The organism is Pantoea sp. GL120224-02 (assembly GCF_900215395.1).
In the GTDB taxonomy this organism is placed as follows: domain Bacteria; phylum Pseudomonadota; class Gammaproteobacteria; order Enterobacterales; family Enterobacteriaceae; genus Pantoea; species Pantoea communis.
Map to the genome: position 1 here is coordinate 1 of NZ_OBEC01000011.1, position 115,343 is coordinate 115,343.

A 115,343-nucleotide genomic window follows, 5' to 3' on the forward strand; every position below is an offset into this window, starting at 1 on the left:
TGACGCTGAGAAGCAAAAAGCCAGAACTTGTGCGTCAGGAGCTGTGGGGCGTGGTCCTGGCCTATAACCTTCTGAGGTTCATGATGGCGCAGATGGCGTACAGCCTGAAAGGCGTGGAACCTTATCAGATGAGTTTTAAGCAGTCCGCACTGTATCTGAGAAGTCATCTGAGCCTGCTACCGGGCATCTCAGGGGGAAAAATACCGCGGATAATGGAAGAGATAATGGCGATGGCGCCAGGGCTGGTGCTGCCGGAAAGAAGAGTGCGGCATTACCCAAGGGCGGTAAAAAAGAAGCCGCAACGTTATCCGCTGCGGCCTCCATTAAGATCTTAACTGACAAGCATTACTGCTAAGCAGGCCTTTTATCAATATCTTACGTGGCGGCGCAGTCAACAGCGTCTCTGTCGCGGCTAACACCTGTGGTAAATCGCGCCGTGATAAAGAGGCGCGATTTTAGCGCAACAGATTACTCACCAAAGAACCAGTAGCCGCTGTTCACCAGCGCCGCAAGCTGAGCCAGCAGCGACGGATCGTCCAGCGCATCGCCGAAATCTTGCAGCGTTAACACCTGATTGTGTGCCAGTGCCGCCAGCACTTCCGGGTGGCTGCACGCCACGCGCTCGCCATTCACAAACACCGCATCGCCCAGCGTTAACACGCGCAGGCCACCAAGACGTGTCAGCGCATCGCCTTGCTGCAGCGCATCGTAAATCTCATCAGGCTGATACGGCGGCTCAGGAGGTGCGATATCCAGTTCGTGACGTGTCTGTGAGATAAACTCACCAAACCACTGATTAAACTGTTCTGGCTGATTAATGACATCCAGCATCACCTGACGAATTCCTTCCACTTCAGAAGGCAAAATCTGTGACGGGCAATCACGCGACGGCACATCCGGATCGCTGAAACGATAGCTGCCTAATTCGTGCGCCAGCATGTAATCAGCGAAGCCACTGATCAATTCACGACCGTTAGGTGCACGGAAGCCGACCGAATAGTTGATGGCATTTTCCAGCGAATAGCCTTCATGCGGGAATCCTGGTGGAATGTACAGAATGTCGCCGGGTTCCATCTCTTCATCGATGATGGCGTCAAACGGCTCAACCTGCAGCAAATCGGGATGCGGGCAGTGCTGTTTCATCGGCACTTTTTCGCCTACGCGCCAGCGACGACGGCCGGTGCCCTGAATGATAAACACATCATACTGGTCGAAGTGCGGGCCTACGCCGCCGCCCGGAACGGCAAAAGAGATCATCAGATCGTCAATGCGCCAGTCAGGCAGGAAGCGGAACGGGCGCATCAGGGCAGCAGAAGGTTCATGCCAGTGATTAACCGCCTGCACCAACAGCGACCAGTTGCTCTCGCCGAGATGATCATAGCTTTCAAACGGACCATGGCTAACCTGCCATTTGCCGTTGTTATGGCTCACCAGGCGGCTGTCCACCTCGTTTTCCATCGCCAGACCCGCCAGCTCATCAGGAGAAATGGGATCAATGAAGTTTTTAAAACCACGCTTGAGCACCACCGGACGTTTTTGCCAGTAGCGCTGAATAAAGTCGGGCCAGTTAATATCGAGCTGATAGTCCATACGAGTGTTCCGGTTAGGGCCATGAATGCAGGCAAGTATAACAGCCCGCAGGCCTTTCTACTCGCGGTGATGTTCAACTTCCTGACGCTGGAAAATCACTTCCATGCGGGCACCGCCTAGTGGGCTGGTGCTGGCGATCACCTTACCGGCGTATTGTTCGAGGATGTCGCGGACCACGGCTAAGCCAAGGCCCTGGCCGGGACGTAACGTATCGGCACGCTGACCGCGCACGAAGATCAGATCGCGTTTGCTTTCAGGAATGCCGGGGCCGTCATCATCAATAAACAGATGCAGTGCCTTATCGGTTTGTCGTGCGCTGACCTCAATAAATTCCAGGCAGTATTTGCAGGCGTTATCCAGCACATTGCCCAGCACTTCCATAAAGTCATTTTGGTCGCCGATAAAGGTCAACTCGGGGGAGATATCCAGGGTGATTTCGACCCCTTTGCGCTGATAAACCTTATTCAGCGCCGAGCAAAGGCTATCCAGTAGTGCCGACACCGAATGCAGATCGCGCTGCAGCGGATTATGATCGGCCTGCATACTGGCTCGATGCAGGTAGTAACCAATTTGTTGTGAAATACGGCTAATCTGCTCCAGCATCACCGGCTCGGCCTGCTCCACGGTGAGCTCCTTGCCGCTGCGCAGGGAGCGCAAGGTACTCTGCAACACCGCCAGCGGGGTTTTCAGGCTGTGCGTTAAATCAGACAGGGTGGTGCGATAACGCGTGTAGCGCTGGCGCTCATTGGTCAGCAGCAGGTTGAGATTTCGCACCAGGCTGCGCAACTCCTGCGGTGGATTGTCGTCCAGATTCTCGCGATGACCCGTTTCCAGTTCACGCACCTGCGCGGTTAAATCACCAATAGGGCGCAGGCTCCAGTGCGCGGCCAGCCATAGCAGCGGAATCACTAACAGCAGGTTTGCTGCCAGCACATAGCTAAACCATGACCACACCACATCCGAGTGCTGCAGTTCCTGAGGGATGGAATCCACCACGACGATGGTCAGTGCCGGTAAGTTGGTGGTGGCATCGTAACGGTTGACGGCGACCGAGTGGGTAAAGGTGTCGTTGTTGTCGCTGTCCAGTTGATGTAACCGCTCTTTGACCTCGGAGTTGTTGCCGATGGCGGCCAGACTGGTGCGATTTGTGGTGTCAATTTCATAAAAATCGGGCTTGAGCAGCCACTCACGCCGAATGTTTTTGCGGATGTCAGGCACATCACGCTGCTGCCACAGCAACTTGCCGTGTTCATCGTAGATGAACACCAGCGTCGGGAAATTGAGCGTCATACGCTCTGGCTGGGCAATGGTCAGCTTATTGTTTTGCCATTGCGCCAGAGTGAAGAACAGGTTGCTCTCGCCGCGCATCACGCGATAGGTGTTTTTATCGAAACTCACCACATAGCCGACTACGGCTACCATGCCGTAGGAGAGCGACAGAAACAGGACAATAGCGGCAGTCGCCAGTAAAAACCGGGCGCGTAATGAGAAAGGACGTAAGCGATTCAGCCAATTCATAAATCAGAGATCAAAGCGATAGCCCTGGCCGCGCACGGTGTTAATCACTTCGGTCGGATGGAGCGCAAGAATCTTTTTACGCAGGCGTCCCATCAAAACATCAATGGTGTGGCTCTCGCGCAGTTCGGCATCGGGATAGAGTTGCAGCATCAGCGAATCTTTGCTGACCACTTTTCCGGCGTTGCGGATCAAGGTTTCTACAATGGTGTACTCAAAGGCGGTGAGTTTGACCGGTGCATCATTGACGGTGACTTCGCGACGTGACAGATCAACCTGGAACGGCGGCATCGCAATGATCTGCGAAGCGTGTCCACTGTTGCGACGCATCAGCGCCTGCAAACGTGCAGCGACTTCTTCGATATGGAAAGGTTTGGTGACGTAGTCATCGGCACCGGCTTCGAGTGCTTCCACTTTAGCCTGCCAGCCTTCACGTGCCGTCAACACCAGAATCGGTTGACGCACAGCATCACCGCGCCAGCGACGAATCAACGACATGCCATCTTCATCAGGCAAGCCTAAATCGACCAGCGCAATGTCGGGAATGTGTTCCTGCAGGAAATAGTCGGCTTCTTTGGCATCTTCGGCAGCATCCACCTGATGACCCATTTCACGTAACTGCACGGCGAGATGATGACGCAGCAGTGCATTATCTTCCACAACCAGAACACGCATAGAATTTCCTTACCTTCAAACTCAGTGATGATGGCAAGAGTATATGTTAAGCGAGCTAAACAAGAGAACAACACTTGATTGTCATCGTTTGAACGACAGCAGCAAAAAGCGGTGAGCATTCATTCCGGACGCAGGCAACAAAGGATTGATGTACTTGCCGATTTGCTGGTGCTCGACTGTCTGAGGGAAAGGGTAGGGTGTGCGCACAGGCACACCCTTCATGATTATTTTAAATCATCAACCATCTGAATGGCGCGGCCGAGATAGTTGGCCGGTGTCATCTGCTTCAGACGCACTTTCTCTTCTTCCGGCAGTTCGAGACTGTCGATGAAGGCCTGCATACCGGCTGCATCTACACGTTTGCCACGCGTCAGCTCTTTCAGCTTTTCGTATGGCTTCTCGATACCGTAGCGGCGCATCACGGTCTGGATCGGCTCGGCCAGCACTTCCCAGTTGTGATCCAGTTCGTCCAGCAGACGATCGCGGTTCACTTCCAGTTTAGAGATACCTTTCAACGTCGCCTGATAAGCGATCAGCGCATAGCCCACGCCGACGCCGAGGTTACGCAGTACGGTAGAGTCGGTGAGATCGCGCTGCCAGCGGGAAACCGGCAGTTTGCTCGCCAGGTGCTGCATCACCGCATTCGCCAGACCGAGGTTGCCTTCTGAGTTTTCGAAGTCAATTGGGTTCACTTTATGCGGCATGGTGGAAGAACCAATTTCGCCCGCGATGGTTTTCTGCTTGAAGTGATTGAGAGCTACGTAACCCCAGATATCACGGTCAAAGTCGATCAGGATGGTGTTGAAACGCGCGATGCAATCGAACAGTTCCGCAATGTAGTCATGCGGTTCGATCTGCGTGGTGTACGGGTTCCAGGTGACGCCCAGTGAGGTGACAAACTGCTCGCTCAGCTGATGCCAGTCCACTTCCGGATACGCAGCGATGTGGGCGTTATAGTTGCCGACCGCGCCGTTGATTTTGCCCAGCACTTCGATTTTGCTCAACTGACGCAGCTGACGTTCCATACGGTAAGCGACGTTAGCCATCTCTTTACCCATGGTGGATGGCGTAGCAGGCTGGCCGTGAGTACGCGACAGCAGCGGAATATCACGATACTCCTGCGCCAGACCTTTCACCGCATCGATGATTTTGTTCCAGAAAGGCACGATGACATCACGGCGAGCGGTTTCCAGCATCAGCGCGTGAGAAAGGTTGTTAATATCTTCAGAAGTACAGGCGAAGTGGATGAACTCGGATACCGCATGCAGCGCAGGGATATCGGCCACTTTCTCTTTCAGGAAGTACTCAACCGCTTTAACGTCGTGGTTGGTGGTGCGTTCGATGGTTTTAATGCGCGCCGCGTCCTCTTCGCTGAAATTGGCGACAATGGCATCAAGGAAAGCGTTTGCGTCAGCATCAAATGCAGGAACTTCCTTGATCTCTGCGGTCGTAGCCAGTTTCTGTAACCAGCGAACTTCAACCTCAACGCGGAATTTCAGCAAACCGTATTCGCTGAAAATGGCGCGCAGCGGGCTGACTTTATCGCCATAACGGCCATCGACAGGTGAGACGGCGGTCAGAGAGGATAATTCCATCAGTGCAACTCCTGAATCGTTAACAAATTAGGGCAGGGCGGCGCTTAATACGCCGGGCCCAACCGGGATAAAATGGTTTTGGCTTCACGCAGCAGACGCTGGCACGAGAACATTAGCTGCAGGCGGCCACCGCCAACCTGCTGCCACAACACAGCGGCACGAATGCCTGCCAGCAAGGTAGCGCGTACTTTGCTTTGTACCTGAGAATTCTGTAATACCTGCGGCGAACCGGTGACCTGAATGCGCGGACCCAGCGGGCTGATCACATCGACATAAATCCCCGCCATGGCACTGGTAATAGTTTCTGATTCCAGCTCGTAATGCGCGAGTTGGCGATCAAGCTGCACAATACGCTGAGAAAGGGTGTTCAGCGCCGCGCTGTTGCCGTGCAATTTGCGCTCCAGCACCATCATACTCAGGGTGTAACGTGTCAGTTCGGCCCCGGCACCCTGGCGGCTGCCGCTGTTCAACACCGCCATCAGCGATTCCAGACCGAGATGCAGATTCGCTTCATCATTGCCAAAGACCGCCAGCGTCGAGCCGGGGTTCAGATCCAGCAGGCTGCGCAGCGACACGGTTAATGCGGCATTGTTGCAGCTGCCCTGGTGCGCTAGTTGCTGCACCAGATGCGCGGACTGACAAATACCCGCCAGCGCGAGCGTTATCTCATAATAGTTCTTAGCCACGCTTAACTCCTGTCATCGCGTCGGCAGCGCCGACCTCAGGCTTCTGCCAATGGCAGGCGCTGTTCAATAATGCCGCCGCCGAGGCAAACATCACCCAGATAAAATACGGCCGACTGGCCAGGCGTGACGGCCGCAACCGGCTCGTCAAAACGCACTTCAATACGCTCGGCATCGAGCGGGATAATTTCGCATGGAATATCGGTCTGGCGATAACGGGTTTTCACCGTGCAGCGCAGCGGGGCCGTCATTGTTTGGCGATCGACCCAATCCAGTTGCTGAGCAATCAGACCCACAGACATCAGGCGTGGATGTTCCGCACCCTGAGCCACCACCAGACGATTGCGCGCCACGTCTTTATCCACCACATACCAGGGATCGTCGTTGCTCTCTTTGCGACCACCAATACCCAATCCTTTGCGTTGGCCCAGCGTGTGATACATCAGACCCTGATGCTCACCGACAATCTCACCCTCAACGGTTTCGATTTCACCCGGCTGCGCAGGTAAGTAACGGCCAAGGAAGTCGCGGAATTTGCGCTCGCCGATAAAGCAGATGCCGGTCGAGTCTTTTTTCTTCGCGGTGATCAAATCCAGTTCTTCAGCGATACGACGGACTTCGGGTTTCTCCAACTCACCTACCGGGAACAGGCTTTGCGCAATCTGCTCATGACTCAGGGTGTAGAGGAAGTAACTCTGATCTTTATTGCCGTCGAGACCGCGCAGTAACTGGCTGGTGCCATTCACATCGGCGCGGCGCACATAGTGGCCGGTGGCGATGAAGTCTGCACCGAGATCTTCAGCCGCGAATTCAAGGAAGGCTTTAAATTTAATCTCTTTATTGCACAGAATATCGGGGTTTGGCGTGCGGCCCGCTTTGTACTCTTCCAGGAAGTGTTCGAACACGTTGTCCCAGTATTCAGCGGCGAAGTTGATTTTGTGCAGTTTCATGCCGAGCTTGTCACACACGGCTTGAGCGTCAGCCAGATCATCAGCGGCGGTGCAATACTCCTCGCCGTCGTCTTCCTCCCAATTCTTCATGAACAGGCCTTCAACCTGATAGCCCTGCTGTTGCAGTAACCAGGCGGATACGGAAGAATCGACGCCGCCGGACATCCCGACGATCACTTTTTTCTGGCTGTTGTCAGACATGACGCACTCTTAATTACGATAAAAACAGGCGGCGCATTCTATCATGCCGAAGCCGGGCGCGCACCTTCGTGAAACGGCCATTGGAACGGCGCCACCAGTTGCAGCGGATAACGCGCGCCTTGTTGCCACAATCGAACACTCTCGGCGACCAGCGGTGAACGCAGGCGATTCGCAGTGAGAATCTGCTCTGGCGGCAGCCACCAGCAGCAATCGATGTCGCGATCGTGCGGGGACGTCTCGCATTTTTCTGGCAGATCGAGGCCAAACAGGAAACGCACAAAAGGTGTATCGTCAGGCGCGATCCACTGCTGCACACCGAGGAAATACTCAGGTTGAGCGTCAATGCCGGTCTCTTCAAACAACTCACGCTGCGCCGCTTCTAAAATCGTTTCATTGGCTTCGAGATGACCCGCCGGCTGATTCCAGGTAATGCGGCCGTGAACACGCTCTTCAACCACCAGCAATTCGCCTTGTGCCTGCACAATACAGGCTACGGTTACATGAGGTTTAAACATCCTTCCTCCGAAATTGTTAACTAAAAGTTATTGAAAAGTCGTGATCTAAACGTTGGCACTGACATCGCGCCACTCTCCCAGGGCTAAATCGTTCAGTTGATATTTGCCCATGGCAAAGCGAATCAGGCGTAAGGTGGGAAAACCAATATGCGCCGTCATGCGCCGCACCTGACGGTTACGTCCTTCGTACAGGGTGATTTTCAACCAACTGGTCGGGATCGCTTTACGCTCGCGGATCGGCGGCTGGCGCGGCCACAGCCACTCTGGTTCAGTGACTAATTCCACGCCAGCAGGCAGCGTGGGTCCATCATTGAGGGTGACGCCGTTGCGTAACAGGGATAAATCTGATTCCTGTGGTGCACCTTCAATCTGCACATAATAGATTTTTCCGGTGCGCTTTCCGGGCTGCGTAAGTTGCGCCTGTAGCGCGCCATCGTTGGTCAGAATCATCAAACCTTCGCTGTCGCGATCGAGGCGGCCGGCGGCATAAACGTCGCTAACCGGCACGAAATCCTTGAGCGTGCGGCGTCCCGCTTCATCACTGAACTGCGGTAAAACATCGAAAGGTTTGTTAAAGAGTATGACGCGTCGCGGTCCTTTTGGACGTGTGTCACGGCGCACGGGCTGGCGTGCTGCGGTGTTTGGACGCTTATCCTGGTGAATTCGTTGAGAAGTTTTTCGCATGGGCTTTGCAGTCAGAAACAATCGGCGCATTATAACGCGAAACTGCGGTGATTGGCGTAGCGGAAATATTCAAGTAGTATTGACCCGCATCTTACAAATCATTAACAAAAAATCGCTCGAAGGAGAGGTTGATGGAAAGCAAAGTAGTTGTTCCGGCGGAAGGTCAAAAAATCACCCTGGTTCAGGGCAAACTCACTGTTCCGAATAACCCAGTCATTCCTTACATCGAAGGTGATGGCATCGGCGTTGATGTTTCCCCTGTTATGCTGAAAGTGGTTGATGCCGCTGTGAAGAAAGCCTACAACGGCGAGCGCAAAATTTCCTGGATGGAAATTTATACTGGTGAGAAATCAGTAGAACTTTACGGCCAGGACGTCTGGCTGCCGCAAGAAACCCTCGATTTAATTAAAGAGTACCGCGTTGCTATCAAAGGCCCACTGACTACGCCAGTTGGCGGCGGTATTCGTTCTCTGAACGTGGCGCTGCGTCAGGAGCTGGATCTGTACGTGTGTCTGCGTCCGGTTCGCTACTACACCGGCACCCCAAGCCCGGTTAAACGCCCAGAAGATACCGACATGGTGATCTTCCGTGAGAACTCAGAAGATATCTATGCGGGTATCGAGTGGAAAGCGGGCACACCAGAAGCGGACAAAGTGATCAAGTTCCTGCGCGAAGAGATGGGCGTGAAGAAAATTCGCTTCCCTGAGCAGTGTGGTATCGGCGTGAAGCCGTGCTCTGAAGAGGGCACTAAACGTCTGGTGCGTGCTGCGGTTGAGTACACCATCACCAACGATCGTGATTCTCTGACCCTGGTTCACAAAGGCAACATCATGAAGTTCACCGAAGGCTCATTCAAAGACTGGGGCTACCAGTTGGTGAAAGAAGAGTTCGGCGGCGAGCTGATCGATGGCGGTCCATGGATGAAGTTCAAGAATCCAAACACTGGCAAAGAGATCATCGTTAAAGACGTGATCGCTGACGCCTTCCTGCAGCAGATCCTGTTGCGTCCAGCAGAATACGACGTTATCGCCTGTATGAACCTGAACGGTGACTACATCTCTGATGCCCTGGCGGCACAGGTTGGTGGTATCGGTATCGCACCTGGCGCGAACATCGGTGACGAGTGCGCACTGTTCGAAGCAACCCACGGTACGGCACCTAAGTATGCGGGTCAGGATAAAGTGAACCCAGGTTCCGTTATCCTGTCCGCAGAAATGATGCTGCGTCATATGGAGTGGTTCGAAGCCGCAGACCTGATTGTTAAAGGCATGGAAGGCGCTATCGCTGCTAAGACCGTGACCTATGACTTCGAGCGTCTGATGGATGGCGCTAAACTGCTGAAATGTTCAGAGTTTGGTGACGCGATCATCGCGAACATGTAATTTCTGCCAGCCAGAAATTGAGACGGGAGCCTATGGCTCCCGTTTTTTTATGCGCTAAGTTAATCGGCCTGCTGTTCAACGGATTTGGCGGATGACGCATGCTGCTGCGACAAGCGCCAGAAATCATTGCCGCCCGGATGCTGATACATGCGCAGGCCAAACTGGCCGACAATCGCATAGATATATTCGAATATCGCTGACTGCGAATTCTCATACTCGACCCAATATATCGACGAGGTGAAGCAATAGACTTCTACCGGCAAACCTTCCGGCGAGGGCTTCATGGTGCGCACCACGATATACATATCCTGCTTAATATCATCGCGCTGCAACAGCCACGCGGTGAGATATTTGCGGAACACCGTCAAGTTGGTCATGCCGTTGTCAGTAAACCAACGATCGCTCACTGCATTGCTGTCACGGCCATCCATTAACGCTGACAGCTGCTCGTTAACACCGCGAATCTGGCTCATCTGCTGAATGAGTTCGTGATCGAGAAAGCGAATCGACATTTGGTCGAGGTGGAAGCTACGCATAATACGGCGCGCGCCGGAGGAGAACATCGCCTGCCAGTTGGTATAGGTTTCGGTGAGGAAGTTTTTCGTCGGGATGCGTGACAAAGTGTTATCCCAGTTACGCAGCGTAATGGTGTGCAGTGCAATATCAATCACTTCGCCGCTAATGCCTTTATCCGGCATCTCAATCCAGTCACCAAGTTGCAGCACATCGTTGGATGACACCTGAATATTCGCCACCAGCGACATTAAGGTGTGCTGGAACACCAACATCAATACCGCAGCAACCGCACCCAAACTCGAGATAATAATCACTGGCGATTTATTCGACATAATGGCCAGAATCATGATCGCCGAAATAATGTGCACCAGGATCTTGCCGACCTGAATATAGCCCTTGATCGAGTGATTCTTACGCTTTGATTTGCGGGAGTAGGAGTTGTTAACAATCTCCAGCACTTCTGTGAAGAACAGCGACAGATAAACAAAGAACAAAATGCCGCAGATAGTCTTAATAGCAATCAGCAGATGCTCGGGCAGATCTGGCATAAACTGCAGCAGGTAATAGACCGTGATCACCGGAATAAAGTTTGAGAGCTTTTCAGATAGCCGCACATCTTTATCAAGTGGAACCTGTTTTTTGTGTGTGCTGAAGAAGACCTTGCGCACCACCTTTACCACAAAGAATTTGCAGATCAGATGCGTCACCATCCCCGCGATCACCAGCAGCAGCAAGCTAAAAGTGGTGGATAGCAGGGTGTTACTCTCAATAAATTTCTGGATATCGCTTAAATAATTCATATTCACAACATGCCTGACAACGTTGGCGGGGATTCAATCACAAACTGTGATCATACTGTATGCGACAAGTGCGCAATTTCTTAACGGCGGTTCGCGCCTGACAATACATTTCGCAAAACTTTGAAACAGATAGCATCCATGAACCCTTCGTCGTGCCTTTTCTGGCAAAACCCGCTATGTTCTGCGCTTCAGATTCTGGAGGTGGTATGCAAGGTGTCATCAAATTCGTTAAGGGCTGGTTGCTGTTTTCGCTGCTGTGGGGCATTTTCATGTGGTTCACTTCGTGGCAGGCGCAGGGTGAGGCCATCAGTATGGTGGTGGTGAAAAGCTTGTACGCTGGATTGATTTATCAGGCATTGATGACCATGGTGGCGCGCTTCAAAGCACGCCGTTCGCAAGCCTGATTGCTCACATCTTCCCACACAGCTTTGCGCAGCACTGACGCTAATTTGCACTCTGTCAGGCAATCTGGCCCGACTCAAAACAGTGTGGGTGGAAGTGAAGATGGCAAAGACGTCATTAGCCGCGTGGTTCTTTTTACTGGTGTCATTTGGCAGCTGTGCGCAATTACCTGACGTGCCAGTGAATATCACTGTGCACCAGGGGCGTCATCTGGATGTGAATAACAGCACGGCTGATGTGGAAGAGACGCCGGATGAACATATTCAGGAAAGGTTGGATGAGGCCGGTCATCATCAATAAGCGTTGGGGCCAGAAAGGCCCCCCTTCGCCGCTTATTTCCTGCCCAGCAGGAAACCGACAATAATGCCGATGCTGGCCGCTACCGCCAGGCCAGTTGCCGGATTATCACGTACCGATTTGACCACGCAATCTGCTGCATCCTGCACAGCATAACTGGCTTGCGCGGGATAACGACGCGCGGCACCTTTAGCCTGATGTTTGCGAGAGCCGGTCCATTCCCCGATTTTTTCTTCAACTGCGCCCGCTGCTTCATTCAATTTTGCTTCCGCTTTATCAGTCATGATGACTCCCTGCTGGTTGTGAATATTACGATTCAGCGTAGTCACAGATTTTCAGACCAGCAACCCGCAGGCCAACGAGGTTGTAACAGTGGTTTGCAGGATTGTTGAACTCTGTCCAGGCTTAAACGAAGTAGCAGGCCTTTTGATTTGCGGAAATCAGGCCGTGTCACACCAGGAGGAGAGATGAAACGTGATGTATTAAGTGAAGACGATTACGATGAAGTGTGTCGGGTCATTGGCGACGCGGTGATTGTCCTATCCGAATGTGGCCACGAAACTAAACGCGCTGAAATCACCGATTTATTGCAGCGAACCCGCCATCATCGCGCGCATGATGAACGCGACGAACAGCGGATGCTGGAGCATGCGATTCGTCTGGTCAAACCCTAATCCCTAAGGGTGTCACGAGACGCCCTTAGGGATTGCCGCGATAAGCCGGATACCAGGTCACCAAAAAATGGCGAAGATGATCGAAACACCACTCGGCATCGTCGGCTTGCTGACAATAATAGCGAATGGTGACTTTCTCATAGCGCATTTGACGCTGATGCAAAGGTGACCAGCCCCAATCCAGCACGGCGCGGGCGTAATTGACCAGGGTGCCGCTCTGCATGTTGTGCTGCTTCTCTTGTCGGCCCAGATAGAGTTCAAATGCCTGATCCAGACTTTGCGTCTCCTCACTGCTGCCACTCGATAGCGCCGGGCGTAATGCCACATCGATAAATCCGCACACGCCGTCATCACGCTGCTGCCAGTCACAGGCTAAGGTCATAAATACCCCCTCCTGCAAATTCACCTCTTCCAGTAAACGCCGTAAATTTTCGGAATGTTTACCCGCTGAGATTTCGTCGATGCGATCGGTCTGCAGCGTGAGGTCAAATCCACAAGGATTCACCGAACCATCCGCGTTGGTGGAAGCGGGGAAGGGGAAATCGATGTAGCCGTTATTGTCCAGACTCTTTTCCATAGTACAGGTCCGCAGCGTGAGGAAACCTGACAATAAACCATCTTTCCCGGCTAAGCACGTTTAAGGGCACGTCCAGGTAATCATGGTGTTCTGATAAGGGTTGATCAGACGGAATTGCTTATCTGACAGCCGCTGAGCGGTGAAGCCCTCAGGCGTCACGGCAGAAGGGACATACTGGAAACGATCGCTGGAGTGCAATGTGCCACTTTTCACCGCCACGCCATCACGCGTGACCGTAAAGGCATTCACCAAATCGAAGATGCGCGCCTGCGTCTGCCCCATTGATTGTCCATAAATAGTCGCGACTTCGCCCGGGCAGTCGACACCTTTAGGCGTGGAGCTGCAACCAGCCAATAATAAAAGGGTGAGTACTACCGTGATTCGCAACATGATCCTGTCCTGGTTCGATTCCTTGTTTGCAGTGGCCCGTCAATGCCCACTGATATGCTGATCATAGCAGGTCTTGCACCGCTTCCCATTTGTCATTTGCTTAATCGTTAAGCGGTAAGAATGTAAAGGGGTGACTTTGGTAGCAGATAAACGTTATTCTTGCCAGCGTTGCGCATCAGGTAAGCAAAACAAGGGCAAATCTATGAAAGAAGAAGAAGCCAGTTTAATGATTCTTCAGCACGCGATTGATAAATTAGAAGCCGACAAAAAAAAGCAGGTAATGAACTGTGTAGCGGCCATACAAGAAGTGATGCAAGGCTTCGATCCGGAAGATGCGGGTCTGGCGTTAATGTTAGTCGCCGCACAGGTTGCAGCAGAGTAATCCCTTTCGGTCATTCCTTCCCCATCCGTTTGCGATGGAAATCCATGCAATATAGCTGCTGCTCAGTCGATATCGGCTGATGCGCAGCGATTGTTCTGCACAGATTAATCTTTCTCCTGGTTCACATTACTGCGCGCTGTGCTAAACCTGACAATGAATCCAAAAGGAGGATGAGATGAAAAAGACATTGCTTTTAATCGGTACTTTTAGCCTCGGCCTACTGCTGGCGGGCTGCGCATCCGATCACGTCATGCACACCACCGATGGGCAAACCATTGTGGTGCAGGGTAAACCTAAAGTGGATGAAGATACCGGCATGATTACTTACAAAGATATTGATGGTAAAGAACAGCAGATAAACCGTAATCAAATCAAAGATATGAACTCGGTTAACTAACGTTTCCTTTACCCTTCTATCCTTGCAGGCCCGTACTCAACGGGCCATTATTCGTTTTATCGCTTTTTTCTGTGTTACGCTTCTCTGCATAAAACCCAACGAAATCATCATCTAACCTCAGCGGAGATCCAATGAAGGCGATAGCTATTGCCGTTGGCTTAATGGCGTGCCATATCGCGCCGGCCTGGAGCGAAACCGAATTTCAAATTACCTGTCCGGGGCGCCCGACCATGACGGTATCGCGTGCGGAATACGGTTTAAGTACGCTGATGTGGCCAACACGTCATTTTCAAATTGCAGCAGGGCAACAGCGCACGCGTTTGCAAGGCGGTGATAAAGTGGCGATCACGCGTTTTCGTAATGGCGATCAGCTGATTGTGAACAAAAACAATGACGATACGTTCTTTGTCTATGCCGATAGCGATAAACTCATCCCCTGCAATCGCACCGAAAAACGCGATGCGGAAATTCTTTCGCTGGAACGTTACGACGATAGCCAGCGCCCCAATTCATAGTTGCCAGTCAAAGGAGAAGACGATGCAATTAAGCGTAACCGACACCGTCACCGCACAAGATCTGGATGACGTCCGTCTTGGCCTCACCGAATATAACAGCCGCTTTATCGATCCCAGTGAGATGCAGGCGATTGGCGTCTTCATTAAGGATGCTTCTGGCCGCAAGCTGGCCGGGTTGACCGGTTCCACCTTTGGTAACTGGCTGCGCATCGACCTGCTATGGGTCGGCGATGCGTTACGTGGGCAGGGCGCTGGCACACAGTTGATTCAGGCCGCCGAAACAGAAGCCCGCGCCCGTGGTTGCCTTTATGCGCAGGTTGATACGGCCAGTTTCCAGGCGCGCCCGTTCTATGAAAAGATGGGCTACACCTTACGATTTAGCCTCGATAATTATCCGCGTCTGCATCAGCGTCATTACCTCAGTAAATCGCTGTAACTAGATCAGTGGCTGCTGGCGTAAATCCAGCGGCGATTGCTCTGCCTCATCAATCGCCGCCAGCCAACTCTGCAAATCGACTTTGGCCCATGATAAGTGACCACGCGTGGTACTCATCAGCACGACATCCGGGCGCAGCGCGCGGTACAGCTCCAGTGATTGCTGTAACTCCAGCGGATTACTCTCCGGTACCAACACGCTGATCCAGCGGTTGTAGTCACAGGTTAAGGTATCGCCAACAAACAGATAGGTCTGGCCCAGCGGGGAGTGATAAAGGTAACTGCAGCTGCCCGGCGTGTGGCCGGGTGTGGGCAGCAGATGGAAATCACCAAAGTGGCTTTCCTGCTGAATGAAGGTCTCATCAGGTTCGACAATCAGACTGACCGGCCCCAGTGAACGGCTGTGACAGTAGAGCGCACTGTTAAAACGCTGCTGGATCGCCACGGCGCCGGGCGCGGCTTCATGCCAGTGGGTGAGGTAATGGCGAATCACCCCGCCCGCATCATTGAGAAACTCATGATCGAGCGGATGCTCGACACGGCCGATGACCAGATTGCCGCGCGGATGGCGCAGCATAAAGCCATGCATCATTAAATCTTGCGCCGTCTCTTCGGCGGGAAATTCCGGGGTGGAGATCCACAAATCTTCGTACAGTGGCTTCAATGTCGGTCTCCTGCGGCAAAACGTTAGCGCAATGTCGGGTGGCCGGTGAAGGCAAGCTGTGCTTCGCCCTGTTCAAGCTGTAAGGTGGCGCTGGCACCCAGCGGCAGCGTGACGGTGTCGGCATCGTGGCCAAACGCCAGTTCGCTGATCACCGGTAGCTGATATTCATCGCGGATGCGTTGCCATACGCTGGCAAAATCGAAACCATTGTCATAAGCCGACAGTGACGTGCTGGTGAAACTGCCGGTGATGATCGCCCGCTGGCGCGCCAGAATGCCGCTCTGTTGCAGTTGAATCAGCATACGCTCTATGCGGAAAGGATGCTCATTCACATCCTCGATCACCAAAATGCCGTTTTCAATTTGTGGCATCCAGGGTGTGCCGATCAGGGAGCAGATCATCGCCAGATTGCCACCCCACAAGGTCCCTTGCCAGCGTCCCGCATCCGGGCTGTGGGTCTGCCAGCCTATATTGACTGTAGGAGAAGAGAGCGCCTGCCAAAAGTGTGACAGGGTAAATTCGGATAATGCCTCTGCGCCGAAGTTGCCGGCCAGCATCGGGCCGCTGAAGGTCACCAGCCCGGTTTGCGCCAGTAACGCCAGTTGAATCGCGGTGAAATCACTGTGTCCACAAAGCGCGATAGGTTGATTGAGCAGCCGGCGCTGCAGAGCGACATAATCAATCTGATCCAGCAAACGCGAGGCACCGTACCCACCGCGCACCGCCAGCACAATATCGGGCAGCGTGCTCAGTGCTGCCAGCTGATTCACATCATTCAACCGTTCCCCGTCTTCGCCCGCAAAACGCTGGAAGCGGCGTGTAATCGCTGATAAGTTGTCCAACTGATGTCCCTGAGCCTGTAAACGACTCACTGCACGTTGGGCCGCATCCTGATTATGGCAATAGCCGGAGGGGGCGATTAGACGAATAGATCGGGGGGAAAGCATAGCGTTCATCCTGATTTAAAGTGGCCTGCCGATGATGGCGAAATCCGTTACCGATGTCACGGCAGCACAAGGTTTTTTACGTATTTAGGATAAACGGTAATTTTGCATTGCGCTGCGCCAGGTATGATAGCTTGCGCCAACTCTATTGCGGAACCAAAAATCAGTGAAAATTCGACTACTTATGCTATCTGCGCTGTTGCTCGCGGGCTGTGCCAGTGAGCCAGAAAAAACGGTCGTGCCAGAGAAAAATACGCCATTAACCCAGGCACCACCGTCGAAAGTGAATGATGCATGGTCAATGTTTACCGAAGATGCCGCCAGTCATTATGGCGTTGATGAGAAGTTAATCAGCGCCATTATTAGTGTCGAATCCGGGGGCAATCCCACCGTTACCAGCCGTTCAAACGCGGTAGGGTTGATGCAGATTAAAGCCTCAACGGCGGGGCGTGCGGTGTATCGCACTCAGGGACGTCACGGTCAGCCGACGTCTTCGGAATTGCGCGATCCAGCGAGAAATATCGATATCGGTGCGGCATATCTCAAGCTGCTGCAGGATTCTGAGTTGGCCGGTATTCGAAATCCACTCACGCTGCGTTATGCCACCATCGTTTCTTACGCCAACGGTGCCGGTGCGTTGCTGCGCACCTTCTCACGGAATCGCGATCGGGCGATTGCGATGATCAACTCGATGACGCCGGACGAATTCTATCAGCATGTGCAGGATAAACATCCGGCGGCACAGGCACCACGTTATTTGTGGAAGGTCACAACGGCCTACCGAACCATCGGATAAGTCGGCTTTGCGAAGCGCGGCTCGTCAGGGCCGCGCCTTAAAGCAACCTGTTAAATCGGTCATTCCATCAGCAATCGTGCGGTGGGATAATCCACAATCAGCACTTTCACATATCCACCGCGCAACGCTCCGCGAATCGCCTGGGCTTTCTCTTTGCCGCCCGCCAGTGCCACCACTTGCGCACACTGTTTAACCTGCGCCAGCTCCATGCCAATCACCGGATCTTCCTCGGCGTTCAACACCGGTTTTCCGTCAGTATCAAAATAATGCAAACAGATATCGCCCACCGCACCGCGCTCGGCCAGCGTGCGCAGCATCTCGCCGTCATAGTAGTTGCCGGAATTGCGTAGCAGCGCGGAGGGCTCAAGATCGCCAATGCCGACAATCGCCAGATCCACTTGATCAAACTTTTCCAGCACCACGGCCACGTCTGGGTTTACTGATAAGCGTTGACGATCCTGCACTGAATGCTCAATCGACTGCGACGGCAGCAACCAGGCCGGACAATCCAGTAGCGCCGCAAGATTCTGCGTCAGGATGGTGGCCTGCACGTTGCCGTTCGCACCCACCCCACCAAGCAGCTGGATCACGCCTTTGCAGGGCGCACTCAGCGGATGCAACGCGTCCACCATCGCGCGAATGGTGCCACTCCATGATGAAATGCCGATCAGTTCATCGGCGCGCAGGCGGGTTTCCAGATAGTGCGCCGCTGCTGAGCCAATCGCCTGTTTAATTTGCAGCGCGGAAGCCTGATCCGGCACATCGACCACAATCACCTGTGGTAGCTGATACTGCTGCTCAATCGCCTTCTCCAGTTCGGGATAGACATTGGCGGGTGGCACCACGCTGATTTTCACTACGCCTTCTTTCACGCTGCGATTGAGGATGCGTGACACAAAGGATTGCGACAGCTTCAGCAGTTGCGCAATATCGGACTGCTTCATGCCTTCCACATAATAAAGCGTGGCGATTTTTACCATCAGCCGCTGTTCGTCCTGTTTTGCCATGGTTTTTCTCTCTCTTAACCTGCCTGGTATTGTTAATCAGGCTGTCATAAATAACAACGCAGAACATTTTGTGATCGTTTTCGCTTTTTCAGGATCGCGCGATGGACGAGTTCAGGAAGCCAGCGCATAGTCATTATGCATATAAAATCGCAATTGAATATATATTCAAGCGGAGAAAAATCAATGAAAGCTTCTGTCCTCAAAATGACCCTACTGGCTTCACTGATGTTAGCTTCAGCGGCAACGCTGGCGGCAGAAAAAGGCTTGATAGCTATCATCACGCCTTCTCACGATAACCCGTTCTTTAAAGCTGAAGCCGATGGCGCGCAAGAGAAAGCCAAAGCGCTCGGTTACACCACGCTGGTGGCCTCGCACGATGATGACGTGAACAAACAGAACCAGCTGATCGAAACCGCCATCGCGCGTAAAGCCAAAGCGATCATTCTGGATAACGCCGGTGCTGACGCCACCGTTGGCCCGGTGCAAAAAGCCAAAGATGCCGGAATCCCCACCTTCCTGATTGACCGCGAGATCAACAAAACCGGCGTCGCCGTGGCGCAGATTGTCTCTAACAACTATCAGGGCGCGCAGTTGGGCGCAGAGAAGTTCGCTAAGTTGCTGAACGGCAAAGGCGACTACGTTGAGCTGCTGGGCAAAGAGTCGGATACCAACGCGGGCGTGCGCTCACAGGGCTATCACGACGTGCTGGATGACTATCCCGATATGAAGATGGTGGCGCAGCAGAGTGCCAACTGGAGCCAGACCGAAGCCTTTAGCCGCATGGAAACCATTCTGCAGAAAAATCCCAACATTGTCGGGGTGATTTCCGGGAATGACACCATGGCGCTGGGGGCAGAAGCCGCGCTGAAAGCCGCCGGTAAAACCAACGTAATTGTGGTGGGCTTTGACGGCAGCGACTACACGCGCGATTCCATCATCAATAAAGGCAACATCAAAGCCACGGTGCTGCAACCAGGCTGGGATCAGGCACAAATGGCGGTTGAGCAGGTGGATTACTACCTGAAAAACGGCAAAGCGCAAAAAGAAGAGAAGCAGCTGATGGATTGCGTGCTGATCGACGACAGTAACGCCGCGAAGCTGAAAAACTTCAACCTGGCGAAATAAGACGGAGGTCGGCATGAAGGGAAAAGCAGCAACCGGGCTGATGGTTGGGCTCTTATCGCTGATATTGACCGCCTGCACCGTGGTGGATCTCGATGCAAACGGCAATCCCATCATGCCGAAAGATCCGAATGCCAAACCCGGCTATAGCAACCAGACGCCACAGCAGATCGCCGAATCGAGCTGGGCCAGCCGGGTACAGCAACCGGCTGAGAAGCAGGCGCTGAGCTGGGCGGATATGGAAACCAAAAGTCATATCGTCAAGGCCGGGGGCAGCGAAAGCGTGTTTGTGCGTGCCGGAGGAACCGTCACCGCCTTTGATAACAGCAACGAACGCGAACGCAGCCTGACTGTCACCATCAATGGCAAACCGGTCAAGGTGTTGATTGGGCCGGTACTGCGCAGTAATGCAATTCGTGATGCGGCGGGCTATCGCTTTGAAGAGTTCACCAATCAGGTGCAATACGCACAGCTGACTAAAGCGTTGAATCGTCATGCCGTTCAGCAGCTACCGCCGGTGGATGCCAGTTGGGTCGGCAAACCGGTGCAGGCGCTGTTAGCCGTCAGTATGGAGCCGAATCAGGTGAATGACGTGGTGGCGATTCAGTTGCAGCAAGGGAATCCATGATGAGCGATGAAATCATCCTGCAGGCCAAACAGATGTCGATGTTGTTTCCGGGCACCCTGGCGCTGGACCGTGTCGATTATCGCGTGTGGCGCGGCAAAGTGAACGTCATCATCGGTGAAAATGGGGCAGGTAAATCCACGCTGATGAAGATCCTCGCCGGGGTGCAGCAGCCCACCAGCGGCGAAATGTTCCTTAACGGCGAAAAAGTGGTGTTGAGCAGTACGCGAGACGCCGCCCGCCACGGTATCGGCATGGTGCATCAGGAACTCAACCTGTTCGAAAACCTCAGCGTGGCGGAGAACATCTTTCTGGGACGGGAAATCCAGCGCGGCATCAGCCCGATTAACGAAGCAGAACAGAAGCGACGCACGGCTGCGTTATTGCAACGTCTCGACCAGCCAATTTCACCGGACGAGATGGTCGGCAACCTGAAAGTGGGTCAGCAGCAGTTGGTGGAAATTGCCAAAGCGCTGGCAGAAAACGCCGACATCTTAATTCTGGATGAGCCGACCTCGGCGTTGAGCAAAACCGAAGTGGAGATCCTGTTCCGGGTGATCCGCGAACTGACGCGGCAGGGGGTTTCCATCATTTATATCTCACATCGGCTGGAAGAGCTGATGGCGATTGGCGATGTGATCACCATCCTGCGCGACGGTCGCTTTCAGGCGGAAGCGAAGGTCAGCGACATCGATGTGCCGTGGATCGTGCGTGAAATGCTCGGCAGCGAACCGGTGAGTAACTTTCTGCCGCCTAATCGTCAGTTCGGGGCGGCGGTGCTGGAAGCCGAGCACATCACCTGTGTCAGTGCCCATGGCAATACACTGGTGGACGATGTCAGTTTCAATGTGCGCGCCGGGGAGATCGTCGGCATTTATGGCCTGATGGGCGCGGGGCGCACCGAGTTGTTTGAGTGCCTGCTCGGCAGCCAGCGCAACTATCTCGGCAAACTTTGGCTGGACAGCAAACCGTTACCCACACGCTTGCCAACGGCCGAACGTATTCGTATGGGCATGAGCCTGGTGCCGGAAGATCGCAAACGGGCCGGTATTTTCCCGGTCTCCTCTGTGGCCAGCAATCTCACCATTGCCAGCCTGTGGCGACGTTTATCGCATCGCACCGTGATCGCCGAACAAGCTGAACGCGAAGCGGTAAACAGTACAGTAGGCAATCTGGCCATCAAAATATCGTCACCCGACGTGGCGATCAGTGCGCTGAGTGGCGGCAACCAGCAGAAAGTGGTGATTGGCCGTTCATTGCTCACCAATCCACGTTTACTGCTGCTGGATGAGCCGAGCCGGGGCATTGATGTGGGTGCCAAAGCGGAAGTGTTTCGCATGATGGTGAAACTGTCAGAGCAGGGCATTGCCGTGGTGTTCTCCACCTCCGATTTAAAAGAAATTATGGCCGTCGCCGATCGCATTCTTGTGATGTCTGGCGGCAAGTTGACAGCTGACCTGCCGCGCGCGGAAGCGGAAGAGGCGGCGCTGGTTAAAGCAAGTGCACAGGGGTTCTGAGCATGAAAAACAATGGCGCAATGGCGCTCGCTTCGCCAGGTAAGGTTTTCAACTCGCGTGAAGGCATGATTCTGCTGCTGTTAAAACTGCGCACCTTTATCGCGTTGTTCCTCATCGTCGGCTTCTTTGCCATCACCGTGCCGGATTTCCTCGCCGTGGGTAGCATGGTGATCATGGTCAAACACATCGCCATCAATGCGTTTCTGGCGCTCGGCATCACCTTTGTGATTATCACTGCGGGTATTGATCTCTCCATCGGTGCCACGCTGGGCTTGTGCGGCATGATTGCCGGCTGGTTGATTACCAAAGGCATTGTGTTGCCGATGTTTGGCATCGCCATCTTTCCCAGCGTTTGGGTGATTGTGCCCGTGGTGTTAGTGGTGGGTGGACTGATTGGCGCGGTGAATGGCTGGATCATCACCAAATACAACGTGGCCCCGTTTATCTGCACGCTGGGCACCATGTACATCCTGCGCGGGGCGGCGATGCTGACCTCCGGCGGCGAAACCTTCCCCGGCTTGCAGGGCAATCCGCTGCTAGGTAACACCGGTTTCGACAAAATCGGTGCGGGGTATTTTCTCGGCTTACCGTGGGCGATCTGGATGATGGTGGTGCTGGCGCTGGTGATTGCCTATGTAGCACGTCGCCTGCCGTTTGGCCGTCAGGTGTATGCGATTGGTGATAACGAGCGTGCAGCGGAACTCTCGGGCGTCAAAGTGAAGTCGGTGAAAATCTGGGTTTACACCATTTCAGGTTTCTGTGCGGCGATTGCCGGCATTGTGGTCTCCTCGCAGCTGGTGGCCAGCCATCCGGCGAACGGCACCTCATTCGAGATGAATGCGATTGCGGCGGTCGTGCTGGGTGGTACTTCACTGGCTGGCGGGCGCGGCACCATTCTCGGCACGCTGGTGGGGGCATTTGTCATCGGTTTCCTCGCGGATGGTTTGATCATGATGGGCGTCAGCGAGTTCTGGCAAATGGTGATCAAAGGCATCGTGATTATCGTGGCAGTGATCATCGATCAGATGCAAAGCCGCATGCAGCAAAAGGCCGCCGTGGTGGCGCAGAAGGCATTGATTCAGGAAGGTGAGGCCAAAGGTTAATTGTTACCCGTCATAAGCCGAGCCGCAGGTGCGTCGGTTGCGCTTGCTCACCCCAGTCACTGACCTGAGTAAGCTCCTGGGGGATTGACGAGCTGGCCGCCTTCCCGCAACTCAGCTTATTCAGGGGAAAAATCCGGGTAAATTTTTTTACCTGCTTTGAATATATATTCAATAACGCTTTAAAATGCAGAGGTGTCTATGAATCCTTTCAAATATTCGGTGGCGGATCTGGCAGCGAAAGCGCGCGCCGTGCGTCGCCGCATCATCCAGCTCAATGCCGGTAGTCCGGCGGGTGGACATACCGGTGCCGATCTCTCTCAGGTCGAAATCCTGACGGCGCTCTATTTCCGCATCCTGAATTGCGCACCGGATCGCACTAACGATCCCCAGCGTGACATTTACATCCAGTCGAAAGGGCATGCGGTCGGCGGCTATTACTGTGTGCTGGCGGAGGCGGGTTACTTCCCAACCGAATGGCTGCCCACTTATCAGCATTCGGATTCACATTTGCCGGGCCATCCGGTGCGGCAGAAAACGCCGGGCGTGGAACTCAACACCGGTGCATTGGGCCACGGCTTACCGGTGGCGGTGGGTATTGCGCTGGCGGCGAAAAAAGACAACAGCGACCGCCGCATCTTTGTGGTCACAGGCGACGGTGAACTGGCCGAGGGCAGTAACTGGGAGGCCGCGCTGGTGGCGGCGCACTACAACCTCGATAACCTGGTGATCATCAACGACAAGAACAAACTGCAGCTGGCAGGGCACACGCGCGACATTATGAACACCGATCCGCTGCCGGATAAATGGCGAGCCTTCGGTCTGGAGGTCACTGAATGCAACGGTAATGACATGGCTTCCGTGGTGGAAACCATTGAAAACCTGCCACGTAACGGCAAACCGCAGGTGATTGTGGCGCATACCGAGAAAGGCTTTGGCATCTCCTTTATTCAGGGCAAACCAGAGTGGCATCACCGTGTGCCGAAAGGGGAAGAGATCGAACTGGCACTGGAGGAATTAAAAGATGAGTAATGCAAAACACCTGGCCACGGTGATGGTGGAAGCCTTTATTGACGCGGTAAATCGCGGTGTGGATTTGGTGCCGGTGGTGGCAGATTCCACCTCAACGGCAAAAATATCGCCTTTCATTAAGGCGTTTCCCGATCGGTTGGTGAACGTTGGCATTGCGGAACAAACCCTGGTGGGCACGGCGGCCGGTCTGGCAATCGGTGGAAAAGTGGCGGTGACCTGTAATGCAGCTCCGTTCCTGATTTCGCGCGCCAACGAGCAGGTAAAAGTGGACGTCTGTTACAACAATACCAACGTCAAACTGTTTGGCCTGAATGCCGGTGCCAGTTACGGCCCGCTGGCCAGCACCCACCACAGCATTGATGATATTGCGGTGATGCGTGGCTTCGGCAATATCGAGATTTACGCGCCATCCTGCCCGCTGGAGTGCCGCCAGATCATCGATTATGCCCTTGCGCATGTGGGGCCGGTTTACATCCGTCTGGATGGCAAGGACCTGCCTCAGCTGCACGATGAAAACTACCAGTTCCGTCCGGGCCAAATCGACGTGTTGCGTGAAGGCAACGACATCGTGCTGGTGGCGATGGGTTCCACCGTGCATGAGGCGGTGAGTGCGGCCGAGCAATTACAGGAACAGGGAATCAGCGCAGGTGTGATCGCCATTCCATCAATTCGTCCCTGCGATACCCAACGGCTGCAAGAGCTGTTAAAGCATTATCCGGCGGTGATCACCGTAGAGGAGCACAATGTTAACGGCGGCGTCGGCAGTCTGGTGGCCGAAGTGCTGGCTGAAGGCGGCTGCGGAATTCCGCTGTTACGTCTGGGCATCCCCGATGGTCAATACGCGATTGCTGGCGATCGTGCCTCCACGCGCGCGCATCATGGTATTGACGCCGCCAGCGTGGTGAAGAGTGCAGTGCGCATGTGTGCAGGAGCGTAAACATGGCGGGTCCATTAATACTGGCAATTGATGAGGGTACCACTAACGCGAAAGCCATAGCGGTGGACCGCGCAGGCAACGTGGTGGCGCGCGGCAGCCAGCCTCTGACGCTAGCCCATCCCCAGCCGGGATTGGCCGAGCAGCATCCGCTGGCGATCTGGCAGGCGGTGAAACAGGCGATTGAAAGCTGTCTGGCGCAGTGCGGCGGGGCAGAGGTGGCCGCCGTCGCGATCAGCAACCAGCGCGAGTCGGTGCTGATCTGGCAGCGCCGCGACGGGCAACCGCTGACGCCGCTGGTGAGCTGGCAGGATCGTCGCTCGGAAGCCTTTTGTCGCGATTTACGCATGGCGGGCAAAGCGCCACGCATCACCGGCTTAACGGGCCTGGCGGTCGATCCCATGTTTCCCGCAGGCAAACTCACCGGGATGCTGGCGACGATTCCAGATGGACTGGCGCGTGCACAAGCCGGTGAACTCTGCATCGGCACAGTGGATTGCTGGCTCAGCTGGCAATTAAGCGGCGGCGAAAGTTTTGTCACCGATCACGCTAATGCGGCCCGCACCCAACTCTACAATTTGCACAGCGGCGACTGGGATGACGAACTGCTGGCGTTATTCCATATCCCGCGTGCGGCACTGCCACATATTGTGCCCTCCGCCAGTGCGCAGGGTGTTGTCACGGTACAGGACATCGCCGGACTGAAAGCGGGTACGCCCATTTTGTCGCGCATTGGCGATTCCCATGCGGCACTGCAGGCGCAACGCAGTGCAGGCGAAGAAGTGGTGAAAGCCACTTACGGCACCGGTTCATCGCTGATGATGTCAATGGCCACCCCTTTGCTGACCGAGAACGGCCTCAGCACCACGGTGGCGTGGCACGATGGGACGCTGCGATTTGCCTTTGAAGGTAACATCACCCATACCGGTTCGGGCGCGGCCTGGCTGGGACGCATGCTGGGCATCAGCGATCCGCGTGAACTGACGGCGATGGCGCAACGCAGCGAGCATAATCAGGGCATCTATTTCGTGCCTGCATTGTCAGGCCTGGGCGCGCCCTGGTGGGATTTGAAGGCGCGCGGCATGGTATGTGGCCTTACCGATGCCGCCACGCCAGAGGTGCTGGCGCGCGTGGCGCTGGAATCAATCACCTTCCAGATTGCCGATGTGTTCTTCGCTATGGAGCAGGCCAGTGGTGTGCAGTTACCCGCGCTCTGTGTGGATGGCACGGCAACCGAAAACAGTTGGCTGATGCAGTTGCAGGCAGACGTGTTGCAGCGGCCGCTGAAACGTGCCCCTACCGCTGAAGTCTCCGCCCTGGGTGCCGCGCTGCTGGCGGGGCGTTCATTAGGTTGGTGGCAGCAGGGCAGTGATATGCAGGCGTTGCAGGGGGGCAGCGTGATTGAGCCGCGCAGCGATCGCGCGACCATTATGCAAGAGAATTATCGCGGCTGGCTGGAAGCGGTGGCGCGTTGTCGTTATCAACCGCATTAGCGTTCAGGCGGGGTAACCGCCTGAACATCGCTCACTAACGTTGTGCCGTCTGGGGTGAGGATTCATTGGAGGCATCGCTGAGATTAATCCGTGGTAATACACCCCCCGTAAACTCGACACGACGCATTGGGAAAGCAAAACGAATCTGCTTCTGCTCCAGTTGCGCCATCAGCTGGAGGTTAATTTCCTGCTGGATGTCCATATACTTGTTGTACTCGGCACTGAGCACGAAGTAGACCACTTCAAATGTCAGCTGCGACTCATCAAAAGCGAGGAAATGTGCGCGGTCAAAACGAGTATCCGGCACATCCTGAATGATCTCCTTCACCATGCTACCAATTTGTCGCACTTTCTCAGCAGGCGTACCGTAATTAATGCCGAACTTAAACACGATGCGACGCTGCTGCATCCGTTTGTAATTGTGGATGGTCTGCTGCAGCAAAATGGTGTTCGAGCAAACGATCTGTTCCCCGCTCAGGCTGCGCAGCCGGGTGGTTTTCAGACCAATGTGTTCGATTGATCCCGCCACATCGCCAAACACAATAAAATCGCCATGCTCAAAGGGCTTGTCAAAACCAATGGCCAGCGAGGCAAACACGTCACTCAACACCGTCTGAATCGCCAGGGCGATCGCAATGCCGCCGACGCCGAGGCTGGCAACCAGTGCGGTAATATTGATGCCCATGTTGGACAGGATTGCCAACATCATCATCACCCACACCACCACCCGCAGCAGAATGCCGAGGATCACCGTGGTCACCGGATTGCGCACGTGCAATGGATCACGCAGCAAACTCTGTAGCCAGAGCCGGATGCCACAGTCAATCCACATGGTCATTTGCAGAATAAAGGCCAGGAACCAGCCGTGTGCAATCGTCACGCTCCAGCTGGCGGGTAGGTCGACAAACCTCAGTGCAATCAGTAATGAGAAAATCAGCAGCAAAGGCTGGCTGGTACTGCGCAGAATTTCCACCAACAGTGTGGTGACGCGGTGATTCCGCTGCTCGCTGTAGTGCGCAATACGGTTAGATACAAAGCGGATGAGGGTGCGTAATAGCCAATACATCATCAAGGTACCGAAGACGATGATGGCGCTGTTTATCCAGAAGGTTTGATTGAGAAAAATGAGTTGTAAACGATGGGCAGAAAGCCAGTTTTCCATTGGGGAGATTCTCCTTGCTGGGAGGCGATAAAAAGTGAAAGCAAGGAAAGGATAGCCTGGCGGGCGCCTTTTGTGGCGCCAGCAGGGATTTACTGGAAGCGATTCGCTTTGTCGCGGGCCAGACGTTCCAGCGCAAAGATCACTTGCTGTAGCTGGCGTTCCTGTACGGGCTCAATGGCGGTAAAACGGAAGCTGAGACGAGGGGTTGTGCGGGTTTCATTCTTGCTGGTGACGGTGCTGCGCTCGCCAATATTCAGCAGCTGTGCCGTGACCTCAAAATGACCGTATTCGCCCAACTCCACGCGCAGGTTTTTAAAGGTATCACCGCGGTTCAGACCCTCTGGCAAGCTTTCGTCCAGCAAGACACCTGCGCCACCGAGAGAGAGATCTTGTAAACGGAAGCGCGCTTTACTGCCATCCGGCCACTGCGTATGGCAGTAAAACACCGGTTCCATCGGAGCTGAAACACGGAAAAACTCACGACGCTGAATCTGCCACAGCAGCTCAGGCAGCGGGGCAGTAAACGCCGGTAAGCCCTCAAACTCGGTGCGCTCCAGTTTGATCAAGCCAAACTCCACTTTGGCACCCTGGGTTTCTGCCGCGATATTCACTTCACCGCCCTGCAGCGCTAAATCGTTATCCAGTGCATTACTGCCGAGGTCGAAGATCACGCGATCTTCATCGGCATCCAGCATGCGGCTGATAAATTGACCGCGCGAAAAACTGACCATTAATGGGGTCTGGAAACGCAACAAATCCTTCATTACGTTTAAAACAGCAAGGGTGCCTCGTTTGAGATATTGTTCGTTATCGGCGTCTTTCACATCCTGCTCCACTTATCCGATTGTTATTATCACGGGTGACACGGCTATCGAATTGTTATCGACGTTCTGACAAAAAGCTTTAGCCTGCTAACTATCTATTTACTGTGATGTTCATCAAGCAGATTAAAAATATCCGGCTATACTAATCGCAGTGAACACCTTGATTCATAACGTAAGGAGCAGTAAATGGGTATTCTTTCATGGATTATTTTTGGTTTGATTGCCGGGATCATCGCTAAATGGATCATGCCAGGTAAAGATGGCGGCGGATTCATCATCACTGTGGTTTTAGGGATTGTCGGCGCGGTGGTTGGCGGCTGGATCAGTACCCTGTTTGGCTTCGGCAAGGTTGACGGTTTCAACTTTGGCAGCTTCGTGGTGGCGGTGATTGGTGCCATTGTGGTGCTGTGGATCTACCGTAAAGTGCGTACCTAGCAATACTCTCTGATTTAATGAAATCCGCATCCCCAACGGGATGCGGATTTTTTTATGGCGGTTAGAAGTCGTAACCCACGGTGGCGGTAATGGTCCGCTCCGCACCGCGATAGCAATAGCCGGTGCCATAGCAGGCGGCGAGATACTTTTTGTCGGTCAGGTTATTGGCATTCACCTGCAGCCAAGCCCCTTTCAACTGTGAATCCCACGCACCGAGATCGGCACGTACGGAAGCATCAAACAACGTTACCGACGGCAAACGTGTGGTGTTTTCGTTATCGGCCCACTGCTTACCGATATAACGCACGCCTGCGCCGGCGCTCAAGCCGTAATCAAACTGATAGTGACCCCAGAATGACGCCATGCTGTTCGGCGTGACGTAAGGCGTATGGCCATCATTCCCGTCAACGGAATCTTTGAAACGCAGATGGTTCAGCGTGTAACCAGCGATGGTGCTGAGTCGCGGCGTCAGCTGGTTGCGGGCTTCCAGCTCAATGCCCTGCGAATGCACTTTGCCGGACGGAGTAAAGGTGCTGTCTACCACGTTGCGGTTCGCCACATCGTTCTGCGTCAAATCGTACAGCGCGATGGAGTACATATCGCGCGTGCCCACCGGCTGGTATTTCACACCGGCTTCATACTGCTCGGAAGTGGTTGGCTTCAGCTGATTGCCGTCTGGGTCGGTCAAAGAAGCCGGGGTAATCGCCTGGCTCCAGCTGACGTAAGGTGAAATACCGCTGTCGAACGCATACAGCAGCGCAGCACGGCCGCTGACGTGGTCATCCTGGCGACGGCTGGTGCCATTATTGGAGACGATGCGATCGTAACGACCAGAGAGATCCAGATGCCAGCGGTCGAGCTGCATTTCATCCTGCAAGTAGAGTCCGGTCTGATAATAGCGACGCGTTTGTTCGGTCCAGCTGTAATCCGGCATGCTGCCGACCGCTTCGCCCGTCCAGGGGTTTAATGAACTCGCATAGCCACTGGCTTTACTCAAATCATTCTTATAACGGTGGTATTCGGCACCGAGGATCACCCGATGCTGCAGCGCGCCGGTGGCAAAATCGGCCTGCAGACGGTTATCGTTGGCCCATGCGCTGAGCGAGGAACGTTCACCGGAGTAGTAGCGGGTCAGCAGGTCCGGGTTAGCGGCATCCCAGCCAATCTGATACACCTGATCGAGATCGACATTGGCGTGGCTATAGCTGGCGGTGGAGTATACAGACCACACTTCATTGAAGCGGTGCGAGAAGTCGTAGCTGTAGATCTGCTCGTGGCGCTTGAACTGATCCAGCGCGCTGTCGCCCTCATAGAATCCATCACTCAGCTTGCGGCCATTATGGCTATAAAGCGTGCCTTCAGCGGGCACGGAACCGTGATAACCGCCGGATGGATCTTTTTGCAGATAGGCACGCAGCACCAGACTGGTGTCTTCGCTGGGTTGCCACAGCAGCTGTGGCGAAATCGCATATTTTTCTTCACGGGTGTGATCGTATTGCGTATCGCTGTTACGCGTGATGCCGGTGAGACGGAAAGCCCACTGATCGTTAATCGCATTGGTGTAGTCAAAGGCGGCGCTGTTGGTGGCGTTGGTGCCGGTCGACAGGCGGAAATGGCCCTCTTCAGCAAACTGCGGCCGCTTGCTCACCTGATTGACTAATCCGCCTGGTACGGTCTGGCCGTAAAGTGCGGAGGAGGGGCCTTTGATCACATCAACGCGATCGAGGAACCAGTTATCTACCTGCAAGATGTTGAAGCTGCCGCCATCACTCATGATGCGCAAGCCATCCAGGAAGGTGTTATCGACATCGCCGCCATGGAAACCACGCAGCGCAATGGTGTCATAGCGAGTGGCGGCCCCGCCGAAGTTGGTGAATACGCCCGGCGTGTAGTTCAGTACCTGATTGAGATCCTGCGCACCCTGATCTTCCATCTGCTGACGTGTCACCACTGAGATGGACTGCGGCGTGGTGATCAGCGGCTGATCGGTTTTACTGCCGCCGCTGCTGCGGGTGGCGAGATAGCCTTGCGTCGGTGAGTTGGCGCTCTCCTGCGGTTGCGCGGTGACGACGATGGACTCTTCTGCGAAGGTTGCAGCAGGGAGGGCCAGAGCCAGTGCACAGAGCATGCGGGTACGATTAAGGGTAAAAAGCGTCATTGGAAATCCTTTAACGGGAAGCAGAACAAAAGCAGCACTCAATCGGCAATGCCAAAAATTGAGAATACGATTAAAATTAAGAGTGAGAATTATTATCTTTTAGTGGGTGTGTTTCAAGTTGTTAATGTGAGTGAAAGAGATTGTGAGGAAATGAACAGGAGCGGTGGCGTAGCGAGCGCGGCTTTATGTGAGAAAAGGTTTCATGATGCAGTCATACAATCTGTCGCAGTGCGCGATGGTGTGTAAAGCTGAGGTGATGACTTCGCTGTGTTCAGTGCTGGCATCGTATGCCTGAGATGATGGCATTGAGCACCTTAGCTTTAACAGCGCGAACCGATTGCGCTGCTACCGTTTGACAAACAAAGCAGTAGCAGCGGTTTTATTTAAAGTAGAGGGAGAGGGTTATTTACCCGCACTCAGCGCGGGCATATTCGGGATATCGCTCGCGTTATTACAGGTGTGATCTTTCGGGCAGTATTTATCCAGTAGTTTGAGCGTCACGCCGTTGGTCCAGCCGAAACCATCCTGCAACGGATATTCACCGCCACCACCGCCGCCCAGTTGCGCGCCTTCCACCACATACTTCTCAACCAGCTTGTGCTCTTTGTCGTAAGTGGCCTGCACGTTCTGCAGGAAGCGCTGACCAATTTCCTGTGCCAGCTTGGGTTGCTTGTAATGTTCCAGACCTTCCACCGCCACCCATTGCAGAGGCGCCCAGCCATTTGGTGCATCCCATTGCTGACCATTGTTCACGGTGGTGGTCACCAAACCGCCAGGTTTCAACAGCTGTTTCTCCACCGCTTTGGCAGTGCGGTCCGCCTGTTTCTCGCTCGCCACCTGCATATACAGTGGGAACAAGGTAGCGGCGGTCAGCTGCGGATGAATGTGTTTTTTCTGCCAGTCATAGTCGGCATACCAGCCCTGTTTCTCATCCCACAGATAACGATTAATCGCTGCCTGACGTTTCTCAGCATCTGCCGCGAACTGTTTGGCTTTGTCATCCTGATTCGCCAGTTTCGAGGCTTTGGACAATACCTGCTCCAGATGGAACATCAGGCTATTGAGATCGACCGGTGCCAGTTGGGTGGTGCGGATCGAGGCCAGATTGTGGGCATCGGTAAACCAGCGAGAGCTGAAGTCCCAACCAGAAGCCGCACCGGCACGCAGATCGCGATACACCTGCTGTTTATTGCGATCGGGCGCTTTGTTGGCGGTGTTGACATCGTCGAGCCAGGATTCGGTGCGCGGTGCATCACGTTCGTCCCAATAGCGATTGAGTAGGGTACCGTCGCTAAGTTTGATCACGCGCTTGCTGGCCTGACCGGCAGCGACCTTATCGCTGTCCGCCATCCAGTAGTCGTACTCTTTCTGCAACTGCGGCAAATACTGGCGATAGACATCATCACCTTTATGGGTCGCCAGCAGATCCACCATCAGGCTAAAGAACGGTGGCTGCGAACGGCTGAGATAATAACTGCGGTTGCCGTTCGGGATATGGCCGTATTTATCCAGTTCGGTGGCGAAGTTATCCACCATATCCTGCACGCGATCCCAGTGCCCGCTTTCAGCGAGGCCCAGCATGGTGAAGTAGCTGTCCCAGTAATAAACTTCGCGGAAACGGCCGCCGGGGACCACATAGGGTTTCGGCAGTGGCAACAGGGAATCATACTGGCTGGCGGTCGGTGTCGATCGTGTCAGCACCGGCCACAGGCCGTTGATATGTTCACGCAGGCTTTGTCCTGCAGGCGGCACGTATTTGTCCTGCTCTTTAGGCAGGGTGAAATTAGCGTCCACGAAATGCTTCAGGTCGAAATTGCGCTGGCTCTTTTGCATCTGCCAGTCCGCCAGTATCGAGGAGGGATTGTACTTCGGAACCGCATCGGCAAAGGTTTTCTGATCCGGATAAAATTTTGCCTGCTGTACCGCATTAAACAGAGGCCCCAGGCGGATATCGGGCGGCTGTGGCTGGCTGCTTAGCATTCGGCTGGTATCTTCCGCCTGCGCAACAGAGGCGCTGGCCAGCAGCGCCGCGCTCAGTAAGAATGTCAGTGGCGCGGGGGTGAATTTGACATTTTTTATCATCGGTTTTTCTCCTTGTCCGAAAAGGTGGTGCGCTAACACATTGACCACCCGAACAACTTTAGTCGCTAACGCGCCGCTTAGCCGCCTCAGGCCATGGAAATGTGAAGCCGCGGGAATTAATCACGCAAGAAATTGCATTAACCTTAAGGTTTTTGCTTGCCCTGAAGCGCTATTTGCCTGAGGCTGAAGGAAAAAAGGAGAGCTGTATGGAGATCATCTGGTATCACCCGTCGCAAGCCCCCGATCGCTGGCTAGCGGGACTACGTCAGCGTTTACCGCAAGCCAACGTGCGCTACTGGCAGCCGGGCGATACGGATCCGGCGGATTATGCCATCGTGCGTTCGCCACCCACCGAGATGCTGGCTGGTCGTCCATTGAAAGGTGTGTTTGCCATGGGCGCGGGCGTCGACGAAATTCTTAAGCAACTGCGCGCCCATCCGGAAATGTTAGCCGATGACGTGCCGCTGTTCCGTCTCGAAGATACCGGCATGGCGCGACAGATGCAGGAATACGCCAACTGGTGCGTGCTAGGCTGGTTCCGCCGTTTTGCCGACTACCGCCAGCAGCAGCAACAGGCAAACTGGCAGCCACTCGACACAGCAGACCGCGCCAACTTCACCATCGGCGTGCTCGGTGCGGGCGTACTGGGCAGTAGTGTGCTCGAAAGTTTGCGCCAGTGGGGCTTCCCGCTGCGTTGCTGGAGCCGCTCGGCTAAGCAGATTGAGGGCGTGCAAACCTTCCACGGTCGCGATCAGCTGGATGCGTTTCTGGATGGCACTCAGGTGCTGATCGATCTGCTGCCCACCACGCCGGAAACCACCAACCTGATCGATGAAAAGTTGCTGCGCGCGTTACCGCACGGGGCCTTTTTCCTCAATCTGGCGCGTGGCGCGCATGTGGTGGAAGCCGATCTGCTGGCGGCGCTGAACAGCGGGCAACTGGCGGGCGCGGCGCTGGATGTGTTCCAGACCGAGCCACTGCCGGCGGATCACCCGCTCTGGTCTCATCCACATGTCACATTGACGCCACATACTGCGGCTATCACGTTGCCCGGCGAGGCGATGGATTTCATTGCCGGTGCCATACTTGCTCTGGAGCAAGGGGATCAGCCGGGTGGTTTAGTTGATCGCCAGCGCGGTTATTAATTCACATTGAGTCAGGAGAAGAGGATGTATCCCGTCGATTTGCATATGCACACCGTTGCCAGTACCCACGCATACAGCACACTGCATGATTATGTGGTGCAGGCGAAGCAGAATGGCCTGAAGCTGTTTGCCATCACCGATCACGGCCCGGATATGGCGGATGCGCCGCACTACTGGCACTTCGTTAATATGCGCATCTGGCCACGCGTGATTGATGGCGTAGGCGTTTTGCGTGGTATTGAAGCCAACATCAAAAACCAGCAAGGCGACATTGACTGCAGCGGCCCGATGCTGGATGCGCTGGATCTTATTGTGGCCGGTTTCCATGAGCCGGTGTACGCACCGCGTGATAAAGCGCATCACACGGAAGCGATGATTGCCGCGATGGCGGGCGGGCTGGTGCACATTATTTCACATCCTGGCAACCCGAAATTCCCGGTGGATATCCGCGCCATTGCCGAAGCCGCCGCGCATTATGATGTGGCGCTGGAGATCAATAACTCCTCCTTTACCCATTCGCGTCCGGGCAGTGAACCCAACTGCCGCGCCATCGCTGAAGCGGTGCGTGATGCCGGCGGGCGTCTGGCGTTTGGGTCGGATTCGCACACCGCCTTTACCCTCGGTCATTTCGAACACTGCATCCGCATTACGTGTGAAGTGGATTTTCCCGAGGATCGCGTGTTAAATGTCACGCCGCGCCGCCTGCTCGACTTTCTCCAACAGCGAACCGGTAAGCACATTGCTGAATTTGCGGACTTTTAACTTTTAGCCTCAAGGAATTCTGTTGCATGAATGAGTTTTCCATTCTCTGCCGCGTCATCGGCTCGCTGTTCAACCGCCAGCCACAAGATCCATTGCTGGTGCCGCTCTTCACCATGCTGCGTGAAGGCAAACTGAAGGCTCAGTGGCCGCTGGAGCAGGATGAACTGTTAACACGTCTGCAGCAGAATAGCGATCCGCAGGCCCTGGCGGCGGATTACAACGCACTGTTCGTCGGCAGCGAATGCAGCGTACCGCCTTACGCCTCACAATGGCCAAACGGCCCGCAAGAAGCGGATGTGCGTGCGTTTCTCTCTTCACGTGGCATGCCGTTAAGCGACGCGCCAGCCGACCATTTTGGCGTACTGCTGCTGGCGGCCTCGTGGCTGGAAGATCAGTCCGCGGAGGATGAGTTTGCTGCGCAATTAGCGCTGTTCGACGACTATCTGCTGCCGTGGTGCGGCGCGTTCCTCGGCAAAGTGGAAGCCCACGCGACCAGCGCGTTCTACCGCACGCTGGCCGCGCTGAGCCGTGAAGCTATTCAGGCAATGTACGACGAGCTGAACGAAGGCAACGACGAAGAAGCCTGATTACCAGCTGGCTGCGCTGCTGCCGAGCTTGACGCCCGGCGTGGCGCAGATCATCGGCGTGCCGGGCAGGTATGCAGCGGCACGCAACCTTTCGGCAATCCCCCACGTATTGATCTCAACTGTCGGCAGGGCATCGTCGTGCTGCGCGGTAATGCCATGCTGCGGCTGTTGCGGTGACGCGCCATACTGTTGCAATAGCCTGGCGGTGCGCGCCAGCGATAGGCGTGCCTGCCAGCCAACGTGATTTTCCCGACGTTGACGCATCCCTTCCAGCACAGCGGCGGCCATCATATAGCCAGTGGCGTGATCGAGCGCCTGCACCGGCAGCGGTGTCGGTTTGATGTTACCACGCCAGACCATGCCCTGTTCGGCAATGCCGCATCCCATCTGCACCAGACTGTCAAAGCCGCGACGATTGCGCCATGGTCCGCCCCAGCCCCACGCATTGAGACTGACATCCACCAATCCGGGCGACAGTTTGCGCCGTGACTCGGCATCCAGCCCCAGCTTTTCCAGCGCATCCGCGCGATAACCATGCACCAGCACATCAGCGTGTTTGATCAGATCGCGCAGCTGCTCAACGCCCGCTCTGGATTTGAGATCGAGCCGTGCGCAGCGTTTGCCGCAGGTGATCTCCTCCTCCAATGTTGGCTCTTCCCAGCCGTAAGGATCGATACGTAAAACCTGCGCGCCAAGGCTGGCGAGAAAACGCGTGGCGACCGGCCCGGCGATAATGCGCGTCAGATCCAGCACACGCACGCCGAGCAGCGGACGAGCAGGCGGCAGTTGCCAGCCGGGCGTGGGGGCATCCCCCGTGGCCTGTTGGGCGATCAGCGCTTCACTGCTGACGGCCAGCCCTTGCGGGTGCTGCAACCACTGTTGCTCACTGCGCATCTGCGCAGCACAGCCGCCAGCCTCAATCACGGCCTGCTCCAGCGCGGCCGCTTGCCACTGAGACACCCGCTGCGCTAATGCGGCGCGGTCGGCGTGTTGGCCCAGCACCTGCTCCATGGCGGCGCGATGATGCGGAGCGTTGGTGTGCAGACGGATCCAGCCATCGGCGGTGGCGTAATCGCCTGCAAAGGGATCCCAGAGCGCGGCGGGTGAGCGATTTAGCGGCGTGAGGCTGTGCTGAAACCAGCGAGAGGCGAGCCTTACATTGACGCTAACCGGGGCCGATTGCCCGAGTAAATCGCTCACTGCCTGGCTTGCCAACCCGATGCTGGTGGCGGCCAGTTCACTGACGGCAAACGCGGAAGAAAAGGTATCGGGCTGGAGAAAGCTGAGCGCGGGAAGGGGTTCCGCGCCACGCAATCCTTGCCACAGTTGCTGCCATAACGCGGCAGCAGATTGAGTATCCATATTGAGTCTCCGGAAAACGCGCGAGACTCAAGCATAGCAGAGAGAATTTAACGGCGGCGCAGGCGAGGAAAGCGCGCGTGCATGCGCAGATTACGCAGGTTGATCACCGCAATGGCGGTACCGAGCACTACCAGAGACGCCCCGAGAATTTTGAAGCTGTTCATGCTATCGCCCAGCACAAATACGCCCATCAACACGGCCAGCACGGGCGTGAGCAGCGAGTAAGGCATGATTAAGTTGACGTTGTACTTTTTCAGCAACGAATACCACAGGGTATAAGCCACAATCGAGGAAGCCAGCGCGCTGTAAAGAATACCAAACCAGCCGCGCCAGCCCGCATGACTTAAGGCGTAAAACTGGTGCGATTCGGTGAGCCAGGAAGCGGCACCGACAATCGGCACGGCGAGGAAGGAGATCCAACCGGTGAGCGTCAGCGGTTTTATCGGCGGCGATTTCTTCACGATCATATTGCTGATGGCCCAGCCAAAGGCGCTGCACAACAAGATGCATAAGACCCACCACGCCGGAATCGTGGGGCTGCCGGAGAGCACCGCCACGCCACTTAAAGAGATCGCAATACCAAACAGCTGTACCAGCGTCAGCTTCTCTTTTAGCACCAGCATTGCCAGCAACATGGCAATCGGCGTACCAAGCTGCACCACAATCGCACCGGTGCCGGCATCGGTAAAGCGCATGCCGACAAACAGCAGCGAGAAGTGCATAAAGCCAAAGGTGAAGGCAAGGGTGAGCAGCCATGGCAGCTGTTCGCGCGTAATTCGGCAGAACGGCACCAGTACAATCGCCACCACCACAAAGCGCATCCAGGTGAGGAACAGCGGCGGAAGTTCCAGCAATCCCCACTTCACTGCCACGTTATTGAAAGCCCAGATGGAGACCACCATCAGAACCATAAAGAAATGCCGCACTGCCACAATGTCATCCTTCACATGAAAGGGGGGTAATCACCGGCTAATCATGGCACGAAGCCGTACATTTCTGTGACATTGTGCAAAAATATTTTTCGTTATGGCATGAGCTTATGCAGGAAAAAAATAAGACAGGTCACTGATTTCCTGTCAAAGTGGATGTCCGAAAGCTGACTCCGTTAAGGAATGAATTCGGAATGACACACACCCGCGCGTTACCCCTTGCTCTGATTCAACTCGAAGTGCCGCCACCGCAGGTTGTGGCGCAAATTGGTGAACAACCCGCTGGTTTATTGATGCGCTGCAACTGCAGCCTGAAGACTATGTGATTGTCCGTCCGCATCTTGGCGAAGAGTTGCCGGCGTTTGATCGCGTCAGCGGCGCGATTCTCAGCGGCTCCTGGGCAATGGTCACCGACCACGCCGACTGGAGCGAACGCACGGCCGCATGGATCCGTGGTGCGCTGGAAGCGGAGCTGCCGCTGCTGGGCGTCTGTTACGGTCATCAGCTGATGGCGTATGCGCTGGGCGGCAAAGTGGGTGATAACCCGAACGGCTGGGAGCGCGGCTTGAAAACCCTGACCCACACTGCCAGTGATGATCCCTGTTTAGCGACGTTACCAGGTGAATTCCAGGCGTGGTTGTCACATCGTCAGTCGGTGATTACGCCGCCGTCGCAGGCTGAAGTATTGGCACGTTCCGAGCTGGATGGCTGCCAGATTTTACGTTATTCCCCGCAGGCGCTGTCGGTGCAGTTCCACCCGGAGTTTACCCGCGAAATCATGACCACCTGCTTACCGGAAGGCGTGAGTGATGATGGCGCGCAGGTCGCCGGTGAGGATTGGTCACGTGAGTTGCTCCAAAGATTCTGGCAGCAAACGCGGCCGAAGCCGCGCGTGCAGGCTCAGGGCGCGTAATGCCGTGTGCAGCGATAAACCCAGGCGGGCGGCATATTTTTCAGCACCCGCTGGCGCTGCCAGGTGAAGTAACGTGACAGGGTAGGTTGGGTCAATGAGGTGTATTGAAACTGGATAAATACACCGCGCGGGCCCAATACATCGTGCACGGCGCTCAGAATCGCTTCGCGCGTTTCCGGCGGCAGCGACAGCAGCGGCAGGCCGGAAAAGATCACATCGTATTCACCCGACAAGTACTCGGCTGAGCACGCACGCACCTGCATGCGCGGATCGCTCCACGCGCGCAAACTCTTCACTAAATCTGGACTGATCTCGAACACATCTAATTGAGCCTGCGGTGACATTCTGTCCAGAATATGACGGGTTAACACGCCGTCACCGGCACCCAGTTCGGCGATACGCAGGCTGTGATCCCAGTTGGCGGCATCGCACATGGTGCGGCACAGCGCAGCAGAGGAGGGCGTGATGCTGCCCATCTTGCGCGGGTTTCGAATAAATTGCTGAACAAAGTTCGCTTTGGCGCGCATTAACGTCAGGGCTGAAGCCAACATCTCTTTCTCCTGATGAGTATCCTGTTTCATATTGACCAAATTCATTGCGTTTGTTTCGCTTTTCGCTGCATATGCGGCAAAACTCGGAATTTTCCGCAACGAAGCGGGGAAGAAATTGGAGAGATGTAAAGCTGATAACCTGGCTGTGAATTGGCGCAATAGACTCCCGCCATCTGCGGCGGGCAAGAGCGTAACGTTTAATCAATGCTGAGACTGACGTGCAGGATCATCATGCATAAATCTCAAACCCTCATTGCCGGAATTTTCCTTCGGTGCGGTCACAGTTTCCCGCTCTGCAATCTGACAGGCTGACATTGATCGATCAATGTTAATAACAGGTTTCATAGTTGTTATTCGCCACTCTGTCCGCAAGGAGAAACACCATGCGTTACGCTGCTCCGGGAGAACAAGGTTCTCTCATCACTCTGCAATCGCGTTATGGCAACTTTGTCAACGGCGAATTCGTTGCGCCGGTGAACGGTAATTACTTCGTCAACACCACCCCCATCAACGGTTCTACCATCGGCGAGTTCCCGCGTTCGGATAAGGCCGATATCGATAATGCGGTGGCGGCAGCACAGGCCGCTGCAGATGCCTGGGGCAAAACCTCCCCGCAGGCACGTTCGCTGGTGCTGCTGAAAATCGCCGATCGACTGGAAGAGAAGCTGGAATACATCGCGGTCAACGAAACCTGGGATAACGGCAAGCCGGTACGTGAAACCCTGGCCGCTGACCTCCCGCTGGCGGTAGATCACTTCCGCTACTTCGCGGGCTGCGTGCGCGCACAGGAAGGTACCGCAGCAGAAATCGATGAATTCACCGCCGCTTATCACTTCCACGAACCGCTGGGCGTGGTCGGGCAAATCATCCCGTGGAACTTCCCGCTGTTAATGGCGGCGTGGAAACTGGCTCCGGCGCTCGGAGCGGGTAACTGCGTGGTGTTGAAACCGGCTGAGCAGACGCCCTTGTCGATCACCCTGTTTATGGAAGTGATCAAAGATCTGGTGCCACCGGGTGTCATCAACGTGGTGCACGGTTACGGTAAAGAAGCCGGTGAAGCGCTGGCGTCACATCCGGGTATCGCCAAGATCGCCTTTACCGGCTCCACCGCTACCGGTGGGCATATCCTCGAACTGGCGGCGAAAAGCCTGATCCCGTCCACCGTTGAGCTGGGCGGTAAATCACCGAACATCTTCTTTGAAGACATCATGGATGCGGAAGAGAGCTTTATCGAGAAAGCGGCAGAAGGCGTGGTGCTCGGTTTCCTGAATCAGGGCGAAGTCTGTACCTGTCCGTCACGCGCGCTGGTGCAAGAGTCGATCTTTGAGCCGTTTATGGCGGCCGTCATGAAACGTATTAAAACCATCAAACGCGGCGATCCGCTGGATACCGAAACCATGATTGGCGCGCAGGCGTCGCAACAGCAGTTCGACAAAATTCTCTCTTATCTGGAAATCGCGCAGAAAGAGGGTGCACAGGTGCTGCACGGCGGCGGTGTAGAGAAGATTGGTGAAGCGTTCGATAGCGGCTACTACATTCAGCCAACGCTGCTGAAAGGCGACAACAGCATGCGCGTGTTCCAGGAGGAGATCTTTGGACCGGTGGTCGGTGTGCTGACCTTCAAAGATGAAGCGGAAGCCCTCGCCATCGCCAATGACTCGATCTACGGACTGGGCGCAGGTGTATGGACCCGTGATATCAACCGCGCCTATCGTATGGGGCGCGCGATTAAAGCGGGCCGTGTCTGGACCAACTGTTATCACCTTTATCCGGCACATGCGGCGTTCGGTGGCTATAAAAAATCCGGTATCGGTCGCGAGACCCATAAAATGATGCTTGATCACTACCAGCAAACCAAAAACCTGCTGGTGAGCTACAGCACGCAACCGCTGGGCTTCTTCTAAGCACTCAGGCAGCGGGTCATGCCGCTGCCTTTTCTCCCACATGCCTCATTCGGACTAATCCTGCCGCCATTCGCATCTACCCTATAAGGGCGTTTTCTTTCTCCCTTAGTCAGGATGGTGAATCATGCGTATTGCGGCAGCGTTGTCTGTCTGCCTGTTGTCCTTCTCATTTGGTGCATCGGCCATTCCCAGTGCGTTTCCTACGGGCGTGACGTATTACGATCCCGCGCGTGCCTGGAACGGTTATGTGGTGATCCCCGGCAGCGATAACCAAACCCACTTAATTGATATGACCGGGCAGGAAGTGCATCGCTGGGCCTATGAAGGATTCCCGAGCTGGCCAATTCCCACTGATCGCATCAACGGCCAGCGGGGGCATCTGCTGGTACAGCTGGAGCGTCAGAAAGATCTCGATAAGGAAGCCAGCCCCGGCAACGGCATGGTGAATGCCAGCGTGGCGGAAGTGGACTGGAACGGTGCGGTACAGTGGCAATACGGCAGTCAGCAGCAGCCGGTGCATCAACACCATGAAATCCAGCGCCTGGCAGATGGCAACACCCTGGTGCTGGGCGCGGCACTGCGCCAGCTGCCCGGCTACAACTATCGCATCATCGATAATACGCTGGAGGAGGTGTCGCCGCAGGGAGAGAAGCTATGGAGCTGGTCGGTGGCCGATCACCTCAATGAGCTGGGTTTTTCTGACGCGCAACTGGCGATGATCCGTGACAGTCAGGACGCTGACTTTTTGCATATGAACACGGCGGCACCGCTGGGACCAAACCCGTGGTTTGATAAAGGCGATCAGCGCTTTGCCCCTGACAACATCCTGTTTAACTCGCGCAACGGCAACGTGGCCGTGATTGTCGATCGGCAGACGGACAAAGTGGTGTGGCGCATCGGGCCTGATTATCCAGCGCTGAAGCTGGATACACCGCTGCCGCGTCCGCTGGATCAGCTGATTGGCGAGCACGATGTGCACATGATCGGACCGGGCTTGCCGGGTGCTGGCAATATTCTGATTTTTGATAATCAGGGCAACGCCGGATTCCCGCCCACGCGGCAAGGATTCTTCTCCGCTTCACGCGTCATTGAAGTGAACCCGCAAACCAAACAAATCGTCTGGGAGTACACCGGCGAGAAATCGGGACAAGCGATCTCCACCTTCTACAGTGCCTATATCAGCAACGCGCAGCGCCTGCCGAATGGCAACACCTTGATCAACGAAGGGCAGAGCGGCCGCCTGTTCCAGGTGACACCGCAGGGCGCGATTGTCTGGGAGTACGTCAGCCCGTTTTACGGCAAAGCGATGCCGCGCGATCACTACAGTGGCAACACGGTGTATCGCGCCTACATGGTGGATTACCGCTGGGCACCAGATGGGACGCCGCACAGTGAGAAGGCGGTGACAGCGGATTGCATCCGTTATCCGGCGCTACCAGGTTGTCCGGCACTGACATCCTCACAGTAAGAAATGTGCGTTACTTCTTTAATCAGACTGTCATTTGGCCGTGACAGAGTGCCTGCATCACGAAAGCAGAATATTCCGCTACATTTGAGCCTGGTCTTGTCGATATAAGAGTGTAGGGAAAGTAAAGTCGCGCACCATTTTTAAGGAAAAACATGAACACATTGCATAAGTTTCAGGAACAGCACGATGACGTGCTGGATGCCGATGATCAGCACATCATCACGGTGAATCTGCCGGGACGTCAGGCGATCTACGTGATTGGTCAAAACGATGATGATGCCGATATGCTGTTAGACGTACAACTCGGTGCGATGTAAGCATCGCGCAGTGCTCACCCCATAAAAAAATCCGCAGCCATAAGCCGCGGATTTTTAGTTTTAGCACGGCTAAAAGCCTTACTTCACGCAGGCAGAACACTGATTGTGGATCTGCTGGAAGAAGTCGTTGCCTTTGTCATCCACCAGGATAAACGCCGGGAAGTTCTCCACTTCAATCTTCCAGATGGCTTCCATTCCCAGTTCCGCGTACTCCACGCACTCCAGACTCTTAATACTCTGCTGCGCCAGCACCGCGGCCGGGCCGCCGATGCTGCCGAGATAGAAGCCGCCGTGTTTATGGCAGGCATCAGTCACCTGTTTGCTGCGGTTGCCTTTCGCCAGCATCACCATGCTGCCGCCGTGTTCCTGCAGCAGGTCAACGTAGGAGTCCATACGACCGGCAGTGGTTGGGCCGAGTGAGCCGGATGCATAACCTTCCGGGGTTTTCGCCGGGCCCGCGTAATACACCGGATGATCTTTGATGTACTGCGGCAAACCTTCGCCGTTGTCGATGCGCTCTTTCAGTTTGGCGTGGGCGATATCACGCGCCACGATAATGGTGCCGTTCAGCGACAGGCGGGTTGCCACGGGATAGGATGACAGTTGCGCCAGAATGTCACTCATCGGGCGGTTAAGATCGACATTCACCACTTCGCCTTCGCCCTGCTGACGCAGTTCTTCCGGGATATAGCGGCCTGGGTTATCTTCCAGTTTTTCGATCCAAATGCCTTCGCGGTTGATCTTGGCTTTGATATTACGGTCAGCCGAGCAGGACACACCCATGCCAACGGGGCAAGACGCGCCATGACGCGGCAGACGCACCACGCGAATATCGTGGGCGAAGTATTTACCGCCGAACTGTGCGCCGAGGCCCAGCTCTTGTGAGGCTTTCAGCAGTTCCTGCTCCAACGCCACGTCTCGGAATGCCTGACCGTGTTCGTTACCTTCGGTCGGCAGGGAATCGTAGTAGTGGGTGGAAGCCAGCTTGACGGTTTTCAGCGTGCTCTCTGCTGAGGTGCCGCCAATCACAAACGCGATATGGTATGGCGGGCAGGCTGCGGTACCGAGCGACATCATTTTATCGACCAGGTAGTTTTTCAGCTTGGCCGGGGTAATCAGTGCTTTGGTTTCCTGATACAGATAGGTTTTGTTGGCAGAACCGCCGCCTTTGGCGATGCACAGGAATTTGTACTCGTCGCCATCCACGCTGTAGAGGTCGATCTGCGCCGGCAGGTTGGTGCCGGTATTGACCTCTTTGTACATATCCAGCGCGGCGTTCTGCGAGTAACGCAGGTTGTCTTCAATAAAGGTGTTATAGACGCCTTGTGACAGCGCGGCTTCATCGCCACCGCCGGTCCAGACGCGCTGGCCTTTTTTGCCCATGATGATTGCCGTGCCGGTGTCCTGGCAGGTCGGCAACACACCTTTGGCAGCGATTTCCGAGTTACGCAGGAACTGCAGGGCAACGTATTTGTCGTTCTTGCTGGCTTCGTCATCGGCCAGAATCGCGGCAACCTGCGCCTGATGCGAGGCGCGCAGCATGAATGAAGCATCATGGAATGCCTGCTTCGCCAGCAGCGTCAGGGCTTTCGGATCGACTTTCAACACCTCTTCGCCATCGAAGTTGGCTACTGAGACGTAATCGCGGCTCAGCAGATAGTATTCGGTATCATCTTTGGCGAGAGGAAAGGGATTCTGATAATAGAAGGGTTTGTTCGACATGTTGGCTCACTTAGCTTCGTGTCGCCTGTCAGAGTGGCAGGTGACAAATTAGGCGATCTGTTTTTTGATTTTCTCTCGCCAGCCCTCCGCAAGGGCTGACTGGCGAGCATCATAACACTTTCACGGCTCTGCGCGGCTCCGATTTTAACATCGGAGCAACATCATCAGAACATCATCACCATCCATGGGTAAGCAATTACCATCAGAGCAATCAGGAAGATAGCGCCAAAGATAGTACCGAGACGCCAGTAATCTTTGGTTGGCAGATAGCCGCTACCGTAATAAATCGGGCTTGGGCCTGTGCCGTACGGGGTGATAATACCCATCACACCCAGGGACACACACATCATCAGGCAGAACACTGGCATGTTGATGCCCGGAATCGAGGCGGCAATGGTCAGCATCGCTGGCAACAGTGCAGTGGTGTGCGCAGTGGTACTGGCGAACAGGTAGTGCAGTAAGTAGAAGGCCACCAGCAACACCACCGCCGAGACTTGTGGGTCATAACCGTGCAGCAGCTGCGCACCTTCTTTACCCAGCCAGGCGATAAAGCCCACACGTGCCAGGCCATCCGCCAGGGCGACCAGCGTGGCGAACCAGGCAAAGGTATTCCATGCCGCTTTGTTGCTGGTGATATCGTTCCAGTTGAGTACACCGGTCCACAGCATCAGCACGATAACCAGCAGGGCGGCCATCGCCGGTTCAATCCATGCGGCAGCGAAGATCCACATCATCAGTGCTGAGACCACAAACACCAGCAGCAGGATTTCGTTGCGTGACAGCTTGCCGAGCTTCGCCAGTTCAGCGGTCGCCCAACGTGGCACTTCGTCATTAACCTTCACTTCCGGCGGATAGAGCCAGTAGGCCAGCAGCGGCATGGTGAGAATCAACAGCACGCCGAGCGGCAGGAAGGCGAGGAACCACATACCCCAGGAGATTTCGAAGCCCACCACGCTTTTTACCAGCGCCAGCGCCAGCAGGTTCGGTGCCAGTGCAGAGAGGAACATTGAACTGGTGATACAGGCGGCGGTGATAGCCACCCACATCAGGTAAGAACCAATCTTACGTGCGCTCGGGTCATTCGGTTTGGAACCGTACAGCGGCGGCAGGTTGGCGATGATCGGGTAGATGGTACCGCCGCTGCGCGCGGTGTTAGAAGGCGTAAACGGTGCCAGTAACAGGTCCGCGAAGGTGATGGCGTAACCGAGCGTCAGGCTGCGACGGCCGAGATACTTCACCAGAATCAGCGCCAGGCGGCGTCCGAACTGGGTTTTATCGTAGCCGGCGGCAAACATAAAGGCACCGAAGATCAGCCAGACGGTGGAGTTGCCGAAGCCACTCACTGCCCATTTGAACGACTGTGCGGCGGTTTTGAACTTGGGATCCGCCAGTTCGGCCGGGCTGAACAGCACCCACTGGCTGAACAGCGCTATCACCACCACGCCAGTCAGGCCGATAACGGCACCGGGCAGCGGCTCAAAGATCAGCCCGACAATCACGCCAACGAAGATAGCAAAGAAGTGCCATGCGTAAGGTTCCAGCCCGGCAGGGGTCGGGACCAACAGCAACAGCACCGCCACAATGATCGGCAGGCACAACATAATCAGGCGATTCTTTTTCCCCGGCGCCGCAGGAGGCACTACGGGGGAGGCACTCTGGGTTGTTTGTGTGTTCATAGTTTTGTCTGCAAGTTAGGAAGAATGCGATTGATTGTCACGAACACACTGTTCTTTTGGTTTCAACATGCGTGCAGCAGATGAGTCGTGACAATTTAAATTTTGTTCTTTGATGAAACTTTGCTTTGCAAATTCGATACGCGAATTATCAATTGAATGCAGCTAAGATGCGATTAATTAAAATATCTCCTTTGATCTAGATCAATAAAAAATATGCACTGTTTTTTAATTTTTATCTTTTGCTTTTTATTTAACTTTCTGTCTGCTGTGGATTAAACGCTACAAACTATCGAAACGCGAAAAATCGAGCAAAATGAGGCGGGTTGGAGGCTTTTATCTTTATGATAGTACTACATTTGTTTTAAATGTAAGGAAAAAGTTGATTTTTGTCAAGTCTTGGTTAAAACTTATCGGAGCGCTAATTCCAGCAATGAGCATCAAATATCATTTCTAAACGTAAAACTTATATAACTAACATTCTGGGTTATGTAACTAAATAAAATGGTATATTTACGCCATGAAATCGGACCACTTAAATAATTATAAAGCCGCGCCGAACCGCCAAAGAATTGAATACACAATTTCTTAATTCTGGAGTTGCTCATTATGAATAAGCTCACCCCAATCCTTAACCCGCTAACGCTGCCAAAAGGTGCGGTGCTGAAAAACCGTCTGGTGATGGCCCCGATGACCACCTGTACCGGCTATTTTGACGGCGGTGTCACCAGCGATTTGGTCGAGTATTACCGCGTACGTGCGGGCAGTATCGGTACGGTGATTGTCGAATGCTGCTTTATTGATAACCGTGGCCCGGCTTTCCCTGGCGCGTTGGGTATCGACAGCGACAACAAAATTGCCGGGCTGGCGAAAATCGCCCATGCGATCAAATCTGAAGGTTCAAAAGCCATTCTGCAGATTTACCACGGTGGCCGCATGGTGGAACCGGCACTGATTGGCGGCAAAACCCCTGTTGCACCGAGCGCTATTGCCGCACCGCGTGACGGTGCCACCAAGCCGCAAGCGCTGACCGCTGAAGAAGTCGATGTGATGATCACCAAGTTTGGTGATGCGGTGAACCGCGCAATTAAAGCCGGTTTCGATGGCGTTGAGATCCACGGCGCGAACACCTATCTGATTCAGCAGTTCTACTCGCCTAACTCCAACCAGCGTGACGACAAATGGGGCGGCAGCCGCGATAACCGCGCGCGCTTCCCAATGGAAGTGCTGGAGATCACCCATAAAATGGCCGATCGCTTTGCGGCGGCTGACTTCATCATCGGTTATCGCTTCTCACCGGAAGAGCTGGAAGTTCCCGGCATCCGTTGGGACGACACGATGTATCTGCTGGAAAAACTGGCGGCGCGCGGTCTGGACTACGTGCACTTCTCCGTCGGACAGCTGCTGCGTCCATCGATTGTCGATACCAAAGATCCCACGCCCCTGATCACCAAATACCTGGCCGAACGCTCTGCCACGCTGGCGAAAGTGCCGGTGATTGGTGTCGGCGGTGTGGTGAATAAAGAAGATGCCGAGAATGCGCTGGAGCACGGCTTTGATCTGGTGGCGGTCGGTAAAGCCTGCATCGCCTATCCGGACTGGGCCGATCGCATCATCAAAAACGAGCACATGGAACTCTACATCGACAGCACCAAGCGTGAGGCGCTGACGATTCCAGAACCGCTGTGGCGCTTCTCGCTGGTGGATGCGATGATCCGTGACGTCAGCGATGGCCATCGTAAATACAAAGCCGGGGTTTACCAGGCGAAAGTGGAAGCCGAAGCGCTGAAGCTGAAAATCAACGTCACCCTCGACACCGACCGTATCACTGATATCTCACTGGTGCCGGATCCCAGCCTGGATGTCGACTTTACCAGTACCTTTGAAAGCCTGCGTGAACGCATTCTGGTGGCGAACAGCCCGCACGTCGATGCCATCACCGGTGCGACCACACAGAGTGAGGCGCTGAAAAAAGCGGTCTCCCGCGCACTGACCACCTCCAGTAAAGAGTATGTGATTGAAGAGGGCGGTAACCCGAACGCACCGGTCAATTATGACGTGGTAGTGGTGGGCACGGGCGGTGCCGGTCTGGCGGCGGCGATTCAGGCGCACGATGACGGCGCACGCGTGGTGATCATCGAGAAGATGCCGACCATTGGCGGTAACACCATCAAAGCCTCGGTGGGCATGAACGCCGCCGAAACCCGCTATCAGAAACTGAAAGGCATCGAAGACAGCAAAGAGCTGTTCTACGAAGAGACGCTGAAGGGCGGTAAATTCAAAAACAACCCGGTGCTGCTGCGCGAGTTTGTTGAGCAGGCGCCTGAAGCGATTGAGTGGCTGGCGGCGAAAAATATCGAGTTGTGCGACATCACCATCACTGGCGGCATGAGCATCGACCGTACGCACCGCCCGGAAGATCGTTCTGCCGTCGGTGGCTTCCTGATCAGCGGTCTGGTGAAAAACGTCAACCAGCGTGAAATCGAAGTGCTGCTGGAGACCTCAGTTTCAGAGATCCTGGTGGAAAACGGTGCCGTTACCGGCGTCAAAGTGGTGGATGAGTACAATGACAGCCGCATTCTTAATGCGAAAAGCGTGATTGTCGCCACCGGCGGTTTCAGTGCTAACCGCGAAATGGTGGTGAAATATCGCCCGGAACTGGATGGCTTCGTCACCACCAACCACAAAGGTGCCACCGGTAGCGGTATCGCCATGCTGCAAAAAATCGGTGCGGATACCGTGGATATGGGTGAGATCCAGATTCACCCAACGGTTGAGCAGACTACGTCTTATCTGATCTCCGAAGCGATGCGTGGCGGCGGGGCGATTCTGGTCAGCCAGGCGGGTAAGCGTTTCTACAATGAGATGGAAACCCGTGACAAAGTCTCTGCTGAGATCATCGCACTGCCAGAGAAAAGCGCATGGATCGTGTTTGATGAGCAGGTGCGTGCTAATAACAAAGCGGCCGATGAATATATCGCCAAAGGCTTTGTGATTAGCGCACCAACCCCGCACGAGCTGGCGGTCAAACTCAACATGGATCAGGAAGCGCTGCAAACCACACTTGGTCGTTACAACGAGTTCGTGGCGAAGCAGGATGATGAAGACTTTGGTCGTAAAACGGCGCTGCGTCACCCGCTGAATAAAGGCCCGTACTTCGCCATCCGTATCGCCCCAGGGGTGCACCACACTATGGGCGGCGTCACCATCAACACCGATACTGCGGTGCTGGATGCGCAAAAACAGGTGATTCCCGGTGCCTGGGCTGCTGGTGAAGTGGTCGGCGGTATCCACGGTGCGAACCGTATCGGCGGTAATGCAGTAGCGGATATCATCATCTTTGGTATCAAGGCCGGTCACAATGCGGCTAAACTGGCGTTAGGAAACTAATTAACGTTAATTACCCAAAATATTGCGTACCAGAGTAAGGCGTTAGAGTGTGAATTACGGTGACTGACAACCGTCGGTCACCGGGTGACATGCATAAGGCACTGGCGTGCAATATGGCGGGTAAACGAGGCTCTATGACCGAAGGCGTCTACTCCTACTCTGCTGTTCTGATGGGTTCGCCCATTCTGCTCAAACTCTTCGACGATAACCCCACCTTAGCCCGTCAGGTCTTCCAACTTATCAAGCAGCAGGAAAACCTGTTCACCGTCAATCGTGCCGAATCCGAAGTGATGTCGATCAACCAGGCAGCGGGACGCCATGCAGTGCGCGTCAGTGAGGCGGTGTTCCGCCTGATCAGCGTCGCACATGCCGTCAGTGTGTCACCCGGCAGCGCATTCAACTTCACCATCGGTCCGGTGGTCAAACGCTGGAAGATTGGTTTTCAGGGCCGTGCCGTGCCACCCGCCAATGAGATTGCCGCACTGTTGCCGCTCACCGATCCACATCAGGTGATCCTCAACGAGGCAGACCGTTCGGTGTTCCTGCAACAGCCGGGTATGGAGATCGATCTCGGTGCCATTGCCAAAGGCTATATCGCGGATGTGGTGCAGTCGTTTTTGCGCCAGCACGGCGTGCCGCAGGCGCTGATCAATCTCGGGGGCAATGTGCAAACCCTCGGTGCGCCACCACATGAGCCACAAGGCTGGAGCATTGGCCTGAAAAAGCCGTTTGGGCGTGAGGATGAACTGCTGGGCGTGCTGCAAGTGCAGGGCAAATCGGTGGTGACATCGGGGATTTACGAGCGCTATTTCGAACTGGACGGCAAGTGCTGGCACCACATCTTTGATCCACACACCGGCTATCCGCTGGACAACGAGTTACTGAGCGTGACGGTGATTTCCGACCGCTCACTGGATGGCGACATCTACACCACACTGCTGTACGGCATGGGCGTGGAGCAGGGGCTGGCTTATCTGGCCGACCAGCCCGATCTGGATGCGGTGTTTGTGACGCGCGATCGGCAAATCATCTGCTCTTCACCGCGCCACTTTCAGTTCCAGCAGCGCGATGTCGACTGGCAGCTGCGTTACTGACAGTATTGCTGCAACAGCGAATGGTATTCCGGCTGTAAACGATAGCGATACACCGGACGGCCGGTGGCGCCGTAATGAATGCTGGTGAACAGAATATTAATCTGCGCCAGCCAGATCAGATATTTACGGCACGACACGCGCGAAATATTCACTTCCGCCGCCAGCTCATCGGTGGAGAACTCATGGCCGGGATGGGCATCAATCCACTGACACAAGGTGCGCAGCGTCTGCGGCGTTAAACCCTTCGGCAGGCGCTTGTTGTCATGCTGCGTGGCCGGGTTACCATGGATCAACAGATCGACATCAGACTGCTGATAGTAGTGCTGATTATCCATCAGCGACTTCTTCTGCCGCCAGCTGGTGAGCGCCTCTTCAAAACGCGGGAACTGGAACGGCTTGATCAGATAATCCACCACGCCGTAGTGCAGCGAAGTTTTGATGTTTTCGGCATCGGCAGCGGATGAAATGATGATCACTTCCACCGAACTCTGGGCTTTGCGCAGTTCCGGCAACAGATCGAGGCCATTCTCTTGCTGCATGTAGATATCCAGCAGCACCAAATCAATCGGGGTGTCGCTGTTGAACAGAATCTCTTTGGCCTGCTTCAGGGTCGAAGCGGTTCCACAGCAGTGGAAGCCCTGAACCTGACCGATAAAAGAACGGTTCAGCTCAGCGACCATGGCGTCATCATCGACCACTAACACATTGATCATGCGGATTGGTTTCCTCCATCCCAGGGAAGTTGTACTAAAAATTGGGTAAATACGCCGGGTTCTGACTCAACGGTCACGCCGCCACCGAGGTTTTCCGTTTGCTGTTTCAGCAGGAACAGGCCCACACCACGGTTCTCTCCTTTGGTGGAGAACCCTTTATCAAAAATTGTCGCCAGATTGGCCGGCTCAATGCCGGGACCATCGTCACTCACTTCGCACGCCAGCCAGCCGTTCTGATAGTGCAGCATCACGTGGATCTCGCCTTCGGTCTGCTCGCTGAGCGCATCGATGGCGTTCTCCACCAGATTACCGACCACGGTGATCAGGGCCGCCATCTGGTCTTCGTTACCGCTGTCGGGCACATAGCTGGCATCGCTGATGGTCAGGCGATGACCGCAATCCGAAGCGCGATTGATCTTGCTCAGCAGGAAACCGGCAATCACCGGTGACTTGATGCGATCGAGCAAATAGCCAATCTCAGTCTGGTAATTATTGGCGGTTTTCAAAATATACGCTTCCACCTGCGCATAGTTTTTCATGTGCAGCAGGCCGAGGATCACGTGCAGCTTGTTCATGAACTCGTGCGAGCGCTCCCGCAACGCATCGACGTAGTTTACCATGCCCGTCAGACGCTGCATCAGTCGGCTGATTTCGGTCTTGTCCCTGAAAGTACAGACCGCGCCAATAATGCGTCCCTGGCTGCGTACCGGCACCGTATTGCACAACAGCAAGCGACCATTCACATTCAGCTCTTCATCACGACGCGCACGGCCGCTGTGCAGCACATCTCGCAGGTGTTGGTTGATCACCGAGGCATCATCAATGCCCTCGTTATCAATCATACCGCTGGACGACGGCTCATTAAGCAGGGTGCGCGCGGCCTGATTCACCAGCGTCACCTGCGCCTGATCGTCCATCGCCACCACGCCCTCTTTGACCGAGTTGAGAATTGCCTGACGCTGCTCAAACAGAGTGGAAATCTCGTAGGGTTCGAGGCCGAATAAGATGCGTTTCAGCACGCGCACCAGCACCAGGGTGCCAATCGCGCCTGCCAGCGTACCAATCAGAATGGTCCAGATAATGCTCCAGCGGCTTTCGTTGATCTGATCGGTCACGGCATCAAGGGAAATACCGATCGCCACTACGCCGATCTGCCGATCCTCCGCGTTATACACCGGGGTAAACACGCGCAGCGCTTTTGCCAGAGAACCTTTGTTCACCGAGACGTTTTCATGGCCGCGCAGGGCGGGCCCAATGTCTTCGCCGATAAAGTGCTTGCCGACCAGTTCCGGATTGCGATGAGAATAGCGGATACCGTCCATATTGGTGACGGTAATAAACAGCAGATTGTTGCTCTCTTCCACGGCTTTCGCGATGGGTTGAATATTGGCATTGGCCACCGGTTGCGTCAGCGCCTGCTGAATCTCCGGCGATCTTGCCAGCGTGCGGGCCACCGCCATGGCTTTATCTTCTAACTGGGCACGGGTTGAAGCACCAATCTGGAAGAAATAGAACATGTGCACACTCAGCAGCACCAGCACGATCACCGCGCTGAGCATCAGCGTCACCAGCGTGTTGAGTTTCATGGGCCGCTTGCGCGCGGGGATTGCGGGTTGAGGCGTGGTCATCATCGCTCCCTGAAGAGAAGAGGGCGCTATTATGACGCTTTAATGCAAAAAGGTCGTCATAAATGACGACCTTTGATGGTGATAAGCAGACTGGATGCGGCGTGCAGAGGCCGCATCTTAGGGGGCTGGATTAGCCCTGCTTCACGCGGTTGGCAAAGCTCTTACGCAGCTTCTGCAGTTTCGGTGGAATCACCGCCATGCAGTAGCCGTTACGCTGGCCGGCGCCATCCCAGTAATCCTGATGATAATCTTCTGCCGGATACCACTCTTTCAGCGGCTCGATGGTGGTCACCACCGGCACGTTGAGATCGGCTTGCGCACGCGCAATGGCGGCAATCGCTTCGGCTTCCTGGTCTGGATTCGCCGGGAAGATCGCTGAACGATACTGGGTACCGACGTCGTTGCCCTGACGGTTCAGCTGCGTTGGATCGTGCGTTGCAAAGCTGATATCCAGCAGGTCGCCATATTTCACCTGCTCGGGATCGAAACCGACGCGGATCGCTTCGGCGTGGCCGGTGGCACCGCTGCACACCTGCTCATAGGTTGGGTTCGGGCGCTCCCCGCCGGTATACCCACTTTCGACTGACTCCACGCCAATCACATCTTTGAACACTGCTTCGGTACACCAGAAACAGCCACCGGCGATCACCGCATATTCGGTTGCCATTGTTATTACTCCTGTCAGGTCGAAAGCGTTACTGTGAGGGCGCTCGAAGGCGAATTCAAGCCGCTTAAATTAACATTTCTGGCTTAAAATCATGGTGCTTGTCGAGCACGCTATTGCTCATTACGGTAAAACGTCCTTCGCCAGTGTAGTGCAGCGTCGGCGGAAATTCCGGTTTATCGGCGACATGCGCTTTGACGATTTCGAAAATAAAGAAGCCGTAGTTATTCACCATCGAATCGTCATACAGCTGACACTCAAAGCTGGCGAAGCACTCATCGATCAGCGGCGCATTCACCACTTTTGCCGGTTCTGGCGTGAGGTGAAAGGCATCGAACTTATCGAGGCGATCGCCATGGCAGTTACCAATCGCCACCACGCTATCCACCAAATCCGCCGAGGGGATGTTAATCACGCACTGTCCGCTTTGCCGAATCAGCTCATGACTGTAGTTGCCGTTGGCGATCATGCAGCCGACCAATGACGGCGAGAACTCCAGAATGGTGTGCCAGCCGAGCGTCATGATGTCGTGGTGATCTTCAAATTGCGAACTCAGCAACACCACCGGACCAGGTTCCAGATACTTCCGCGCCTTGCTGACCGGAAAGTCGATTTTATGCAGGCGTTGACTCATCATGCGTCTCCTTATTTTTTGCAGAGATAGCGTAAGTGTAGATGCCAGGCTTTACTGGACCGGCATTTAACGGCATGGTAGAGCGTCATTTTATCTGGAGCTGGCTAATGGAATCTGCGTCTGTGTCCACATCTCGTCCTGTTTTGCATCTGCTGTGCGGTAAAATCGCTGCCGGAAAATCCACGCTGGCACATCAACTGGCCCAACAAACTGGCGCGGTGATTATCAGCGAAGACGCCTGGCTGGCACATTTGTTCGCCGAAGAGATGCAGGATGTTGCGGACTACGTGCGTTGTGCGGGCAAGCTACGCAATGCGATGACGCCACACCTAATCGCACTGTTACAGCGAGGTGTGTCAGTGGTGCTGGATTTCCCGGCGAACACCGTCGGCCAACGTCAGTGGATGAAGGCGGTGATCCAGAGTGCACAGGCGGAACATCAGCTGCACTTTATCGATGTGCCCGATGCGGTGTGCAAAAGCCGTTTGCATGCGCGTAATGCAGAAGGTGAACATGACTTCACGGCGACCGATGCGCAGTTCGAGGTGATTAGCAGTTACTTCGTCGCACCGCACGCGAATGAAGGGTTTAATGTGGTGATGCACGGTTAAGACTGACGATGACTGGATTGATATTTGTTCCAGTCATCTAATATTGGCCCCTCAAAGTTCCCGGCTATTTATTGAGATGATTGATGATTCTTTTAAGGGTGTTGTAGGGGCCTTCAAGCGTGATGTCATTGCCATCGTTGCGTATATAAATGCGCTGGGATTTGAATCTTCGGTATTTCGCTATCTGCAGCTCATAATAACCTTGCTCAGTTTGCTGGTAATGGTATTTCTCCAGAACGGAATCCAGGTCGCTTTGGCGAATGGGGGTCTTAAATGTAAGCCACGCAATATTAGTAAGCCAAAAGCTTGCTGCAAGCCCGCATAGCATACCGGTAAAGCCGCCGGTGATATTATCATGAGTTAATTGGGGTAATAGCCATTTGATCACGGCTGAAAAGAATAGGCCGATGAGAATGAAAAATGCAATTCTGAATCGGTCCTTTTGCCATTGTTTTATCAGACCAAGGCGATGAAGCGAATAGTGAAATTTCAATTTTTGACTCCTTTCAAAATGTTAGTCCGTTATTGATTGTAGCGTTATTTATTCCTGACTGGCGAATCGTTATCCCGCGTTTTCCAATATCTGTTTTGCCTGCGTATATTCCCAGGACGTTATTTCAATCTTGTTGCCACTGAGATCGCTGAAGTATAGGGACATGGAGACATCGTGATCACTGACGGTATAGGCGATTTTTTTGCACTTGAGGATAGGTATCAGTTCGAGAAACGTTGACGCGTTTACGGCGAAAGCCATGGTGTGGCCTGGGTGATGTGATTTTCTCAGGAAGAGGGAAAGCGATGCGCCATTATTCCTGATGACCAGCGGCCCTCCTTGTTCAAACCAGAAGTACAGCGAGCTATCGCGGGTGAAGCCAAGGATTTCCTGATACCAGCGTTCTGCTTTCTCGATATCGTCAACGTAGACGTGGATGTGGTCGATTTTGGTTATGTTCATGGTAGGTGCTCCATATTTGTGCTTAAGAGATGTTTGCTGAAGTAGTTTCGAGATACAACTGCCTGAGCACAGCACAACACGGGATTTACCATAATGTTTTGGGGTGTATTTTGTTGGTAAGCTGGCGGCTGGCGGCTGGCGGCTGGCGGGTAAGGTCCGCTGTGAGCGAAAAGGAGACGTAAAAGCCCCCTACCTAAGTTATGGATACGTCACCGGGATGGGTACTGGCTTTTAAGTTTTCAGGGCTTTTAGCAAGCCCCTAGATTGTGAATTAAAACTAACTGTTGAAATGTTAAATGCAAGTCAGATCATTCATCATCAGTTATTGGAATCAAAGTGAGTTGCATATAGCGCACTGCTTCTCGTTGTAAATCATCCCAAGAATTAGTTGAATGATGTTGTATATCAGCAAGAGCATTCTGACAGCCCTGTGTATTACAGTTATCCTTTTTACTCTCATTGAAAACTTTTTTTTCGTCATGAAAATAAACCACTTCATCTGCTGACATACTTTTTTCATTGTCAGTGGATAGATAATAAATTGAACCAGAGTATTTAACTAATTTTTCATTATAGAGATACCAGCTTTCAGTTCGTATCGGTAGTCGCTTTCCTTCGGGATACGCCGCATCAAAACGGATACGCATCCTAAATAACTTAAAAGGTCCAAATGCCTGTAAGGCAGCATAAACCCCTTCATCATTTCGTTGATACCATCGAGCCATCTCTTTATTGACAGGATGGAGCGCCCCCGATTTTTGGGTAATACCTTTAGTTGTAGAGTAGTCTATATTAGCTTGAGCAGCCGCTATTCTCGCAGGTGGTAAATGTCCAGTAAGAACCGTCGATTTCTCATTGGTATTTATATTAACTAGTGGGCAACGCTGATGCATAATATTGGTTAGACGCATATTTGTTAAATTTGTACCAACAAGTGTTACAACCGGAATGGTGGTATCAGGATAGCCATAGGGGGTAGTGACAAAGAGACACCCTTGATGTTCGTTAACAGGACTTTGTGTTCTTCTTTTATCCTGGCTGACAAGATACCTAAATGATGATGAGCCTCTGAATTCACGGGAAAACTTCAGGTCTTTTTCAGGCAAATTCTTTATTGTCGCAAGATATCCGGGTTGTTGGTATAGTGATGGATATAGTTGTACGTATAATTCAGCAAGCACATAGTCACCATCCAGCGATACCGGCATATCAACCCCTAAAATAGATCGGTTATCGGCTTCTGGTAAAAGTGTATAACTGCGAGTTTCATCTTTTGATGTATATTTGTATCCCGGATCAAGGAACGTAGTGACCCCGCTCATTGTTGAAAACCAATGAAACTTGCGAGTAGTATGTCTGTATGTTGCCGTAACAGTAGCCCCCTTTGTCAGACTTTCCAGTACAGACCTGTTTTCTTCATCAGAAAGCACAGGTGAATAAAGATCACTAACCCCAAAAATGAAATGTATCGTTTTATTTTCAACTGCAAGGCAACTTGATGCTGGCAATATAAAAAAAATCAATATTGCTGATATTATCTTCTTCATTCTATTATCCCTTTACGCGCTTCATGTCCTACTAAAACCTTATCACAAACAGATGAAACTGCAACACTCGAGGATAACTCCCGATTAATACGCTAGCAAAAAGCAGAGTCAGTTCACACAATGAAATATGCATCTATCGATGCAAATTATTTAGCCTTTCATTTAAAATGTCACGCTATTTTCCATTTCCGCCTCGGCACAGAGTGTGCTGTGCGCAGGCCAGCATCCGCGTTGAGCGGACGTTAATTCGGCTTGATTACAAGGGGCCTCAAGAGAGGTTGATTATCCATAGCATGGGGTGATAAGAACGGGATAACTGAACAAAGTTATCTTTCGATGCGGCTGCAAGCGCGGGGTGATTCAAATGGTTTAACAAGAGGACGTGGCAAAAATTATCTGTCTCAGAAATTCCAGAGCGTGTTACAGTTAGAATTAAAAACCATAAGCAGATCTATGCTTAATATAGCCTAAATAAGCATGTGAACTTTCCCTATATTTGCATTTCTCTATACCGATGAATAAAGAAATAACTATGATTAGTATAACGATTACATCGAAGATAAAAAATCACCTATACCATCCAGTCTACACTAGATAACATTTTCGCATCCTTTCATTGTGATTAGCGCCTACTCTTGTGATTGAGACATCCTAATTGAGGAAAAAGTGCTGCGTAGCAGTTATATCACCTGATTACCTAGCCCTGTGCAGGGAGCTTTGCGAAAAATAACGACAAAAACGTGTGATCATGGCACAGAGCAGGCTTGTTCGTTCGAATGGTCCGCTGCGAGCGAGGAGATGAGCATTCGCATCCATACTAATATTAGCTCTAAGCAGTAGGAATTGAACTTAGCGATTCATTGTGATCCTGTTCTTCACAAAATAATTATTTTAGGTCTTTCTGCTGATAATGCAGGTTTCAGATATTCACGCCTCACCCGAAAATGATCATCTACTTCCGTTTGACCAAGTATTAAATTGGCTTATGCATCTGAAACCGGATGTACTGGTGCTTACAGGTGATCTAACCGATGGGCATTGGCAGGAAGCTTATAAACAGATAGCTGACTGCCTAAATCAGCAAAGTTACCCTTCATTGATACTGCCGTGTAATTCAGACGACCGAGGTTTGCGGGCATACCAGCCTACATTTGTGGCTCCGTCTGCGCGGCTAATCCTATCTGGTTTGGAACAGTAAATGTCCCCTATGCGAATGCCCCGCCAGCATTGATGATAGACAGCTATGTCGATAACTCTATTACTAGTGACTACGTTGGGGTTTAACTAGCATTCAGTAAACGTATAGATCTCATAGAGATCGACCTGATCGCCAGTGATTAACGCATAATGTTGCGAGGGAACAATATCCGCTGTTGGCACACAGCGGACCATCTGACTGAGCTGAATGTCTGCTGAGAGCGAGGAACGGACGTCAGGCGTAGCTATCACAACTGATGTTCAATAACTAGATTCGTACTGAGTAAATCAAAGCGGAGAATGTCTCTATCGCTCTGTCCGAGCAATTTTTTTGCCTGCAAATATATCTGATCATTGATGCTGGCTGATCTAGTATTGTTTGATGCATACTCACAACATAAATATCAGGCTTTCGCTTTACATTTCAACAAATGGCAATATTCATAAATAAATGGAGGTGTTCATGGGCTGGGAACTTCATATCGTAAGAACAGAAAATTGGTTTGATAGTTCAAATGATCCAATTACGAGTGAAGAATGGCTTCAGCTCGTTTATAATGATGAAGAATTATCAATTGATAATAAGAATGGTGATTTCTTTGCTACATGGAATGTCCATCAACCACATAATGAACCTTGGCTCGAATGGTATGATGGACGAATTTACACCAAGCAACCCTGTGAGGCCCTGTATTGTAAGATGTTGCAGATCGCGGTCAAGTTAGATGCCGTCGTTGTCGATGATGATGATCGCAAATATTTATTACCGAGTGATTTGATGAATCCATCTTGGGCTAATTCATCGGCTGACACTGAAAAGAAAAGTTCTTTATGGCGTAAGGTGATTTCAAGGTTATTTCCATAATAATTAAAGCTTAGCGGCGTAAATAAATACGTAAAGGTTCGATTGCTTGATCTTTTTTTCTATTGGAATTTTCTGGTGCTTGTAGATTTAGAAACTGTATTTTTCAGTTGGCCTGCGAACCATAATTAACATATCTCAATGTCAGCTCCTGGCACGTAGCGGAAATGCCTGTAGGACTGTGGGGTCCGAAGTGAGCGCTCGGCGGAAGCTGGTAACGGTTCTAACCACTGATGATGGCATTACTAAAATCGCGGTGCATTAATCCGCGGGGAGCAAGTCATGATAGCTGGAGAGACTTTTTTTATATCGACCTCGTGATTCACTATTCGAGATATAATTCATGAAAATACATCTTTGGTTCTATTCTCCTATTCGTGCATGTGGAGCGCTGTGTGTCATTTCACTGTGCTGCCAATGTAGAGCGCACGATCTTTTGGGCTTGATGCTATATGCCCCGTCAAATTCGGCATCTGACTGAATTATATAGGCCGTGATATCGAATCGCTTCAGACCGTGCTGCGCGCGTAAATTTATCAAGTCACTCCAAGTTATAACGCCATGCTCTTTCAGTTCGTTATCCAGCAACGCCACAATGGAAACGGGGATTTGGTAATCCTCGACCTGACGAAGCGTATGCCGAAGACTCATCACTAACCAACCCCATCCACGGGCGTGCGCCCATGTTCGTCCTGCATTTGATTTGACCCGGTTGATGCTTAGCGCCATTCTGTCTGTCGGTTTTATCTCTATAAGCAAGCCACGGCCGTCTACCGTAGCGATGAACAGATCTGGGTAATAATATCGATTTCTCCCCCCGAAGGTATAGGGGATGACGGCTGGCTGTTCCTGATAATAGTCTATCTGTTCACTACGTTCCAGCAGTGTCAATATTTCAAGCTCAAGCCCGGATTCGTATTGCACCATACGGTCGAGTTTCTCAGAGTAGAAATTACCGGCAATATCCGAATCGTTGACCAGACGCTGGTTTGTAAGCTGCTCAGTGGGTGGGGGCGGTGTGATGGCCTCTGGCCATTCACTGTCATTCAACCAACCGGTGATGACAGATTCGGTTCTTTCCATTACTGCTCGATTGCGGTTCTGCTTACGCAATTGCGCCTTGTGTGACCGCTCTATAGCGGGCAACAATGCGGTCACTTCAGTTACTTTCTGAACGGTGAAACCGGCAGTGCGAAGAATGAACTTCGCTGCCAGTCTAAGCGGAATGACGAAATCAAAACGAACTGTATTGAACAACCACAATGCCAATTCATCGGTGGAGGTAGAAGCTGGCTCCAGCAGTTTTTTCAGTGCTGAGCCATATGTGCCCTCATAGCGTGCGCGTGCTGCTAAACGTTTAAATCCTCGTTCCTGAATTTGACGCACTCTCTCCCTGGATACGCCCCATTCCTCTCCAATTTCAGCCAATGTGTGGGGCTGATCGTCTACACCGAGGCGCATTTCAAGCGCGTTCCGATCACGCTCTTTGGGCAAATTTGCCACTGCAGCACTGACGAGCATCAGTACATCGGCGTCAGTGGCGTTATCTGCCGGGAACTCTGTGTATACGTTAAGCTCATGGCTTTTATCCGGCGCTTGTAGGTTGCCAGCGCCACTTGTTGATTGCTGACCATCAGGTGTTGGTTGTAATGTTAAGTTTCGGGCAGAAACGACACCCTTGCGGATAACAGGTGCCGGACAAATTGCTTGAACCAGCGAATGGAGATCGACATCTCCCTTCTCGCGCATATAGATGGCTAGCACTTCCACCGCATGAATATGGCTTGCCGGTTTGTCTGCCGATGGGATCAAACGCATTGCTGCTGCAGTTATGCTGCCGGAGGTGCGCTGGTGGAGCTTTGCAAGTTGAGTCGTAGTGTGTCCGCATTTGATCCCATTGACCAGTTCAAGAAACTCTCGGTACTCCCAGGGTGCGCCATGCCGGGCCGGCAAGCGTTTGGACTCTTCAGACTCAGATGCAGCTTTAAGCTCGGTCATTATCGTTTACTACCTGCTCCATGCGGGAAAAATATTCCACTTTGATGCTTGGTATTTGCCATTGCAACTTTTGTGTTTGGCATAACTGGCACGAATAATATCACTTCAGATTGCAGTTAATTACGTTAGGTATGTATGAAAGGGGTCAAGGTATCATTCAATCTGTACGTTTTGATATAGAAGCCAGACCTTGACTACCTCTAACCTAGCATCAAAGTTGTAGGCTTGTCAGTATTATCGGGAAAACCCACACTGGCAAAAGGACTGCCATGGCCATGCTGCTTTTTAATCAACTGGCCTACATATTTAACACGAATTGCCTGTTCAGCGATGCGTCCGACAAACTCTGATCGCTTACTTTCTGGATCGCTGTTTACTGTGCGGATGAAAGTGCGTGTGCTACTTCCGTTGTTGGCACGGAGCGGACATCTACAACAGCCAAGATCCACTGTGAGCGAACAGCAGACTTTATTGAATCTACTCGATAGATTTCATAACTCCTTATAGACACATCAGTAATGTACCAGCCCGCCATCTACAGCATACTGACTGCCAGTAACATAGGATGCGTCATCGGACAGGAGGAAGAGTGCAACCGCAGCGGCTTCTTCTGCTGTGCCTGCGCGACCTAAAGGAACCTGGCTTACCACGAAATCTTCAAACTGCTGACGCGACTCCTCTGGCATAAAGTGCCTGAAATTAGTTTCAATTGGACCTGGCACTAAAGTGTTGGCGCGAATGCCACGTTCCGCCAGCGCAGATGCCCAGCTTTTGACCATGGCGATAACGGCACCTTTCGTCGCTGCATACAGGCTTGTCATAGCCGCACCTTCGTAAGTTGAAGAGGACGAAGTAACCAGAACGGATGCACCTGAATTAAGTGATTTTGATAGGGCGGCAAGCTGTAGCATCGGGCCGCGCACATTTGCGTTCATCATACGATTAAAAGAATCCGCCGTTACAGATTCCGGAGAACTGACCTCCGCGAAGCCAGCATTGAGCCATAATCCATCAAGTGAACCCCAATCGCTAATAGCTTCCTTTAGCGTATTGATGTCAACTTCGCTTGCAGAGTCACTTTTCAAAATAAGCGATGTTTTAGGCAGCAGAGTACGGGCGCGTTCCAGTCTTTCTTCACTGAGCCCTGTAATAGCTACATCACCACCCTCAGCGATAATGCGCAGCGCGCCTGCCAGTCCCATGCCACTTGTACCACCAGTGATCAGTATACGTTTACCCTGAAACCTGCCCATGCTTAGTCCTTTTTTTGGCGGAGGAATGAGCATTTACCTTACGTAAACAGAACACTGTTCGTCATCCATTTCATTACGCAACTAAGGCATTGCTGATTGAACTACAGCTTCTGGTACGGAATGGACCAACTGGCGAGATGTCAGGTCGGCTTTCAGCGTGAAGCAGATCTTGTCTTTCCGGCGCGAACAGCGTCGAAATTTGCAGGCGCCTAATATGACCTCACTAAATAAGGTGACAGAAAATCCTCCACTTCGTGTTTGTCGATACCTGGCGCGTATAGCTGATACCTGCATTCTTTAAAATATTGAGTGCTTACCGTCTGTTTCCTTGATGTGGGGCTTCTGTCGCAACAATATCAATGGCCGAGGATGTGCTTAGCCTTCATAAACACTGTTACCAGTTGAAGTATGCCCAGCGTTCCGCTTCACCGGGAGTCATCCCGACCACGATTTTTAGGGCGTTGAGTAACAGATCGATTTGCACGGGATCAGAGGCCTTCTGCACTTCAGTGATCAATTGCAAAATCACGGCACCGTTGGTGACTCTCACGCCACGTTGGGTGATTTCACGCGCGGCCGCTTCAATCACAACGGTTTCAGCAGTGGCTTTGTCGCGAAGCGCATCTAAGTGAAGGAAAGACTTCGCGCTATTAGTTGACTGTTGTGCGCTCTGATACATGATTTTATCCCTTATGTCCGCTACTCAAACGTCATTGTGGTCAGGCTGTAACGTATAACAATCGCAATCTATTAGTAGAGTGCGGGTTCTGTACAGGGTGTAATTTCGACTCATGTCGAAACCACATATGAAATAAATTTAGCGCATTTTGTCAAAATTGGGAGGGCGGTTATCACCAAAAACCGTTCTGGCATCGTCGATAAATCTTACCAGAACAATTTATGCTCAAAGGCATCTTCGATGTTTGCGGTTTGTTATGCGGGGATGTTTTACGTGGAGTGTATTATCAGCTTATGCCTGATAACTCAGTTGCTTCGCCAGTGGTGTAGCGAAAGACTGATTCTGGCAACTCATTTTGAGAGTGTCGTCCCTGACAGTGTCTCCGGCCGGTATACGCTTACGCGTAACCGATGAGGTCATCCGCTTCGTCGTCTTCCGGCCGGAACCGGATTACGTCCTTTGGCTTCAGTTCATTAATCGTTAATTCAGTTCATTATTCAGGCTAACTAAGGTTTGCAAATAAGGTATTTGCTCCTCGGCGACTGAAGATGACTCAAAGCTCATTAACCAGTTTCTGGCTTAGCGATTTGAGTCAAGCGGTCAATATTATTCTCTGATTTAGACATCAAACCAAGCTGTGAAAAAAGGTTTGCAACACTGATGTCCTTTCGACATAAAGCAAGGCTTAATGCGGCTTCACCAATGATAATATGGCTTTTTTCATGATCTTGAAATAACAATGAAAATCCTCCATCAGATCGAATTAATGACAACCTCAATTTAAACTTAGAAGCTATTTTCAATATTGCATTACGACTCGTCTTAATAATGTCATGGTGTGGATTTTTATGATCAATAAAAGCGGAGCCTTTAAATATTCAATCTGGCGTTTCCATCATGCGGAATGGGGGGGCATTTTTAATACAGCGTGAGGCACTGGCTTTAATGATTTTATAAAAAACGGATTATTTATGTGGGAAAAGTGCCTGTTCATCAAAAGGTTAACACACCCTTTCACAGGCTATTCGAATAATTTTTGTTCGCTTCCGGTTGAGAATCATTTAGCTATCCAATGACATCGGCTTTTCTCCGCCCGGCGGCAAACCAAACAACCCCCGCACCCAATTTAGAAACGCGCCATAAGGCCTTCCCAAACATAGCATCATCAACGCAGCACCGAGCGTCCCACGCACCAGTCCACTGCCTGATGCACCGCTAAAAGCAATGATTGCTGCATAGATCGGCACCTGAAAACTCACCAGCGCGATACTGTCCCACAGCAGTTTCGAAACCCGGCCCGATCCCGCACGCTGCATTACCCAATCGCGCCACAAGCCATAAGGGCGGGCAACCGGCACCATCAAAACGGCACCAATCAAACGGGCATGCAGGACCTGATCCCACGCCATGCCGGCGATCCATCGTTCATTAATCATGCCCGTCGTGGTGAAAAATAAAATCAGTGCAGTGGTATCCGCAATAAAGGCCGTTCGGCGCATGCGCTGGTCTTGAGGTTGAGGCAAAGTGCATTTCCTATATGAAGTCGTGAGAAAAACAGTCGTTCAACTTTGTAGCGAACCCTCCTTTCACCCTAGCCCAAAACCACCGCAGCACATCCATCTCACCGTTAAAACCCGCCAAAACTAAATCTCCTTTCCTGCCAACTGCTTTGCATCATCCCGAAGGATCCCGCTTGATCAAACAACCCGATCAGTAATACTGTATTTATATACAGTATATTTTCGAAGGCCATCATTATGGTGTTTTATCAACCGGCGGAACTCCGCGCCATCCTCAGTTTGCCCTTGTTTATCAGTCGTGTGCCGTGCGGTTTCCCGTCACCGGCGCAGGATTACGTTGAGCAGCGTATTGACCTCAATGATCTCTGCGTCACGCATCCCAGCGCCACTTACTTCATCAAAGTCAGCGGTGATTCGATGATTGAGGGCGGAATCAGTGATGGCGATATGCTGATCGTCGATAGTGCTGTAGAACCTGAGCAGGGTGATGTGGTGGTGGCTGCTATCGCGGGGGAATTCACGGTGAAGCAGCTGATGCTGAAGCCTTGCTTGCACCTCAAACCGATGAATGCGGCACACGCCATCATTCCCATTCCCGACCCGGATCAGTTTGAGATTTTCGGTGTTGTTAAACATGTCATCAAAACGCTGAGACGGTAATGTTTGCGCTGGTGGATGTGAACTCATTCTATGCCTCGTGTGAGACGGTATTCAGGCCGGATCTCAAAGGCAAGCCGGTGATTGTGTTAAGCAACAACGATGGCTGCGTCATCGCACGTTCGGCCGAGGCCAAGAAGCTGGATATCGGCATGGGCGGCCCCTATTTCAAAATCAAAGATGTGTTGCGTCGCCATAACGTGCATGTGTTCAGCTCTAACTATGCGCTCTACGCCGATATGAGTCTGCGCGTGATGACGATACTGGAAGAGATGGCACCCGCCGTTGAGATCTACTCCATCGATGAAGCGTTTATGAACCTGACGGGCGTGCGGAATTGCCGCGTGCTGGAAGAGTTCGGACGGGAAATCCAGCAGCGGGTGAAACGCGAAACGCATCTGGCGGTGGGGGTGGGGATCGCGCCCACCAAAACCCTCGCCAAGCTGGCTAACCATGCCGCTAAGAAATGGAGTAAAACCGGCGGCGTGCTGGATCTCTCCAACCTTGAGCGGCAAAAGAAGTTAATGGCGTTAGTCGATGTGGCGGATGTGTGGGGCGTAGGGCGTCGTATCAGCAAGAAGCTGAATGCCATGGGCATCACCACCGCGCTGGATTTATCGGAGCAGAGCACCTGGGTGATCCGTAAGCACTTCAATGTGGTACTGGAGCGCACCGTGCGCGAGCTGCGCGGTGAGCCCTGTCTCGAACTGGAAGAGTTTGCGCCCGTGAAGCAGCAGATTGTCTGCTCACGCTCGTTTGCGGGACGTATCACGGAGTACGCCGATATGCGTGAAGCGGTGTGCAACTATGCCGTGCGCGCCGCCGAAAAGTTGCGTGGCGAACGGCAGTATTGTCGACAGATCGGCGTGTTTATTCGCACCAGCCCGCATGCGGAGGGTGAAATCTTTTACGGTAATCAGGCGATCATTAAAGTACTAACGCCCACCAATGACAGCCGCGATATTATCCGCGTGGCCACCGAGGCGCTGGATCGCATCTGGCGGGAAGGGTGCCGCTATATGAAAGCGGGGGTAATGTTAGGTGACTTCTTCAGTCAGGGTGTGGCGCAGCTCAATTTGTTTGATGACATCCAGCCGCAGGCGAATAGCGAAACGCTGATGCGGGTGATCGATGGCATTAATCAAAGCGGGAAAGGGAAGCTATGGTTCGCCGGACAAGGAATCCAGAAATCCTGGGCGATGAAGCGTGAGATGTTATCTCCGGCGTATACCACCCGATACGCAGATCTCCCGGTGGCGAAGTAAATAGCGGATTAGCGCATAACATGAGCCGCCACTTTTTACCGGGCGTTAGGAAATGGCTGAATATGCCCGTATACCGCCACGATAAGCCGACAAAATGCCAATCCATGCCATACTTGGCAAGGCCGATTTTTCACGATGTCGCGGGGGAAAAGAGATGCGTTCAGTGGTGATTAGCGCAGTTGTCGCAGTAGCGGGTGGGGCATGCGGTGCCTTACTCAGCCAAAATGAAACCCTCTTTGCCGCGAAAGTGAGTGCCCCACCTTCCGATCCCGCCATCAACTGGACCACGCCCGCTATTGCCGGTTACGGCAAAGTGCACTATGACGCCAGCAGCGCATTCCAGCCCAGCAGTGCGCTGAGTAACAAAGTGGTCTTCAAAGTCAGTCGTGGCGCGGAAGAACGCAGTCAGGTGAATCCGGCGCTGGAGCATGTGGCACAAGTGGTGAATACCTATGTGGCGGCCGGCGTGCCGGCAAAGCAGTTAAAATTTGTGGTAGCGGTGAATGGCGAAGCGACGCCCGCGATGCTGGAAAACACCCGTTTTCGACAGCTGTTTGGTGTGGATAATCCCAACCTTGCGCTGATATCGGCGCTGGAACAGCAGGGCGTCAAAGTCACGGTGTGCGATCAGGCGCTGGCCTGGCATCACTACGAACCCCAATGGATTGCAGATTCAGTGATCCATACACCTTCTGCACTTACCACGATGACCACGCTGCAAAATCAGGGGTACGCTTTACTGAGTATGTGATGCGTTTGTGGCTTTGCTGTCCCTGGCATGAACCTCAACGCCCTTATTGTGGCTTCTGTCAAAGGCTCTCTTCGATCAAAAACAACTCGAAACCGGGCTGGAAGTGTGCCAACACACCTCAACATTATCTGAAGCAGGACGACATTTATTTTCGGTCTCGCGGCAGCATAAAAAGCAGCCGAATGATGCCGATCGCTTACGTAAATACCTCATGCGCTTCGGGCTGAATTGGGAAGATATCCAGAAAAAATGAATACCGTTCTTTGCGCCGCTGAAAGGAAATTTCCTGTGAGGTAGCTTCATACAGCTGAAATGTTTAAATCGTGCTGCGCTTCAAATTGTCACCAAACCTGAGGTGTTTTTTTCCTGGTATTGATGTTAGGTTTAATTAAAAAATTAATTAAATCAATGGAGATACCATCCAGGAATAGACTGTTTTTTCTTCAAGACGCTGTAAATTGCGCGGCGATTTTGCTTTAATTAACTGACGTAGCAAGATGAGAGGACAGCATGACAAAAGCCTATATAACAAAATATGCATTAACCCGGGGCATCTACATCGCAGAAGGTGAACTCAAAAGTGATGGCGAGGTATTTGTACAGCGCCGCGATCGTGAGTACAACTTTGAGCAGTTTTTTAAGAAAAAAGAGTTTCAGTTAACCGAAGAAGAAGCGCTGGCGCGTGCGGATAAAATGCGTGCGGTGCAACTTAAAAAGTTGGCGAAGGAATATCAAAAACTCAGTGAGCTTGAATTTACGATTAAACCGTGATCAAGATCGAATATGAAAATGCTAATATATTGATTATTATTGGTTCTATTATTAAATTGGCTATCTGAAAGAAATTCGTTAAGGTTTCGATAAAATAATGAAATCCCATTTCAATATCTGTCCCAAAGTGATGTGAAACGCCGCCTGCGGGCGGCTTTTTTAATGGTCTCAGCGCGTGAAAATTGCGCACTATTGTTGAAATAAAGCCCGAAAACGTAACAATAGCGAAGCGGCGAAAGGTATTGCCGATTATGTTAATTCACAGACTTAGGTTACTGTAATATTACGGACCAATAATAAGCAGAGGTTCGCGTGCGCGAAAACGAGATCGATATCAATTATTACGCCACCGAAATCCGGAAATTAGCAGCAGCACATCAGGCCGGAGAAACGCTGAGTGATGTAAAGGCCAGGGTGGATAGCCTTATTCAGCGAATGAAGGAGAGTCTTGGTAGTGATAAAGCCTGGCAGGCGAAGAATTGGGAGGCACTGTTGGATCAGTTGAATATCTATTTGACTAACAAGGTTGATCCGAAGTGGATGACGGTGATCTCTCATGCCAAATTCCGCATTAAAAGCCGCAGACAGACCGCCATCTATTCACGAAAACACTTCAAACAATAAGGCTTTTGCCGCCCGGTCGGGCGGCAAATAAGTTATCCAAGCCAATGGTGGATAGTGAGATTAATCGCGCCGCCGCCGACAATCAGCCAGATAAACAACATCAAACCTAATAACAGCGGACGCAGACCGGCTCGCTTCAGCTGACTGATATGGGTGGTAAGACCCAGTGCGGCCATCGCCATGGCGAGCAGCACGTTATCCAGCTGATTAATGACCGCAATCGCCGAGGCGGGAATCAGATGCGCTGAGTTAAACAGCGCCACCAGAATGAACGCCAGTGCAAACCATGGGAAAGTAATACGCTGTTTTTCCCCGCTGGTGGCCGGTGCGCTGCGGCGTACCATCACTCCAATCACCACCAGGAACGGTGCCAGCATCATTACGCGCAGCATTTTGGCGATCACCGCCGCATTTTCTGTTTCCGGGCTAATGGCATGTCCGGCCGCCACCACCTGCGCCACTTCATGCATGGTCGAACCGGTGTAAATACCAAATTCACTCAGGCTCAGGCCCGGCAGTAATGGCGAAACGCTATGCCAAATCAGCGGGTAAAGGAAAATCGCCAGTGTACCGAAGATCACCACAGTCGCGACCGCCACCGCCACTTTGGACGATTCGGCTTTAATCACCGGTTCGGTCGCCAATACGGCGGCGGCACCGCAAATACTGCTACCTGCACCAATCAACCACGCGGTTTCACGATCCAGTTTCAGGATTTTACGTCCCAGCCAGCAGGCGAGGGTAAAGGTGCTGGTCAGCATCAGTACATCAATCACCACACCGCTGACGCCGACATCCAGCACCTGCTGGAAGGTGAGACGGAAGCCATAAAGGATAATGCCGAGACGCAGCAGTTTCTGTTTGGCAAACTGTACGCCCGCGTCGCAGTGACCGTGCACCGTCGGGAAGAGCGTGTTGCCGATAATGATCCCGCCGATGATGGCCAGCGTCAGGGCGCCTAACCCCAGCTGCGCGACCGACGGCAGATTACCGAGCCATGCCGTTGCCAGCGCAATGGCCGCCGTAAGCAGCAAACCGGGCGCGAAATGCGCCATACCCTGTGAGTGTTTGTGTAGAGAGATATCAGCCATAACGCCTCCTGTGTTGCCGTTATGATGCGGAGAGATGGCTTGAAAGAAAAACTGATTATATCGTTAGAACAAATCTGAATAAGTGGTAAAGACGGGGATGAACGCAGATAAAGGCGGAGAGGGCGCGGCGAAATCGGAGTTCGCGGCGCCTTGTCGGGTTAAATCACCATACCCAAAATTTGCAGTGTGCTGCGCTGCGAGGCGGTGACGAACGGGATGTCTTTGATGTGCTGCATGCCAAAGGCTTCCCAAAACTTACGTGCACGCACGTTTTCAGCCATCACTTCCAGCCACATGTAACCTTCCTGCTTCTCACGGGCTTCATTTATGATGCTTTGGAACATGATTTTGCCGAAGTTCTTACCGGTGTGATCGGGATTCAGGTAGAGCTTATTCAACATGGCGCCCGTCATGCCGGAATCAGGAACCGGTGTATTCCAGGTGACCTTGGCAAAACCTACCGGGTGATCGGTCTCGGCGATCAGCCAGCTCTCGTTTTCCGCCGCGAGGCTGCTGTGCAGCACCGTCAGGCCATATTCTTTATCGATAAACGCATCCATTTCGTCAGTGGAAACCCACATATGTTTGAAATGCGCGCTGTAGGTCATGCGTCCCAGCTGATGAAGCAGTTCCGCGTCCTCGGCCTGAGCCTTGCGTATGGTGAAATTCATGTAAGATGTCCTGTTATCCGTCCCTATTGATGGTCGTGCAGCCAAACGTTCCATCGCTGACTTTTCAGCAGGGTACTTTAACAGGGAGAGACGGTTCCGACACATGCTAAGTGTGGAATCAGAATAGTGATGCGCCCTCCGACTGGAGAGCGCAGGGATGCGTAAGGCATCAGAACAAATAACGGGCTCCCAGAACAAACTGGTTTTCTACCAGATGCGCTTTCATTTGCTCATCTTTAAGGCCACGAGCGTTCCCGAATGTATTGTATCCGCTCTCTATTTTGCCCATATCCACATAACGGTAGCCAAGGTCCAGGCTCACCTGCTCAATCGGCGTGTAGCTAATACCGGCGCCGACACTGTAGGTCAGGTTGTTTTGCGTGGTTGAAGCATACTGACGAGAGGAGTTGCCTTGCCAACCGCCTGCTTTGATTTTACTGACGCCGACGCCTGCGGTGCCGTACAACGCAACGTTATAGCCGATTTGATAGTCACGATACACGTTCAGCATCAAGCGCTGGACATCGGTTTGCAGATGGTTATAGCTGGAAGTGAAAGTCGATGAACCACTGGTGAATTCGGATTTCTGACCAAAGGTATATTCGCCTTCCGTGCGCCAGCCATTGCCCCATTGATAACCGGCTGCAAGCGCTGCCGCGCCGTTATGTGCCTTTTCATTGCCTGTAACAAATTGCCCCACGCCAGGACGTGCGCTGGTATCCATCTCTTTGGCACGTTGTTCACTTTGCAGATATTTTGCAGAGGCGTAATAGCCCTCACTGGTTTCTGCTGCAACAGCGCTGCCCGCAGCAAACAGCATTGGCATAGCAAAGATTAACGCATTAAGTTTCATATGATTCCGTTCTCATTCTTTATCAGGTAGAGAACGCATCATAAGAAAGGCCAATCACGAGAAAAATTCGGTTGAATACTTAGGCAACCTGGTAGAGTTACGTAAGGTAGCTAAGAGCCTAAACGCAAGGTTTCAGCGCGCCTGGCGGTCTCATAAACGTATTGCAGCATCGGCTCTAAATCGGCATCCGGCCCGGAGCTGATAATTTTGCCACGCAGCCACTCAATTTCGCTGGTGATGTCGGGATGGAAAATGGTGTTGTTCTGCGCGTTACGCAGCCATTTCAGCAGAAAGTTATTCTTGCCGCGCACGCCGGCGGGTTTGCGCGTTTTTGCATTGATCTTCAGCGCCACCAAGATGCAGTAATAGAAATGCACGCGCTGACTGTAGCTCTGGGGGATCATAGGCTGTTACCCGCCATGACATCGCAAAAGTGTGAACCTGATCGGATTTTCATCGTCCTGAATGCCTGCCTGAAAGCGCCATTTGGCGCAGATATGGGCCTTTATCGGCCTTTTTTCCGCCTTGAATCGCGCGGTAACCGCACCATAAGCCAATCGGCGGCGCGGATGCAAGTAAGGAAAATCTGGTAAATGAGGCGTCACCAGGGAAAGAGGGCGGGCAAAATTTAAGGTCTTAAAAAAGCGAAGCGTTATAAAAGGAAAGGGGGGCGATTTTTTGCCGTTGCAAAGACCTGAAACAGACACTTTTCTCATGCATTAACCCACTGTGCCTGGCAAAACTGTGATCTCCGTCTAGACTTAATGCTGACGATGTTCGCAGTCAGGTTGCTGTGTTGGCTATAAAGTTGTGCGTTTGTGGAGAGTTACCTATCGCAGTCCCCCGTTTTTGGCTCAATCTCCTCGCCTCAGTCCAGACATCCAACTGAAAACACCCAGCCTGACTTCGAACATCCTGTTAAAGCCTAATGAACAGGAGGAGACGTGACCCCTGCGGTTAATCAGAACAGCACCTTGCCGTCACTCAGCGGCGGTCTTTATGCCTTCTTTTTTGATGTCGACGGCACATTAGCGACCATTCAGTCGCAACCCGAGTCGGTTTCCATCCCCGCATCGGTGCGCCAGCATCTGCAACAAATCTCCAATCTGAGCCATGGCGCCCTGGCGCTGGTATCGGGCCGTCCGATTGCGCAACTGGATGCACTGGTTGCGCCACTGGAAGCGCCTGCGGCGGGCGTGCATGGTGCGGAACGCCGTGACGCCAGTGGGCACGTGCACCGGCATTCGCTGCCTGGCGACATTGCGCAAACGCTGCAAACCGAACTGCAGCAAACACTCGACCAATGGCCAGGCACCCTGCTGGAAGTGAAAGGCATGGCGTTTGCGCTGCACTATCGCAACGCGCCCGAGTACGAAAAATCCATCATGCAACTGGCGGAAGACGCCGTGACGCGCTTTCCTGCGCTGGCACTACAGCCGGGCAAGTGTGTGGTGGAGCTAAAACCGCAGGGCATCGATAAAGGTGCTGCGGTACGTGAATTTATGCAAGAAGCCCCCTTTATTGGCCGCATTCCGGTCTTCGTGGGTGACGATCTGACCGATGAAAAAGGATTTCTCGCCGTTAACGCCATGCAGGGCATTTCAGTCAAGGTCGGAGAAGGCGCCAGCCATGCGCGCTACCGTCTCGACAGCGTTGATGCGGTATGGCACTGGCTGGCGCAACTATTATTACAACTAGAACATGACATCGTCGGTAAGGAGTCAAGGTTATGAGTCGTTTAGTCGTGGTATCTAACCGTATCGCCATTCCGGATAAAGGCAAAGCCAGCGCGGGTGGTCTTGCGGTGGGCATTTTGGACGCGTTACGCACCACCGGAGGCTTGTGGTTTGGCTGGAACGGAGAAATCAGTGAATTCTCTGGCGAGGAAGAAGATGAGCCACTTTCGCAGATGGAACAGGATGGCATTACTTATGCCTCACTGCCGCTCAATCAGAACGATTATGATCAGTACTACTGCCAGTTCTCTAATACCGTTATCTGGCCGGCTTTCCACTATCGTCTGGATTTAGTGCAGTATCAGCGCGAAGCCTGGGATGGCTATTGCCGTGTGAACACCTTGCTGGCCCAGCGCCTGAAGCCGCTGCTGCAACCTGACGATGTGTTGTGGATCCATGATTACCATTTGCTGCCGTTTGCGGCCGAGTTGCGCAAACTGGGCGTCAACAATCGTATCGGCTTCTTCCTGCACATTCCGTTCCCGACGCCGGAGATCTTCAATGCGCTGCCACCGCATCAGACACTGCTGGAGATGCTGTGCGATTACGACCTGCTGGGATTCCAGACCGAGTCCGATCGCGTAGCCTTCCTCGATAGCCTCAGCCAGTTGACGCAGTTGCAGAATAAAGGCGAGAAGAAACACCGTGCCTTTGGCAATACCTTTATGACGGAGGTGTATCCGATTGGTATTGAGCCGGATAGCATCAAAGAGATGGCCGAAGGACATCTGCCACCGAAAATGGCGGCGATGAAACGTGAGCTGGGCGATGTACAAAATATTATTGCCAGCGAGCGGCTCGATTATTCAAAAGGATTGCCGGAACGCTTTCTGGCTTATGAGGCACTGCTGGAGAATTTCCCGCAGCATCGCGGCAATATCCGTTATTCACAAATCGCGCCGACGTCCCGTGGCGATGTGCAGGCCTATCAGGATATTCGCCATCAATTAGAGACAGAAGCGGGGCGTATTAATGGTAAGTACGGCACGCTCGGCTGGACACCGCTCTATTATCTGAACCAGCACTTTGATCGCCGCCTATTGATGAAAATCTTCCGCTTAACCGATGTGGGTCTGGTCACGCCACTGCGTGACGGCATGAACCTGGTGGCGAAAGAGTATGTTGCCGCGCAGGACCCGGACGATCCGGGCGTGCTGGTGCTGTCTCGCTTTGCGGGGGCGGCAAACGAACTGACATCGGCACTGATCGTCAATCCTTACGATCGTGATGAAGTCGCCGCCGCACTCGACAGAGCGCTCACCATGCCGCGCACCGAACGTATCTCGCGCTACAACGACATGATGGCGGTGTTGCGCAAGCAGGATATTACGCAATGGCGTGAGAGCTTCCTGCGTGATTTAAATGCGTTACCTGCGCGCAGCGCCGATCATGGTATCGCCAATAAAGTGGCGACCTTCCCGAAACTCGCTTAAATCTGCTTCCCGGTGCGCAATGCTGCGCACCGTTTTCACTGCCCATCTTAAACCTGCGAAATCGTTTTCATTTCCTTAAGGAGTAACTGCCTGACACGGCAGCTAAAATCGCACGTTTTGGTTAAAAAGCGTGCAATCGAACGTGAAAAAAGCTTTTTTTTCATGTCGGCCCTAAAGGTTTGGTTGGTCAGGCCGATAGTTATCTCAAATCAATGCGTCAAATCCCCAATTCATTCATATCACTAATGTAACGCACTGTTACATCCACTGCCGTTCGCTAAACACTCCCTACAAAGCCCTAACAGTTCCCAGGCGCGCTGCGTCCAGTCTTCACGCTTATCTATCATCATGGTGGTAGTGCATTTCAGCAATATTCCCTGTAAGTGATTAATTTAGAAGCAAATAGTTTTTACCAAAATCAGCACATTATGCTGCCTTTATGGTTTTAAGTGGCTTCATGTCTCCATTTAAAACCAACTAAACAGATAAAAGATCGCGTTGTCATGACAATCGACCACACAGGCTAAAAAGGGGCTTTTTAGAGTGAAATATTAGCTAAACAATTCAAATTCGCTCAAAAAACGCACAACAGAAAAGCAATGCTGAAGCTTCCAGGAAAAAATTTGCCTTAAAAGTGTGACGCAGATCACACTTTATCTAAAATTTCGCACCACTCACGTTGTATGTAGAAATCAGACGATATAGATTTGCGTTGTTTTCGGATTAGTCTTAAAAAACTGTAAGCAGACGTCACGGAAGATGGTTACAACTCAAGAAAAGATTGGCCTGGAGTTTTGACTACTACTGATCAGTGTCCCGGCGGGAAGTGAAACAGTTCAGTACACGTTGGCTTTGCCTGATTATTTTTTGCCATCTTTAGATTTACCAACCAGCAACCCGAACCATAGAACTTTTAATTCTGTGGCCGTATATGTGTCGCGTCTATCAGGATGGAAAAAAATGGGTACATCAGAATTACTAAAACATATATATGACATCAATCTGTCATATTTGCTTCTTGCTCAGCGTTTAATTAACCAGGAAAAAGCTTCAGCAATGTTTCGTTTAGGCATCGATGAATCGATGGCAGATGCATTGTCGCAATTAACCTTGCCTGAGATGGTAAAATTAGCGGAAACCAATCAACTGGTTTGCCAGTTCCGCTTTACCGATCACAACCATATTAACCGTTTGACTCAAGAATCACGCGTGGATGACCTGCAGCAAATCCACACCGGCATTTTATTATCCAGCCGTTTACTGCGGAACGCGTCAAAAGATGATGCCTCTGCGAAGAAGAGGGCGGTTTAATGACCGAAAAAAGTATTGTTCAGGAAGCGCGCGATATTCAGCTGGCCATGGAGCTGATTACGTTGGGCGCACGACTGCAAATGCTGGAAAGCGAAACCCAGTTGAGCCGTGGTCGCCTGATTAAACTGTATAAAGAGCTGCGTGGTGCACCACCACCGAAAGGCATGCTGCCATTCTCAACCGATTGGTTCATGACCTGGGAACAAAATATTCACTCATCCATGTTCTGTAATGCCTGGCAGTTCCTGCTGAAAACCGGGCTGAGCAATGGTGTTGAAGCGGTCATCAAAGCGTATCGCTTGTATCTTGAGCAGTGTCCGCAATCGGACGAGGGCCCGCTGTTGGCGCTAACGCGTGCATGGACCCTGGTGCGATTCGTTGAAAGCGGCATGCTGGAATTGTCTGACTGTAAATGCTGTGGCGGGAGCTTTATTAATCATGCTCATCAGCCTGTTGGCAGCTTTGTTTGCAGCCTGTGCCAGCCGCCATCACGTGCCGTAAAAAGACGTAAACTTTCTGCAGATTCTGCCGATACCTTTCCACAACTGCTGGATGAACAGGTTAAACGCGCCGTTTAAGTTTGTTCGCATCGTGGAAAACATCCAGCAGCGGCTTAGTCCGCTGCTTTTTTTTTGCCCACGATTTACGAATAACACCTGCGGCTCTCTGGCTTAACTTCTACCAACACGTTACGGACGTAAGGATTTTTTGTGCTGATTATTCTGGGTTATATCGTGGTCGTCGGCTCCGTGTTGGGCGGCTATATGATGGTCGGTGGCCATCTGGGGGCGCTTTATCAACCTGCCGAGCTGATTATTATCGGCGGTGCCGGTATTGGTGCCTTTTTAGTGGGCAACAATGGCAAGTCGATCAAGAAAACATTAAAAGCCTTGCCAATGTTAATGCGCGGCTCGAAATATAACAAAGCTGTATACATGGATTTAATGGCACTGCTGTATCGCCTGATGGCGAAATCACGTCAGCAAGGCATGCTGTCATTGGAACGTGACATTGAAGATCCCAGCCAGAGCGAAATTTTTGCTAACTATCCGCGTATTTTGTCCGATAAACAGTTGGTGGATTTTATTACCGACTATTTGCGATTGATGGTGAGCGGAAATATGAATGCGTTTGAAATCGAAGCGCTGATGGACGAAGAGATCGAGACCTACGAGCACGAGTGTGAAGTGCCGGCGCAAAGTATATCGGCCATGGGCGATGGCTTACCTGCCTTCGGTATCGTGGCGGCGGTAATGGGCGTGGTACACGCACTGGCCTCAGCCGATCGCCCGGCAGCAGAGTTGGGCGCGCTGGTCGCACACGCCATGGTGGGAACCTTCCTCGGTATCTTGCTGGCTTATGGCTTTATCTCGCCGCTGGCGTCAGTGCTGCGTCAGAAGTGTGCTGAAACCACCAAAATGATGCAGTGCGTCAAGGTGACTTTGCTCTCCAGTCTGAATGGTTACGCACCGCAGATCGCCGTGGAGTTTGGGCGTAAAACCCTGTATTCCGCTGAGCGTCCGTCGTTCTCCGAGCTGGAAGAACATGTGCGTAACGCGAAAAATCCTGCGAAACAAACCTCGGATCAGAACTCATGAAGGCAGGCAATCGCCCCATTGTGCTGGTTAAAAAGCGCAAACATAAAGGTCATCATGGCAGCCACGGCTCGTGGAAGATTGCCTATGCCGACTTTATGACGGCGATGATGGCGTTCTTTATGGTGATGTGGCTGCTCTCAATTTCCAGCCCGAAAGAGTTGATTCAGATTGCAGAATACTTTCGTACACCGCTGAAAGTCGCGCTGACCGGTGGCCAGCGCAGCAGCGACAGCGAAAGCCCGATTCCCGGTGGCGGTGACGATCCAACACGTAAAGACGGCGAAGTGAAGAAAGTGGTCGATATGGATGCGCAGAAGAAAAAGCTGGAGGAGATTCGTCTGAATCGTCTGCGCGAAAAGCTGGACCAGTTGATTGAAGCCGATCCGCGTCTGAAAGCACTGCGTCCGCATCTGATCATCAACATGGTGGAAGAGGGGCTGCGCATTCAGATTATTGATAGCCAGAACCGCCCAATGTTCAAAACCGGTAGCGCAGAAGTGGAGCCGTACATGCGTGACATCCTGCGCGCCATTGCGCCGGTTCTGAATGATATTCCGAACAAAATCAGCCTGGCTGGCCATACGGATGACTTCCAGTATGCGACGGGCGATCGCGGCTACAGTAACTGGGAACTCTCAGCCGACCGTGCCAATGCCTCACGCCGTGAACTGGTGATTGGCGGGCTGGATGGGGGCAAAATGCTGCGCGTGGTGGGCATGGCTGACACCATGAAGTTAAAGAATCGTGGTTCGAACGATGCTGTAAACCGTCGTATCAGTCTGCTGGTGTTGAACCATGACACCCAGGCTGCGATTGAGAAAGAGAACTCTGAGAGCGATGCCGCGCAGATAACTGACCCGGCACAAATTATTCCCGACATTACCGCACCGACCGGTCCCGCTGCATCTGCTGCACCCGCAAGTTCTACCGCGACTCCGGCTTCGCCGGCCAGTGCGGTGGCGCCTGCACCAGCAGCGCAGCCAGCGGCAGGCGCGGTGACACCAGACCAACCCTCACAGCCGAGGTGATCCCGTGAGCATGGACATCAGCGATTTTTACCAGACGTTTTTCGATGAAGCCGATGAGCTGTTAGCGGATATGGAGCAACACCTGTTGGGATTGGATCCCCAGGAGCCCGATTCCGAGCAGTTGAATGCCATCTTCCGCGCCGCCCACTCCATTAAGGGCGGAGCCGGTACGTTTGGCTTTACGGTTTTACAGGAAACCACCCACATCCTGGAAAACATTCTGGATGGTGCGCGCCGCGGCGAAATGCAGCTTAGCACCGACATCATCAACCTGTTTTTGGAAACCAAAGATATTATGCAAGAACAGCTCGATGCCTATAAAACGGCGCAGGAACCCAACGCAGAAAACTTCAAATATATCTGCGAAGCACTGCGTCAGCTGGCGCTGGAAGCCAAAGGAATCGCACCCGAGCCGGCAAAAGTGGCCGACGTGGTGGAGATCGCCGCAGCCCCGGCCACGGCCGCGGGTTTACGCCTGCAACTGATCGATTTGAAAGAGAAAGAGCCGGAACTGATGCTGGAGGAGCTGGGTAATCTCGGCACTGTCTACAACGTGGTGAAAGGCACCAACTCGCTGGAAGTGACCATTGATGGCGTCGGTAAAGACGACATCGTTGCGGTGCTCTGTTTTGTGATTGATGAAGCGCAGATTCACTTCCCGGAAGGCGCGGCCACCGTCGCAGCAGCACCTGCCGAAGCCGTTGCGGTGGAAGCCCCTGCACCGGTGCAAACCGCCACCGTAACCGACATCACCCCGCCAGCCAAACGTGAAGCGAAACGTGCGGCAGCGCCGGCCAAAACCAGCGAATCCAGCAGTATTCGTGTTGCGGTTGAGAAGGTGGATCAGCTGATCAACCTGGTCGGCGAATTGGTGATTACCCAATCAATGCTGGCACAACGTTCTGGCGAACTGGATCCTGTGGCTCACGGCGACCTGCTGAACAGCATGGGCCAGCTGGAGCGTAACGCGCGTGACCTGCAAGAGTCGGTGATGTCGATTCGTATGATGCCGATGGAGTATGTGTTTAGCCGCTTCCCGCGTCTGGTGCGCGATCTGGCCAGCAAGCTGGGCAAAGAAGTGGAGCTGACGCTGCTGGGTAGCTCTACTGAACTGGATAAGAGCCTGATCGAGCGCATTATCGATCCGTTAACGCATCTGGTGCGTAACAGCCTTGACCACGGTATCGAAACGCCAGAGAAGCGTCTGGCATCGAGCAAAACAGCGGTGGGCAATCTGACGCTGTCAGCGGAACATCAGGGCGGCAATATCTGCATCGAAGTGATCGATGACGGTGCCGGTCTGAACCGTGAACGTATTCTGGCGAAAGCCCTGTCCTCTGGCCTGCCGGTCAGCGACAGCATGAGCGATGAAGAAGTCGGCATGCTGATCTTCGCACCGGGCTTCTCAACGGCGGAGCAGGTCACTGACGTGTCCGGCCGTGGTGTGGGCATGGACGTGGTAAAACGAAACATTCAGGAGATGGGCGGTCACGTCGAAATCTCTTCGAAGCAGGGCAAAGGCACCACTATTCGCATCCTGCTGCCACTGACGCTGGCCATTCTTGATGGCATGTCAGTGCGCGTGGCGGATGAAGTGTTCATTCTGCCGCTGAACGCGGTGATGGAATCCCTGCAGCCAACGGCTGAAGAGCTGAAACCGCTGGCCGGTGGCGAGCGCGTGCTGGAAGTGCGTGGCGAATACCTGCCGCTGGTTGAGCTGTGGAATGTGTTTGATGTGCAGAATGCCAAAACCGACGCGACCCAGGGCATCGTGGTGATTCTGCAGAGCGCAGGCCGCCGTTATGCACTGCTGGTGGATCAGCTGATTGGCCAGCATCAGGTGGTGGTGAAGAACCTGGAAAGCAACTACCGCAAAGTGCCGGGCATTTCAGCCGCCACCATCCTCGGCGATGGTAGTGTGGCGCTGATTGTGGATGTCTCTGCACTGCAATCGTTGAACCGTGAAAAGCGTGTGGCCGGTGCCGCAGCGTAATAGATAAATAAAGGGCAAAAAAATGACTGACATGGCAACCGTGACCAAAATCGCTGGCGAAACCGTGGGCCAGGAATTCTTAGTTTTCACCCTGGGTGACGAAGAGTACGGCATCGACATTCTTAAAGTGCAGGAGATTCGGGGTTACGATCAGGTAACGCGTATCGCCAACACCCCAGAATTCATCAAGGGTGTGACGAACCTGCGTGGCGTGATCGTGCCAATCATCGACCTGCGTGTGAAGTTCGCGCAGCAGGATGTGGAATACAACGAAAACACCGTGGTGATCGTGCTGAATCTTGAGCACCGCGTCGTGGGTATCGTGGTGGATGGCGTGTCTGACGTGCTGTCTCTGATGCAGGAACAGATTCGTCCGGCACCGGAATTCGCGGTCACCATGTCCACCGAGTACCTGACCGGCCTCGGCGCACTGGGCGAACGTATGCTGATTCTGGTCGACATCGAGAAGCTGCTGAGCAGCGAAGAGATGGCGCTGGTGGATACGCTGCGTAGCGCGTAATCATCGACAATCACGGGCTGGCAGCATCGGCCCGTGATAATTCTGCTCTGAAATAATCCCTATAAAAATCAGATAATAACAATATTTATTCACACAACTTTCATTAAACTCCCTGCCTCGCCCGCCGATAAATATTGCGTTCCATTTACTTACTTTTCCCAGGGCTATCTATGTTAAAAAAAATTCGCGTCGTCACCAGTCTGCTGGTGGTGCTACTGATGTTTGGCCTGCTGCAGGTCATATCCGGTTCAATATTCCTCAAAGCCTTAAACGACGACAAATCCAGCTTCAATGTGTCGCAGTTAGCGAGCCAAAACCTTTCGGCGCTGAATGATGCTTACATAAGCCTCAACCAAAGCCGTGTTGTGTTGACGCGCATCCAGTTGCGTATCGCCACCAGTAAACTGGCCAACAAAGAGCCGGATATTGAGGGGCTGTTCAACGACAGCAAACAATTCCAGCAAAAAGCAGCGGAAAATTTCAAACTCTATAAAGCGATTCCGGATACACCGGGACAAAATAAAGAACTCACAGGTCAACTGGATGAGGGCTATACCGCTTACGCCACGGCATTGAGCCAGATGCAGGATGCGCTTCTCGTCAACGATTTATCGAAAGCGGGCAGTGTGCCGGTGGCACCGAGCCAAAGTAAATTCCTCAAAACTTACACCGACTGGCGTGCGGATGTGGCGAAACTGGCAGCACAAGGCCAGGAAAAAAATGCCGATGCCTTCAGCCGCATGAGCTGGATTCTGGGCGCTATCATGGTGGTGGTATTAGTGGTGATTGGACTGTGCTGGGTGAACCTGCGTCGCATCCTGATTAATCCATTGAACACTAACATTGCCCACATTCAGTCGATCGCGCAGGGTGACCTGACCCAGAGTGTTATCGTTGAAGGCCGCAATGAGATGAGCCAACTGGCGAGCAGCCTGCATGACATGCAGCAGTCGCTGGTGCGTACTGTCAGTAACGTGCGTGACGGATCTGATGCCATCTTCACCGGTGCGAGTGAAATCTCGGCAGGTAACAACGATCTTTCTGCTCGTACGGAAGAGCAGGCTGCCTCGCTGGAACAGACCGCAGCCAGCATGGAACAGCTGACCGCGACAGTGAAACAGAACGCCGAAAATGCCCGCCAGGCGTCACAGCTGGCGTTGAGTGCCTCGGAAACCGCACAGAAGGGCGGCAACGTGGTGGAAGGCGTCGTACGCACCATGAGCGATATCGCCGGGAGTTCAAAGAAGATCGCTGATATCACCAGCGTGATTGACGGTATTGCCTTCCAGACCAACATCCTTGCGCTGAATGCCGCGGTGGAAGCGGCGCGCGCTGGCGAGCAGGGGCGTGGCTTTGCGGTGGTGGCAGGTGAAGTTCGCAACCTGGCACAGCGCAGCGCCCAGGCGGCGAGAGAGATTAAGGGTCTGATTGAAGATTCTGTCAATCGCGTCAACAGCGGTTCGCAGCTGGTGGGGACCGCCGGTGAAACCATGAGTGAGATCGTCAATGCGGTCACCCGTGTGACCGATATTATGGGCGAAATCGCCTCAGCGTCTGATGAACAGAGTCGTGGTATCGATCAGGTCGGTCAGGCTGTGACGGAAATGGACCGCGTGACCCAACAGAACGCCTCGCTGGTAGAAGAGTCTGCTGCGGCAGCGGCTTCGCTGGAAGAGCAGGCCAGCCGTCTGAGCCAGTCTGTGGCGGTATTCCGTGTGCCGCGTGCCGAACAGCCTGGCATGGCCAGTGCCGTGGTGCGCCATCCGCAGATCGCGCCGCCGGTGTTGAGTGCACCACGTAAAGCTGTGACTGCACCAGTCAGCGACAGTAACTGGGAAACGTTTTAATCGTTTGCAGTGGTGTGCGCTGGCGCACCCACTGCCGCAATATCCTTTTATTCCAAAAGCATCAATGCGCTTTTATCGTTTGCCCGATAAAGGCGCATTTTTTTTAATGACAATTTCTTTAGTTATAAAACTCTGTAAAGAAAGTTATTGGCAGAATTATATTTCGTAAAATCCGTTAAAGCCCCTCAAAATTTAACAACTGCGGTCGATAACAGCGGGAGCCGAAATGCCTCACTCTTTGGAGAACCCATGTTAAAACGAATCAATGTTGTCACCAGCCTGATCGCAGTCTTGCTGGTCTTTGGTGCTTTGCAGTTACTGTCGGGCGGATTGTTCTGGTCTGCCTTACAAAAAGATAAAGAAGCTTTTGCCGTGGCACAGACGTCGTCCAACAACGTCGGCGCGATGTCCGATGCCTGGATCGAACTCAACCAGACCCGTACCGTGTTAAACCGCGCGATGCTGCGCATGCAGGGCAGCATGGCGGCACAGTCCAACGGCGGCCAGCTTCAGGCGCTGATTGCACAGACTGAAAAGCAGCTGGATGTGGCTGCCGGGCACTACCAACGTTACTACGATCTGCCGGGTACGCCAGGCTTGCCGGACGCACTGCGCGATCGCCTGGAAACGGACTACGCCGCCTTCAACGATGGCCTGAAAGCGATGCTGGAACGTTTAAAAGCCAACGATCTGCAAGGCATGTTTGCGCAGAACATTGAAGCCAAACAGGTGAAGATGAAGGCCACCTATGCTGAGTGGCGCACGGCGCAAAGCACACTGGCGGCGGAAGGCGTGGCGCAAAATCAGCAAGCGTTCCATATGATGATGTGGCTGCTGGCAGTGGTGGCGCTGGTGGTGGTGTTCGTAATTGTCGGCTGCTGGTTTGGCCTGCGTGCGGTACTGATCCAGCCATTGCATCAGCTGCTGGGCCATATCCGCCATATCGCATCTGGCGATCTGACGCAGAATATTGCCGTGGAAGGGCGTAACGAGATGACCCAACTGGCGGCCAGCCTGCATGAGATGCAGCAGTCGCTGGTGCGTACCGTCAGCAACGTGCGTGACGGCTCTGATGCCATCTTTACCGGCGCAAGCGAAATCTCGGCAGGCAACAACGATCTCTCCGCGCGAACTGAAGAGCAGGCGGCTTCGCTGGAACAGACGGCGGCCAGCATGGAGCAACTGACGGCTACCGTGAAGCAGAATGCCGAGAACGCCCGTCAGGCATCTCAGCTGGCGCTCAGTGCTTCTGATACCGCGCGTAAAGGTGGCGAAGTGGTGGATGGTGTTGTGCGCACCATGCATGACATTGCTGGCAGTTCGAAGAAAATCGCCGATATCATCAGCGTGATCGATGGCATTGCTTTCCAGACCAATATTCTGGCACTGAACGCGGCGGTAGAAGCGGCGCGTGCCGGTGAGCAAGGGCGTGGCTTTGCGGTGGTGGCCGGTGAAGTGCGTAATCTGGCACAGCGCAGTGCGCAGGCAGCCAAAGAGATTAAAGGCCTGATTGAAGACTCGGTGAACAGGGTGAACAGCGGTTCACAGCTGGTGGGTACTGCCGGTGAAACCATGAATGATATCGTCGGTGCTGTGACGCGCGTGACCGATATCATGGGCGAAATTGCTTCAGCATCTGATGAGCAGAGTCGCGGTATCGATCAGGTCGGCCAGGCCGTCACCGAGATGGATCGCGTGACCCAGCAGAATGCCTCGCTGGTGGAAGAATCCGCCGCTGCAGCGGCGTCACTGGAAGAACAGGCCAGCCGTTTGAGCCAGTCAGTGGCGGTGTTCCGCGTGCCGCGTGCTTCACAGGCCACTGCCGCAGTGCGTCAGCCACAGAGCGCGCAGCCAATGCTGAGCGCACCACGCAAAGCCGTGACGGCGCCCGTCAGTGACAGCAACTGGGAGACATTTTAAACGTTTTTAACCGGGCGCACGCAGGTGCGCCCGCACACCTGTCGCCACACTTTAATTTATCCCTGATCCTCCCTAATTCCCGCTGGTCCAACCCGTTGCAGACAACTTAAAGATCCCCCTGCGAACGCCGATAACAGGAGCGATCCGCCAACCAATGAGGTGTTTATGTTTAGTCGTATTCGTGTCGTTTCCGGGCTGTTATGTGTGCTGGCACTGTTTGCCTTGCTGCAGCTGTTTTCCGGAGGGATGTTTTTTACCACGGTGAAAGCCGATAAAGAGAATTTTGCCTACAACCAGCGTCTCAGCACGCTGCAACGGGCGATGGGCACCTCTTGGGTATCGCTGGTTCAGGCGCGTAACACGCTGAACCGTGCAGGGATCCGCTATTTGCTGGATAGCCAGCAGGCTGGATCAGGTGCGACCGTGAAAGAACTGGTGGCGCTGGCAAGTGAGGAGTTGAAAAACGCTGACCAGGCTTTTGCCGAGTTCAACGCGAATTTGTCTGAGAAGGGCAAAAGCGCAGAGAACGTTAAGACGCTGCAGGCCAACTACAACGCCTTCCGTGGTGGACTGGCCGAGCTGATTGATTTCCTGGGTAACGGGAACTTTAAAGGCTTTGTCGATCAACCAACGCAGGGTATGCAGGATAAATTCGAGAAGGATTACACCGCATGGCTGAACTACAACATCGTGCTGGCAAAGCAGGGTATTGATGCCAACGAAAGCGCCTATCAGCACTCCATCATGCTGGTGATCGGTACTTTACTGGTGACCCTGCTGGTGATTGCACTGGTGTGGAGCGGCATGCGCAACGTGCTGATTCGTCCGTTGAAACAGAGCATCGACCATATCCGTCACATCGCACGTGGTGATTTGACGCAGCAGATTGATGTCAGTATGCGCAACGAGATGGGTGAATTGCTCAGCTCACTGCAGCACATGCAGCAGGAGCTGGCGAATACCGTGCGTACCGTGCGTGATGGTTCAGACGCTATCTACACCGGTGCCAGCGAAATCGCCATGGGTAACAACGATCTCTCTTCACGTACTGAACAGCAGGCCGCTTCTCTGGAAGAGACGGCTGCCAGCATGGAGCAGTTGACCGCGACCGTGAAGCAGAACGCCGAAAACGCCCGTCAGGCTTCACAACTGGCGCTGACTGCCTCTGAAACCGCGCAGCACGGCGGCAAAGTGGTGGATGGCGTGGTCACCACCATGAAAGAGATCACCGGCAGCTCGAAGAAAATCGCCGACATCATCAGTGTGATCGATGGCATCGCGTTCCAGACCAACATTCTGGCACTCAACGCGGCGGTTGAAGCGGCACGTGCGGGTGAACAGGGCCGTGGCTTTGCGGTGGTGGCGGGTGAGGTGCGCAGTCTGGCACAGCGCAGCGCCCAGGCAGCGAAAGAGATCAAAGGTCTGATCGAAGATTCGGTGAGTCGCGTCAACACCGGTTCGGTACTGGTGGAGAGCGCAGGCGAAACCATGACCAACATCGTCAACGCCGTCACTCGCGTCACCGACATCATGGGCGAAATCGCCTCGGCGTCGGATGAGCAGAGTCGCGGAATCGACCAGGTGGGTCTGGCCGTGAACGAGATGGATCGCGTGACACAGCAGAACGCCGCGCTGGTAGAAGAGTCAGCCACGGCGGCTGCCGCACTGGAAGATCAGGCCAGTCGACTGAAACAGTCGGTTGCGGTGTTCAATATTGGTAAAGAATTTGTCGCTCAGGCCGTTAACCTATCTACAGCGCCAAAAATGTTGCGTCCAGCCGCAGTCAAAGCGCTGGCTCAACCCGCAGGTGCACGTAGCGCGGACGATAACTGGGAAACCTTTTAATCCGTGTGGCCGCCGCAAGGCGGCCCAACTGGCAGCACAGCAGTAATCGCAGTATCACAATTTAATCAGTTTGTTGCCGGGTGACCTGACATGAAGAAATCGACGTTATTGGATCAAAGTGAAGCGACAACGCTGCTCTCGCAAATGGTGCAGCGCCTGCCGCTTTCAGATACGCATTTTCGTCGTATCAGCCAGCTGATCTATCAACGCGCAGGCATCGTGCTGGCCGATCACAAGCGGGAGATGGTTTATAACCGCTTAGTGCGCCGTTTGCGCACGCTGAACATTGATGATTTTGGTCGTTATCTGGCGTTGCTGGAGCAAGACCAGAACAGTGCAGAATGGCAGGCGTTTATTAACGCATTGACCACCAATCTGACCTCATTTTTCCGCGAGGCGCACCATTTCCCGATCCTCGCGGATCATGCGCGTAAGCGCAGTGGCAGTTACAGCGTGTGGAGTACCGCCGCCTCAACCGGCGAAGAGCCGTACTCCATCGCCATGACGCTGGCGGAAACGCTGGGTACCGGACCGGGTAAGTTCCAGGTGCACGCCAGCGACATTGATACACAGGTACTGGAAAAAGCCGTGGCGGGGGTGTACCGCCAGGAAGAGCTGCGCACCTTATCGCAATCGCAGCTGCAACGCTTTTTCCTGCGTGGCACCGGCCCGCATGAAGGTATGGTACGCGTTCGCTCCGATCTCGCCAGCATGGTGAACTATTCGCAGCTGAATTTACTGGCCAACGACTGGGCGTTGCCGGGTCCGTTCGACGCAATTTTCTGTCGCAACGTGATGATCTATTTCGATAAAGAGACGCAGGAAAAAATTCTGCGCCGTTTCGTTCCCCTGCTGAAGCCCGGCGGTGTGCTGTTCGCTGGACACTCAGAGAACTTCAGCCAGATCAGTAAAGAGTTCTGGCTGCGTGGACAGACAGTCTATGGATTGACCAAGGAAAGACGATGAGCAAAATCACCGTGATGTGCGTGGATGACTCCGCGCTAATGCGACAGTTGATGACGGAGATCATCAACAGCCACGCCGATATGGAGATGGTCGCCACCGCGCCCGATCCGTTGGTGGCGCGGGATTTAATCAAGCAGTACAACCCACAGGTGCTGACGCTGGACGTCGAAATGCCGCGTATGGATGGCCTCGACTTCCTTGAGAAGTTAATGCGCTTGCGTCCGATGCCAGTCGTGATGGTGTCATCGCTGACCGGTAAAGGATCGGAAGTGACATTACGCGCGCTGGAATTGGGCGCAGTGGATTTCGTCACTAAGCCGCAGTTGGGTATTCGCGAAGGCATGCTGGCGTACAGCCAGATGATCGCCGACAAAATTCGCGCAGCGGCGCGAGCCAAATTGCATGCGCGCCCGGCCACACCCGGCCCGGTGATGCTGAAAGCTGGCCCGCTGCTGAGTAGTGAGAAGCTGATTGCGATTGGCTCTTCCACCGGCGGCACCGAGGCGATTCGCCATGTACTGCAGCCGCTGCCCGCGACCAGTCCGGCGCTGCTGATCACGCAGCATATGCCGCCAGGTTTTACCCGCTCGTTTGCTGAGCGCCTGAACAAGCTCTGCCAGATAACCGTGAAAGAAGCGGAAGATGGCGAACGTATTTTGCCCGGTCATGCCTATATCGCACCGGGCGCGATGCACATGGAGTTGAGCCGTAGTGGCGCCAACTACGTGGTGAAACTGAATGATGGCCTGCCGGTGAACCGTCATAAGCCCTCTGTTGACGTGCTGTTCCGGTCCGTGGCGGTGCACGCAGGACGAAATGCCGTGGGTGTCATCCTTACCGGGATGGGTAACGACGGTGCCGCCGGGATGCTGGAAATGCATCGCGCCGGTGCCTGGACCATCGCGCAGGATGAAGCAAGTTGCGTCGTCTTTGGTATGCCGCGCGAAGCGATTGCGATGGGCGGCACCAGTGAAGTAGTCGATTTAGGACACATCAGTCAGCACATGCTGGCAAAAATTAGCGCCGGACAGGCATTGCGAATTTAACGAGCCCGTCCTGCCGGACGAGACAACACAGGAGTAGATATGGCTGATAAAAACATGCGCTTTTTGGTGGTGGATGACTTCAATACGATGCGTCGTATCGTCCGCAACCTGCTGAAAGAGCTGGGATTCAACAACGTTGAAGAAGCAGAGGACGGTGTTGATGCACTGACCAAACTGCGTGCGGGTGGTTTTGATTTCGTGGTATCCGACTGGAACATGCCCAACATGGACGGTCTGGAACTACTGCAGACCATTCGTGCGGACGCTGCGTTGAGCAAACTGCCGGTGCTGATGGTCACCGCCGAAGCGAAAAAAGAGAACATCATTGCAGCTGCACAGGCCGGTGCCAGCGGTTATGTAGTGAAGCCGTTCACCGCAGCCACGCTGGAAGAAAAGCTGGGTAAAATTTTCGAAAAACTGGGTATGTAAGGAGATGTGATGAGCGACCTTCCGAAACCAACCGAAGAAGCCTCGGCACACGACATTATTACCCGTATCGGCTCGCTGACGCGTATGTTGCGCGACAGCCTGCGCGAATTGGGGTTAGACCAGGCGATTGCCGAAGCGGCGGAAGCGATTCCGGACGCGCGTGACCGTCTGGATTACGTGGTGCAGATGACGGCGCAAGCGGCAGAACGCGCACTCAACTGCGTTGAAGCCGCGCAGCCACACCAAGACCAAATGGAAGCCAACGCCAACAAGCTGAAAGGCCGTTGGGATGCGTGGTTTGAAAACCCGATTGAGCTGGCGGATGCACGCGAGTTGGTTTCGGATACGCGCGAATTTCTCAGTGATGTGCCGTCGCATACCTCGTACACCAACAAGCAGCTGCTTGAGATCATGATGGCGCAGGATTTCCAGGACCTTACCGGTCAGGTGATCAAGCGCATGATGGATGTGATCCAGGAGATCGAGCGTCAGTTGCTGATGGTGTTGCTGGAGAATATGCCTGAAGCCAACGCTGCCGCGCGTAAAGACGCCAGCAGCCTGTTGAATGGTCCACAGATCCATGCCAATGCACCTGGCGTGGTAGCGAACCAGGATCAGGTGGATGACTTGCTGGATAGCTTAGGTTTCTAATCAGCATTGAAGGGGCGGCTGCGAGCGGGCCGCCCCTGAATTGATGTTCAAAACACCGCGCGTTTTTTTGCCTCTTCAATACCTGCCACCAGCACCTGTACCCCCAACGCTTCAAACGCCGCGATCTGCGCTGGCGTGATCCCGCGATCGGTAATCAAATAATGGATTTTGCTCCAGTCACAGGGCAGGGCAAACATCGACACCTTATCGATTTTGCTGGAGTCTGCCACCACAAATACCGTACTGGCGGAGTTGATCATCGCCATCTTCACTTTGATATCCGTCTCGCTGGGGAAGCTTAACCCGAGGCGCGGCGAAATACAGGCGGTGGCGAGAAACAGCTTTTCGGCCAGCACGTTTTCAAAGAAAGAAGCGGCTTTCTCACCGGACGTCGAGAGTGTTGGAAATTTGAAGGTCCCCCCCGTCAGCAGGATATTAATCCCCGGTTCCCCCCCTAGCTTCAGCGCAATATTCACCGCCGTGGTGATCACCGATAAACGACGGATGTGGCCAATTGCTTCCGCAATGGCGGTGGTGGTAGTGCCGGAATCGAAAATCACCGTATCCCCATTTTCCACATACTGCGCGGCCAGCCGGCCAATGGCTTCTTTCTCATCAAGGTGAGTTTGACGCTCAAGCAGCAGTGCGCCGGTGTTCTGCTTACCGGTCATCAGCGTGGCGCCACCGTGATAACGCTGCACATGCCCGGCTTTTTGCAGCATACGCAAATCGGTGCGGATGGTTGCCTCGGTCAGGCCAAAGGTATCGGTAAGCGCTTTAACCGTGACTGTGCCGTCTTCGCGGATCATCTCCAGGATCTTCTCACGACGCTGCTGCATATCAGCCAGCTGCTCAGTTTTGCTTTTCAATCGAAATGCTCCCTCTTTCCAATCACGGTCTGGTTTTGGCAATAAGAAAACCCGTGATGATTTTACTCTGCGTACCAGGGATTTGCGAGGCGGCTCGCACAAAGATGCATTTTCGAATGAAAATAAGATAAAGCCATGCAATTGATTTTATATACCCTCGCCAGCTGTTATTTCTATATCAAAAAACCTGATATTTAGTTATTTACTTTAAATACAGATAGATAAAAATAGTTTACATCATTTGTATGAAATTTGATCTCACCCACAAACCATTGCGAAACGATAGCTTATATTTTTGTTCGAAAATCAAAGTTACTGCAAACCTATCCGGCCAGAGAAAACCAGAGCCGCTGAACATGCACACAGGAGAGAAGGGATGAGTGGGGAATACGATGTCAACCTGCGCTACGGCGTGAATACCGATCTGGACCTCACCGGCAAGGTGGCGGTGGTGACCGGTGGCCTCGGTGGAATTGCCATGGCCAGTAACGCCATGCTGTTAGAGAAAGGTGCACGGCTGGCCCTGCTTTACCCTCCATTCGAAAGCGATCGCGTGGCGGCTGTGCATGAACAATTCTCTGCCGATCGTGTACTGCTGGTGTGCTGTGACGTGACCGATGCTGGCTCAGTCGAGACGGCGTTCAACCAGGTTGAACAGCACTACGGCCACATCGATATTCTGGTGAACTGTGCAGGTTATGTGATGTTACAGCCGGTACTGGAAACCGACTTTGCCGAGTGGCAGAAGCAGATCGCCGTCAATCTCACCGGTCCTTTCCTCTGCTCGCAAGCAGCGGGCAAACGCATGGTGCGCGCCGGTAATGGCGGCAAGATCATCAATATCGCTTCACAGGCCGCTTCCATCGCCATTGATAACCACGTGGCCTATACCTCTGCCAAAGCGGGTCTACTCGGTATGACTAAAGTGATGGCCAAAGAGTTCGCACCACACCGTATCAACGTCAATACCTTGTCACCCACCGTGGTGCTGACGCCGATGGGCGAAAAGGCCTGGCGCGGTGAGAAGGGCGAACAGATGAAAAAACTGATCCCGTTAGGGCGTTTTGCTTACACCGATGAAATTGCCGCTGCCGTGCTGTTCTTCGCCAGCAATGGCAGCGACATGATCACCGGCGCAGATTTAATGATCGATGGCGGCTTCACCATCTGGTAATGCCGAGCCAGCACCAGTAAGGCCTCAACCCTGCAATAACAACAAAACAATGAGAGAGCACGAACATGAAAAAACGTACCCTGTTATTCACTGCCATTACCAGTTGCCTGATCGCCCAATCCAGTTTCGCTGCCGACAAAGGCACCATCATGATTCTGGTGAACTCACTGGATAACCCCTATTACGCTTCCGAAGCCAAAGGCGCCAACCTGAAAGCGCAAGAACTGGGCTATAAAACCAGCGTGCTGTCGCACGGTGAAGACGTTAAGAAGCAGAGCGAGCTGATCGATGCCGCTATCGGTAAAAAAGTGCAGGGCATTGTGCTGGATAACGCCGACTCTACCGCCAGCGTCGCGGCCATCAAAAAAGCCAAGGCTGCCGGGATTCCGGTGGTGCTGATTAACCGCGAGATTCCTGTAGATGATGTGGCGCTGGTGCAAATCACCCATAACAACTTCCAGGCGGGTTCTGATGTGGCCAACGTGTTTGTGGAGAAGATGGGTGAAAAGGGCAGCTATGCCGAATTGACCTGTAACCTCGCGGACAATAACTGCGTCACCCGCTCGAAATCCTTCCACCAGGTGCTGGATCAGTATCCGGATATGAAATCAGTCGCGCGTCAGGATGCGAAAGGCACCCTGATCGATGGCAAACGCATTATGGACAGCATTCTGCAGGCCCATCCCGATGTCAAAGGCGTGATCTGTGGTAACGGTCCGGTGGCGCTGGGCGCGATTGCGGCACTTAAAGCCGCAGGCCGCAACGATGTCACCGTGGTGGGTATCGACGGCAGCAACGACGAGCGTGATGCGGTAGAAAAAGGCGATCTGAAAGCTACGGTAATGTTGCAGGCGCAGGCTATTGCTGCGCAGGGCGTGACCGATCTCGACAACTTCATCCAGAAAGGGGTGAAGCCGGAGAAGCAGCGCGTGATGTTCCGCGGCATTTTGATCACCCCGGACAATGCCAAAGGCGTGCAGGACTTTAACTACAAGTCGTAATCAATAATCGGTGCGCCTGTTATGCAGGCGCCCCAGGAGAATGTGATGCACAAACGACTCTGGTTACTGCTTCCTATCGTGATCCTTAGCGGTTGCCGCATTGTGTCGCAGCAGGAGCTGGCCGACCTGAAAAATCCCCCCAATCCTAAAATGGCCAATATTGCTCAGACCTGGCAGCAGAAACTGGTGCCGCAGATTCAGCACGATGCGAAGCCGGTGGCGGAACTGCTGAATGCGCTAAAGTCCGCCAAGGATTTTGACAGCGCCTGTCAAACCTACGGCTACCGCGCACAGGAAGAGAACCCCTGTGTCTTTAGCGTCAAGGTCAGCGGTGAGGTGACAGCGGTGAATACCACTTCGCGCAATGGCCGCATGACGGTGAAAGATGTTTCCGGCGATAACGTGACGGTGCAGGTCGGTCCGATTTTCCCTGGCACGGTGCTGCGTGATGCCTATAAAGGGGCCAGCTATCAGGACTTTAACGATCAGGTGCTGTTTGGCGACTACAGCCGCGCCATTAATCAGCAGGCAGCCAACATGATGAGCGCCTTCAAGCCCAAAGTCGGCGATAAGGTGCAAATTTCCGGCGTGTTTAGCAGCTTCGATACGCCTGAGCAGGTGCCGAATGTCACACCTGCTGCCATAGTGCGGCAGTAAGGAGCGGGTATGCAAAATCCTCAAAGTGACGTGATCATCGAAACCCGTAATGTGTCACGTATTTACCCCGGCGTGACTGCCCTCGATCAGGTGAATTACCGCGTCTATCGCAACAAAGTGAACGTGCTGATTGGCGAAAACGGTGCCGGTAAATCCACCATGATGAAGATGCTGGCGGGCGTGGAAACGCCTTCATCCGGTGAAATTCTGCTGGACGGAGAAGTGGTGTCGCTAAGCTCCACTCATCAGGCGGAAAAGCACGGTATCAGCATCATCTTTCAGGAACTTAACCTGTTCCCCAACATGAACGTGATGGACAACATCTTTATCGCCAACGAGTTTTTTCAGCGCGGTGTGATCAATGAAAAGTATCAGTACGCATTAGCAAAATCGCTGCTGGAGCGGCTGGAGCTGGATGTTGACCCTTATGCACCGCTGGGCGAACTGGGGATTGGCCATCAGCAGCTGGTCGAGATCGCCCGAGCGCTGTCCAAAGATACGCGTGTGCTGATCATGGATGAACCCACCAGTGCGCTGAGCCAGTCTGAAGTGAAAGTGTTGTTCAACGTGATTGACCAGCTGAAGCGGCGTGGTGTGACCATCATCTATATCTCGCATCGGCTGGAAGAGCTGATGGAGATTGGCGATCACATCACCATTTTCCGTGACGGTCGCTTTATCAGCGAGCGAGAAGTGCGTGACGCTTCGGTTCCGTGGATCATCGAACAGATGGTCGGCGACAAGAAAAAACACTTCGACTACCAGCCCGCTGCACAGGGCGAAACGGTCTTGCACGTTAACAGCCTGACGGCGCTGCATCAGAATGGTGGCTATAAGCTCAATGATGTGTCGTTCTCATTGCGTAAGGGCGAAGTGATCGGTATTTACGGTTTGCTGGGCGCGGGGCGCACCGAGCTGTTTAAAGGGCTGATTGGCATGATGCACTGCCAGTCTGGCAGCGTCAGTTTGAATGGCGAAGTGCTGGATAAACGCAACTTCCAGCAGCGCCTGAAAAAAGGCATTGCGCTGGTACCGGAAGACCGACAAACCGAAGGCGTGGTGCAGTTGATGTCGATCACCGCCAACATGACGTTAAGCGATCTCAGCTTGCGCGGTTTTCGCCGTGCGCTGCGCTTACTCAATCCCCACAAAGAGCAGCGTCGCGTCGATGAAATGATTGGTCATCTCGCCATCAAAGTGAGCGATCCGGAACTGCCGATTACCTCACTCAGCGGCGGTAACCAGCAGAAAGTGGTGCTGGGAAAAGCGCTGATGACGGGCCCTCAAGTGGTTTTGCTGGATGAACCCACGCGTGGGATCGATGTGGGGGCCAAAACGGACGTGTACCACCTGATTGGCAATCTCGCACAGCAAGGTCTGGCGGTGATGTTCTCCTCTTCTGAACTGGACGAGGTGATGGCACTGGCCGATCGCATTTTGGTGATGGCCGATGGCCGTATTACCGCCGACTTACCGCGCAGCGCGGCAACGCGAGAAGCGCTGATTAGCGCCTCAACACCGCATGATTGAGCCCGCAGGAGAGCAATAAATGAACCAGAAATACCTGCTTTATATGTACTTGCTGAAAGCGCGAACCTTTATCGCGTTACTGATCGTGGTCGGCTTTTTTAGCTTTATGGTGCCTAATTTCCTGACCACTTCAAACTTACTGATCATGACGCAGCATGTTGCCATCACCGGGCTGCTGGCGATTGGTATGACGCTAGTGATCCTGACGGGTGGCATCGATCTGTCGGTCGGTGCGGTGGCGGGCATTTGCGGCATGGTGGCGGGGGCTTTGCTCACCAATGGTGTGCCGCTGTGGGGCGGCAACACGCTGTTCTTTAACGTGCCGGAAGTGATTCTGGTGGTGGCGCTGTTCGGCATCGTGCTGGGGTTGATCAACGGCACCGTGGTGACGCGTCTGGGCGTGGCACCCTTTATCTGCACCCTCGGCATGATGTATGTGGCTCGTGGGGCCGCGCTGCTGTTCAACGATGGCAGTACCTACGCCAATCTGGTGGGGATGCCAGCATTGGGTAATACCGGTTTCGCGTTGCTGGGATCGGGCAGTGTGCTTGGCGTCTACATCCCAATCTGGTTAATGATCGGCTTCCTGCTGCTCGGCCTTTATCTGACACGTAAAACCCCGCTGGGCCGCTATATCTATGCCACCGGCGGCAATGAATCTGCGGCACGCCTGGCCGGTGTGCCGATCATTAAGGTCAAAGTGTTTGTCTATGCCTTCTCCGGTTTATGTGCTGCGCTGGTGGGATTGATCGTCGCATCCCAACTGCAAACCGCGCACCCGATGACTGGCAACATGTTTGAGATGGACGCCATCGGTGCAACCGTATTGGGCGGAACGGCGTTAGCAGGAGGGCGCGGGCGTGTATCGGGTTCGATTATCGGTGCCTTTGTCATCGTATTCCTCGCCGATGGCATGGTGATGATGGGCGTCAGCGATTTCTGGCAAATGGTGATTAAAGGGCTGGTGATCGTCACCGCCGTGGTGATCGACCAGTTCCAGCAAAAATTACAAAGTAAGGTGGTGCTGCTGCGCAGACATGAAAAAAAGCAGCAATCGGCCGCCCTGCCTGAAGCAACGCACGGATAACAGGAGGCAATATGACACGCGATTTTAGTGGAAAAACGGTGGTGATTACCGGCGCATGCCGCGGCATTGGTGCTGGCATTGCCGCACGATTTGCGCGCGATGGCGCTCGGCTGGTAATGGTGTCCAACTCGGACCGGGTATTCACCACAGCGCGGGCGCTGGAAGAACAGTATGGCAGCCAGATTCTGGCGCTGCAGGTGGATGTGACCAAAGAGGCCGAAGTGCAGCAGCTTTATCAGCAGGCGGCGGAGCGCTTTGGCACCATTGATGTCTCGATTCAGAATGCCGGAGTGATCACTATTGATCGCTTTGACGCGATGCCAAAGAGCGATTTCGAAAAAATTCTGGCTGTGAACACCACCGGCGTCTGGCTGTGTTGCCGTGAGGCGGCAAAGTACATGGTGAAGCAGGGCAGCGGCAGCCTGATCAACACCTCATCCGGGCAGGGGCGACAGGGCTTTATTTACACGCCACACTATGCGGCCAGTAAAATGGGTGTTATCGGCATTACTCAGAGCCTGGCACTGGAACTGGCGCCGTCGCACATCACCGTGAATGCTTTCTGTCCGGGTATCATCGAAAGCGAGATGTGGGATTACAACGATCGCGTGTGGGGAGAAATCCTTAGCAGCGATAAAAAGCAGTATGGCAAAGGCGAGTTGATGGCGGAGTGGGTGGAAAATATTCCGCTGAAACGCGCCGGACAGCCGCAAGATGTCGCCGGGTTGGTGGCGTTTCTCGCGTCGGATGATGCGCGCTACATCACCGGCCAAACCATCAATGTGGATGGCGGGTTGATCTTCTCCTAATCGCAGCAGCCGTGAGCGTCTTGCGGGGCTTTACGCAGGGCGCTCTGTGGAGCGATGTGGCTATCAAGATAAGATGATGCCTTTTGCTAATCAGGCAATGTCCTAATTCAGCCCGGCCTTTTCTGCAAAATCGGCAGAATGTGTTAGGGTATTCCAGTACAGTTTTGTGAGCCACTTCAAATTCTAAACTGGATAAAAGCCTGCTTCTGCTATGACATCTGTTTTCTCTGCTTTCAAATCACTGCGTATGTTGCCCGCTGCAACGGGGCTGCTTTTCACCGCGCCTGCTCTGGCGCTCGTCACTGACACGCATGTCGCTGATGCGCCTTTTAGCGATCCCGAACGCTTCCAGAAAATGGCCAGCGATCTGCCTGCACTCGGCTATGAAGATGAGAATGCGGCCTTCAGCAAAAATCTGGCGACCATCGCCAAGAGCATTGGTGAAGCCAGTCAGGACAGCACCAGTGACAACACTTTTGGTCATCAGGCGGGTATCTGGGCGTTTAACCATTTCCGCGATGAGGTGGCAAACCGCGTGGTGGATGAGGGCCAATCTCTGCTATCGCCTTATGGTAAAGCGCAGATCGATTTTAACGTTGATATGGATGGTAACTTCACCGGCAGTGGCGCCTCTCTGCTAACGCCGTGGGCCGATCGCTATCAGTATCTGACGTTTAGTGAGGTGGGCTTCCACCAAACGGATGATGGGCTGGTGGGCAATATCGGCTTAGGACAACGTTGGACGGCGGGCAAATGGCTGCTTGGTTACAACGGTTTTGTCGATCGCATGTTCAACAGCGGATTGCAGCGCGCTTCAGTGGGCACAGAAGCCTGGGGTGATTACCTGCGCTTCTCGGCTAACTACTACACACCGCTGTCGGGCTGGCAAAACCGCGATCCCTTTCAGCAGCAGCGTTTAGCACGCGGCTACGATTTCACCACTCAGGGCTACCTGCCGTTTTATCGCCAGCTTGGTATGTCAGTGAGTTGGGAGCAGTACCTGGGCAATGATGTGGATCTGTTTAGCAGCGGCAATACCTATCACAATCCTTCGGCGCTAACTTTTGGCGTCTCCTACACCCCAGTACCGCTGGTGACATTTTCTGCCAGCCACAAAACCAGTAATGAAGGTGAAAGTCAGGATCAGCTGGGTTTGCATCTCAACTATCGTTTTGGTGTGCCGCTGAGCCAGCAGTTGAGTGCCGATAACGTGGCCGAAGCGCGTTCTCTGCGCGGCAGCCGTTACGACATGGTGACGCGCAACAATACGCCGGTGGTGGAGTATCGTCAGCGCAAAACCTTATCGGTATTCCTCGCCACACCGCCATGGCAATTAAACGGCGGCGAAAGCCTGCCGCTGAAATTGCAAATTCGTAATGCGAATCCGATAACCAGGGTGACGTGGCAGGGCGATACCCAGGCGTTAAGCCTCACGCCGGGCGCTAATCCTAATGATCCGCAAGGCTGGAGCATCATCATGCCCGCATGGAATAGCGCATCGGACGCCACCAACAGCTATCGTCTGTCTGTGACACTGGAAGACAGCAAGGGCAGTCGGGTGACCTCCAACTGGATTACGCTGCAAATTCAGGAACCGTTTAGCATCGATTCCGGTGAGGATAATCGTTTCGATCTGATGACGCCTTAGTAACGGCCATCGAAGAAACTCCCGCCACTTCAGTGCATGAACCTGGTAATATAGCGGCTTATTGTCAAGAATGGATTCTTACTACATGCCTTCAATTCCGGTTCCGCTGGTTACGCTACTGGTGCTGCTAATTTTAATCGTGACCTTAGCGGCGAACGATAAGCAACGCCACCAAACCACGCTGCTATTTCTGGTCGTCTGCTCACTGTTACTGGCGGTCGGAGCATTACGTTGGATCTGGCCGTCAACACCACTCATTGCTTTGCGCGTGTTATTAGCAACGCTAATCCCGGCGCTGGCCTGGCACTGTTTCAGCCCGCATACGACTCATCAATATTCACGCTGGAAAATCGTCCCGCCCGCGCTGGCCATCATCATTATGCAGTGCTGGCCAGAAGCCATTGATAGCGCGCTATTTGTGCTTTATATCGGATACGGGGCGACATTGATTCTTATGGGCTTAGGCGGTGGGGATCGATTTAGCGATGCGCGCATTGGTGAAGTCGGGCTGGCGGCAAGAATGGCTCTTACCGCCGGTGTTTTTCTTTGCTTCTCTGGTATGACAGATTTGCTGGTGGCGCTCGAATTCACTTTGCATCAGGGCAAGCTTGTGCCGCAAATCATCGCGATACTGCAAAGTTTAATGCTGCCTTTGCTTAGTCTGGCGATTGTACTTGCAGCACGGACCCGCCCCCGGGAAGTGAGTATTGAGACAGTACTGCCCGATTCTTCTCCGTTGCAGACGCCTGAGCAGGCAGCCTTGTGCCTGCAACTGGAAAATCGACTGCGGCAGGATGACCTGTTCCTTAATACACAACTCACGTTGAATCTGTTAGCACGCAAATCCGGTATTCCCTCGCGTCATATCACACGTGCGATCAATGCGACTTACCACTGCAATGTTTCTCAGTGGATAAATGGTTTTCGCATCGCTCATGCGCAGCAGTTGCTTCGAAGCAGTTCACTGCCGGTTACGGAGGTGATGCTGGCGTCAGGATTCACCACTAAATCAAATTTCAATCGCGAGTTTTTACGCATTAGCGGACAGACGCCGAGTGCATTTCGTCAGCAGGCGAGTTCAATGCCGCTGTCAGAAAGCGAGTGATACGGGCGATTAACTCCTGATGAATATCGGCGCGGGTGAGGCTGCCTTGATCCCGGCAAACGAAGCCCTCACCAGGGGAAGATTGTTCGATTAACTCAGCACCATGTGGTTTACAGCGCTGCATAAAACTAAAGTGGGTTGCGCCTCTTATACGTGAAAACGATGTCTGTTGCGGCGGAAGATACTGCGCCAGATAGCCGGATACCAGTGAGGCGGGAAGTTCAACACTGTCTTGTTCTGCGGATAACACCAGCACTGGCACAGAAACCCTTGCCAGGCTCTCAGGTGTGAATCCGCGCGCCAGACCAAGGTCAAGCGATACGGCCGCTTTAATACGTGGATTACGTAATTGAGCATCTAATAAAGAAGCGGTATTTGTATTGCTGATACCCAACGTTTCAATCAATTGACAGTCTGCTAGTTGCGCGTGGTTCTGACAATCCTGAACAAATCTGTTCGACGAAAACCGGGCACCGATTAACTCCATTACTGTCCACCCTCCGAGTGAGTGGCCGATTGCGGCGATGCGCAACGAATCGACCTTTCCTGCCAGGTGTTCGTCTGCCAATAACCGATCCAGTACCCGGCTGATATCATCTGGACGCAGCCAAAGTTTCCGGGCAGTAGCAGGATCGTGATTCTCAGTTGTTGTACCGGGATGATTGGGGGCAGCGACGATGTATCCCTGCACAGTGAGTGCATGCGCCAACCAGTTGAGGTTACGCCAGCTACCGCCATAGCCGTGAGACAGAAGGACTAAAGGATGCTGTCCTGGACGAGGCGTTGCATTGCGTAACATCGGCTCACCATAGAACACGGGGTTCTCACCCACATCTTCAAAGACGCCCGTGGCGGCAGTGGGATACCAAAACGCAACATTGAGCGGACGATTGCCTTGACTATCAAGTGTTATCTGACGAAAACCCGTTGCGGCCTGTGCAAGCGACGCACACATCATCAGCATAAGTGCACAAATACAAAATCGATTCATTAGCGTTGTCTCCATGAGTGTAAAATCATGAAGAGTAATAACGGAAACAGTCAGTTATCGCGTCCTCAATCACGATTGAGTACCTGTATAACGACAACAAAAAAGGGCAGCTTACGCTGCCCCTGGCTCATACCCAGCCGACACTAGCCGGTATGCAATGAGGGATACTCTCTTAGAACTGATACACCAGACCAACAGCAGTTACGTCGTCAGTGTTGATGTTCAACGCGTTATTATCTTTCAACAGGTTGATTTTATATTCTGCATAAGCAGACATGTTCTTGTTGAAGTAGTAAGTCACGCCAACGGCAACGTATTTGAACAGATCGGTATCGCCCACGTTGTTCTCAACATCTTTCGCGCGAGAAGACACATAGCCCAGTGAAGGACGCAGGCCGTTCAGGAACTGATACTGTGCAACGGCTTCAAAGTTAACCGCTTTGTTAGCGAAACCGTTGTTACCGATCGGCGTTGCATTCTGCGTTTCGCCATAGATGGTCGCCAGGTAAATCTGGTTAGCATCATATTTCAGACCGGCTGCCCAGCTCTGCGCTTTATCGCCACGGCCGTAGGTCGCGGTGTTCTGTGCAGTGACACGATCCAGATTAGCGTAAGCACCGACAAGGCTCAGGCCGAAATCGAAGTCATAAGAGGTTGACAGCGCAAAGCCGTCGCCATTCGAACGACGTACCGCCAGGTTGCTGGCAGTCGCGCTATCAGAGCGCTCGTTTTTGCCTTCGTACTGCGCGGCAAAGTTCCAGCCTTTCACCAGACCGAAGAAATCTTTGTTACGCCAGGTCAGCACACCGGTAGAACGGCCTGACAGGAAGGCATCGGTGTAACCGGAATCACCACCAAAGTATGGCAGCATATCGGTGTAACCCAGAACGTCATACACCAGACCGTAGTTGCGGCCGTAGTCGATTGAACCGAACTGCGCGATTTTCAGACCTGCAAAGCCAAGTCGGGTTTTGTTACCCGTGTTAGCATCGCTGCCTTCTGAGTTGCTCAGGCTGTATTGATATTGCCACTGGCCGTAACCGGTCAGTTGGTCATTAATTTTGGTTTCGCCTTTAAAGCCCAGACGGGCATAGGAAGAGACTTCACCGTTCTGGCTGTCATTATCCGAAAACAGATGCGAAACGTTGATTTTGCCGGTCAGGTCCAGTTTGTTGCCATCTTTGTTATAGATTTCGGCGGCCTGAGCCGAAGAAAGTCCCAGCAGTAAAGGCATCACTGCTGCCAGTAAGGAGCGCTTCATCATTTATAATTTACCCTGTGATATTTTTTAATTGTGTCCCCGTAGTCGGGGTGAAAAGAAAATGACACAAAAGGTTCAAGATCAACAGTGCAATATATGTAACTAAATATTTCTAATTGGCTTTTTGTGTGATTTTTAATCTTAACTTCCATTATATGGGATTTTATATTGGAGAAACTTATCTCAATTCCGTCATTCATTTGACCAATATAAATACATATAGCATTGTTTTTATTGGTTTTTAGTGAAATTAAAGAAAAGTAAATCACCGCTTTTACTTGAGGGTTAAATAGCACAAGCCTATGCATTATTGTTCAATAACAAATATAGAAAACCACCTAATCATTAGCATGGTAATTATCTGGTTAATGTGTTTGTATCCTTTTATTTTTGTTCTGATAATAACCTTAGTCACTAAATATCGTTTAACTCACGTTTAATTAAATGGCTGTTCAAAATACAGCCAAATATGCAACGAGATTGTTAATCAGCGGCGAATCGGCCCTGCCTTTACTTTCCCATTTGGCTGCACACTTCCTGCACACTTGCGCACCATAAATGCACAAATTGCCCTAAAACAGGGCGACAGCCGCGACATTTTGGCGAAATATTCCCTGTGCGATCACAAAAGCGCTATTTCATTTTGTGAATGCATAAATCTGCTAAATAAATTGCTGCTCTCCCATCTTCATCAGACTGATATTCACTTTTTATGCATTTTATGTGAATAGTGATCTGGTGTAACTCATTGATATTGCGTTACCCAAACCCGTTTATGCATTTTTTCCGCTAGCTGGCACGCTTACTGCACTCTACAGTAGTGCTGCGACACATCAGATTTTAACAATTTTAAAACAATAGCTCACTCAGGTGGAGCAGGAGAAATGGCTATGTCACTGCAGGTTTCACGTCACGATTTTGATCAATGGATGATGCCGGTATACGCCCCCGCGGCTTTCGTACCGGTGCGTGCTGAAGGCTCAACCCTTTGGGATCAGCAAGGTAAGGATTACATCGACTTTGCAGGCGGCATCGCGGTGAATGCTTTGGGACATGCACACCCGGCTTTGCAACAGGCACTGACCGAGCAGGCGAGTAAGCTGTGGCACACCGGCAATGGCTATACTAACGAACCTATTTTACGTCTGGCTAAACAGCTGATTGACGCCACCTTCGCCGATCGCGTGTTCTTCTGTAACTCCGGGGCGGAAGCTAATGAGGCTGCACTGAAGCTGGCCCGTAAAGTGGCGCACGATCGTTTTGGCGCAGAGAAAAACGGCATTGTAGCCTTCAATAATGCTTTCCACGGACGCACGCTGTTTACTGTTTCAGCGGGTGGACAACCGGCTTACTCACGTGATTTTGCACCGCTGCCTCCGGCGATTCAGCACGCCAACTTCAACGACCTCGCCTCTGCGGCAGCACTGATCAATGACCAGACCTGTGCCGTGATTGTTGAACCGATTCAGGGCGAAGGCGGTGTCTTGCCTGCCGATCCTGCTTTCCTGCGCGGCCTGCGTGAACTGTGCGATAAACATCAGGCGACCCTGATATTCGATGAAGTACAGAGCGGCGTGGGTCGTACCGGCTCGCTGTATGCTTACATGCATTATGGCGTGACGCCGGACGTCCTGACCACCGCCAAAGCGCTCGGTGGCGGCTTCCCGGTTGGCGCGATGCTGACGCGCGAAGATCTGGCGCTGGTGATGGGCGTGGGTACCCATGGCACCACCTACGGCGGTAACCCACTGGCGGGTGCCGTCGCCGGTAAAGTGATGGAGTTGATAAACCAACCCGATTTTATGGCGGGCGTGGCGCAGCGCCACCAGTGGTTTGTCGATGCTTTGCAGGAGATGAATCAGCGCCTGCCGATTTTTAAAGAAGTTCGTGGTCTTGGGCTGTTGATTGGAGCCGTGCTGAATGAAGATTTTGCCGGGAAAGCGAAGCAATTCAACCTGGCGGCGGCTGAAGAAGGTGTCATGGTGCTGATTGCCGGTGCTAACGTGGTGCGTTTCGCGCCAGCGCTGAATATCAGCGAAGCGGAAGTGAAAGAGGGACTGGCGCGCTTTGAACGTGCCTGCGCTCGTGTGCTCACAGGAGCTGCATCATGATGGTGATTCGCCCCGTCGAACGTGACGACCTTGCGCAGTTGCTGTCGCTGGCGGGCAAAACCGGGGGCGGCTTAACTTCGCTGCCCGCCGATAGCGATACACTGAAAGCGCGAATCGAGCGTTCTCTGCTCACCTGGCAGGGCGCGCTATCGCGTGCTGAACAAGGCTATGTATTTGTGCTGGCCGACAGCGAAGACAATCGCGCTGTCGGCATCTGTGCCATTGAGGTGGCCGTGGGCCTGCAAGACCCGTGGTACAACTTCCGTGTGGGCACCCAGGTGCACGCTTCGAAAGAGTTAAACGTTTATGCCAGCTTGCCAACACTGTCGTTAAGTAACGATCACACCGGCAGCAGCGAGCTGTGCACGTTGTTCCTCGATCCTGATTATCGTGATGGCAAAAATGGCCATCTGCTGTCGAAATCCCGTTTCCTGTTTATGGCAAATTTCCGCGACCGCTTTATGAAGCATGTGGTGGCGGAGATGCGCGGAGTCAGCGATGACACCGGTCATTCCCCGTTCTGGGACAGCGTCGGTAGCCGTTTCTTCTCCATGGAGTTTCGTGAGGCCGATTTCCTCAGCGGCACCGGGCAGAAAGCCTTTATTGCCGAGCTGATGCCAAAGCATCCGCTGTATATCCACTATCTCAGCGAAGCGGCGCAGAAGGTGATTGGTGAAGTGCATCCGAAAACGGCCCCCGCGCGCGCCGTACTGGAAGCCGAAGGGTTTCGTTATCTCAATTACGTCGACATCTTCGACGGCGGCCCAACGCTGGAGTGCGAGATTGATCGCATTCGCGCCATTCGTAAAAGCCATTTGCTTCAGGCCGAAGCCGGGGAAGCGGACGAAAGCTGGCCGCTGTGTCTGGTCGCCAACGGTGATTACCAGCATTTCCGTGTGGCGCTGCTGCCTGTCGATATGGCGAGCGGAAAAGTCCGCATCAATGAACATCAGCGCACGGCGTTGCGCTGCGATTATGGCGATGCATTGCGTGTGGTCACGCTGTGCCGCGAGGAGAAAAAAGCATGACGCACTTCATTAATGGTCAATGGCTGACAGGCGGCGCGGAAGCGTTAACCAAACAAAACCCGGTGAACGGTGAAACATTGTGGCAGGGTCGGGCAGCGACAGGTGCGCAAGTGGCGGCGGCTTGTGAAGCGGCACGCGCGGCCTTTCCCGCGTGGGCACGCAAGCCGTTTGCGGAGCGTCAGGCGGTAGTGGAAGCCTTCGCCGCATTACTCGAGAGCCACAAAACTGCACTGGCAGAGACCATCGCCAAAGAAACCGGTAAGCCGCGCTGGGAAACCCTGACCGAAGTGCAGGCAATGATCAACAAAATCGCCATCTCGGTGAAAGCCTACCACACGCGTACCGGAGAGCAGGCCGACGGCGAAAGTTCGCTACGCCATCGCCCGCATGGCGTGCTTGCCGTGTTTGGTCCTTACAATTTCCCTGGTCATCTGCCGAACGGTCATATCGTTCCTGCGCTGTTGGCGGGTAACTGTGTGGTATTTAAGCCAAGTGAACTCACGCCGATGACAGCGGAAAAAACCGTTGAACTGTGGGAGCAGGCGGGACTGCCAGCGGGCGTGATAGCGCTGTTGCAGGGCGCGCGCGAAACCGGGCAGACACTGGCGCATGAGCCACAAATCGATGGTCTGCTGTTTACCGGCAGCGCCGCAACAGGCTATCACCTGCATCGCCAGTTTGCCGGTCAGCCTGAGAAAATGCTGGCGCTGGAGATGGGGGGTAACAATGCGCTGATTGTTGAAGATCCTTCAGACCTTGATGGTGCAGTACACATCGCGATTCAGTCTGCCTTTATTACCGCCGGGCAGCGCTGCACCTGTGCACGTCGTCTGCTGGTGAAAAGCGGAGCAGCAGGCGATGCCTTCCTGCAGCGTTTGGTGGAAGTGGCCGGACGTCTGCAACCTGGTGCATGGAATGCTGAACCGCAACCCTTTATGGGCAGCGTGATTTCACCTGCCGCCGCCGGACATATTTACGCAGCCTGGCAGCAGCGTATCGATCTGGGCGGTAAGGTGTTGCTAGCGATGCACTGGCCGGATCGCGACAGCGCCATTATCACTCCAGGCATCATTGAGATGACCGACGTGGCGAAACTGCCTGACGAAGAGGTGTTTGGTCCGCTGCTGCAGGTGATCCGTTACGACGAGTATGATCAGGCAATTCGTATCGCTAACCAGACGCGTTACGGTTTGTCCTGCGGCTTGATCTCTCCGCAGCGTGCGCAGTTCGATCAGCTGCTGCTGGAAGCGCGTGCCGGCATTGTTAACTGGAACAAACCGTTAACCGGTGCCGCCAGTTCAGCGCCGTTTGGCGGTGTGGGTGCGTCCGGTAACCATCGCGCCAGTGCCTGGTATGCTGCGGATTACTGCGCGTGGCCGATGGCATCTTTAGAGAGCCCAAGCCTGGCCTTACCGGGCAGCTTATCGCCGGGACTCGATTTCTCCGCGGAAGGAGCTGAATAATGAAAGCGTTTGAAGCCAATTTTGATGGACTGGTCGGCCTGACGCACCATTACGCCGGGCTCTCTTTCGGTAATGAAGCGTCGACGCGCAATCAGCTGCAGCCTTCAAACCCGCGCCTGGCCGCAAAGCAGGGCCTGTTGAAAATGAAGGCGCTGGCGGACATGGGCTACGTGCAAGGGGTGATCCCGCCGCATGAACGGCCGAATATCCCGCTACTGCGCCAGCTCGGTTTTGCTGGCTCGGACGAACAGGTACTGGCGAAAGCGGCTCAGCAGGCGCCGCAGCTGTTGTCCGCGGCCAGTTCTGCCTCGGCAATGTGGGTGGCCAATGCCGCCACTGTATCGCCTTCGGCTGATAGCGCCGATGGCCGCGTGCACTTCACCGTGGCTAACCTCAACAATAAATTCCACCGTGCCATCGAAGCGCCGGAAACCGCCGACTTGCTGCGCGCCATTTTCCGCGATCCGCAACATTTCAGCGTGCATGATGCTTTGCCGCAGGTGGCGCTGTTTGGCGATGAAGGTGCTGCCAACCATAACCGCTTTGGTGCGGACTACGGCGATGCGGGTGTTCAGCTGTTTGTTTATGGTCGTGATGGTCAACAGCAGGGTGCTGCACCGGCACGCTATCCGGCACGTCAGACGCGGGAAGCCAGTGCCGCGGTGGCGCGCCTGCATCAGCTCGACGACGATCGCACGCTGTTTGCTCAGCAAAACCCGCTGGTGATCGATCAGGGCGTATTCCACAACGATGTCATCGCCGTCAGCAACCAGCAGGTGCTGTTCTGCCATGAAGAGGCGTTTGTCGATCAGCCGGCGTTATTACAACAGCTGGCTGCGCGGGTGCCCGGTTTCCAGCCGATTGTGGTGCCGCGAGATAAAGTGTCAGTAGCCGACGCGGTGAATACCTATCTGTTTAACAGCCAACTGTTGCAGCATCCTGAAGGTGGCATGCGACTGGTGCTGCCAGAAGAGTCACGCCAGCACGCCGGCGTATGGCGCTATTTGACCGGGCTGGTGGAGAGCGGCGGGCCAATTCGCGAACTCACGGTGTTCGATCTGCGTGAGAGCATGTGTAACGGCGGCGGACCAGCCTGTCTGCGTTTGCGCGTGGTACTGAATGAAGCAGAGCGTCAGGCCCTGAATCCAGCGGTATTGATGAATGATCGCCTGTTCAACACCCTGAACAGCTGGGTGGATCGCCACTACCGCGATCGCCTCACGCAAGCCGATTTGGCCGATCCGCAATTACTGCGTGAAGGACGCACCGCGCTGGATGAGCTGACACAGCTGCTAGACTTAGGCAGTGTCTACGCATTTCAGCGTTAACCTCAGAGGGTAAGTGAAGCTTCTGAGTTGAAAAGGAGTGTACATGCAGGATTTTCTACAACAAACCCTGTCAGGTAAGCCGCCGCAGCAGCGGCAGGGCAGCAATGCCCATTTACAGTGGCAGTGGCATGATGAGGGCATTCTATCCCTGACCCCCCATGCACCGACGCATCAGGCGCTGGTACTGTCAGCGGGCGTCCACGGCAACGAAACGGCCCCGGTTGAGATTCTTAACCTGTTGCTGACGCCACTGCTACGCGGAGAACAACCGTTAGCGGTGCGCTTGCTGGTGATATTGGGCAATCCCGATGCGCTACGTAGCGGCAAGCGCTATCAGCAATATGACATTAACCGTTTGTTCGGAGGGCGCTGGCAGAAGGTCTCCGATTTGCCTGAAGCTCAACGCACGCTGCGGCTGGAGCAGGCGCTGGAACAGTTCTGGCGCGAGTGTCGCGATCATGAAGTGCGCTGGCATCTCGATCTGCATACCGCAATTCGCGGCTCATACCATGCGCGTTTCGGCGTGATGCCGCTGAATCCTCAGCCGTGGCCGCAGGATTTCCTGCACTGGCTGGCGGCGGCTGAGCTGGAAGCGCTGGTGTTTCATCGTTCCCCAGGCGGCACCTTTACCCATTACAGCTGTGAACATCACGATGCGGCCAGTTGCACGCTGGAGCTGGGTAAAGCGCTGCCGTTTGGTGAAAATGATCTCAGCCAGTTTGCGGCCGTGCAGCTGGCGCTGGCGGCATTGTTGTACGGTGAGCCACTGCCAGAGGTGCGGGAACAACCCCGCCACTATCGCGTGGCGCAGCAGATTACCCGCCACGGCGACGCGTTTGTGCTGCACATGGGGCCAGAGACCCTGAACTTTACCGCCTTCCCGCAGGGCACGTTGCTGGCAGAAGAGGGTGACACGCGCTATTACGTGCAACAGGCGCGCGAATATGTGCTGTTTCCCAACCCAAATGTTGCCGCAGGACTGCGTGCTGGCCTGATGCTGGTGGAAGAAAACGAGCAAACGCAGGCACTGACATTATAAATAAGGTGGGTGAAGAAAATTCACCCATTTTTCCCTTCCGCAAATCCGACAATACCGTTACACTCCTCCTTAATTCCTGCGCATTTCCGTTTGATTGTCATACTCTTTTGCAATTCCTCACGCATTTCTTCTCTTTCTCTCCATGATTGCCTGATTACTGTCTTTTATGCTTTCAGGGCTTTACTCAGACTCTGAGTAGTTGACGTTTGGCGTCGTATGCTTGTTTCCGAAGACGCGACACACCTTGTCGTCATGAAACTGAATAGTAAGGACAAATATTATGCGTAAACTCACTTCCCTGTTCCTGGCTACTGCAATGGCTCTTGGTGCTGCCAACATCGTCCACGCTGCAGCGGACAATCTGACACCACCGCCAGCAGGTAGCGAAAAACCGATGCACAAGCCGCCAATGCATCATCACGGTATGGAGATGATGTTCAAAGGCCTGAATTTAACGGATGCGCAGAAAGCGCAGATCAAGACCATCATGCGTGACAGCCATAAAGAGATGAAACGTCCATCTCTGGAAGAGCGTCGTGCCAACCACAGCATCATCGCTTCAGATACTTTCGATAAAGCGAAAGCCGAAGCGCAGGCTGAGAAAATGACCGCCAACGCGAAAGATCGTGCGGTGAGCATGATGGAAACACAGAACAAGATTTACAACGTGCTGACGCCTGAGCAGAAAAAACAGTACAACGCCAACTTTGAGAAACGTCTGACAGAGAAAGGCCCGCATGACGGTAAAATGCCGCCACCGCCGGCTGATGGTGAATAAGCCGTTTAGCTAATCGGTTTGAGACCGCCGACGTTGTCCACTGCATCTGATGCTTTGGGCAGCGTCGGCGGTTTTGTTTTAAAGTTCAATCAGCGGGAAAACCCCGGACAGTAGCGGGCGGCACAAAATTTTATAGCCGTCATGATCAAAACCCTGGCGTGCGCGCTGCAGTTGGCGGGCTTCGGCTTCGGTAGCAACAGATCCCAGCCAGAACCAGTGATCGATAACGTGAATCTGCGTCATCGCCGTTCCTACTTCCACCATGCCAACCGGGCCTTGCCACGGCCAGCACACCACGCGCATCTTTTCCAATGCCTGATGCAAACGTTGCTGATGGGCTTCAAAGGATTCGTTACCGCAACACGCCCCGGCACAGCGTTTTAGCGCGGCGCGAAAACAGCCGCGTCCCGGCGTTAACCGCTCCAATCCCAGCAATCCATGACACAGGCGCTGTTCATCGGCAATCGTCTTGAGTTTTTCCATGGCTGCAAAGCGGCTGCGAAATAAGCCATAGAGATTCGGTGAACACGAGAAGTCGAGATCTTTGGCGTACACCACCTGTGGAGCGCCATCGCCAAGCTGCAACGAACAGAGCTGACGATTTTTGCGCAGGCGCTTATTAAACAGCGGCTGCTGCGTTTTGATCATCTGCGCTTCCAGCAATTGCGCGCCAAGATCGCCCGCGGTGGGGATCCAGGTGACGCGTCGCGCCTGACGCAACATGTTGGCTTCATCCGGGGTGCGAAAATGCGACATCACCCGACTGCGCAGGTTGACGCTTTTGCCGATATATAACGGCAGGTTAGCGCTGTCACCGTGAAAGGTGTAAACGCCAGGCTGATTGGGTAAACCTTCCAGCCATTGGCGTAAATGTTCGGGATATTGATAAATCGCGGCCGCATCAAATTCGAGGCGGTGGCTGGCTGCACGTCTGACCAAAACACACTCCGATTACTGGTTGTCTGTCCAGTATATCAGCGTGATGCTTTTCTCGCCAGTCAGCGGCAGGAGGAGGGCGTTTCCCGCGACAGCGGCGGGAAACGTAGAGCGGTTACTTTTTCCAGAAGTCGTCGAACACGGTGATCGGCGGACGACGTTTGTGTTCGGTTTTCAGATACCAGCCTTCAATGATCTTCGCGGCGGCGGCATCGATGGTTTTGCCTTCCAGATAAGCGTCAATCTGTTGATAGGTGACGCCGAGTGCCACTTCGTCCTGCAAGCCAGGACGATCGTCTTCCAGGTCGGCAGTAGGATGCTTCAGATACAAGTGTTCCGGGCAGCCAAGGGTTTTTAACAGCTGTTTTCCCTGACCTTTGTGCAGGCGGAAAATCGGGTTGATATCGCTGCCGCCGTCACCGTATTTGGTGAAGAAACCGGTCACGGCTTCGGCCGCATGGTCGGTGCCCACTACCACGCCTTTGGTCATGCCGGCGATGCTGTATTGTGCCTTCATACGCTCACGCGCTTTTTCGTTGCCGCGCACGAAATCGGAAACCACGATGCCCGCCTCTTTCAACGCGCGCTCGCTGGCGAGAATCGCTTCCTTGATATTCACGACCAAGGTGCGATCCGGCTGAATAAACGCCAGCGCATCCTGACAATCCTGCTCATCGGCCTGCACGCCATACGGCAGACGTACCGCAATAAAGGTGTAATCTTTGTCGCCGGTCTCTTCACGTAACTCGCGAATGGCGGTTTGTGACAGAATGCCGGTTAGCGTGGAGTCCTGTCCGCCGCTGATGCCGAGCACCAGGGTTTTCAGGAATGGATTGGCTTTCAGGTAGGATTTCAGAAAATCGACGCTGACGCGGACTTCCTGTTGCGGATCGATAACGGGTTTAACACCCAACGCTTCAATGATTTCCTGCTGCAGTGACATGAACCTCTCCTCAAGTCAGTAGCCTGACGGCACAATACGAATCATCTGCTAAAGCTAACGCCTCCGCTGGCAAACAACAAGCCGCATGGCTTGTTGTCGCACTTATTTGCAGGCTTTTCAGGCGGTTTTCGGTTTTTGCGCCAATAGGATGAACATCAAAATTGCCAGCATAAAGCAGCCAAAGATAGTGCCCGTCATGCTCAATACTGAGGTGCCGCCCAAACCGGTGACGGGCACGCTAATGGCACCTAAGGTGAACATAGTGACGCCAATCACCGCCGAGGCGCTGCCTGCACGGTGTCCCTGACTTTGCATCGCCAATGACGAACCCGTGGTGGCAATCACACCGTTACTGGCGATGGTGAAGAACAGTGCCAGCAGAATGATTGGCAATGGTGCACCGGTCAGGCCAGCTAATAGCAAGCAACCTGACGCCACGAATGCCAGCGTCAGTCCACCTTTCAGCACGCGGTATTCACCCCACAGCGGGCACAAGCGTGCACTGGTTTGTGATGCAATAATCAGGCCGAAGCCATTGGCGGCGAAGCAGAAGCTAAACGCCTGCGGCGACAGGCCATAGATTTGCTGTAATACAAACGGGGAAGCGCCAATGTAGGCAAACATGCCGGACATCATAAAGCCCTGCGTCAGGCAGAAGCCCATGAAGGGACGATGAGTGATCACCTGGCCGAGCGCTGCCCAGGCGGAAAAGATTGAGCCCTGGCTGCGACGTTCGGCGGGCAGCGTTTCATGCAGTTTCCAGCGCGCAAGGAAGATCAGCAGTACAGCGATACAACCGAGCACTACAAAAATGCCGCGCCAGTTCAGCACCGTCATTAACACACCGCCGAGCACCGGTGCACCAATTGGCGCAAGGCCATTCACCAGCATCAGCAGGGCAAAGAAGCGAGTCAGTTCATGGCCGCTGTACATATCACGAGCGATAGCGCGTGATAATACCGCACCGCCTGCGCCCGCCAGACCTTCAAACAGACGCGCTACCAACAGAGAGTGAATGTCTTTTGCCAGCGCGCAGCCAATCGACGCGATAAATAACAGTACCAGCGACAGTAACAACGGGCGGATACGGCCAAACTTGTCGCTCATCGGGCCAAACAGCAATTGTCCTGCGCCGAGGCCCAGTAATCCTGCGGTCAAACTTAACTGCGCGGTGGCGGTTTCGGTATGCAGATCGCGCGCCAGTTCAGGTAAGGCGGGCAAGTACAAGTCGATACAGAGCGGTCCAAGTGCCGCGAGCAGGCCCAGCGTAATGGCGTAAACCAGCCGATTAGAGTGTGCAGGTGTCATTGATCCTCTGTTTTCTTGATGTCTTGAGATTTTTTTGCCGGGGGATTATACGAAGCGTGAAGCGGCAACACAGCAACTTTACGAAAAACTAACGTTTCAGAAATTGCCTAAAACATTGCCATTGATTTGATTAATCTGGATTTATGTTCCAGGCTTAGTGTGACATGGACAAAGAATGAGGAATATAAAGATGAATAAAGTGCTGGGATGTATCGCTGCCGCTGTGACGCTGGTAGCTCTGTCAGGTTGTACGACTTATGACAAAGCGGAAAGCTATGTGACTAAGCCGGTGGTTAAGGATGTGAAAAAAGGAATGACGCGCGATCAGGTTCGCCAGATTGCGGGTGCTCCATCAACTGAAATCACCATGGTACACGCCCGTGGTACTTGCCAGACTTACGTGATTGGCGAGCGTGATGGTAAAGCACAGACCTACTTTGTCAGTTACAACGATGTGGGCCGTGTCATGAACTACGGTTTCCAGAGCTGTAAAGACTACGATACCGATCCGCAAGCTGCTCAGTAATTCTTGCCGAATGCAAAAAGGCCCGTCAATGACGGGCCTTTTTTCGTTTTACGCTTACAGTCCGTAAGGGCGTGGCACTTCAACATAATTGCCGCCCATCTCACGCTGATAGTAGTGACCTTCCTGCACGTAATAGCGTTTTCCGTTGAAATCGAGCACGCGCATCCCGCCTTCTGGCGGCGCTTCAGGCGCCTGAACCACCACGTAGGTATCGCCCTGACGCTGGTAGTAATTGCCATTCAGCATGTAATAAGTGAGACCGCCTATCAGCACCGCTGTCGCCGCCTCAGGTAAGAAGCGCAGCGGACCAGGACCGCCCCAACGTGGGCCACCCCCCCAATGTGGACTTGGGCCGGGGCCCCAGCCGTAAGGGTGGGCAAAACTAATGGCGGGCGTTAATAAGGTTAACGCCAGCACCGAGGCGATAACGTTTTTCATCGGTGATTCTCCTGCTATGACTGATAGCAGAATTAGCCTTCTGACGACAAAACTCAAGTGAAAAGTGGCTGATTTTTCGTCTGTTTACCATGCTTAACGCTTTCCTGACGCTAGCGCCACGATCGGGGGGAATTGCGGAGTTTCAGCCATAAAAAAACAGCAGGCGATGAGGCCTGCCGTTGTTCTGCTGCGTCGGAATTAGCGATGCGCCAGTTCAGCGTGCTCGTCGCTTTCCAGCACTCTTTTACCGGTCAAACCGAGCCAGCGGCTGGTGAGTGAACCGGCCGTCATCGAACCATTGACGTTCAATGCGGTACGGCCCATGTCGATCAGCGGCTCAATGGAAATCAGCAGCGCAACCAGGGTCACCGGTAAGCCCATCGCAGGCAGCACAATCAGCGCTGCGAAGGTGGCACCGCCGCCGACACCGGCAACACCGGCTGAGCTCAGCGTAACGATACCGACCAGCGTCGCAATCCACATCGGATCAAACGGGTTGATGCCGACCGTTGGCGCAACCATCACCGCCAGCATGGTCGGGTACAAACCGGCGCAACCGTTCTGACCAATGGTGGCACCGAAGGAAGCCGAGAAGCTGGCAATCGATTCGGGCACACCAAGACGGCGCGTCTGCGTTTCGACGTTCAGCGGAATGCTGGCCGCACTGGAACGGCTGGTGAAAGCGAAGGTGATCACCGGCCATACTTTGCGGAAGAAGCGCATCGGGTTGATGCCGTTCACTGACAGCAGCAGGGCGTGCACACCAAACATGATCGCCAGACCGAGATAAGAGGCCACCACAAAACCACCCAGCTTGATGATGTCCTGCAGGTTAGAACCCGCCACCACTTTGGTCATCAGCGCCAGCACACCGTACGGCGTCAGCTTCATGATCAAACGCACCAGTTTCATCACCCAGGACTGCAGCGTATCAATTGCCACCAGTACGCGCTCGCCTTTGACTTTGTCATCCTTCAGCAACTGCAATGCAGCCACGCCGAGGAAGGCAGCGAAGATCACCACGCTGATGATCGAGGTGGGGTTAGCACCCGCCATATCGGCAAACGGATTTTTCGGGATAAAGGAGAGCAGCAGCTGCGGCGTGCTGAGATCGGCAACCTTGCCTACATAGTTGCTCTGGATCGCGCTCAGACGTGCG

At 53.5% G+C, this 115,343-nt stretch carries 112 protein-coding genes and 3 pseudogenes (1 of these 115 running past the window's edge); 66 read left to right on the forward strand and 49 right to left on the reverse strand.

From position 1 onward, the window contains the following. Window positions 1–335 (forward strand): annotated as a pseudogene (locus tag CRO33_RS24680) (IS4 family transposase); the annotation flags it as partial. A 133-nt stretch (window positions 336–468) separates the two neighbouring features. Here CRO33_RS24680 and CRO33_RS18685 read toward each other — a convergent pair. From CRO33_RS18685 to rluE, 8 genes are all read right to left on the reverse strand, one after another. Further along, window positions 469–1,590 (reverse strand): ribosomal protein uL16 3-hydroxylase, encoded by a 1,122-nt coding sequence (locus tag CRO33_RS18685; RefSeq protein WP_097119193.1) that lies wholly within the window; start codon window positions 1,588–1,590, stop codon window positions 469–471. Between the two features lie 57 nt (window positions 1,591–1,647). Beyond that, entirely contained in the window at window positions 1,648–3,108 is a 1,461-nt protein-coding gene (gene phoQ / locus CRO33_RS18690; RefSeq protein WP_058962308.1) for a two-component system sensor histidine kinase PhoQ, read from the reverse strand. 3 nt (window positions 3,109–3,111) lie between these two features. Continuing rightward, complete coding sequence (gene phoP, locus CRO33_RS18695) at window positions 3,112–3,780, reverse strand: two-component system response regulator PhoP (protein ID WP_034822036.1); 669 nt, start codon at window positions 3,778–3,780, stop codon at window positions 3,112–3,114. 224 nt (window positions 3,781–4,004) lie between these two features. Continuing rightward, a complete protein-coding gene (purB, locus tag CRO33_RS18700) occupies window positions 4,005–5,375 on the reverse strand; it encodes an adenylosuccinate lyase (protein ID WP_097119194.1) in 1,371 nt (456 codons plus the stop codon). A gap of 44 nt (window positions 5,376–5,419) precedes the next feature. Continuing rightward, window positions 5,420–6,061: a high frequency lysogenization protein HflD gene (gene hflD / locus CRO33_RS18705; protein WP_097119195.1), complete on the reverse strand. Its 642-nt coding sequence runs from the start codon at window positions 6,059–6,061 to the stop codon at window positions 5,420–5,422. Window positions 6,062–6,096: 35 nt separating this feature from the next. Then, on the reverse strand, window positions 6,097–7,209 hold the full coding sequence (mnmA, locus tag CRO33_RS18710) for a tRNA 2-thiouridine(34) synthase MnmA (RefSeq protein ID WP_097119196.1): 1,113 nt from the start codon (window positions 7,207–7,209) through the stop codon (window positions 6,097–6,099). 41 nt (window positions 7,210–7,250) lie between these two features. Then, on the reverse strand, window positions 7,251–7,724 hold the full coding sequence (locus CRO33_RS18715) for an NUDIX domain-containing protein (RefSeq protein ID WP_097119197.1): 474 nt from the start codon (window positions 7,722–7,724) through the stop codon (window positions 7,251–7,253). A 45-nt stretch (window positions 7,725–7,769) separates the two neighbouring features. After that, window positions 7,770–8,408 (reverse strand): 23S rRNA pseudouridine(2457) synthase RluE, encoded by a 639-nt coding sequence (rluE, locus tag CRO33_RS18720; protein ID WP_236699797.1) that lies wholly within the window; start codon window positions 8,406–8,408, stop codon window positions 7,770–7,772. A gap of 131 nt (window positions 8,409–8,539) precedes the next feature. Here rluE and icd point away from each other — a divergent pair, with 131 nt between their 5' ends. After that, entirely contained in the window at window positions 8,540–9,790 is a 1,251-nt protein-coding gene (icd, locus tag CRO33_RS18725; RefSeq protein WP_038647536.1) for an NADP-dependent isocitrate dehydrogenase, read from the forward strand. A gap of 59 nt (window positions 9,791–9,849) precedes the next feature. On the opposite strand, the gene CRO33_RS18730 is transcribed toward icd, so the two are convergent. Further along, window positions 9,850–11,106, reverse strand: a complete 1,257-nt coding sequence (locus CRO33_RS18730; protein ID WP_097119198.1) for a mechanosensitive ion channel family protein — start codon at window positions 11,104–11,106, stop codon at window positions 9,850–9,852. 206 nt (window positions 11,107–11,312) lie between these two features. On the opposite strand from CRO33_RS18730, the gene CRO33_RS18735 reads away from it, so the two are divergent. Then, the gene (locus CRO33_RS18735; RefSeq protein WP_034822012.1) at window positions 11,313–11,510 is read left to right on the forward strand and encodes a DUF6404 family protein; all 198 of its coding nucleotides are present in this window, start codon (window positions 11,313–11,315) and stop codon (window positions 11,508–11,510) included. Between the two features lie 100 nt (window positions 11,511–11,610). Beyond that, window positions 11,611–11,808: a hypothetical protein gene (locus CRO33_RS18740; protein ID WP_097119199.1), complete on the forward strand. Its 198-nt coding sequence runs from the start codon at window positions 11,611–11,613 to the stop codon at window positions 11,806–11,808. Window positions 11,809–11,840: 32 nt separating this feature from the next. Here the strand turns inward: CRO33_RS18740 and CRO33_RS18745 are convergent, their stop codons facing one another. After that, the gene (locus CRO33_RS18745; protein WP_034822005.1) at window positions 11,841–12,089 is read right to left on the reverse strand and encodes a DUF883 family protein; all 249 of its coding nucleotides are present in this window, start codon (window positions 12,087–12,089) and stop codon (window positions 11,841–11,843) included. Window positions 12,090–12,272: 183 nt separating this feature from the next. Between CRO33_RS18745 and CRO33_RS18750 the strand changes: the two genes are divergently transcribed. Continuing rightward, entirely contained in the window at window positions 12,273–12,479 is a 207-nt protein-coding gene (locus CRO33_RS18750) for a DUF2767 family protein (protein ID WP_034822002.1), read from the forward strand. Between the two features lie 25 nt (window positions 12,480–12,504). On the opposite strand, the gene CRO33_RS18755 is transcribed toward CRO33_RS18750, so the two are convergent. Together CRO33_RS18755 and CRO33_RS18760 are read right to left on the reverse strand one after the other, a co-directional pair. Further along, the gene (locus CRO33_RS18755; RefSeq protein ID WP_097119200.1) at window positions 12,505–13,056 is read right to left on the reverse strand and encodes a hypothetical protein; all 552 of its coding nucleotides are present in this window, start codon (window positions 13,054–13,056) and stop codon (window positions 12,505–12,507) included. 60 nt (window positions 13,057–13,116) lie between these two features. Further along, entirely contained in the window at window positions 13,117–13,446 is a 330-nt protein-coding gene (locus CRO33_RS18760; RefSeq protein WP_034821995.1) for a hypothetical protein, read from the reverse strand. 202 nt (window positions 13,447–13,648) lie between these two features. Here CRO33_RS18760 and CRO33_RS18765 point away from each other — a divergent pair, with 202 nt between their 5' ends. The 4 genes from CRO33_RS18765 (at window position 13,649) to CRO33_RS18780 (ending at window position 15,176) form a co-directional block, all read left to right on the forward strand. Next, entirely contained in the window at window positions 13,649–13,828 is a 180-nt protein-coding gene (locus CRO33_RS18765; RefSeq protein ID WP_034821992.1) for a hypothetical protein, read from the forward strand. Window positions 13,829–14,003: 175 nt separating this feature from the next. After that, window positions 14,004–14,225, forward strand: coding sequence for a YgdI/YgdR family lipoprotein (locus CRO33_RS18770; RefSeq protein WP_058962298.1), 222 nt, complete (start codon window positions 14,004–14,006; stop codon window positions 14,223–14,225). A gap of 131 nt (window positions 14,226–14,356) precedes the next feature. Continuing rightward, window positions 14,357–14,740, forward strand: coding sequence for a hypothetical protein (locus CRO33_RS18775; protein ID WP_034821987.1), 384 nt, complete (start codon window positions 14,357–14,359; stop codon window positions 14,738–14,740). 22 nt (window positions 14,741–14,762) lie between these two features. After that, window positions 14,763–15,176 (forward strand): GNAT family N-acetyltransferase, encoded by a 414-nt coding sequence (locus CRO33_RS18780; RefSeq protein WP_045813895.1) that lies wholly within the window; start codon window positions 14,763–14,765, stop codon window positions 15,174–15,176. On the opposite strand, the gene CRO33_RS18785 is transcribed toward CRO33_RS18780, so the two are convergent. Together CRO33_RS18785 and ldcA are read right to left on the reverse strand one after the other, a co-directional pair. Continuing rightward, window positions 15,177–15,839, reverse strand: coding sequence for an MBL fold metallo-hydrolase (locus CRO33_RS18785; RefSeq protein WP_038647517.1), 663 nt, complete (start codon window positions 15,837–15,839; stop codon window positions 15,177–15,179). 23 nt (window positions 15,840–15,862) lie between these two features. Next, complete coding sequence (gene ldcA, locus CRO33_RS18790) at window positions 15,863–16,786, reverse strand: muramoyltetrapeptide carboxypeptidase (protein ID WP_097119201.1); 924 nt, start codon at window positions 16,784–16,786, stop codon at window positions 15,863–15,865. Between the two features lie 163 nt (window positions 16,787–16,949). Here ldcA and emtA point away from each other — a divergent pair, with 163 nt between their 5' ends. Beyond that, entirely contained in the window at window positions 16,950–17,579 is a 630-nt protein-coding gene (emtA, locus tag CRO33_RS18795) for a membrane-bound lytic murein transglycosylase EmtA (protein WP_075564066.1), read from the forward strand. Window positions 17,580–17,638: 59 nt separating this feature from the next. Here emtA and CRO33_RS18800 read toward each other — a convergent pair whose 3' ends face one another. Then, a complete protein-coding gene (locus CRO33_RS18800; RefSeq protein ID WP_097119202.1) occupies window positions 17,639–18,586 on the reverse strand; it encodes a sugar-binding transcriptional regulator in 948 nt (315 codons plus the stop codon). 183 nt (window positions 18,587–18,769) lie between these two features. On the opposite strand from CRO33_RS18800, the gene CRO33_RS18805 reads away from it, so the two are divergent. The 7 genes from CRO33_RS18805 to CRO33_RS18835 all read left to right on the forward strand — a co-directional run bounded on the left by CRO33_RS18805 (window position 18,770) and on the right by CRO33_RS18835 (window position 26,409). Next, window positions 18,770–19,711 carry a D-ribose ABC transporter substrate-binding protein gene (locus CRO33_RS18805; RefSeq protein WP_034821972.1) on the forward strand — a complete coding sequence of 314 codons (942 nt, stop codon included), beginning with the start codon at window positions 18,770–18,772 and terminating at the stop codon, window positions 19,709–19,711. Between the two features lie 13 nt (window positions 19,712–19,724). Further along, window positions 19,725–20,336 (forward strand): DUF2291 family protein, encoded by a 612-nt coding sequence (locus CRO33_RS18810; RefSeq protein ID WP_097119203.1) that lies wholly within the window; start codon window positions 19,725–19,727, stop codon window positions 20,334–20,336. After that, the gene (locus CRO33_RS18815; protein WP_097119204.1) at window positions 20,336–21,850 is read left to right on the forward strand and encodes a sugar ABC transporter ATP-binding protein; all 1,515 of its coding nucleotides are present in this window, start codon (window positions 20,336–20,338) and stop codon (window positions 21,848–21,850) included. The genes CRO33_RS18810 and CRO33_RS18815 overlap by 1 nt, the downstream gene beginning before the upstream one ends. A gap of 2 nt (window positions 21,851–21,852) precedes the next feature. Next, window positions 21,853–22,953 carry an ABC transporter permease gene (locus CRO33_RS18820; RefSeq protein WP_034821966.1) on the forward strand — a complete coding sequence of 367 codons (1,101 nt, stop codon included), beginning with the start codon at window positions 21,853–21,855 and terminating at the stop codon, window positions 22,951–22,953. A 198-nt stretch (window positions 22,954–23,151) separates the two neighbouring features. Beyond that, complete coding sequence (locus CRO33_RS18825; RefSeq protein WP_034821964.1) at window positions 23,152–23,982, forward strand: transketolase; 831 nt, start codon at window positions 23,152–23,154, stop codon at window positions 23,980–23,982. After that, window positions 23,975–24,919: a transketolase family protein gene (locus CRO33_RS18830; RefSeq protein WP_097119205.1), complete on the forward strand. Its 945-nt coding sequence runs from the start codon at window positions 23,975–23,977 to the stop codon at window positions 24,917–24,919. The genes CRO33_RS18825 and CRO33_RS18830 overlap by 8 nt, the downstream gene beginning before the upstream one ends. 2 nt (window positions 24,920–24,921) lie before the next feature. Beyond that, window positions 24,922–26,409, forward strand: a complete 1,488-nt coding sequence (locus CRO33_RS18835) for an FGGY family carbohydrate kinase (protein WP_097119206.1) — start codon at window positions 24,922–24,924, stop codon at window positions 26,407–26,409. Between the two features lie 34 nt (window positions 26,410–26,443). On the opposite strand, the gene CRO33_RS18840 is transcribed toward CRO33_RS18835, so the two are convergent. Continuing rightward, window positions 26,444–27,571 carry a mechanosensitive ion channel family protein gene (locus tag CRO33_RS18840; protein WP_058959679.1) on the reverse strand — a complete coding sequence of 376 codons (1,128 nt, stop codon included), beginning with the start codon at window positions 27,569–27,571 and terminating at the stop codon, window positions 26,444–26,446. Window positions 27,572–27,660: 89 nt separating this feature from the next. After that, complete coding sequence (locus tag CRO33_RS18845) at window positions 27,661–28,395, reverse strand: flagellar brake protein (protein WP_097119207.1); 735 nt, start codon at window positions 28,393–28,395, stop codon at window positions 27,661–27,663. Window positions 28,396–28,581: 186 nt separating this feature from the next. Here CRO33_RS18845 and CRO33_RS18850 point away from each other — a divergent pair, with 186 nt between their 5' ends. Then, window positions 28,582–28,830 carry a GlsB/YeaQ/YmgE family stress response membrane protein gene (locus tag CRO33_RS18850; RefSeq protein ID WP_038647498.1) on the forward strand — a complete coding sequence of 83 codons (249 nt, stop codon included), beginning with the start codon at window positions 28,582–28,584 and terminating at the stop codon, window positions 28,828–28,830. Window positions 28,831–28,891: 61 nt separating this feature from the next. On the opposite strand, the gene CRO33_RS18855 is transcribed toward CRO33_RS18850, so the two are convergent. Continuing rightward, entirely contained in the window at window positions 28,892–30,988 is a 2,097-nt protein-coding gene (locus CRO33_RS18855) for a TonB-dependent siderophore receptor (RefSeq protein ID WP_097119208.1), read from the reverse strand. A gap of 402 nt (window positions 30,989–31,390) precedes the next feature. After that, window positions 31,391–33,070 carry an alpha,alpha-trehalase TreA gene (gene treA, locus CRO33_RS18865; protein ID WP_097119210.1) on the reverse strand — a complete coding sequence of 560 codons (1,680 nt, stop codon included), beginning with the start codon at window positions 33,068–33,070 and terminating at the stop codon, window positions 31,391–31,393. 206 nt (window positions 33,071–33,276) lie between these two features. Here treA and ghrA point away from each other — a divergent pair, with 206 nt between their 5' ends. From ghrA to CRO33_RS18880, 3 genes are read left to right on the forward strand one after another with little or no spacing between them, the layout of a single operon-like run. Beyond that, window positions 33,277–34,215: a glyoxylate/hydroxypyruvate reductase GhrA gene (ghrA, locus tag CRO33_RS18870; protein ID WP_097119211.1), complete on the forward strand. Its 939-nt coding sequence runs from the start codon at window positions 33,277–33,279 to the stop codon at window positions 34,213–34,215. 24 nt (window positions 34,216–34,239) lie between these two features. Further along, the gene (locus CRO33_RS18875; RefSeq protein WP_097119212.1) at window positions 34,240–34,977 is read left to right on the forward strand and encodes a phosphatase; all 738 of its coding nucleotides are present in this window, start codon (window positions 34,240–34,242) and stop codon (window positions 34,975–34,977) included. A gap of 26 nt (window positions 34,978–35,003) precedes the next feature. Then, entirely contained in the window at window positions 35,004–35,564 is a 561-nt protein-coding gene (locus tag CRO33_RS18880) for a TorD/DmsD family molecular chaperone (RefSeq protein WP_058959684.1), read from the forward strand. On the opposite strand, the gene CRO33_RS18885 is transcribed toward CRO33_RS18880, so the two are convergent. Both CRO33_RS18885 and CRO33_RS18890 read right to left on the reverse strand, forming a co-directional pair. After that, on the reverse strand, window positions 35,565–36,926 hold the full coding sequence (locus CRO33_RS18885) for a CoA transferase (RefSeq protein WP_097119213.1): 1,362 nt from the start codon (window positions 36,924–36,926) through the stop codon (window positions 35,565–35,567). It lies immediately after the preceding gene. A 47-nt stretch (window positions 36,927–36,973) separates the two neighbouring features. Then, on the reverse strand, window positions 36,974–37,858 hold the full coding sequence (locus tag CRO33_RS18890) for a DMT family transporter (RefSeq protein WP_034822113.1): 885 nt from the start codon (window positions 37,856–37,858) through the stop codon (window positions 36,974–36,976). A gap of 191 nt (window positions 37,859–38,049) precedes the next feature. Between CRO33_RS18890 and CRO33_RS18895 the strand changes: the two are divergent. Beyond that, window positions 38,050–38,768, forward strand: a pseudogene (locus CRO33_RS18895) (glutamine amidotransferase). On the opposite strand, the gene CRO33_RS18900 reads toward CRO33_RS18895, so the two are convergent. Then, the gene (locus CRO33_RS18900; protein WP_097119214.1) at window positions 38,756–39,319 is read right to left on the reverse strand and encodes a class I SAM-dependent methyltransferase; all 564 of its coding nucleotides are present in this window, start codon (window positions 39,317–39,319) and stop codon (window positions 38,756–38,758) included. The pseudogene CRO33_RS18895 and the gene CRO33_RS18900 overlap by 13 nt on opposite strands. Before the next feature lie 383 nt (window positions 39,320–39,702). Between CRO33_RS18900 and exaC the strand changes: the two genes are divergently transcribed. The 3 genes from exaC to CRO33_RS24635 all read left to right on the forward strand — a co-directional run bounded on the left by exaC (window position 39,703) and on the right by CRO33_RS24635 (window position 43,008). After that, complete coding sequence (gene exaC, locus CRO33_RS18905; protein ID WP_097119215.1) at window positions 39,703–41,223, forward strand: acetaldehyde dehydrogenase ExaC; 1,521 nt, start codon at window positions 39,703–39,705, stop codon at window positions 41,221–41,223. A gap of 124 nt (window positions 41,224–41,347) precedes the next feature. Continuing rightward, window positions 41,348–42,691 carry an aryl-sulfate sulfotransferase gene (locus CRO33_RS18910; RefSeq protein ID WP_097119216.1) on the forward strand — a complete coding sequence of 448 codons (1,344 nt, stop codon included), beginning with the start codon at window positions 41,348–41,350 and terminating at the stop codon, window positions 42,689–42,691. Between the two features lie 152 nt (window positions 42,692–42,843). Beyond that, entirely contained in the window at window positions 42,844–43,008 is a 165-nt protein-coding gene (locus tag CRO33_RS24635) for a hypothetical protein (protein WP_166931753.1), read from the forward strand. 78 nt (window positions 43,009–43,086) lie between these two features. Here CRO33_RS24635 and fumA read toward each other — a convergent pair whose 3' ends face one another. Both fumA and CRO33_RS18920 read right to left on the reverse strand, forming a co-directional pair. After that, a complete protein-coding gene (gene fumA, locus CRO33_RS18915; RefSeq protein ID WP_097119217.1) occupies window positions 43,087–44,730 on the reverse strand; it encodes a class I fumarate hydratase FumA in 1,644 nt (547 codons plus the stop codon). 164 nt (window positions 44,731–44,894) lie between these two features. After that, window positions 44,895–46,406 (reverse strand): anion permease, encoded by a 1,512-nt coding sequence (locus CRO33_RS18920; RefSeq protein ID WP_034821926.1) that lies wholly within the window; start codon window positions 46,404–46,406, stop codon window positions 44,895–44,897. A gap of 606 nt (window positions 46,407–47,012) precedes the next feature. Between CRO33_RS18920 and CRO33_RS18925 the strand changes: the two genes are divergently transcribed. Next, a complete protein-coding gene (locus CRO33_RS18925) occupies window positions 47,013–49,793 on the forward strand; it encodes a flavocytochrome c (protein WP_097119218.1) in 2,781 nt (926 codons plus the stop codon). A 134-nt stretch (window positions 49,794–49,927) separates the two neighbouring features. Then, the gene (locus CRO33_RS18930) at window positions 49,928–50,887 is read left to right on the forward strand and encodes an FAD:protein FMN transferase (protein WP_097119290.1); all 960 of its coding nucleotides are present in this window, start codon (window positions 49,928–49,930) and stop codon (window positions 50,885–50,887) included. Here the strand turns inward: CRO33_RS18930 and dcuR are convergent. The 4 genes from dcuR to CRO33_RS18950 all read right to left on the reverse strand — a co-directional run bounded on the left by dcuR (window position 50,881) and on the right by CRO33_RS18950 (window position 54,526). Beyond that, a complete protein-coding gene (gene dcuR / locus CRO33_RS18935; protein WP_034821922.1) occupies window positions 50,881–51,600 on the reverse strand; it encodes a two-component system response regulator DcuR in 720 nt (239 codons plus the stop codon). The two genes, CRO33_RS18930 and dcuR, sit on opposite strands and share 7 nt — an antisense overlap. Further along, the gene (locus CRO33_RS18940; RefSeq protein ID WP_034821920.1) at window positions 51,597–53,228 is read right to left on the reverse strand and encodes a sensor histidine kinase; all 1,632 of its coding nucleotides are present in this window, start codon (window positions 53,226–53,228) and stop codon (window positions 51,597–51,599) included. Before CRO33_RS18940 ends, dcuR begins: the two co-directional genes overlap by 4 nt. Before the next feature lie 130 nt (window positions 53,229–53,358). Further along, on the reverse strand, window positions 53,359–53,895 hold the full coding sequence (gene msrA, locus CRO33_RS18945) for a peptide-methionine (S)-S-oxide reductase MsrA (protein ID WP_097119219.1): 537 nt from the start codon (window positions 53,893–53,895) through the stop codon (window positions 53,359–53,361). 64 nt (window positions 53,896–53,959) lie between these two features. Beyond that, the gene (locus tag CRO33_RS18950) at window positions 53,960–54,526 is read right to left on the reverse strand and encodes a flavin reductase family protein (protein WP_034821914.1); all 567 of its coding nucleotides are present in this window, start codon (window positions 54,524–54,526) and stop codon (window positions 53,960–53,962) included. A 107-nt stretch (window positions 54,527–54,633) separates the two neighbouring features. Here CRO33_RS18950 and CRO33_RS18955 point away from each other — a divergent pair, with 107 nt between their 5' ends. Beyond that, window positions 54,634–55,137: an AAA family ATPase gene (locus CRO33_RS18955; protein WP_097119220.1), complete on the forward strand. Its 504-nt coding sequence runs from the start codon at window positions 54,634–54,636 to the stop codon at window positions 55,135–55,137. A gap of 64 nt (window positions 55,138–55,201) precedes the next feature. Here the strand turns inward: CRO33_RS18955 and CRO33_RS18960 are convergent, their stop codons facing one another. From CRO33_RS18960 to CRO33_RS24450, 3 genes are all read right to left on the reverse strand, one after another. Then, complete coding sequence (locus tag CRO33_RS18960; protein ID WP_097119221.1) at window positions 55,202–55,630, reverse strand: hypothetical protein; 429 nt, start codon at window positions 55,628–55,630, stop codon at window positions 55,202–55,204. Between the two features lie 69 nt (window positions 55,631–55,699). Beyond that, entirely contained in the window at window positions 55,700–56,092 is a 393-nt protein-coding gene (locus CRO33_RS18965; protein ID WP_097119222.1) for a VOC family protein, read from the reverse strand. A gap of 308 nt (window positions 56,093–56,400) precedes the next feature. Then, on the reverse strand, window positions 56,401–57,639 hold the full coding sequence (locus CRO33_RS24450) for a hypothetical protein (protein WP_141399035.1): 1,239 nt from the start codon (window positions 57,637–57,639) through the stop codon (window positions 56,401–56,403). Between the two features lie 910 nt (window positions 57,640–58,549). Here CRO33_RS24450 and CRO33_RS18970 point away from each other — a divergent pair. Next, window positions 58,550–58,837: a metallophosphoesterase gene (locus CRO33_RS18970; protein WP_237449383.1), complete on the forward strand. Its 288-nt coding sequence runs from the start codon at window positions 58,550–58,552 to the stop codon at window positions 58,835–58,837. 462 nt (window positions 58,838–59,299) lie between these two features. Then, entirely contained in the window at window positions 59,300–59,701 is a 402-nt protein-coding gene (locus CRO33_RS18975) for a hypothetical protein (protein ID WP_097119223.1), read from the forward strand. 360 nt (window positions 59,702–60,061) lie between these two features. On the opposite strand, the gene CRO33_RS18980 is transcribed toward CRO33_RS18975, so the two are convergent. The 5 genes from CRO33_RS18980 to alaE all read right to left on the reverse strand — a co-directional run bounded on the left by CRO33_RS18980 (window position 60,062) and on the right by alaE (window position 65,127). After that, a complete protein-coding gene (locus CRO33_RS18980; protein ID WP_097119224.1) occupies window positions 60,062–61,696 on the reverse strand; it encodes a sigma factor-like helix-turn-helix DNA-binding protein in 1,635 nt (544 codons plus the stop codon). Between the two features lie 512 nt (window positions 61,697–62,208). Next, entirely contained in the window at window positions 62,209–62,949 is a 741-nt protein-coding gene (locus tag CRO33_RS18985; protein WP_058959698.1) for an SDR family oxidoreductase, read from the reverse strand. A gap of 394 nt (window positions 62,950–63,343) precedes the next feature. Beyond that, a complete protein-coding gene (locus CRO33_RS18990) occupies window positions 63,344–63,628 on the reverse strand; it encodes a biofilm development regulator YmgB/AriR family protein (protein WP_097119225.1) in 285 nt (94 codons plus the stop codon). A 563-nt stretch (window positions 63,629–64,191) separates the two neighbouring features. Beyond that, a complete protein-coding gene (locus CRO33_RS18995; protein WP_369682982.1) occupies window positions 64,192–64,368 on the reverse strand; it encodes a hypothetical protein in 177 nt (58 codons plus the stop codon). A 321-nt stretch (window positions 64,369–64,689) separates the two neighbouring features. Next, window positions 64,690–65,127, reverse strand: coding sequence for an L-alanine exporter AlaE (gene alaE, locus CRO33_RS19000; protein WP_097119226.1), 438 nt, complete (start codon window positions 65,125–65,127; stop codon window positions 64,690–64,692). A 258-nt stretch (window positions 65,128–65,385) separates the two neighbouring features. On the opposite strand from alaE, the gene umuD reads away from it, so the two are divergent. From umuD to CRO33_RS19030, 6 genes and pseudogenes are all read left to right on the forward strand, one after another. After that, window positions 65,386–65,808 carry a translesion error-prone DNA polymerase V autoproteolytic subunit gene (umuD, locus tag CRO33_RS19005; RefSeq protein ID WP_034821888.1) on the forward strand — a complete coding sequence of 141 codons (423 nt, stop codon included), beginning with the start codon at window positions 65,386–65,388 and terminating at the stop codon, window positions 65,806–65,808. Then, entirely contained in the window at window positions 65,808–67,070 is a 1,263-nt protein-coding gene (gene umuC / locus CRO33_RS19010; RefSeq protein WP_097119227.1) for a translesion error-prone DNA polymerase V subunit UmuC, read from the forward strand. Before umuD ends, umuC begins: the two co-directional genes overlap by 1 nt. 154 nt (window positions 67,071–67,224) lie before the next feature. Continuing rightward, on the forward strand, window positions 67,225–67,821 hold the full coding sequence (locus tag CRO33_RS19015) for a DsrE family protein (RefSeq protein ID WP_097119228.1): 597 nt from the start codon (window positions 67,225–67,227) through the stop codon (window positions 67,819–67,821). Between the two features lie 67 nt (window positions 67,822–67,888). Further along, window positions 67,889–68,074: pseudogene (locus CRO33_RS24870) on the forward strand (sigma 54-dependent transcriptional regulator); the annotation flags it as partial. A gap of 257 nt (window positions 68,075–68,331) precedes the next feature. After that, complete coding sequence (locus CRO33_RS19025; protein ID WP_097119229.1) at window positions 68,332–68,592, forward strand: hypothetical protein; 261 nt, start codon at window positions 68,332–68,334, stop codon at window positions 68,590–68,592. A 312-nt stretch (window positions 68,593–68,904) separates the two neighbouring features. Then, window positions 68,905–69,216 carry a hypothetical protein gene (locus CRO33_RS19030; protein WP_058959704.1) on the forward strand — a complete coding sequence of 104 codons (312 nt, stop codon included), beginning with the start codon at window positions 68,905–68,907 and terminating at the stop codon, window positions 69,214–69,216. 32 nt (window positions 69,217–69,248) lie between these two features. Here CRO33_RS19030 and CRO33_RS19035 read toward each other — a convergent pair whose 3' ends face one another. The 5 genes from CRO33_RS19035 to CRO33_RS24455 all read right to left on the reverse strand — a co-directional run bounded on the left by CRO33_RS19035 (window position 69,249) and on the right by CRO33_RS24455 (window position 72,547). Next, window positions 69,249–70,307 carry a YeiH family putative sulfate export transporter gene (locus CRO33_RS19035; protein WP_097119230.1) on the reverse strand — a complete coding sequence of 353 codons (1,059 nt, stop codon included), beginning with the start codon at window positions 70,305–70,307 and terminating at the stop codon, window positions 69,249–69,251. Between the two features lie 158 nt (window positions 70,308–70,465). Beyond that, window positions 70,466–70,978 carry a GNAT family N-acetyltransferase gene (locus CRO33_RS19040; RefSeq protein ID WP_097119231.1) on the reverse strand — a complete coding sequence of 171 codons (513 nt, stop codon included), beginning with the start codon at window positions 70,976–70,978 and terminating at the stop codon, window positions 70,466–70,468. 169 nt (window positions 70,979–71,147) lie between these two features. Further along, window positions 71,148–71,831, reverse strand: coding sequence for an outer membrane protein (locus CRO33_RS19045; RefSeq protein WP_097119232.1), 684 nt, complete (start codon window positions 71,829–71,831; stop codon window positions 71,148–71,150). 110 nt (window positions 71,832–71,941) lie between these two features. Then, window positions 71,942–72,235, reverse strand: coding sequence for a hypothetical protein (locus CRO33_RS19050; RefSeq protein WP_202403471.1), 294 nt, complete (start codon window positions 72,233–72,235; stop codon window positions 71,942–71,944). 6 nt (window positions 72,236–72,241) lie between these two features. Further along, window positions 72,242–72,547, reverse strand: coding sequence for a hypothetical protein (locus CRO33_RS24455; RefSeq protein ID WP_141399036.1), 306 nt, complete (start codon window positions 72,545–72,547; stop codon window positions 72,242–72,244). Window positions 72,548–72,775: 228 nt separating this feature from the next. Here CRO33_RS24455 and otsB point away from each other — a divergent pair, with 228 nt between their 5' ends. The 15 genes from otsB (at window position 72,776) to cheZ (ending at window position 90,154) form a co-directional block, all read left to right on the forward strand. Beyond that, entirely contained in the window at window positions 72,776–73,564 is a 789-nt protein-coding gene (otsB, locus tag CRO33_RS19055) for a trehalose-phosphatase (RefSeq protein WP_034821859.1), read from the forward strand. Next, window positions 73,561–75,000, forward strand: a complete 1,440-nt coding sequence (gene otsA / locus CRO33_RS19060; protein ID WP_097119233.1) for an alpha,alpha-trehalose-phosphate synthase — start codon at window positions 73,561–73,563, stop codon at window positions 74,998–75,000. Before otsB ends, otsA begins: the two co-directional genes overlap by 4 nt. Before the next feature lie 960 nt (window positions 75,001–75,960). Then, on the forward strand, window positions 75,961–76,311 hold the full coding sequence (gene flhD / locus CRO33_RS19065; RefSeq protein WP_034821852.1) for a flagellar transcriptional regulator FlhD: 351 nt from the start codon (window positions 75,961–75,963) through the stop codon (window positions 76,309–76,311). Then, window positions 76,311–76,889 (forward strand): flagellar transcriptional regulator FlhC, encoded by a 579-nt coding sequence (gene flhC / locus CRO33_RS19070; protein ID WP_034821849.1) that lies wholly within the window; start codon window positions 76,311–76,313, stop codon window positions 76,887–76,889. Before flhD ends, flhC begins: the two co-directional genes overlap by 1 nt. 132 nt (window positions 76,890–77,021) lie before the next feature. Then, window positions 77,022–77,909, forward strand: coding sequence for a flagellar motor stator protein MotA (gene motA, locus CRO33_RS19075; RefSeq protein ID WP_034821846.1), 888 nt, complete (start codon window positions 77,022–77,024; stop codon window positions 77,907–77,909). Continuing rightward, the gene (gene motB, locus CRO33_RS19080; protein ID WP_034821843.1) at window positions 77,906–78,937 is read left to right on the forward strand and encodes a flagellar motor protein MotB; all 1,032 of its coding nucleotides are present in this window, start codon (window positions 77,906–77,908) and stop codon (window positions 78,935–78,937) included. The genes motA and motB overlap by 4 nt, the downstream gene beginning before the upstream one ends. Before the next feature lie 10 nt (window positions 78,938–78,947). Then, window positions 78,948–80,930 carry a chemotaxis protein CheA gene (cheA, locus tag CRO33_RS19085; RefSeq protein ID WP_176505798.1) on the forward strand — a complete coding sequence of 661 codons (1,983 nt, stop codon included), beginning with the start codon at window positions 78,948–78,950 and terminating at the stop codon, window positions 80,928–80,930. Between the two features lie 22 nt (window positions 80,931–80,952). After that, window positions 80,953–81,450, forward strand: coding sequence for a chemotaxis protein CheW (cheW, locus tag CRO33_RS19090; protein ID WP_034821837.1), 498 nt, complete (start codon window positions 80,953–80,955; stop codon window positions 81,448–81,450). A gap of 170 nt (window positions 81,451–81,620) precedes the next feature. After that, window positions 81,621–83,297: a methyl-accepting chemotaxis protein gene (locus CRO33_RS19095; protein WP_097119235.1), complete on the forward strand. Its 1,677-nt coding sequence runs from the start codon at window positions 81,621–81,623 to the stop codon at window positions 83,295–83,297. Window positions 83,298–83,546: 249 nt separating this feature from the next. Continuing rightward, window positions 83,547–85,217, forward strand: coding sequence for a methyl-accepting chemotaxis protein (locus tag CRO33_RS19100; RefSeq protein WP_097119236.1), 1,671 nt, complete (start codon window positions 83,547–83,549; stop codon window positions 85,215–85,217). A gap of 165 nt (window positions 85,218–85,382) precedes the next feature. Next, entirely contained in the window at window positions 85,383–87,062 is a 1,680-nt protein-coding gene (locus tag CRO33_RS19105; RefSeq protein ID WP_097119237.1) for a methyl-accepting chemotaxis protein, read from the forward strand. 90 nt (window positions 87,063–87,152) lie between these two features. Then, window positions 87,153–88,028 carry a protein-glutamate O-methyltransferase CheR gene (gene cheR / locus CRO33_RS19110; protein WP_034821825.1) on the forward strand — a complete coding sequence of 292 codons (876 nt, stop codon included), beginning with the start codon at window positions 87,153–87,155 and terminating at the stop codon, window positions 88,026–88,028. Further along, a complete protein-coding gene (locus CRO33_RS19115) occupies window positions 88,025–89,074 on the forward strand; it encodes a protein-glutamate methylesterase/protein-glutamine glutaminase (RefSeq protein ID WP_097119238.1) in 1,050 nt (349 codons plus the stop codon). The genes cheR and CRO33_RS19115 overlap by 4 nt, the downstream gene beginning before the upstream one ends. 39 nt (window positions 89,075–89,113) lie before the next feature. Then, entirely contained in the window at window positions 89,114–89,503 is a 390-nt protein-coding gene (gene cheY / locus CRO33_RS19120) for a chemotaxis response regulator CheY (protein WP_007892562.1), read from the forward strand. Window positions 89,504–89,512: 9 nt separating this feature from the next. Further along, window positions 89,513–90,154 carry a protein phosphatase CheZ gene (gene cheZ / locus CRO33_RS19125; protein ID WP_034821817.1) on the forward strand — a complete coding sequence of 214 codons (642 nt, stop codon included), beginning with the start codon at window positions 89,513–89,515 and terminating at the stop codon, window positions 90,152–90,154. Between the two features lie 47 nt (window positions 90,155–90,201). Here the strand turns inward: cheZ and CRO33_RS19130 are convergent, their stop codons facing one another. Continuing rightward, complete coding sequence (locus tag CRO33_RS19130) at window positions 90,202–91,023, reverse strand: DeoR/GlpR family DNA-binding transcription regulator (RefSeq protein ID WP_097119239.1); 822 nt, start codon at window positions 91,021–91,023, stop codon at window positions 90,202–90,204. A 376-nt stretch (window positions 91,024–91,399) separates the two neighbouring features. Between CRO33_RS19130 and CRO33_RS19135 the strand changes: the two genes are divergently transcribed. From CRO33_RS19135 to CRO33_RS19170, 8 genes are all read left to right on the forward strand, one after another. Further along, a complete protein-coding gene (locus tag CRO33_RS19135; protein WP_097119240.1) occupies window positions 91,400–92,197 on the forward strand; it encodes a GolD/DthD family dehydrogenase in 798 nt (265 codons plus the stop codon). A 65-nt stretch (window positions 92,198–92,262) separates the two neighbouring features. After that, complete coding sequence (locus CRO33_RS19140; RefSeq protein WP_097119241.1) at window positions 92,263–93,198, forward strand: D-ribose ABC transporter substrate-binding protein; 936 nt, start codon at window positions 92,263–92,265, stop codon at window positions 93,196–93,198. Between the two features lie 45 nt (window positions 93,199–93,243). Then, the gene (locus tag CRO33_RS19145; protein WP_034821806.1) at window positions 93,244–93,855 is read left to right on the forward strand and encodes a DUF2291 family protein; all 612 of its coding nucleotides are present in this window, start codon (window positions 93,244–93,246) and stop codon (window positions 93,853–93,855) included. A gap of 9 nt (window positions 93,856–93,864) precedes the next feature. Continuing rightward, entirely contained in the window at window positions 93,865–95,385 is a 1,521-nt protein-coding gene (locus CRO33_RS19150) for a sugar ABC transporter ATP-binding protein (RefSeq protein ID WP_097119242.1), read from the forward strand. A 19-nt stretch (window positions 95,386–95,404) separates the two neighbouring features. Continuing rightward, window positions 95,405–96,472 (forward strand): ABC transporter permease, encoded by a 1,068-nt coding sequence (locus CRO33_RS19155; protein ID WP_034821800.1) that lies wholly within the window; start codon window positions 95,405–95,407, stop codon window positions 96,470–96,472. Window positions 96,473–96,483: 11 nt separating this feature from the next. Beyond that, window positions 96,484–97,281: an SDR family oxidoreductase gene (locus CRO33_RS19160; RefSeq protein ID WP_097119243.1), complete on the forward strand. Its 798-nt coding sequence runs from the start codon at window positions 96,484–96,486 to the stop codon at window positions 97,279–97,281. A 211-nt stretch (window positions 97,282–97,492) separates the two neighbouring features. Continuing rightward, window positions 97,493–98,929, forward strand: coding sequence for a YchO/YchP family invasin (locus CRO33_RS19165; protein ID WP_097119244.1), 1,437 nt, complete (start codon window positions 97,493–97,495; stop codon window positions 98,927–98,929). 85 nt (window positions 98,930–99,014) lie between these two features. Further along, window positions 99,015–100,034, forward strand: coding sequence for a helix-turn-helix domain-containing protein (locus CRO33_RS19170; RefSeq protein WP_176505796.1), 1,020 nt, complete (start codon window positions 99,015–99,017; stop codon window positions 100,032–100,034). On the opposite strand, the gene CRO33_RS19175 is transcribed toward CRO33_RS19170, so the two are convergent. Together CRO33_RS19175 and CRO33_RS19180 are read right to left on the reverse strand one after the other, a co-directional pair. Then, entirely contained in the window at window positions 99,967–101,025 is a 1,059-nt protein-coding gene (locus tag CRO33_RS19175; RefSeq protein ID WP_097119246.1) for an alpha/beta hydrolase family protein, read from the reverse strand. The genes CRO33_RS19170 and CRO33_RS19175 overlap by 68 nt on opposite strands. Before the next feature lie 172 nt (window positions 101,026–101,197). Beyond that, a complete protein-coding gene (locus CRO33_RS19180) occupies window positions 101,198–102,289 on the reverse strand; it encodes a porin (RefSeq protein WP_097119247.1) in 1,092 nt (363 codons plus the stop codon). Window positions 102,290–103,176: 887 nt separating this feature from the next. Between CRO33_RS19180 and CRO33_RS19190 the strand changes: the two genes are divergently transcribed. The 6 genes from CRO33_RS19190 to spy all read left to right on the forward strand — a co-directional run bounded on the left by CRO33_RS19190 (window position 103,177) and on the right by spy (window position 110,033). Then, window positions 103,177–104,397, forward strand: a complete 1,221-nt coding sequence (locus CRO33_RS19190; RefSeq protein WP_097119249.1) for an aspartate aminotransferase family protein — start codon at window positions 103,177–103,179, stop codon at window positions 104,395–104,397. Continuing rightward, window positions 104,394–105,425 (forward strand): arginine N-succinyltransferase, encoded by a 1,032-nt coding sequence (gene astA, locus CRO33_RS19195; protein ID WP_097119250.1) that lies wholly within the window; start codon window positions 104,394–104,396, stop codon window positions 105,423–105,425. Before CRO33_RS19190 ends, astA begins: the two co-directional genes overlap by 4 nt. Then, window positions 105,422–106,888: a succinylglutamate-semialdehyde dehydrogenase gene (gene astD / locus CRO33_RS19200; protein WP_097119251.1), complete on the forward strand. Its 1,467-nt coding sequence runs from the start codon at window positions 105,422–105,424 to the stop codon at window positions 106,886–106,888. Before astA ends, astD begins: the two co-directional genes overlap by 4 nt. Then, window positions 106,888–108,216, forward strand: coding sequence for an N-succinylarginine dihydrolase (astB, locus tag CRO33_RS19205; RefSeq protein ID WP_097119252.1), 1,329 nt, complete (start codon window positions 106,888–106,890; stop codon window positions 108,214–108,216). Before astD ends, astB begins: the two co-directional genes overlap by 1 nt. A gap of 43 nt (window positions 108,217–108,259) precedes the next feature. Next, a complete protein-coding gene (gene astE, locus CRO33_RS19210; RefSeq protein ID WP_045813955.1) occupies window positions 108,260–109,255 on the forward strand; it encodes a succinylglutamate desuccinylase in 996 nt (331 codons plus the stop codon). 280 nt (window positions 109,256–109,535) lie between these two features. Then, complete coding sequence (gene spy / locus CRO33_RS19215; protein WP_034821771.1) at window positions 109,536–110,033, forward strand: ATP-independent periplasmic protein-refolding chaperone Spy; 498 nt, start codon at window positions 109,536–109,538, stop codon at window positions 110,031–110,033. Window positions 110,034–110,111: 78 nt separating this feature from the next. Here the strand turns inward: spy and cho are convergent, their stop codons facing one another. From cho to CRO33_RS19230, 3 genes are all read right to left on the reverse strand, one after another. Further along, window positions 110,112–110,972, reverse strand: coding sequence for an excinuclease Cho (gene cho, locus CRO33_RS19220; RefSeq protein ID WP_097119253.1), 861 nt, complete (start codon window positions 110,970–110,972; stop codon window positions 110,112–110,114). A gap of 112 nt (window positions 110,973–111,084) precedes the next feature. Beyond that, window positions 111,085–111,912, reverse strand: coding sequence for an ammonia-dependent NAD(+) synthetase (gene nadE / locus CRO33_RS19225; RefSeq protein ID WP_058959728.1), 828 nt, complete (start codon window positions 111,910–111,912; stop codon window positions 111,085–111,087). A gap of 117 nt (window positions 111,913–112,029) precedes the next feature. Further along, entirely contained in the window at window positions 112,030–113,220 is a 1,191-nt protein-coding gene (locus CRO33_RS19230) for a multidrug effflux MFS transporter (protein ID WP_097119254.1), read from the reverse strand. Window positions 113,221–113,410: 190 nt separating this feature from the next. On the opposite strand from CRO33_RS19230, the gene osmE reads away from it, so the two are divergent. Further along, entirely contained in the window at window positions 113,411–113,746 is a 336-nt protein-coding gene (osmE, locus tag CRO33_RS19235; protein ID WP_034821760.1) for an osmotically-inducible lipoprotein OsmE, read from the forward strand. Window positions 113,747–113,800: 54 nt separating this feature from the next. Here osmE and CRO33_RS19240 read toward each other — a convergent pair whose 3' ends face one another. Further along, entirely contained in the window at window positions 113,801–114,184 is a 384-nt protein-coding gene (locus CRO33_RS19240) for a DUF6515 family protein (RefSeq protein ID WP_097119255.1), read from the reverse strand. A gap of 198 nt (window positions 114,185–114,382) precedes the next feature. Continuing rightward, window positions 114,383–115,343: the 3' portion of an L-cystine transporter gene (locus CRO33_RS19245; RefSeq protein ID WP_097119256.1), read on the reverse strand. 431 nt of this gene lie beyond the right edge of the window; the window shows 961 of its 1,392 coding nt (coding positions 432–1,392); the start codon falls outside the window, past its right edge; it ends in the stop codon at window positions 114,383–114,385.

Bases quoted from the DNA above. Each gene is read 5' to 3' on its own strand.
- cheR (WP_034821825.1), top strand. From the start codon at position 87,153: ATGAAGAAATCGACGTTATTGGATCAAAGTGAAGCGACAACGCTGCTC.
- phoP (WP_034822036.1), bottom strand. From the start codon at position 3,780: ATGCGTGTTCTGGTTGTGGAAGATAATGCACTGCTGCGTCATCATCTC.
- CRO33_RS18950 (WP_034821914.1), bottom strand. From the start codon at position 54,526: ATGAGTCAACGCCTGCATAAAATCGACTTTCCGGTCAGCAAGGCGCGG.
- ghrA (WP_097119211.1), top strand. From the start codon at position 33,277: ATGGAGATCATCTGGTATCACCCGTCGCAAGCCCCCGATCGCTGGCTA.
- CRO33_RS19155 (WP_034821800.1), top strand. From the start codon at position 95,405: ATGAACCAGAAATACCTGCTTTATATGTACTTGCTGAAAGCGCGAACC.
- cheW (WP_034821837.1), top strand. From the start codon at position 80,953: ATGACTGACATGGCAACCGTGACCAAAATCGCTGGCGAAACCGTGGGC.
- CRO33_RS19170 (WP_176505796.1), top strand. From the start codon at position 99,015: ATGCCTTCAATTCCGGTTCCGCTGGTTACGCTACTGGTGCTGCTAATT.
- CRO33_RS19100 (WP_097119236.1), top strand. From the start codon at position 83,547: ATGTTAAAACGAATCAATGTTGTCACCAGCCTGATCGCAGTCTTGCTG.
- treA (WP_097119210.1), bottom strand. From the start codon at position 33,070: ATGATAAAAAATGTCAAATTCACCCCCGCGCCACTGACATTCTTACTG.
- CRO33_RS19230 (WP_097119254.1), bottom strand. From the start codon at position 113,220: ATGACACCTGCACACTCTAATCGGCTGGTTTACGCCATTACGCTGGGC.
- CRO33_RS19115 (WP_097119238.1), top strand. From the start codon at position 88,025: ATGAGCAAAATCACCGTGATGTGCGTGGATGACTCCGCGCTAATGCGA.
- CRO33_RS18850 (WP_038647498.1), top strand. From the start codon at position 28,582: ATGGGTATTCTTTCATGGATTATTTTTGGTTTGATTGCCGGGATCATC.
- msrA (WP_097119219.1), bottom strand. From the start codon at position 53,895: ATGGCAACCGAATATGCGGTGATCGCCGGTGGCTGTTTCTGGTGTACC.
- flhC (WP_034821849.1), top strand. From the start codon at position 76,311: ATGACCGAAAAAAGTATTGTTCAGGAAGCGCGCGATATTCAGCTGGCC.
- CRO33_RS19045 (WP_097119232.1), bottom strand. From the start codon at position 71,831: ATGAAACTTAATGCGTTAATCTTTGCTATGCCAATGCTGTTTGCTGCG.
- CRO33_RS18825 (WP_034821964.1), top strand. From the start codon at position 23,152: ATGAATCCTTTCAAATATTCGGTGGCGGATCTGGCAGCGAAAGCGCGC.
- dcuR (WP_034821922.1), bottom strand. From the start codon at position 51,600: ATGATCAATGTGTTAGTGGTCGATGATGACGCCATGGTCGCTGAGCTG.
- spy (WP_034821771.1), top strand. From the start codon at position 109,536: ATGCGTAAACTCACTTCCCTGTTCCTGGCTACTGCAATGGCTCTTGGT.
- CRO33_RS19135 (WP_097119240.1), top strand. From the start codon at position 91,400: ATGAGTGGGGAATACGATGTCAACCTGCGCTACGGCGTGAATACCGAT.
- CRO33_RS18810 (WP_097119203.1), top strand. From the start codon at position 19,725: ATGAAGGGAAAAGCAGCAACCGGGCTGATGGTTGGGCTCTTATCGCTG.
- CRO33_RS18735 (WP_034822012.1), top strand. From the start codon at position 11,313: ATGCAAGGTGTCATCAAATTCGTTAAGGGCTGGTTGCTGTTTTCGCTG.
- CRO33_RS18920 (WP_034821926.1), bottom strand. From the start codon at position 46,406: ATGAACACACAAACAACCCAGAGTGCCTCCCCCGTAGTGCCTCCTGCG.
- CRO33_RS18715 (WP_097119197.1), bottom strand. From the start codon at position 7,724: ATGTTTAAACCTCATGTAACCGTAGCCTGTATTGTGCAGGCACAAGGC.
- CRO33_RS19150 (WP_097119242.1), top strand. From the start codon at position 93,865: ATGCAAAATCCTCAAAGTGACGTGATCATCGAAACCCGTAATGTGTCA.
- CRO33_RS24450 (WP_141399035.1), bottom strand. From the start codon at position 57,639: ATGAAGAAGATAATATCAGCAATATTGATTTTTTTTATATTGCCAGCA.
- CRO33_RS18685 (WP_097119193.1), bottom strand. From the start codon at position 1,590: ATGGACTATCAGCTCGATATTAACTGGCCCGACTTTATTCAGCGCTAC.
- CRO33_RS18910 (WP_097119216.1), top strand. From the start codon at position 41,348: ATGCGTATTGCGGCAGCGTTGTCTGTCTGCCTGTTGTCCTTCTCATTT.
- CRO33_RS18800 (WP_097119202.1), bottom strand. From the start codon at position 18,586: ATGGCAAAACAGGACGAACAGCGGCTGATGGTAAAAATCGCCACGCTT.
- CRO33_RS24455 (WP_141399036.1), bottom strand. From the start codon at position 72,547: ATGAGAAAAGTGTCTGTTTCAGGTCTTTGCAACGGCAAAAAATCGCCC.
- CRO33_RS18990 (WP_097119225.1), bottom strand. From the start codon at position 63,628: ATGTATCAGAGCGCACAACAGTCAACTAATAGCGCGAAGTCTTTCCTT.
- CRO33_RS18745 (WP_034822005.1), bottom strand. From the start codon at position 12,089: ATGACTGATAAAGCGGAAGCAAAATTGAATGAAGCAGCGGGCGCAGTT.
- mnmA (WP_097119196.1), bottom strand. From the start codon at position 7,209: ATGTCTGACAACAGCCAGAAAAAAGTGATCGTCGGGATGTCCGGCGGC.
- osmE (WP_034821760.1), top strand. From the start codon at position 113,411: ATGAATAAAGTGCTGGGATGTATCGCTGCCGCTGTGACGCTGGTAGCT.
- CRO33_RS24635 (WP_166931753.1), top strand. From the start codon at position 42,844: ATGAACACATTGCATAAGTTTCAGGAACAGCACGATGACGTGCTGGAT.
- CRO33_RS19035 (WP_097119230.1), bottom strand. From the start codon at position 70,307: ATGGCTGATATCTCTCTACACAAACACTCACAGGGTATGGCGCATTTC.
- cheY (WP_007892562.1), top strand. From the start codon at position 89,114: ATGGCTGATAAAAACATGCGCTTTTTGGTGGTGGATGACTTCAATACG.
- otsA (WP_097119233.1), top strand. From the start codon at position 73,561: ATGAGTCGTTTAGTCGTGGTATCTAACCGTATCGCCATTCCGGATAAA.
- exaC (WP_097119215.1), top strand. From the start codon at position 39,703: ATGCGTTACGCTGCTCCGGGAGAACAAGGTTCTCTCATCACTCTGCAA.
- alaE (WP_097119226.1), bottom strand. From the start codon at position 65,127: ATGCGCCGAACGGCCTTTATTGCGGATACCACTGCACTGATTTTATTT.
- umuD (WP_034821888.1), top strand. From the start codon at position 65,386: ATGGTGTTTTATCAACCGGCGGAACTCCGCGCCATCCTCAGTTTGCCC.
- CRO33_RS18970 (WP_237449383.1), top strand. From the start codon at position 58,550: ATGCAGGTTTCAGATATTCACGCCTCACCCGAAAATGATCATCTACTT.
- cheA (WP_176505798.1), top strand. From the start codon at position 78,948: ATGGACATCAGCGATTTTTACCAGACGTTTTTCGATGAAGCCGATGAG.
- fumA (WP_097119217.1), bottom strand. From the start codon at position 44,730: ATGTCGAACAAACCCTTCTATTATCAGAATCCCTTTCCTCTCGCCAAA.
- umuC (WP_097119227.1), top strand. From the start codon at position 65,808: ATGTTTGCGCTGGTGGATGTGAACTCATTCTATGCCTCGTGTGAGACG.
- astE (WP_045813955.1), top strand. From the start codon at position 108,260: ATGCAGGATTTTCTACAACAAACCCTGTCAGGTAAGCCGCCGCAGCAG.
- flhD (WP_034821852.1), top strand. From the start codon at position 75,961: ATGGGTACATCAGAATTACTAAAACATATATATGACATCAATCTGTCA.
- CRO33_RS18820 (WP_034821966.1), top strand. From the start codon at position 21,853: ATGAAAAACAATGGCGCAATGGCGCTCGCTTCGCCAGGTAAGGTTTTC.
- CRO33_RS18855 (WP_097119208.1), bottom strand. From the start codon at position 30,988: ATGACGCTTTTTACCCTTAATCGTACCCGCATGCTCTGTGCACTGGCT.
- CRO33_RS18765 (WP_034821992.1), top strand. From the start codon at position 13,649: ATGAAAGAAGAAGAAGCCAGTTTAATGATTCTTCAGCACGCGATTGAT.
- CRO33_RS19240 (WP_097119255.1), bottom strand. From the start codon at position 114,184: ATGAAAAACGTTATCGCCTCGGTGCTGGCGTTAACCTTATTAACGCCC.
- CRO33_RS19145 (WP_034821806.1), top strand. From the start codon at position 93,244: ATGCACAAACGACTCTGGTTACTGCTTCCTATCGTGATCCTTAGCGGT.
- purB (WP_097119194.1), bottom strand. From the start codon at position 5,375: ATGGAATTATCCTCTCTGACCGCCGTCTCACCTGTCGATGGCCGTTAT.
- CRO33_RS19165 (WP_097119244.1), top strand. From the start codon at position 97,493: ATGACATCTGTTTTCTCTGCTTTCAAATCACTGCGTATGTTGCCCGCT.
- CRO33_RS18980 (WP_097119224.1), bottom strand. From the start codon at position 61,696: ATGACCGAGCTTAAAGCTGCATCTGAGTCTGAAGAGTCCAAACGCTTG.
- CRO33_RS19190 (WP_097119249.1), top strand. From the start codon at position 103,177: ATGTCACTGCAGGTTTCACGTCACGATTTTGATCAATGGATGATGCCG.
- CRO33_RS18755 (WP_097119200.1), bottom strand. From the start codon at position 13,056: ATGGAAAAGAGTCTGGACAATAACGGCTACATCGATTTCCCCTTCCCC.
- CRO33_RS19140 (WP_097119241.1), top strand. From the start codon at position 92,263: ATGAAAAAACGTACCCTGTTATTCACTGCCATTACCAGTTGCCTGATC.
- CRO33_RS18805 (WP_034821972.1), top strand. From the start codon at position 18,770: ATGAAAGCTTCTGTCCTCAAAATGACCCTACTGGCTTCACTGATGTTA.
- CRO33_RS18875 (WP_097119212.1), top strand. From the start codon at position 34,240: ATGTATCCCGTCGATTTGCATATGCACACCGTTGCCAGTACCCACGCA.
- CRO33_RS18880 (WP_058959684.1), top strand. From the start codon at position 35,004: ATGAATGAGTTTTCCATTCTCTGCCGCGTCATCGGCTCGCTGTTCAAC.
- CRO33_RS18830 (WP_097119205.1), top strand. From the start codon at position 23,975: ATGAGTAATGCAAAACACCTGGCCACGGTGATGGTGGAAGCCTTTATT.
- CRO33_RS18750 (WP_034822002.1), top strand. From the start codon at position 12,273: ATGAAACGTGATGTATTAAGTGAAGACGATTACGATGAAGTGTGTCGG.
- CRO33_RS19015 (WP_097119228.1), top strand. From the start codon at position 67,225: ATGCGTTCAGTGGTGATTAGCGCAGTTGTCGCAGTAGCGGGTGGGGCA.
- nadE (WP_058959728.1), bottom strand. From the start codon at position 111,912: ATGTCACTGCAGCAGGAAATCATTGAAGCGTTGGGTGTTAAACCCGTT.
- CRO33_RS18770 (WP_058962298.1), top strand. From the start codon at position 14,004: ATGAAAAAGACATTGCTTTTAATCGGTACTTTTAGCCTCGGCCTACTG.
- CRO33_RS19175 (WP_097119246.1), bottom strand. From the start codon at position 101,025: ATGAATCGATTTTGTATTTGTGCACTTATGCTGATGATGTGTGCGTCG.
- CRO33_RS18955 (WP_097119220.1), top strand. From the start codon at position 54,634: ATGGAATCTGCGTCTGTGTCCACATCTCGTCCTGTTTTGCATCTGCTG.
- CRO33_RS18975 (WP_097119223.1), top strand. From the start codon at position 59,300: ATGGGCTGGGAACTTCATATCGTAAGAACAGAAAATTGGTTTGATAGT.
- CRO33_RS19050 (WP_202403471.1), bottom strand. From the start codon at position 72,235: ATGATCCCCCAGAGCTACAGTCAGCGCGTGCATTTCTATTACTGCATC.
- CRO33_RS18835 (WP_097119206.1), top strand. From the start codon at position 24,922: ATGGCGGGTCCATTAATACTGGCAATTGATGAGGGTACCACTAACGCG.
- CRO33_RS18925 (WP_097119218.1), top strand. From the start codon at position 47,013: ATGAATAAGCTCACCCCAATCCTTAACCCGCTAACGCTGCCAAAAGGT.
- phoQ (WP_058962308.1), bottom strand. From the start codon at position 3,108: ATGAATTGGCTGAATCGCTTACGTCCTTTCTCATTACGCGCCCGGTTT.
- ldcA (WP_097119201.1), bottom strand. From the start codon at position 16,786: ATGCTTTCCCCCCGATCTATTCGTCTAATCGCCCCCTCCGGCTATTGC.
- CRO33_RS19180 (WP_097119247.1), bottom strand. From the start codon at position 102,289: ATGATGAAGCGCTCCTTACTGGCAGCAGTGATGCCTTTACTGCTGGGA.
- astB (WP_097119252.1), top strand. From the start codon at position 106,888: ATGAAAGCGTTTGAAGCCAATTTTGATGGACTGGTCGGCCTGACGCAC.
- astA (WP_097119250.1), top strand. From the start codon at position 104,394: ATGATGGTGATTCGCCCCGTCGAACGTGACGACCTTGCGCAGTTGCTG.
- CRO33_RS18965 (WP_097119222.1), bottom strand. From the start codon at position 56,092: ATGAACATAACCAAAATCGACCACATCCACGTCTACGTTGACGATATC.
- CRO33_RS19040 (WP_097119231.1), bottom strand. From the start codon at position 70,978: ATGAATTTCACCATACGCAAGGCTCAGGCCGAGGACGCGGAACTGCTT.
- rluE (WP_236699797.1), bottom strand. From the start codon at position 8,408: ATGCGAAAAACTTCTCAACGAATTCACCAGGATAAGCGTCCAAACACC.
- CRO33_RS18885 (WP_097119213.1), bottom strand. From the start codon at position 36,926: ATGGATACTCAATCTGCTGCCGCGTTATGGCAGCAACTGTGGCAAGGA.
- CRO33_RS18730 (WP_097119198.1), bottom strand. From the start codon at position 11,106: ATGAATTATTTAAGCGATATCCAGAAATTTATTGAGAGTAACACCCTG.
- CRO33_RS18775 (WP_034821987.1), top strand. From the start codon at position 14,357: ATGAAGGCGATAGCTATTGCCGTTGGCTTAATGGCGTGCCATATCGCG.
- CRO33_RS19160 (WP_097119243.1), top strand. From the start codon at position 96,484: ATGACACGCGATTTTAGTGGAAAAACGGTGGTGATTACCGGCGCATGC.
- CRO33_RS18940 (WP_034821920.1), bottom strand. From the start codon at position 53,228: ATGACCACGCCTCAACCCGCAATCCCCGCGCGCAAGCGGCCCATGAAA.
- CRO33_RS19095 (WP_097119235.1), top strand. From the start codon at position 81,621: ATGTTAAAAAAAATTCGCGTCGTCACCAGTCTGCTGGTGGTGCTACTG.
- CRO33_RS18760 (WP_034821995.1), bottom strand. From the start codon at position 13,446: ATGTTGCGAATCACGGTAGTACTCACCCTTTTATTATTGGCTGGTTGC.
- CRO33_RS18900 (WP_097119214.1), bottom strand. From the start codon at position 39,319: ATGTTGGCTTCAGCCCTGACGTTAATGCGCGCCAAAGCGAACTTTGTT.
- CRO33_RS19025 (WP_097119229.1), top strand. From the start codon at position 68,332: ATGACAAAAGCCTATATAACAAAATATGCATTAACCCGGGGCATCTAC.
- CRO33_RS18985 (WP_058959698.1), bottom strand. From the start codon at position 62,949: ATGGGCAGGTTTCAGGGTAAACGTATACTGATCACTGGTGGTACAAGT.
- motB (WP_034821843.1), top strand. From the start codon at position 77,906: ATGAAGGCAGGCAATCGCCCCATTGTGCTGGTTAAAAAGCGCAAACAT.
- CRO33_RS18930 (WP_097119290.1), top strand. From the start codon at position 49,928: ATGACCGAAGGCGTCTACTCCTACTCTGCTGTTCTGATGGGTTCGCCC.
- CRO33_RS18780 (WP_045813895.1), top strand. From the start codon at position 14,763: ATGCAATTAAGCGTAACCGACACCGTCACCGCACAAGATCTGGATGAC.
- CRO33_RS18815 (WP_097119204.1), top strand. From the start codon at position 20,336: ATGAGCGATGAAATCATCCTGCAGGCCAAACAGATGTCGATGTTGTTT.
- CRO33_RS18840 (WP_058959679.1), bottom strand. From the start codon at position 27,571: ATGGAAAACTGGCTTTCTGCCCATCGTTTACAACTCATTTTTCTCAAT.
- astD (WP_097119251.1), top strand. From the start codon at position 105,422: ATGACGCACTTCATTAATGGTCAATGGCTGACAGGCGGCGCGGAAGCG.
- CRO33_RS18740 (WP_097119199.1), top strand. From the start codon at position 11,611: ATGGCAAAGACGTCATTAGCCGCGTGGTTCTTTTTACTGGTGTCATTT.
- icd (WP_038647536.1), top strand. From the start codon at position 8,540: ATGGAAAGCAAAGTAGTTGTTCCGGCGGAAGGTCAAAAAATCACCCTG.
- CRO33_RS19105 (WP_097119237.1), top strand. From the start codon at position 85,383: ATGTTTAGTCGTATTCGTGTCGTTTCCGGGCTGTTATGTGTGCTGGCA.
- cheZ (WP_034821817.1), top strand. From the start codon at position 89,513: ATGAGCGACCTTCCGAAACCAACCGAAGAAGCCTCGGCACACGACATT.